The 114,376-nt window shown below is 62.5% G+C and carries 107 protein-coding genes, 3 tRNA genes, 1 pseudogene and 1 riboswitch (2 of these 112 only partly in view); of the genes and pseudogenes, 36 read left to right on the forward strand and 75 right to left on the reverse strand.

The genetic code is table 11. From position 1 onward, the window contains the following. On the forward strand, positions 1–311 hold the 3' portion of the coding sequence (locus ACJD00_RS10625) for an anti-sigma factor domain-containing protein (protein WP_418906982.1). The gene continues 286 nt to the left of window position 1, outside the view; 311 of the gene's 597 nt are visible here — the last part of the coding sequence; its start codon lies beyond the left edge, outside the window; the stop codon is at positions 309–311. A gap of 79 nt (positions 312–390) precedes the next feature. On the opposite strand, the gene ACJD00_RS10630 is transcribed toward ACJD00_RS10625, so the two are convergent. The 4 genes from ACJD00_RS10630 to ACJD00_RS10645 form a co-directional block, all read right to left on the reverse strand. Further along, positions 391–1,149 (reverse strand): PIG-L deacetylase family protein, encoded by a 759-nt coding sequence (locus tag ACJD00_RS10630; protein WP_418906983.1) that lies wholly within the window; start codon positions 1,147–1,149, stop codon positions 391–393. Further along, positions 1,146–2,090 carry an electron transfer flavoprotein subunit alpha/FixB family protein gene (locus tag ACJD00_RS10635; protein ID WP_418906984.1) on the reverse strand — a complete coding sequence of 315 codons (945 nt, stop codon included), beginning with the start codon at positions 2,088–2,090 and terminating at the stop codon, positions 1,146–1,148. The genes ACJD00_RS10630 and ACJD00_RS10635 overlap by 4 nt, the downstream gene beginning before the upstream one ends. Before the next feature lie 14 nt (positions 2,091–2,104). Continuing rightward, entirely contained in the window at positions 2,105–2,926 is an 822-nt protein-coding gene (locus ACJD00_RS10640; RefSeq protein WP_309406475.1) for an electron transfer flavoprotein subunit beta/FixA family protein, read from the reverse strand. Positions 2,927–3,096: 170 nt separating this feature from the next. Further along, positions 3,097–4,617 (reverse strand): S1C family serine protease, encoded by a 1,521-nt coding sequence (locus ACJD00_RS10645; RefSeq protein ID WP_418906985.1) that lies wholly within the window; start codon positions 4,615–4,617, stop codon positions 3,097–3,099. 240 nt (positions 4,618–4,857) lie between these two features. On the opposite strand from ACJD00_RS10645, the gene ACJD00_RS10650 reads away from it, so the two are divergent. Both ACJD00_RS10650 and ACJD00_RS10655 read left to right on the forward strand, forming a co-directional pair. Then, complete coding sequence (locus ACJD00_RS10650; RefSeq protein WP_418906986.1) at positions 4,858–6,867, forward strand: TPM domain-containing protein; 2,010 nt, start codon at positions 4,858–4,860, stop codon at positions 6,865–6,867. A gap of 73 nt (positions 6,868–6,940) precedes the next feature. Next, positions 6,941–7,690 carry a PspA/IM30 family protein gene (locus tag ACJD00_RS10655; protein WP_418906987.1) on the forward strand — a complete coding sequence of 250 codons (750 nt, stop codon included), beginning with the start codon at positions 6,941–6,943 and terminating at the stop codon, positions 7,688–7,690. A 127-nt stretch (positions 7,691–7,817) separates the two neighbouring features. Here the strand turns inward: ACJD00_RS10655 and ACJD00_RS10660 are convergent. The 5 genes from ACJD00_RS10660 to ACJD00_RS10680 form a co-directional block, all read right to left on the reverse strand. After that, positions 7,818–7,894: transfer RNA gene (locus ACJD00_RS10660), tRNA-Met, on the reverse strand. 433 nt (positions 7,895–8,327) lie between these two features. Then, positions 8,328–8,404 (reverse strand) — tRNA-Met (locus ACJD00_RS10665). A 353-nt stretch (positions 8,405–8,757) separates the two neighbouring features. Beyond that, a tRNA-Met gene (locus tag ACJD00_RS10670) sits at positions 8,758–8,834 on the reverse strand. 55 nt (positions 8,835–8,889) lie between these two features. Next, positions 8,890–11,922, reverse strand: a complete 3,033-nt coding sequence (locus tag ACJD00_RS10675; RefSeq protein ID WP_418906988.1) for a UPF0182 family protein — start codon at positions 11,920–11,922, stop codon at positions 8,890–8,892. Between the two features lie 72 nt (positions 11,923–11,994). Beyond that, positions 11,995–13,110: a PDZ domain-containing protein gene (locus tag ACJD00_RS10680; protein WP_418906989.1), complete on the reverse strand. Its 1,116-nt coding sequence runs from the start codon at positions 13,108–13,110 to the stop codon at positions 11,995–11,997. Between the two features lie 177 nt (positions 13,111–13,287). Between ACJD00_RS10680 and ACJD00_RS10685 the strand changes: the two genes are divergently transcribed. Next, entirely contained in the window at positions 13,288–14,700 is a 1,413-nt protein-coding gene (locus ACJD00_RS10685; RefSeq protein ID WP_418906990.1) for a zinc-dependent metalloprotease, read from the forward strand. A 48-nt stretch (positions 14,701–14,748) separates the two neighbouring features. On the opposite strand, the gene ACJD00_RS10690 is transcribed toward ACJD00_RS10685, so the two are convergent. The 3 genes from ACJD00_RS10690 to nudC all read right to left on the reverse strand — a co-directional run bounded on the left by ACJD00_RS10690 (position 14,749) and on the right by nudC (position 18,501). After that, positions 14,749–15,366, reverse strand: coding sequence for a SprT-like domain-containing protein (locus tag ACJD00_RS10690; RefSeq protein ID WP_418906991.1), 618 nt, complete (start codon positions 15,364–15,366; stop codon positions 14,749–14,751). A gap of 97 nt (positions 15,367–15,463) precedes the next feature. After that, the gene (locus ACJD00_RS10695) at positions 15,464–17,584 is read right to left on the reverse strand and encodes an ATP-dependent DNA helicase UvrD2 (RefSeq protein WP_418906992.1); all 2,121 of its coding nucleotides are present in this window, start codon (positions 17,582–17,584) and stop codon (positions 15,464–15,466) included. Further along, entirely contained in the window at positions 17,581–18,501 is a 921-nt protein-coding gene (gene nudC, locus ACJD00_RS10700; protein ID WP_418906993.1) for an NAD(+) diphosphatase, read from the reverse strand. Before nudC ends, ACJD00_RS10695 begins: the two co-directional genes overlap by 4 nt. A gap of 159 nt (positions 18,502–18,660) precedes the next feature. On the opposite strand from nudC, the gene ACJD00_RS10705 reads away from it, so the two are divergent. Then, the gene (locus ACJD00_RS10705) at positions 18,661–19,863 is read left to right on the forward strand and encodes a phosphotransferase (protein ID WP_418906994.1); all 1,203 of its coding nucleotides are present in this window, start codon (positions 18,661–18,663) and stop codon (positions 19,861–19,863) included. On the opposite strand, the gene ACJD00_RS10710 is transcribed toward ACJD00_RS10705, so the two are convergent. Genes ACJD00_RS10710 through ACJD00_RS10720 form a run of 3 tightly spaced genes read right to left on the reverse strand, consistent with a single transcriptional unit; the run spans position 19,860 to position 26,763 of the window. After that, complete coding sequence (locus tag ACJD00_RS10710) at positions 19,860–23,180, reverse strand: ATP-dependent helicase (RefSeq protein ID WP_418906995.1); 3,321 nt, start codon at positions 23,178–23,180, stop codon at positions 19,860–19,862. The genes ACJD00_RS10705 and ACJD00_RS10710 overlap by 4 nt on opposite strands. Next, on the reverse strand, positions 23,177–26,371 hold the full coding sequence (locus ACJD00_RS10715; protein ID WP_418906996.1) for an ATP-dependent helicase: 3,195 nt from the start codon (positions 26,369–26,371) through the stop codon (positions 23,177–23,179). Before ACJD00_RS10715 ends, ACJD00_RS10710 begins: the two co-directional genes overlap by 4 nt. 2 nt (positions 26,372–26,373) lie before the next feature. Then, a complete protein-coding gene (locus ACJD00_RS10720) occupies positions 26,374–26,763 on the reverse strand; it encodes an MGMT family protein (protein ID WP_309406451.1) in 390 nt (129 codons plus the stop codon). A gap of 86 nt (positions 26,764–26,849) precedes the next feature. On the opposite strand from ACJD00_RS10720, the gene ACJD00_RS10725 reads away from it, so the two are divergent. From ACJD00_RS10725 to ACJD00_RS10740, 4 genes are all read left to right on the forward strand, one after another. Next, entirely contained in the window at positions 26,850–27,533 is a 684-nt protein-coding gene (locus ACJD00_RS10725; RefSeq protein ID WP_418906997.1) for a 3'-5' exonuclease, read from the forward strand. Between the two features lie 247 nt (positions 27,534–27,780). Further along, positions 27,781–28,776: a methionine ABC transporter ATP-binding protein gene (locus ACJD00_RS10730; RefSeq protein ID WP_418906998.1), complete on the forward strand. Its 996-nt coding sequence runs from the start codon at positions 27,781–27,783 to the stop codon at positions 28,774–28,776. Then, entirely contained in the window at positions 28,776–29,456 is a 681-nt protein-coding gene (locus ACJD00_RS10735; RefSeq protein ID WP_418906999.1) for a methionine ABC transporter permease, read from the forward strand. Before ACJD00_RS10730 ends, ACJD00_RS10735 begins: the two co-directional genes overlap by 1 nt. Before the next feature lie 42 nt (positions 29,457–29,498). Further along, complete coding sequence (locus tag ACJD00_RS10740) at positions 29,499–30,356, forward strand: MetQ/NlpA family ABC transporter substrate-binding protein (protein WP_418907000.1); 858 nt, start codon at positions 29,499–29,501, stop codon at positions 30,354–30,356. A gap of 110 nt (positions 30,357–30,466) precedes the next feature. Here ACJD00_RS10740 and hemL read toward each other — a convergent pair whose 3' ends face one another. The 8 genes from hemL to hemE all read right to left on the reverse strand — a co-directional run bounded on the left by hemL (position 30,467) and on the right by hemE (position 39,204). Next, on the reverse strand, positions 30,467–31,774 hold the full coding sequence (gene hemL, locus ACJD00_RS10745) for a glutamate-1-semialdehyde 2,1-aminomutase (protein ID WP_418907001.1): 1,308 nt from the start codon (positions 31,772–31,774) through the stop codon (positions 30,467–30,469). Continuing rightward, positions 31,775–32,761 (reverse strand): porphobilinogen synthase, encoded by a 987-nt coding sequence (gene hemB / locus ACJD00_RS10750; RefSeq protein ID WP_418907002.1) that lies wholly within the window; start codon positions 32,759–32,761, stop codon positions 31,775–31,777. Continuing rightward, positions 32,758–33,573 (reverse strand): uroporphyrinogen-III synthase, encoded by an 816-nt coding sequence (locus ACJD00_RS10755; RefSeq protein ID WP_418907003.1) that lies wholly within the window; start codon positions 33,571–33,573, stop codon positions 32,758–32,760. The genes hemB and ACJD00_RS10755 overlap by 4 nt, the downstream gene beginning before the upstream one ends. Positions 33,574–33,576: 3 nt before the next feature. Then, on the reverse strand, positions 33,577–34,551 hold the full coding sequence (gene hemC, locus ACJD00_RS10760) for a hydroxymethylbilane synthase (RefSeq protein WP_418907004.1): 975 nt from the start codon (positions 34,549–34,551) through the stop codon (positions 33,577–33,579). Further along, positions 34,548–35,744 (reverse strand): ferrochelatase, encoded by a 1,197-nt coding sequence (locus ACJD00_RS10765; protein WP_418907005.1) that lies wholly within the window; start codon positions 35,742–35,744, stop codon positions 34,548–34,550. Before ACJD00_RS10765 ends, hemC begins: the two co-directional genes overlap by 4 nt. Further along, the gene (hemQ, locus tag ACJD00_RS10770; protein ID WP_418909330.1) at positions 35,741–36,391 is read right to left on the reverse strand and encodes a hydrogen peroxide-dependent heme synthase; all 651 of its coding nucleotides are present in this window, start codon (positions 36,389–36,391) and stop codon (positions 35,741–35,743) included. The genes ACJD00_RS10765 and hemQ overlap by 4 nt, the downstream gene beginning before the upstream one ends. A gap of 110 nt (positions 36,392–36,501) precedes the next feature. Beyond that, positions 36,502–38,046: a protoporphyrinogen oxidase gene (gene hemG / locus ACJD00_RS10775; protein ID WP_418907006.1), complete on the reverse strand. Its 1,545-nt coding sequence runs from the start codon at positions 38,044–38,046 to the stop codon at positions 36,502–36,504. 102 nt (positions 38,047–38,148) lie between these two features. Beyond that, the gene (gene hemE / locus ACJD00_RS10780; protein ID WP_418907007.1) at positions 38,149–39,204 is read right to left on the reverse strand and encodes a uroporphyrinogen decarboxylase; all 1,056 of its coding nucleotides are present in this window, start codon (positions 39,202–39,204) and stop codon (positions 38,149–38,151) included. Between the two features lie 149 nt (positions 39,205–39,353). Here hemE and ACJD00_RS10785 point away from each other — a divergent pair, with 149 nt between their 5' ends. From ACJD00_RS10785 to ACJD00_RS10810, 6 genes are all read left to right on the forward strand, one after another. Then, positions 39,354–40,688: a glutamyl-tRNA reductase gene (locus ACJD00_RS10785; protein ID WP_418907008.1), complete on the forward strand. Its 1,335-nt coding sequence runs from the start codon at positions 39,354–39,356 to the stop codon at positions 40,686–40,688. Between the two features lie 126 nt (positions 40,689–40,814). Continuing rightward, positions 40,815–41,465: a TetR/AcrR family transcriptional regulator gene (locus tag ACJD00_RS10790; RefSeq protein ID WP_418907009.1), complete on the forward strand. Its 651-nt coding sequence runs from the start codon at positions 40,815–40,817 to the stop codon at positions 41,463–41,465. A 69-nt stretch (positions 41,466–41,534) separates the two neighbouring features. Further along, positions 41,535–41,759, forward strand: a complete 225-nt coding sequence (locus tag ACJD00_RS10795; protein ID WP_309406428.1) for a DUF3107 domain-containing protein — start codon at positions 41,535–41,537, stop codon at positions 41,757–41,759. A gap of 92 nt (positions 41,760–41,851) precedes the next feature. After that, positions 41,852–43,309, forward strand: coding sequence for an RNB domain-containing ribonuclease (locus ACJD00_RS10800; RefSeq protein WP_418907010.1), 1,458 nt, complete (start codon positions 41,852–41,854; stop codon positions 43,307–43,309). 247 nt (positions 43,310–43,556) lie between these two features. Further along, positions 43,557–45,107: a DEAD/DEAH box helicase gene (locus tag ACJD00_RS10805; RefSeq protein WP_309406425.1), complete on the forward strand. Its 1,551-nt coding sequence runs from the start codon at positions 43,557–43,559 to the stop codon at positions 45,105–45,107. Between the two features lie 7 nt (positions 45,108–45,114). Continuing rightward, positions 45,115–46,002, forward strand: coding sequence for a site-specific DNA-methyltransferase (locus ACJD00_RS10810; RefSeq protein WP_309406424.1), 888 nt, complete (start codon positions 45,115–45,117; stop codon positions 46,000–46,002). Here the strand turns inward: ACJD00_RS10810 and ACJD00_RS10815 are convergent. Continuing rightward, on the reverse strand, positions 45,999–46,844 hold the full coding sequence (locus ACJD00_RS10815; RefSeq protein ID WP_418907011.1) for a PHP domain-containing protein: 846 nt from the start codon (positions 46,842–46,844) through the stop codon (positions 45,999–46,001). The two genes, ACJD00_RS10810 and ACJD00_RS10815, sit on opposite strands and share 4 nt — an antisense overlap. A gap of 66 nt (positions 46,845–46,910) precedes the next feature. Here ACJD00_RS10815 and ACJD00_RS10820 point away from each other — a divergent pair, with 66 nt between their 5' ends. Continuing rightward, positions 46,911–48,458 carry an aminopeptidase P family protein gene (locus ACJD00_RS10820; protein WP_418907012.1) on the forward strand — a complete coding sequence of 516 codons (1,548 nt, stop codon included), beginning with the start codon at positions 46,911–46,913 and terminating at the stop codon, positions 48,456–48,458. 79 nt (positions 48,459–48,537) lie between these two features. On the opposite strand, the gene ACJD00_RS10825 is transcribed toward ACJD00_RS10820, so the two are convergent. Further along, positions 48,538–49,419 (reverse strand): general stress protein, encoded by an 882-nt coding sequence (locus tag ACJD00_RS10825; protein ID WP_418907013.1) that lies wholly within the window; start codon positions 49,417–49,419, stop codon positions 48,538–48,540. Positions 49,420–49,531: 112 nt separating this feature from the next. Between ACJD00_RS10825 and ACJD00_RS10830 the strand changes: the two genes are divergently transcribed. The 3 genes from ACJD00_RS10830 (at position 49,532) to ACJD00_RS10840 (ending at position 52,563) form a co-directional block, all read left to right on the forward strand. Continuing rightward, positions 49,532–50,782 (forward strand): magnesium transporter MgtE N-terminal domain-containing protein, encoded by a 1,251-nt coding sequence (locus ACJD00_RS10830; protein ID WP_309406418.1) that lies wholly within the window; start codon positions 49,532–49,534, stop codon positions 50,780–50,782. 66 nt (positions 50,783–50,848) lie between these two features. Then, the gene (locus ACJD00_RS10835) at positions 50,849–51,460 is read left to right on the forward strand and encodes a DUF1003 domain-containing protein (protein WP_309406417.1); all 612 of its coding nucleotides are present in this window, start codon (positions 50,849–50,851) and stop codon (positions 51,458–51,460) included. Beyond that, positions 51,460–52,563 (forward strand): Mrp/NBP35 family ATP-binding protein, encoded by a 1,104-nt coding sequence (locus ACJD00_RS10840; protein ID WP_418907014.1) that lies wholly within the window; start codon positions 51,460–51,462, stop codon positions 52,561–52,563. Before ACJD00_RS10835 ends, ACJD00_RS10840 begins: the two co-directional genes overlap by 1 nt. 921 nt (positions 52,564–53,484) lie before the next feature. On the opposite strand, the gene ACJD00_RS10845 is transcribed toward ACJD00_RS10840, so the two are convergent. The 4 genes from ACJD00_RS10845 to sigE all read right to left on the reverse strand — a co-directional run bounded on the left by ACJD00_RS10845 (position 53,485) and on the right by sigE (position 57,236). Then, positions 53,485–53,694 carry a hypothetical protein gene (locus ACJD00_RS10845; RefSeq protein ID WP_418907015.1) on the reverse strand — a complete coding sequence of 70 codons (210 nt, stop codon included), beginning with the start codon at positions 53,692–53,694 and terminating at the stop codon, positions 53,485–53,487. 263 nt (positions 53,695–53,957) lie between these two features. Continuing rightward, on the reverse strand, positions 53,958–55,931 hold the full coding sequence (locus ACJD00_RS10850; protein ID WP_418907016.1) for an HNH endonuclease signature motif containing protein: 1,974 nt from the start codon (positions 55,929–55,931) through the stop codon (positions 53,958–53,960). Positions 55,932–56,170: 239 nt separating this feature from the next. Continuing rightward, a complete protein-coding gene (locus tag ACJD00_RS10855) occupies positions 56,171–56,572 on the reverse strand; it encodes a sec-independent translocase (RefSeq protein ID WP_309406410.1) in 402 nt (133 codons plus the stop codon). Positions 56,573–56,618: 46 nt separating this feature from the next. Further along, on the reverse strand, positions 56,619–57,236 hold the full coding sequence (gene sigE, locus ACJD00_RS10860) for an RNA polymerase sigma factor SigE (RefSeq protein WP_309406408.1): 618 nt from the start codon (positions 57,234–57,236) through the stop codon (positions 56,619–56,621). A 141-nt stretch (positions 57,237–57,377) separates the two neighbouring features. Here sigE and ACJD00_RS10865 point away from each other — a divergent pair, with 141 nt between their 5' ends. Continuing rightward, complete coding sequence (locus ACJD00_RS10865) at positions 57,378–58,025, forward strand: O-methyltransferase (protein ID WP_309406406.1); 648 nt, start codon at positions 57,378–57,380, stop codon at positions 58,023–58,025. 53 nt (positions 58,026–58,078) lie between these two features. Here ACJD00_RS10865 and ACJD00_RS10870 read toward each other — a convergent pair whose 3' ends face one another. The 3 genes from ACJD00_RS10870 to ACJD00_RS10880 form a co-directional block, all read right to left on the reverse strand. After that, positions 58,079–58,246: a DUF3117 domain-containing protein gene (locus ACJD00_RS10870; RefSeq protein WP_309406405.1), complete on the reverse strand. Its 168-nt coding sequence runs from the start codon at positions 58,244–58,246 to the stop codon at positions 58,079–58,081. A gap of 126 nt (positions 58,247–58,372) precedes the next feature. Then, positions 58,373–58,720 (reverse strand): DivIVA domain-containing protein, encoded by a 348-nt coding sequence (locus ACJD00_RS10875; RefSeq protein ID WP_418907017.1) that lies wholly within the window; start codon positions 58,718–58,720, stop codon positions 58,373–58,375. Positions 58,721–58,723: 3 nt separating this feature from the next. After that, positions 58,724–59,506 (reverse strand): TIGR00730 family Rossman fold protein, encoded by a 783-nt coding sequence (locus tag ACJD00_RS10880; protein WP_418907018.1) that lies wholly within the window; start codon positions 59,504–59,506, stop codon positions 58,724–58,726. A 134-nt stretch (positions 59,507–59,640) separates the two neighbouring features. Here ACJD00_RS10880 and ACJD00_RS10885 point away from each other — a divergent pair, with 134 nt between their 5' ends. The 4 genes from ACJD00_RS10885 to ACJD00_RS10900 all read left to right on the forward strand — a co-directional run bounded on the left by ACJD00_RS10885 (position 59,641) and on the right by ACJD00_RS10900 (position 62,925). Next, entirely contained in the window at positions 59,641–60,411 is a 771-nt protein-coding gene (locus ACJD00_RS10885; RefSeq protein ID WP_418907019.1) for an amino acid ABC transporter ATP-binding protein, read from the forward strand. A 36-nt stretch (positions 60,412–60,447) separates the two neighbouring features. Next, on the forward strand, positions 60,448–61,281 hold the full coding sequence (locus ACJD00_RS10890) for a glutamate ABC transporter substrate-binding protein (protein ID WP_418907020.1): 834 nt from the start codon (positions 60,448–60,450) through the stop codon (positions 61,279–61,281). A gap of 103 nt (positions 61,282–61,384) precedes the next feature. Beyond that, the gene (locus ACJD00_RS10895; protein ID WP_309406397.1) at positions 61,385–62,065 is read left to right on the forward strand and encodes an amino acid ABC transporter permease; all 681 of its coding nucleotides are present in this window, start codon (positions 61,385–61,387) and stop codon (positions 62,063–62,065) included. Then, positions 62,062–62,925: an amino acid ABC transporter permease gene (locus ACJD00_RS10900; RefSeq protein ID WP_418907021.1), complete on the forward strand. Its 864-nt coding sequence runs from the start codon at positions 62,062–62,064 to the stop codon at positions 62,923–62,925. The genes ACJD00_RS10895 and ACJD00_RS10900 overlap by 4 nt, the downstream gene beginning before the upstream one ends. Positions 62,926–63,005: 80 nt before the next feature. Here ACJD00_RS10900 and dapE read toward each other — a convergent pair whose 3' ends face one another. Then, complete coding sequence (gene dapE / locus ACJD00_RS10905; protein WP_418907022.1) at positions 63,006–64,097, reverse strand: succinyl-diaminopimelate desuccinylase; 1,092 nt, start codon at positions 64,095–64,097, stop codon at positions 63,006–63,008. 79 nt (positions 64,098–64,176) lie between these two features. Between dapE and dapD the strand changes: the two genes are divergently transcribed. Then, positions 64,177–65,127, forward strand: coding sequence for a 2,3,4,5-tetrahydropyridine-2,6-dicarboxylate N-succinyltransferase (gene dapD / locus ACJD00_RS10910; protein ID WP_309406392.1), 951 nt, complete (start codon positions 64,177–64,179; stop codon positions 65,125–65,127). 79 nt (positions 65,128–65,206) lie between these two features. On the opposite strand, the gene ACJD00_RS10915 is transcribed toward dapD, so the two are convergent. From ACJD00_RS10915 to fdxA, 4 genes are all read right to left on the reverse strand, one after another. Continuing rightward, the gene (locus ACJD00_RS10915) at positions 65,207–65,812 is read right to left on the reverse strand and encodes a hypothetical protein (protein WP_418907023.1); all 606 of its coding nucleotides are present in this window, start codon (positions 65,810–65,812) and stop codon (positions 65,207–65,209) included. A 133-nt stretch (positions 65,813–65,945) separates the two neighbouring features. Beyond that, positions 65,946–67,226 (reverse strand): citrate synthase, encoded by a 1,281-nt coding sequence (locus ACJD00_RS10920; protein WP_309406390.1) that lies wholly within the window; start codon positions 67,224–67,226, stop codon positions 65,946–65,948. Between the two features lie 99 nt (positions 67,227–67,325). Then, positions 67,326–68,441: a succinyldiaminopimelate transaminase gene (gene dapC, locus ACJD00_RS10925; protein ID WP_418907024.1), complete on the reverse strand. Its 1,116-nt coding sequence runs from the start codon at positions 68,439–68,441 to the stop codon at positions 67,326–67,328. A gap of 11 nt (positions 68,442–68,452) precedes the next feature. Next, positions 68,453–68,776: a ferredoxin gene (gene fdxA / locus ACJD00_RS10930; protein WP_309406387.1), complete on the reverse strand. Its 324-nt coding sequence runs from the start codon at positions 68,774–68,776 to the stop codon at positions 68,453–68,455. Positions 68,777–68,990: 214 nt separating this feature from the next. Here fdxA and ACJD00_RS10935 point away from each other — a divergent pair, with 214 nt between their 5' ends. Together ACJD00_RS10935 and ACJD00_RS10940 are read left to right on the forward strand one after the other, a co-directional pair. After that, positions 68,991–69,242, forward strand: coding sequence for an acetyltransferase (locus ACJD00_RS10935; protein WP_418907025.1), 252 nt, complete (start codon positions 68,991–68,993; stop codon positions 69,240–69,242). Between the two features lie 105 nt (positions 69,243–69,347). Further along, on the forward strand, positions 69,348–69,845 hold the full coding sequence (locus ACJD00_RS10940) for a helix-turn-helix domain-containing protein (RefSeq protein WP_418907026.1): 498 nt from the start codon (positions 69,348–69,350) through the stop codon (positions 69,843–69,845). 64 nt (positions 69,846–69,909) lie between these two features. Here ACJD00_RS10940 and ACJD00_RS10945 read toward each other — a convergent pair whose 3' ends face one another. The 7 genes from ACJD00_RS10945 to thiO form a co-directional block, all read right to left on the reverse strand. Further along, positions 69,910–70,332 (reverse strand): hypothetical protein, encoded by a 423-nt coding sequence (locus tag ACJD00_RS10945; RefSeq protein ID WP_418907027.1) that lies wholly within the window; start codon positions 70,330–70,332, stop codon positions 69,910–69,912. Continuing rightward, on the reverse strand, positions 70,319–72,226 hold the full coding sequence (gene typA, locus ACJD00_RS10950; protein WP_418907028.1) for a translational GTPase TypA: 1,908 nt from the start codon (positions 72,224–72,226) through the stop codon (positions 70,319–70,321). Before typA ends, ACJD00_RS10945 begins: the two co-directional genes overlap by 14 nt. Positions 72,227–72,371: 145 nt before the next feature. After that, entirely contained in the window at positions 72,372–72,905 is a 534-nt protein-coding gene (locus tag ACJD00_RS10955; protein ID WP_418907029.1) for a GNAT family N-acetyltransferase, read from the reverse strand. Between the two features lie 30 nt (positions 72,906–72,935). Next, the gene (locus ACJD00_RS10960; protein ID WP_418907030.1) at positions 72,936–74,084 is read right to left on the reverse strand and encodes a ThiF family adenylyltransferase; all 1,149 of its coding nucleotides are present in this window, start codon (positions 74,082–74,084) and stop codon (positions 72,936–72,938) included. Continuing rightward, positions 74,085–74,891, reverse strand: coding sequence for a thiazole synthase (locus ACJD00_RS10965; protein ID WP_418907031.1), 807 nt, complete (start codon positions 74,889–74,891; stop codon positions 74,085–74,087). A gap of 2 nt (positions 74,892–74,893) precedes the next feature. Next, positions 74,894–75,139, reverse strand: coding sequence for a sulfur carrier protein ThiS (gene thiS, locus ACJD00_RS10970; RefSeq protein ID WP_309406372.1), 246 nt, complete (start codon positions 75,137–75,139; stop codon positions 74,894–74,896). Beyond that, complete coding sequence (gene thiO, locus ACJD00_RS10975) at positions 75,140–76,267, reverse strand: glycine oxidase ThiO (RefSeq protein ID WP_418907032.1); 1,128 nt, start codon at positions 76,265–76,267, stop codon at positions 75,140–75,142. It abuts the gene before it with no gap. Further along, a riboswitch (TPP riboswitch) is annotated at positions 76,264–76,374 on the reverse strand. It overlaps the preceding gene by 4 nt. A gap of 80 nt (positions 76,375–76,454) precedes the next feature. On the opposite strand from thiO, the gene ACJD00_RS10980 reads away from it, so the two are divergent. Then, positions 76,455–77,471: a GNAT family N-acetyltransferase gene (locus ACJD00_RS10980; RefSeq protein WP_418907033.1), complete on the forward strand. Its 1,017-nt coding sequence runs from the start codon at positions 76,455–76,457 to the stop codon at positions 77,469–77,471. Between the two features lie 85 nt (positions 77,472–77,556). Here the strand turns inward: ACJD00_RS10980 and ACJD00_RS10985 are convergent, their stop codons facing one another. From ACJD00_RS10985 to ACJD00_RS11025, 9 genes are all read right to left on the reverse strand, one after another. Then, positions 77,557–78,777 carry a mechanosensitive ion channel gene (locus tag ACJD00_RS10985; RefSeq protein WP_418907034.1) on the reverse strand — a complete coding sequence of 407 codons (1,221 nt, stop codon included), beginning with the start codon at positions 78,775–78,777 and terminating at the stop codon, positions 77,557–77,559. Positions 78,778–79,013: 236 nt separating this feature from the next. Further along, a complete protein-coding gene (locus ACJD00_RS10990; RefSeq protein WP_418907035.1) occupies positions 79,014–79,352 on the reverse strand; it encodes a YnfA family protein in 339 nt (112 codons plus the stop codon). A 17-nt stretch (positions 79,353–79,369) separates the two neighbouring features. Then, on the reverse strand, positions 79,370–79,810 hold the full coding sequence (locus ACJD00_RS10995; RefSeq protein ID WP_418907036.1) for an OsmC family protein: 441 nt from the start codon (positions 79,808–79,810) through the stop codon (positions 79,370–79,372). Continuing rightward, positions 79,807–80,772 carry an NAD-dependent epimerase/dehydratase family protein gene (locus ACJD00_RS11000; RefSeq protein ID WP_418907037.1) on the reverse strand — a complete coding sequence of 322 codons (966 nt, stop codon included), beginning with the start codon at positions 80,770–80,772 and terminating at the stop codon, positions 79,807–79,809. Before ACJD00_RS11000 ends, ACJD00_RS10995 begins: the two co-directional genes overlap by 4 nt. After that, the gene (locus ACJD00_RS11005; RefSeq protein ID WP_418907038.1) at positions 80,769–81,584 is read right to left on the reverse strand and encodes an alpha/beta fold hydrolase; all 816 of its coding nucleotides are present in this window, start codon (positions 81,582–81,584) and stop codon (positions 80,769–80,771) included. Before ACJD00_RS11005 ends, ACJD00_RS11000 begins: the two co-directional genes overlap by 4 nt. Further along, complete coding sequence (locus ACJD00_RS11010) at positions 81,581–82,045, reverse strand: acetyltransferase (protein ID WP_418907039.1); 465 nt, start codon at positions 82,043–82,045, stop codon at positions 81,581–81,583. Before ACJD00_RS11010 ends, ACJD00_RS11005 begins: the two co-directional genes overlap by 4 nt. A gap of 65 nt (positions 82,046–82,110) precedes the next feature. Then, on the reverse strand, positions 82,111–82,674 hold the full coding sequence (locus ACJD00_RS11015) for a tetratricopeptide repeat protein (protein WP_418907040.1): 564 nt from the start codon (positions 82,672–82,674) through the stop codon (positions 82,111–82,113). Further along, complete coding sequence (locus tag ACJD00_RS11020) at positions 82,667–83,209, reverse strand: GNAT family protein (protein WP_309406353.1); 543 nt, start codon at positions 83,207–83,209, stop codon at positions 82,667–82,669. The genes ACJD00_RS11015 and ACJD00_RS11020 overlap by 8 nt, the downstream gene beginning before the upstream one ends. A gap of 42 nt (positions 83,210–83,251) precedes the next feature. Further along, entirely contained in the window at positions 83,252–84,154 is a 903-nt protein-coding gene (locus ACJD00_RS11025) for a DUF4303 domain-containing protein (protein ID WP_418907041.1), read from the reverse strand. Positions 84,155–84,246: 92 nt separating this feature from the next. On the opposite strand from ACJD00_RS11025, the gene ACJD00_RS11030 reads away from it, so the two are divergent. Next, positions 84,247–85,440 (forward strand): MFS transporter, encoded by a 1,194-nt coding sequence (locus ACJD00_RS11030; protein WP_418907042.1) that lies wholly within the window; start codon positions 84,247–84,249, stop codon positions 85,438–85,440. Between the two features lie 10 nt (positions 85,441–85,450). Here ACJD00_RS11030 and ACJD00_RS11035 read toward each other — a convergent pair whose 3' ends face one another. Both ACJD00_RS11035 and ACJD00_RS11040 read right to left on the reverse strand, forming a co-directional pair. Then, the gene (locus ACJD00_RS11035) at positions 85,451–86,443 is read right to left on the reverse strand and encodes a hypothetical protein (protein WP_418907043.1); all 993 of its coding nucleotides are present in this window, start codon (positions 86,441–86,443) and stop codon (positions 85,451–85,453) included. Positions 86,444–86,670: 227 nt separating this feature from the next. After that, complete coding sequence (locus ACJD00_RS11040; RefSeq protein WP_418907044.1) at positions 86,671–87,207, reverse strand: winged helix-turn-helix transcriptional regulator; 537 nt, start codon at positions 87,205–87,207, stop codon at positions 86,671–86,673. Between ACJD00_RS11040 and ACJD00_RS11045 the strand changes: the two genes are divergently transcribed. Beyond that, a complete protein-coding gene (locus ACJD00_RS11045; protein WP_418907045.1) occupies positions 87,179–87,985 on the forward strand; it encodes an NAD(P)H-binding protein in 807 nt (268 codons plus the stop codon). The genes ACJD00_RS11040 and ACJD00_RS11045 overlap by 29 nt on opposite strands. Positions 87,986–88,019: 34 nt before the next feature. Here the strand turns inward: ACJD00_RS11045 and ACJD00_RS11050 are convergent, their stop codons facing one another. From ACJD00_RS11050 to ACJD00_RS11090, 9 genes and pseudogenes are all read right to left on the reverse strand, one after another. Further along, a complete protein-coding gene (locus tag ACJD00_RS11050) occupies positions 88,020–88,796 on the reverse strand; it encodes an arginase family protein (protein ID WP_418907046.1) in 777 nt (258 codons plus the stop codon). An 86-nt stretch (positions 88,797–88,882) separates the two neighbouring features. Further along, positions 88,883–89,083, reverse strand: coding sequence for a hypothetical protein (locus ACJD00_RS11055; protein ID WP_418909352.1), 201 nt, complete (start codon positions 89,081–89,083; stop codon positions 88,883–88,885). Between the two features lie 30 nt (positions 89,084–89,113). Beyond that, positions 89,114–89,539, reverse strand: a pseudogene (locus ACJD00_RS11060) (transglutaminase-like domain-containing protein); the annotation flags it as partial. A 431-nt stretch (positions 89,540–89,970) separates the two neighbouring features. Continuing rightward, positions 89,971–90,639, reverse strand: coding sequence for an MOSC domain-containing protein (locus ACJD00_RS11065; protein WP_418907047.1), 669 nt, complete (start codon positions 90,637–90,639; stop codon positions 89,971–89,973). Positions 90,640–91,191: 552 nt separating this feature from the next. Beyond that, positions 91,192–91,596 (reverse strand): GNAT family N-acetyltransferase, encoded by a 405-nt coding sequence (locus ACJD00_RS11070; RefSeq protein WP_418907048.1) that lies wholly within the window; start codon positions 91,594–91,596, stop codon positions 91,192–91,194. Positions 91,597–91,894: 298 nt separating this feature from the next. After that, on the reverse strand, positions 91,895–92,389 hold the full coding sequence (locus ACJD00_RS11075) for a DUF6578 domain-containing protein (protein WP_418907049.1): 495 nt from the start codon (positions 92,387–92,389) through the stop codon (positions 91,895–91,897). Between the two features lie 743 nt (positions 92,390–93,132). Beyond that, positions 93,133–94,218 (reverse strand): redox-regulated ATPase YchF, encoded by a 1,086-nt coding sequence (gene ychF / locus ACJD00_RS11080; protein WP_418907050.1) that lies wholly within the window; start codon positions 94,216–94,218, stop codon positions 93,133–93,135. 51 nt (positions 94,219–94,269) lie between these two features. Further along, positions 94,270–95,367: a 4-hydroxy-3-methylbut-2-enyl diphosphate reductase gene (locus ACJD00_RS11085; RefSeq protein ID WP_309406344.1), complete on the reverse strand. Its 1,098-nt coding sequence runs from the start codon at positions 95,365–95,367 to the stop codon at positions 94,270–94,272. A gap of 123 nt (positions 95,368–95,490) precedes the next feature. Beyond that, positions 95,491–96,672, reverse strand: a complete 1,182-nt coding sequence (locus tag ACJD00_RS11090; protein ID WP_418907051.1) for an SH3 domain-containing protein — start codon at positions 96,670–96,672, stop codon at positions 95,491–95,493. Between the two features lie 338 nt (positions 96,673–97,010). Between ACJD00_RS11090 and xseA the strand changes: the two genes are divergently transcribed. Further along, positions 97,011–98,273 carry an exodeoxyribonuclease VII large subunit gene (gene xseA, locus ACJD00_RS11095; protein ID WP_418907052.1) on the forward strand — a complete coding sequence of 421 codons (1,263 nt, stop codon included), beginning with the start codon at positions 97,011–97,013 and terminating at the stop codon, positions 98,271–98,273. Next, the gene (locus ACJD00_RS11100; RefSeq protein ID WP_418907053.1) at positions 98,273–98,503 is read left to right on the forward strand and encodes an exodeoxyribonuclease VII small subunit; all 231 of its coding nucleotides are present in this window, start codon (positions 98,273–98,275) and stop codon (positions 98,501–98,503) included. Before xseA ends, ACJD00_RS11100 begins: the two co-directional genes overlap by 1 nt. Here the strand turns inward: ACJD00_RS11100 and ACJD00_RS11105 are convergent. Continuing rightward, positions 98,500–99,441 carry a LysR family transcriptional regulator gene (locus ACJD00_RS11105; RefSeq protein WP_418907054.1) on the reverse strand — a complete coding sequence of 314 codons (942 nt, stop codon included), beginning with the start codon at positions 99,439–99,441 and terminating at the stop codon, positions 98,500–98,502. The two genes, ACJD00_RS11100 and ACJD00_RS11105, sit on opposite strands and share 4 nt — an antisense overlap. Positions 99,442–99,512: 71 nt before the next feature. Between ACJD00_RS11105 and ACJD00_RS11110 the strand changes: the two genes are divergently transcribed. Next, complete coding sequence (locus tag ACJD00_RS11110) at positions 99,513–100,484, forward strand: EamA family transporter (RefSeq protein ID WP_418907055.1); 972 nt, start codon at positions 99,513–99,515, stop codon at positions 100,482–100,484. On the opposite strand, the gene ACJD00_RS11115 is transcribed toward ACJD00_RS11110, so the two are convergent. From ACJD00_RS11115 to ACJD00_RS11130, 4 genes are all read right to left on the reverse strand, one after another. Beyond that, positions 100,481–101,341, reverse strand: coding sequence for a PPK2 family polyphosphate kinase (locus ACJD00_RS11115; protein ID WP_418907056.1), 861 nt, complete (start codon positions 101,339–101,341; stop codon positions 100,481–100,483). The two genes, ACJD00_RS11110 and ACJD00_RS11115, sit on opposite strands and share 4 nt — an antisense overlap. Before the next feature lie 21 nt (positions 101,342–101,362). Further along, a complete protein-coding gene (locus ACJD00_RS11120) occupies positions 101,363–102,583 on the reverse strand; it encodes a pyridoxal phosphate-dependent aminotransferase (protein ID WP_309406331.1) in 1,221 nt (406 codons plus the stop codon). A gap of 63 nt (positions 102,584–102,646) precedes the next feature. Further along, positions 102,647–103,537, reverse strand: a complete 891-nt coding sequence (locus tag ACJD00_RS11125; protein WP_418907057.1) for a glycine betaine ABC transporter substrate-binding protein — start codon at positions 103,535–103,537, stop codon at positions 102,647–102,649. Between the two features lie 40 nt (positions 103,538–103,577). Then, positions 103,578–104,048: an NUDIX hydrolase gene (locus ACJD00_RS11130; RefSeq protein ID WP_309406328.1), complete on the reverse strand. Its 471-nt coding sequence runs from the start codon at positions 104,046–104,048 to the stop codon at positions 103,578–103,580. A 70-nt stretch (positions 104,049–104,118) separates the two neighbouring features. On the opposite strand from ACJD00_RS11130, the gene ACJD00_RS11135 reads away from it, so the two are divergent. Further along, positions 104,119–104,613, forward strand: coding sequence for an Lrp/AsnC family transcriptional regulator (locus ACJD00_RS11135; RefSeq protein ID WP_309406327.1), 495 nt, complete (start codon positions 104,119–104,121; stop codon positions 104,611–104,613). A gap of 115 nt (positions 104,614–104,728) precedes the next feature. Here ACJD00_RS11135 and ACJD00_RS11140 read toward each other — a convergent pair whose 3' ends face one another. Together ACJD00_RS11140 and ACJD00_RS11145 are read right to left on the reverse strand one after the other, a co-directional pair. After that, a complete protein-coding gene (locus ACJD00_RS11140) occupies positions 104,729–105,586 on the reverse strand; it encodes a hypothetical protein (RefSeq protein WP_418907058.1) in 858 nt (285 codons plus the stop codon). Between the two features lie 163 nt (positions 105,587–105,749). After that, positions 105,750–106,364: a GNAT family N-acetyltransferase gene (locus ACJD00_RS11145; RefSeq protein WP_418907059.1), complete on the reverse strand. Its 615-nt coding sequence runs from the start codon at positions 106,362–106,364 to the stop codon at positions 105,750–105,752. Positions 106,365–106,419: 55 nt separating this feature from the next. Between ACJD00_RS11145 and ACJD00_RS11150 the strand changes: the two genes are divergently transcribed. Both ACJD00_RS11150 and ACJD00_RS11155 read left to right on the forward strand, forming a co-directional pair. Beyond that, positions 106,420–107,034, forward strand: coding sequence for a 5-formyltetrahydrofolate cyclo-ligase (locus tag ACJD00_RS11150; RefSeq protein ID WP_418907060.1), 615 nt, complete (start codon positions 106,420–106,422; stop codon positions 107,032–107,034). 83 nt (positions 107,035–107,117) lie between these two features. After that, on the forward strand, positions 107,118–107,813 hold the full coding sequence (locus ACJD00_RS11155) for an RcpC/CpaB family pilus assembly protein (protein WP_418907061.1): 696 nt from the start codon (positions 107,118–107,120) through the stop codon (positions 107,811–107,813). Between the two features lie 25 nt (positions 107,814–107,838). Here the strand turns inward: ACJD00_RS11155 and ACJD00_RS11160 are convergent, their stop codons facing one another. From ACJD00_RS11160 to ACJD00_RS11175, 4 genes are all read right to left on the reverse strand, one after another. Further along, positions 107,839–108,168, reverse strand: coding sequence for a hypothetical protein (locus ACJD00_RS11160; RefSeq protein ID WP_418907062.1), 330 nt, complete (start codon positions 108,166–108,168; stop codon positions 107,839–107,841). After that, on the reverse strand, positions 108,165–112,220 hold the full coding sequence (locus tag ACJD00_RS11165; protein WP_418907063.1) for a DNA helicase: 4,056 nt from the start codon (positions 112,218–112,220) through the stop codon (positions 108,165–108,167). The genes ACJD00_RS11160 and ACJD00_RS11165 overlap by 4 nt, the downstream gene beginning before the upstream one ends. A gap of 194 nt (positions 112,221–112,414) precedes the next feature. After that, positions 112,415–114,001 (reverse strand): glutamine-hydrolyzing GMP synthase, encoded by a 1,587-nt coding sequence (gene guaA, locus ACJD00_RS11170; protein WP_309406313.1) that lies wholly within the window; start codon positions 113,999–114,001, stop codon positions 112,415–112,417. A 175-nt stretch (positions 114,002–114,176) separates the two neighbouring features. Further along, positions 114,177–114,376: the 3' portion of a DUF3817 domain-containing protein gene (locus tag ACJD00_RS11175; RefSeq protein WP_418907064.1), read on the reverse strand. The gene runs 262 nt beyond the window's last position; 200 of the gene's 462 nt are visible here — the last part of the coding sequence; its start codon lies off the right edge, out of view — the gene reads right to left on this strand; its stop codon occupies positions 114,177–114,179.

Below are 114,376 nucleotides of genomic sequence, written 5' to 3' on the forward strand. Positions count from 1 at the left end.
AGAAGGACGCCCTGGCCGTCCAACTGCAGGGCTTGCCCGAGCTCGATGGGTCCGAAACCTATGTGGTTTGGGCGATTACCGAGGACGGCGCGGTGAACGCGATCCTATCGAGCCAGCAGTCCGAGAGCAGCGGAAGCTACTCCCCGCTGAAGTCGCTCATCGCGGTCAACGTCACCCGCGAGACCGGCAACATCCCATCGGCTCCCTCGGGCGATAGCCTCGAGGCCTCGGTGAACCTCCCGCTGGATCCGGCGCAGCAAAAGTCGCAGGAAGAGAGCCCGGCACCGGCAGAACAAGGCGCCAACGAATAGTCCGGCGGCACCACGTCGAAAAAGCAGGAGGGAACGAACCGACTGGTTCGTTCCCTCCTGCTTTTAGCTTTGCTGCCCGTTAGAAACCGGCAACGGTGTCGTCCGCGTTGACCGCTACCGCGTGGAAAGCCTCGGCGTAGTCACCCTTCAGACCCCCACGTCGTGCGTTCTGGCGACACTGCTGCTCGACGAAACGTTCCATGGCTGCCACGTCCGGGTGCTGGGTAAAGTGGGCCCGCAGTGCCGTCATCTTCGACTCGAAATGATCGGTCATGTCCACAAAGGCATTCTCGCGTTCCGTGGGAGCACCATACAACCACAACCACGGCACCTTATAGGCTGCGAGGGATTCCTCGCCGAGCAGTTCGGGGTAGGAGAAGGGGTTCTCCACGGCCGGGTAAATCGCTCGGGTGACCGCCTCGCCGCAGGCCAGGTGGTCCGGATGCGAACGCTGAATCCGATCCCAGTTCCGTTCCGGATGCATCGCCATGACAATATCCGGGCGAACCTGACGGATCAGCCGCACAACCTTACCGATCACCTCGTAGGTGGGAGCCAGAAATCCATCGCGCTCCCCCATGAAATGCACGTGGCTCACGCCCACCGCCTGCGCCGCCTGGCGCTGTTCAGCGTGGCGCAACGCCGTGATTTCCTCGGGCGTGCGCGCATCAAACCCACCGGCGTCGCCGTCGGTCATGATGCAGTACTGCACCTCGGCCCCGGCACTTGTCAGTTTCGCGATAGTACCCGCCGCGCCAAAATCCAGATCGTCCGGATGCGCACCGAAGGCCAAGACCCGTCGTACCGAACCGTCAACGAATGGTTGGGTGTCGATCATGCCTGACGGCGCCGGATTTCTTCGGCAGCCTGCGGCAAGACCTTCGCCAAGTCGCCCACGATTCCAAGATCAGCAATCTCGAAGACCGGCGCGTCGGCGTCCTTGTTGACCGCAACGATCACCTTGCTGGTCTGCATGCCAGCCTTCTGCTGGATGGCACCGGAAATGCCGGCGGAGATGTACAGCTGCGGAGACACGGTCACACCGGTTTGACCCACCTGGGCGTCGTGCGAAATCCATCCGGCATCGGTCGCAGCGCGCGAGGCGCCCACGGCAGCACCCAAGGCATCCGCAAGGTCCTCCACGGGCGAGAAGTCACCGTTAACGCCGCGGCCACCGGCCACAACGACGCGTGCTTCGTTCAACGCCGGGCGAGTCGAGACCGGCTTCGGTTCCGCTCCAAGCACGCGCACCTGCGGCGCGTCAACCTCGGCCAACGGCAGGCTAACCACCTCCGGCGTGGAGGCAGCCTCGGCCGGCGCGTCGTCGACACTATTGGGCTTCAGTGCCACCAAAGCCGGCTGACTAGCGACCTTGACCTGAGCACCATAGCTGCCAGCCAGTTCGTCCTTACTGATCAGCAAGTCGGCGCTCACGTCCGTTGCGTCGGTGACGATGCCTGCCTCGCGGCGCACCGCAACACGAGCCGCGGCTTCGCGCGAGAGCGGATCATTGCCGGTGAGCACCAGCTCGGGCTGTCCGGCGGCGATGGCCGCGTCAAGCAGCTCCACCAGGGGTTGAGCGAAAATTTCGGGATCCACGGCGGCGGTGTAGACCGTCGCAACCCCGTAGCGTCCCAACTCGGCACGGAGCGACTCGGAAGCGTCACCCGGCACAGCCACCAGGGTCTGCTCAAAGCGGGCGCCCAAGCTCATTAGCTCTCGTTGGGCCTTGCCTAGGTTTTCTGCGGTTTCGGTGAGAAAGACCAATGCAGTAGTCATGTGCGAATGTTCCCCTAGATCAGTTTCTGAGCGGCCAAGAAATCAACGAGCGCGATCCCGGCCTCGCCGGAATCGGTGATCACGGTTCCGGCTTCACGCGCCGGGTGGGCTTCGGCCTGCACCACGGTGCTGCGCGAGCCTTCAGGACCCACCGCGGCGGCATCCAAGGCGAGGTCAGCAACGGACAACTCGGTGGTGGACTTCTTCTTAGCCGCCATAATGCCCTTAAAGTTCGGGTAGCGCGGCTCGTTTGCCTGGTCGGTCACCGACAGCACGGCCGGCAATGAGGCCGACAAGCGCAATCGCTGCGTAGCCGAGTCTCGGCTGATCACCAGGGTATTGGTCGCCTGATCGAATTCAACCGACGACGCCTGGGTCAGCTGGGCCCAGCCGAGGCGTTCGGCCAACTGTGCCGGCACCACGGAAGTCTCGGCATCGGTGGACGACATTCCCGTCACCACCAGGTCGACGTCGCCAATCTTCTCGATGAGCGCCGCAAGTGCTTTCGAAGTAGCCAGCACATCGGAGCCAGCCAACGCCTCATCATTGAGATGCACCCCGGAGGTCGCGCCCATTTGCAGTGCCTTCTTCACGGCACCCGAAGCATTAGATCCGCCCATGGTTGCGGCGATAACTTCGTGTCCGGCAGCCGCTCCACCGTGGGCTTCGATGATCGCCAAGGCCGCCTCGATGGCGTACTCGTCGAGTTCCGACAGAGTGGATTCGCCTCGCTCAATACGCAGAGTCTGCGCGTCGATATGCCGATCGAACTGCACATCGGGAACGTGCTTGACCAGAACCACGATTTTTAGCGCGTTGCTGTTGTCCTCGCTCATTCTCACCTTTCAAGAAAAAGATGGGCTGTGCCCATGGTGGATGTCACCTTCGTTATGTGTATCGTATCGAGCGCGGCGCGATCCATGCCTGATTTGGCCCTCCAACGTGAGAAGTGACGCAGTGCGACAGAACTTCGCACCGCGCCACTTCATCCTGGGCGTAATATTCCTTAGTTCTCGAGCGTTCCCAAGGTGGCCGTGACGGTCTTTGACTCCCCGTTACGTCGGTAGGTGATTTCGGCGGTTCCGCCACCTTGCACCTCGCGGATCGCCGCGGTGAGCGACGACGAGTCTTGGATGGCGCGGTCGTTGACGGCGGTGATCACATCTCCGCTGCGCAAGCCGGCTTTCTCGGCGCCAGAGCCCTTGCTCACCTCGCGAATGAGCGCGCCGACGCTGAACTGGGAGCTACGGCTGGCATCCCCAGCGGCTTGTGGCGAGACGGTCGCACCAAGCAGACCATGGGTGGCCTTGCCGTTGGCGATGAGCTCCTGGGAAATACGCTTGGCATAGTCCGAAGGAATCGCGAAGCCCACTCCGATGGACCCGGAGTCCTCTCCCCCGCCGGAACCGGCCGAAGCAATAGCAACGTTCACACCGATGACCTCGCCCTTGGCGTTGACTAGGGCACCACCGGAATTTCCGTGGTTAATGGCAGCGTCGGTCTGTATGACGTTGATGTAGATCGATCCCGCCCGCGACGGCGACTGCTGCTCTTGACCCGGGAATTGGAAATTGAACTCGCTGCCACCGTCATTGCCGGATTCGGACTGTTTCGGCACGGCCGAGGACGCTACCGAAATTGTGCGATTCGTCGTGGAAATGATGCCGTCGGTCACCGTTCCGCTCAGCCCCAGCGGTGCACCGATGGCCACGGCTGTATCACCGACGTTCAAGGACGAAGAACTTCCCAGTGTGGCCGGAACAAGATTGGAAGCTTCAATCTTGATGACGGCTAGATCCGAGAGTGGGTCGGTACCGACAAGCGTCGCCTGGTGCACGCTTCCATCGTTGAGTTGTACGGTCAATTCTGGATCGGCCGCAGCACCGCCGAGCGTTACAACGTGCGTATTAGTCAGGATGTGGCCCTGATTGTCCAAGATCACGCCGGACCCGGAACCACTTGAGCCGCTACCGGTGGATTGAATCGTCACGACGCTCGGGGCGGCTTTCGCTGCCGCTGCGGTAACCTGCGTAACCGACTCCGGATTATTGATAACTACCCCTGGTTGCGCACCATCGGCACCGGCCGCGGGCGATTGGTTCGAGTTCAGGAAATAGCTCGTTGCTGCAGCCGATCCACCACCAACGAGAGCGGCCGCAATCATGCCTGCAAGCAACGTCGACCCGCTAAAGGTCTTTTTCTTGGTGCTCTTGCGCGGTGCTGGGGGAAAATTCAGCGGCGGCTGCTCTGATCCTGCACAGGGATTATGTCCGTATTCATTGCCCTGCGGTGCCGAGGCCGCGTAGAGATGCTCGTTGTGCATCGACTGCGTGGCCGGAGCCTGCGGTGTTGTCGCCTGCGACGGCTCGGATTCCTCGACTCGCGGGTAGCTCACGGTCGGCTGCGCATCGGAGGAAGAAACCGGCATTGCCGCCGTAGGCTCGGAATTTGGGACCGACTCGTCGTGGCGTCCCGGTTCTGGCTGCTCGTTGGAAGTGTCGCGTGGATCGTTAGGTGACTGACTCATAGTGCTACGCCCCTCGTCGAATGGTCGATGTCTTGGTACCTATTATTCAACCCGCAACTGTGGCATGCGACGGCGCCAACTTTGCGAAGCCTGTGAGTCGGCTCCAATGCCGCAGATTTAAGCATGGACGGGCACTCACTGCCGAAATAGAATCGTGCTGTGCGCGGAATTCGCCTAACAAATCGGCTTTGACTGTAGGCTGACCGTAAGGCCACATCAGTACATTGAATGAGGATCACCATGAGTTCCACAGCTCGGCGTTGGCTTGTCAGCGCAGCTGCAGCAGTATCCCTGTCGATTGGTAGCGCTCTTCCGGCGCTTGCCGAGCCTCCGGTCACCATTCCACCAGGCGAGTTCGTTATCGACCATGCTTCGGCACTGGGTTCCAAGAAGCAAGAGCTCGAAGAAGATATTGCCAAGCTTCGCGAAGACGTGGGCGTCAGCCTTTTCGTCGTATTCGTCGATAACTTCAGCGATCCGCAAAATCCGGACGATTGGGCTTCCCAAGTCGCCACTCAAAAGGGACTCGGAGCCAGCGACGTCATTCTTACCGTCGCTACCGAGCAGCGACAGGCACGTTTCTTCGCCGCAAACGGTTCCAAACTACAAGCAACCACACAAACCCTCTACCAGAAGGAAATCGCCCCAAAACTATCGGCCCAAGACTGGGATGGGGCGGTCGAAGAAGCCATCAAGGGGTTGGACCGGGCCGAAGGCGGTGGGTCCTCTAGTGGTTCATGGATTTGGATCATCGTCCTTGCCGGCGGTGGTGCTGTTGCCTACTACTTCTTCTCTCGCCGTAAGAAACCGGCGTTGGCACCCGTAGAGGCCCCGGGTCGCCCCGGATCCCCGGAACCTCAAGAACCACCGGTGCCATTGGACGAGTTGCGTCTGAAGGCAGACCGGCTTCTCGTGGCCGCCGATGATGCTATCCGCACGTCTGTCCAGGACGTGGGCTTTGCCGAAGCGCAGTACGGGCAGGACGCCGTCAAGGTGTTCAACGACGCCATCGCCGAGGCACGTCAACATATGAGTGCATCGTTTAAACTCCAGCAACAGCTCGATGACCACATTCCGGATACGGAAGAGGACCAGCGGAAGTGGCTTGGCGAGATCATTGAGCGGTGTGGGTTGGTCAATGAGACGTTGCAGAAGCATGCCGATTCATTCAAGAACCTGCGGCACGTCGAAGAACAAGCCGAGCAACTCATACCGAAGGTTGCCGACGAGCAGAAGCCTCTACGTGAACGGCTTGCCACCGCCACAAGTAAGTTGGGGCAGTTGACCGACAGTTACGATGCCAGTGCGACCAGTCAGGTACGTGACAACCTCGAGCAGGCGACTGCCCGCTTGGATGTGGCAGATACGGCGTTGAAGGAAGCCAGCGAAGCCCTAAAGCAGGATCGCTCCAAGGCTGCCCTGCTAATCCAGAATGCTGAAGACGCTCAAGATCAGGCCGAGGTGCTCTTCGGCGCTATCGATAAGTTGGCGAATAATCTTGAACAAGCGCGCACCGATCTTGAACAGAGCGTTGCCCTTGCTGCACGTGACCTAGCGCAAGCCAAGGCCCTGATCGCCAACAACACCCAACCTCAGCTGGCCGGCCCTGTTGCCCGTGTGGAGCAGGCACTCTCGCAGGTCCAGCAGCAGTTACGTACCAAGAACAACCCGATGCAGTTGCAGGCCGATCTCAGCGAAGCCTGCGAACCGTTGTCCGTTGAGCTCGAACGCCTCCGGGATGCGGCAGAACAATCGCGCGCCGCGCGTGAACAGCTTGAGGGACTATTGCATACGGCGCAGTCCCGCATTGAAGGTACCGACGACTACATTCGTGCCCGCCGCGGCGGCGTGCGCTCATCGGCACGCACGCGGCTAGCCGAAGCGCAACGCAACTACGACGAGGCCCGCTCCTTGGCCAGCTCTGACCCATCGCGGGCGGTATCCGCTGCTAAGCGAGCCATCCAACTGGCTGAACAGGCTGCACGCATGGCCGAAAGCGACGTCGATCACTTCGGTGGTGGCCATGGCCGACGCGGCGGAGGCGGCGTTTTCGATGGCGTCGGTGGCGCCGTCCTCGGCGGCATCTTGATTGATTCCATTCTCCGTGGTGGCCATGGTCATGGGCACGATTCCGGCGGCGGCTTCTTTGGCGGCGGCGGAGACGGTGGAGGTTTTGGTGGCTTCGGCGGCGGGGGCGGTGGCTTCGGCGGTGGAGGCGGAGGGTTTGATGGAGGTGGCGGAAGCTTCTAGTCATCTCCTGGCACCTAGGCACATCCAATTGCACGCAGGCTCAGATTCACAGTAAAAGGAAGAGGCACGATCCATGAAACAGTCCATTTTCGGTCGCATTGCACAGCTCGCGAAAGCAAACATCAATGCCCTCATCGACTCCGCCGAAGATCCACAGAAGATGATGGATCAGATGGTTCGGGACTACACCGACAACATCACTGAAGCCGAGCAGGCTATTGCCCAAACCATTGGCAACCTGCGCATGTTGGAAGATGACTATCGAGAAGACCAGCAGGCGGCTCAGGAATGGGGCACGAAGGCTCTGGCCGCGTCCACCAAGGCCGATGAGTTCCGCGCGTCGAATGATGCCGCGAACGCCGCGAAGTTCGACAATCTGGCGAAGGTTGCGATCCAGCGGCAGATGCAGGCCGAGTCCGAGATGAAGGCTGCCGAGCCGACGATCACCTCGCAGCGTGAAATCGTCGCAAAGCTCAAGGACGGCCTTAACCAGATGAAGGAAAAGCGCACCGAGCTGGTTGGTAAGCGTGATCAGCTGGTGGCACGCGCAAAGTCTGCGGCGGCCCAAAATCAGGTCAACGAAGCCATCAAGTCCGTCAATATCATGGACCCGACCAGCGAACTGAGCCGCTTCGAAGAGAAAGTTCGTCGAGAAGAAGCGCGGGTCCGCGGTGCGGCCGAGCTCGCGTCGTCAAGCATCGATTCGCAGTTTGAGCAGTTGGAAGATCTGGGCGAGCAAACCGAGATCGAGGCTCGTCTTGCCGCACTGAAGAGCAAGCAGTCGAGCCCCTCCCTCGAGGGTGGGCTCACCTTCGATAACTAGCTCGTTCAAAAAGCAGGACAAGGGCGGCATGGACCGTCAACGGAAACATGCCGCCCTTGCTTTGCCTCGCCGTACAACGGTTCGGAAAAAACGAAATCCCCCAGCCTGTTGGCTGAAGGATCTCTCTTGGTGGCGGGGAGAGGATTTGAACCTCTGACCTCCGGGTTATGAGCCCGGCGAGCTACCGAACTGCTCCACCCCGCGTCGGTAAATACAACATTACCAAGCCGTAAACACGAAAGCGAATTGAACGGCAGTACGGTAGGTCACACCCGCTAAAGGGCTGCCGCTCCCCTCGGTAGAAAAGCACGCAGTTCGCTACTTTAGCTTCAGCACGTACGTGCACCCTGTCCGCGCCAGCGGACACACTTCATCTTGTGAGCCCTTGGCACGAGTCTCGCTTGGAGCGATTCTCAGCCTCACGCAGTTACCGCGCAGGTGCCACAGGTGCACCAGCCAAAGGATCTGCTTGCCCCAGCACGCGAACTCCGGCCCCGCACGGCCTAAGCACGTTTCTGCCCAACGCCAGTAAAGCCACCAAGCTACTGAGCGGATACGAAGCCCTGGGTAGTCAAAGAGATACGCACGCCCTCGCGAAAAACAAAATCCCCCAGCCTGCTGGCTGAGGGATTTCTCTTGGTGGCGGGGAGAGGATTTGAACCTCTGACCTCCGGGTTATGAGCCCGGCGAGCTACCGAACTGCTCCACCCCGCGTCGGTAAATACAACATTACCAACCTGCAAACTTGAAAGCGAATCGTGGAACGGTGCCCTTCCTCACACATGGCTGATTGCAGGGCTGGCATCTGCGTATGCGCTATCTCGAGACCGCGAGTTGCACCGTTGCCCGGCGCATTGCCCAAGCGCTGGTGCCGTAGATCGTGCTCGCCTTCCAACCGGCGCACGCTCGCCCCATGTGGGTGGTATCGGTTCGTCGAATCTGCACGCGGGCAGCCATAAGTCACGCCGAGACAGCGTGCACGTACGTGGATGGGCCGATCACAATTCCACGTAAATGGAGAAGCAGCAATGAAAAATCCCCCAGCCTGTTGGCTGAGGGATTTCTCTTGGTGGCGGGGAGAGGATTTGAACCTCTGACCTCCGGGTTATGAGCCCGGCGAGCTACCGAACTGCTCCACCCCGCGATGACTAGACCAGTCTTCCTCATCGCAGGGCGAAAAGCGAATCGAGCGGCTCCGGTTAGTTGCCTTCCCCAGCGTTCTCGCTTGGTGCTGCCGATGGCTCGGCGCCCTCTGGGTTCGTGGTGACCTGATCGGGAACAGCCTGGCCTGTGATCGCCGAATCCGCCTCAAGCGCTCGCTTCAGTGCTGCATCGAGCGCCTTCTGGGCCTCACCATAAGCCGCAAAGTCGCCTGCCTCGAGCGCCTCCTGGCCCTTCTTGATGGCCACGTTAGCGTCATTGAGCGCCTTGGTTAGCTTCTCTTGCTCGGTCTGGTTCTGGGCTTCACCTTCGGTTTCACCCGAATCGCCACCCTTGTCACCGTTGTCGTTTTCACCGGTCACCGCACCAGAATCGCCGGCGAAGACCGCATCAAGCGACTTGGCCAGCGTATCCTCGAAGCCAACCTTGTCTCCGAAGGCAACGAGCACCTTTCGTAGCGTCGGGTAGCTCGTAGCACCCGATGATTGCACGTAGACCGGCTGGACGTAGAGGATACCGCCACCGACCGGCAGCGACAGCAGGTTACCGTTCTTCACCTCAGAGGCACCCTGACGCAGCAGGTTCAGCTCACGCGAAACCTTATCGTTCGCGTCGAACCACTGCTGTGCCTGTCCTGGTCCTGGTACAGCGGTGTCACGTGGAAGCTCAAGTAACTTCAGCTTGCCATAGTCCTCACTCTTCTTGCCAGCTTCTGAACCGGCGTCTCCATTTGCGGCGAGGAAGCCGAAGAGCACATTGCGTTGCTGCCCCGAGCTCGAAGGGGCCGGAATGAAAGTCGATGTTAGGGAAAAAGCAGCCTTGTCTTCACCGGGCATCTGCAGCGACATGTAGTATGGCGGTTGCTTAACCTTGGCATCGGTGGTCGGATCTGATGGGACCGACCATGCGTCATCCGCTTGATAGAAAGACACGGGATTCGTCACGTGGTACGTCGTGAGGATCTCACGTTGCACCTTGAACATGTTTTCTGGATACCGCACATGCTCCATCAATTCCGAAGACATGTTCTCCATCGGTTCGAGACTGCTCGGGAAGATCTTCTGCCACGCCTTCAGGATCGGATCCTGATCATCCCACGCGTAGAGGCGCACCTTTCCGTCATAGGCATCTACGGTCGCCTTGACCGAGTTACGAATGTAATTCACGCTCCCACCGAAACGGTTGACGTCATTCGCGTTGGTCAACGAGTCAGAAACGGCGGTTTCGAGTTGCTGATCCTGCGCGTATGGGAAATTGCTCGAGGTCGTGTATCCGTCAATGATCCACTGAACGCGTCCGTCAACAATTGCCGGGTAGGCGTTCGAATCGAGCGTCAGGTACGGAGCAACTTCACCGACACGATCACGCGGGTCGCGGTCGTAAAGGATCTGCGATTCCGAGTTGACGGCGTCCGAAAGCAGCAAGTCGGTTGAGCCGAACTTCAGCGAGTACACCAGGCGGTTCAAGAAGTTACCGACATTCGGTCCACCGTCTCCCTGGAAGGTGTACCGCGCGTCTTCGCCATCTCCACCGGTTCCGGGGTGATCCAATTCTTGGTCTTCCCAGCCCTCGTCGGGCCCACCAACGACTGAATAGTCCGGTGATTCCTTACCGAAGTAAATGCGCGGCTCGTAGGATTCATCCGAGGCGAGCGTACCCGTGGTGGGAATACCACCGAGCATGAAGTCCGGTCGACCGCCAGCCGATACACGGTTACCGTAGGCTGCCACCAGTCCGTAACCGTGCGTATAGGTAATGTGCTGGTTCACCCACGAATCGTTGGGGTCCACGGAGACTTCACGAGCAGCAATAACGGTGTCTTCTACCTTGCCGTCAATCGTGTACCTGTCGACGTCCATGGTCTGCGGGAAATTGTAGTATCCACGGAATTGCTGCAACTGGGCGAAGGCCGGAGACACCAGGTTCGGGTCGAGCAGACGAATGTTCGTCGTGTTCGCCGCTTCCTTGGCCAATGCGTTCTTTTCCGGTGTGACCGTGGCACGATAGTCGGTTACTTCGGCGTCTTGGACACCATAAGCCATCCGGGTGAAGTCGATGTTGCGTTTAATGTATTCACTTTCAACTTCGCGTTGGGTCGGTTCGACCTTGAACTTCTGAACCATGAACGGGTACACGCCACCGGCCACGATCATCGTGACCACCAACATTGCGGTACCGATCATCGGCAGGCGCCAACGGCCGGTAAACGCCGCGATCACGAAGGTTACGGCAATCATCACAGCCACGATGGCCAGGATCATCCGCGCAGGAATAACTGCGTGCACATCCTTATAGAGCGCGCCGGCCACGATGCCGTTTTGTTCGGTCAACGTCTCGTACTGCGCCATCCAGAAATTTACGGCCTGAAGCACCAAGAAGACCGCGGCCACCACGGCAGTATGTACTCGTGCCGCCTTGCCTACGGTCAGTCCCCCGCGCTCCTCAACCCGGATGCCGCCATAGAGGTAATGAGTGAGCAGACCTGCCACACCACTGAGCAACACAATGGAGATCAAGAATCCGTTCACGAGTCCGATGAATGGCACCGTGAAGATGAAGAAACTCAGGTCTAGGTGGAACTGGGGGTCGGTGGTTCCGAACGGTTCCTGGTTGAAGAACAACATGATGCTCTGCCACTGGCCAGCGACGGCGATGGCCGAGAAGATACCGATGACCAGCGGTACACCTATCATCATGAAGCGACGCACTGGTTCAAGCTGCGCTTGGTAGCGCGACATCGAATCGGGGCGATTACTTGTCGGCGCGTAGACCGGCCGGTGCTTGTAGGCAGAGCGCATGGAGATCCATATGGGCACCGCCATCAACACAAGAGCGATCAGGAAGATTACAAGCTTTGCGATGCGCTCGGTCCAGTACACGTTTTCGAAACCCAGCTGGTTGAACCAGAGGATGTCCGCGTAGAAGTTTGAAAGGAACACGAAGAGCGCTACCGCGACAATCACCGCGAAAATCGTGATCGTCAGCGGTGACGCTTTCTTGTTCTCCGGCCGTTGCGGCCGTTGTGGTCGCTCGGGCCGAGGCGGCCCGCCAAAGGGACTGTCCGTTGACACTGTTACATCCTTACCTTGGGGTCCCAGTACATCTCGGTACCGGGTTCACGCTAGTGCTAATTCTCAAAATCATTAGTTACAACTCGTCAAGGTCGCCGGGTCGATACCCTGCGCGATAGCCTGCAACGCGCTGCGAGCCTCGTGCAGGGTGGCGACCTTAACGACGTCGAGGCCCTTGGGGACACGGCCTGCAACGTCGGGGCAATTATCTTCGGGAGCCAAGAACACGGTGGCCCCGGCCTCGCGCGCACCAATCATTTTTTGTGCAATCCCGCCGATGGGACCTACCTGGCCGTCTTCACTGATTTCTCCAGTACCGGCGACGACGGTGTCACCCGCGAGCGAGCCCTCAGTGAGCTGATCAATGATCGCAAGAGCGAACATCATTCCGGCGCTGGGCCCGCCGATATCTTCGACGCCAAACTTCACATCGATCGGGAACTGGTAACCGGTGCGCAGGTAAACACCCAATTGACGTTGACCATCTTCACCCAGCACGGTGTGCACCGGAACCTGTACGTCGCGCATCTTGCCTGCTTCGTTCACACGCCGCACGGTCATCGTCGCCTCGTCGGATTCTGACTTGTTTAGGAGTTCTTTCAACTCCTTCAGATCCGCAAACGAAGAGCCCTCGAAGTCCACTAGGACGTCGTTCTCTTGAAGGCTGGTCTTGTTGTAGTCGGCGGCAAAGCCCACGACCTGCAGTGAGGTGTCGTAGTCATGCCCTAACTCGTGCAAGGCCGCAGCAGTAGACAGTTCCTGACTCGAACTCATCATCAAACTGTTCTCTTGAGCCTGCTGGTCGCTGCTTACTCCACGCGGCAGCATGATTTCCTCGGGGACAACATCCTTGCCTGGATTTAAGAGGGCTTCGAGAACCCAAACGCCGCTGAGCTTATGCTGACCACCACCACTGACATACACCGTGGTCATGTCCAGGGTGCTCTGCGACGGGTACGTCGTGGCCCTGTCCACGGTTAATACCCGTTGCCCATCGACCTCACCCATTGTGTTCACGACGGGCCCCGGTGAGCGCACCACAAAATTCGTAGGCAGCAATAAAATCAGCGCAACGAGGATCACGGCCACTGTGCCGGCGTTGAGCTTGCGAACCGATCGGATTGCTGGGACGGGCTCGATAGCTCGCGCCTGATGGCCACCAGTTGGGTTGTGGCCCGTGTCATTCACGTCAACTGCTCCTGCGATTTGTTGTGGGTCCTTGGGGGGGTCGGATGCATTCCCCACCTCTACCCTACTTAACGGCAGACGGCTGTCCCATCAGCTCTAAGGAGTATTCCCTGTGCCTAAAGCGAACTGGGCGGTGTGTTCATGGGAACTTGGAGCCGCAAGCGGTATTTTTTAACCATGGCACAGAACCCGGGAAACAACCCACCACATGACGACGACGAAAACCATCCGCAGGATCCATTCTCGGCAATGTTCGGGCAACTTTTCGGTGGCGGGTTCGATCCGAAGGACCTTCCCCCGCAGTTGCGTGAGGCATTAGGTGCCCAGGCAAATGATCCGGCGGCCATGCAGCGCATGATGCAGCAGGCTCAGGCCATGATGTCGGCGATGATGCAGTCCACCCCGGGTGATTCTCCGGTGAATTGGAAATTGGTCTCCGACACTGCCTTGCAGTCCTACGCATCCGATGATCCGGCCCCGAGCGAGGCCCGGATTTCGGCTATCGCCGATGCCACTTACCTGGCCGAGCTCTGGCTCGATAGCGCGACCGTCTATGAAGGCGGCGGACAGGGAACCGAGGTGTGGACCCGCAAGCGCTGGTTCGACAAGACCCTTGGTGTCTGGAAAACATTGACCGAGCCGGTAGCAGAATCGGTTGCCTCCGCCATTTCCGTGGCCATGAAAGAGCAGCTGCCCGAACAGATGACCGGAATGCTGGGCAATACGGATGCGATGTTCCGCAACCTCGGCTCCAGCATGTTTGGGGTTCAAGTCGGCACAGCTCTCGGTGGGCTGGCCAAGGACGTCCTTGGCGGCACCGATATTGGTTTGCCCTTGGCAGGAACCACGCCCGGCGTCGTCTCGGCAAATGTGGCCGCCTTCGGTGAGGGGCTAGAGATCCCCGAGCAGGAAGTTTTGCTCTACGTTTTGCTACGCGAGCACGCACACACTCGGCTGTTCGCTCGAGTTCCTTGGCTGTCGGCCAAGCTCATCGGGGCCGTTGAATCCTACGCCCGAGGTATCCACATTGATATGTCCCATATCGAAGAAGCCGTGCGCGGAGTGGATCCGAGCAATCCCGAATCGATGCAACAGCTTCTAGGTGAAGGTCTGTTCACCCCGCAGCGCACCGAAGCTCAGGAACGAGCACTAGAGAATCTGGAGCTCACGTTGGCCCTCATCGAGGGGTGGGTCGATCATGTGGTTTCTCTGGCTGCGGCAAACCTTCCCTTTGAGGCTCATCTGCGCGAGACGATGCGGCGACGGAGGGCCACGGGTGGACCGGCCGAATCAGCTTTCGCCGCCCTTGTCGGTCTCGAGCTACGCCCGCGCAGGCTTCGTGAGGCTGCGGCGCTTTGGGAGCATCTGCATGCAGAACGCGGTGTCAGCGCTCGCGATGCCATTTGGGACCATCCGGACCTGATGCCTACCCTTCAGGACTTGGATGATCCAACGGGCTTTACCGCACGCCGCGAACAGGCGGCCAGCGAGTACGACGAATTCGATGAGGCACTAGGAAAACTCCTTAGCGGCGGCTTCGATGAACCGACCGATAAACCGGATTCCACGGATTCGGACGAGGACCGCTAAACGGTTATGGCCGTCAACTCCAGAGGTGGGTTGACGGCCATAACAGTTCTAAAAGTCGATATCGTCCGGGTCGTCATCGACTTCCGGAGTGGTCGGGGTTTGCCCCAATTCGAGAGAATGTGCCCGGTACCCGGTGCTGAATCCGCGTAAGAACATATCTGCCTCGTGGGACTTTGGATAACGGGCCAGCAGGGCCTTGAATTTCGGCCCGTGACCGTCGTCGGGTACCACCAAGTGCACCAACTCATGAACCAAGACGAAGTCTTGCACCCACTGGGGGGACCATTTGAGGGCTGAGGACAGTCGGATGCGTCGCTCCTTCAGCGAAGCCGACCCCCAACGCTTGGCCTGATTATCGACCCATCGAACAGAAACCGGCCGAGCACGACCGTCCAAATATTGGGCGTCGAGCAACGCAGCGCGTTCCTCCAGCGAAGGCCCGGAACCTTGCGCTTGATTGCGGGCCTGACGCTGCCGAAACTTGCCAATCATTTCCTCGACCATACGCTTCTCGGCAAACTCGCTTAAACCCGCCGGTACCTGCACGACCAAGCGGTCATCACGCCATTGGCTAGAAATGGTCTTGGTACGCCGTGTTGAGCGCACGATCCGTACCGGAAGGTCGTCGTCCGTAAGGAAATCCACGGTTGTTGGATAGGCAGGCATGAAATTTACTCCTTATCGAAAGACGAAGACATTCACCCAAGGTACGGCGCTACCGGGAAGCGGCCGCTCGCTCGGACCGACTTGTGGGTAACCGGCTCTAGCTTTGTTGGGCTATGAGGTCTAGGACTGCCTGCCCGTAGCGTTCCATCTTGCTACGGCCCACTCCGGGAACTTTGCCTAACTCCTGCATCGAGCTCGGTTTATCTTCGGCGAGCGCCATCAGCGTCGCGTCGGTAAAGACCACGAAAGCTGGTACCGCGTTGGCCTGGGCAACTTCTAGACGCCAACCTTTCAGCGTTTCGAATAGGTGTTCATCATATTGTGCCGGGCAACTGGCGCACCGACGAAGCTTACGTTCCTTCGCGCTAGTGAGGAAGGAACCACAACTTCGGCACACCGCCGGGGTCAGCTTCTGTTCTTTGCGGGCCGCCGGCGCCTGAGCACGACTACTAATTTGCCGAGCCGCAGGAATCCCATCGAGGAAGCGGGACCGATAACGATGGGCCCTGCCACCTGGCGTACGAGCCAGCGACCATGAAAGGTACAGCCGGAGCCGGGCACGGGTGATCCCCACGTAGAACAGGCGCCGCTCTTCGTCGTATCCGGCTTGGTCCTTCGCATAGGAAATTGGCACAAGTCCTTCGCTGAGGCCCACCAGGAACACCACGTCCCATTCCAGGCCCTTGGCAGCGTGGAACGAGGCAAGTGTCACCCCATCCAGGGTTGGGGCATGTTGCATCGCGGCGCGCTCTTCGAGTTCCACCACAACATCACGTAGCGTCACCTGTGCGCCAAGCCCTGACTTGGTACGTACCAGATCATCTGCGAGACGGACCAAGGCTGAGAGCGACTCCCAGCGTTGTCGTGCCGCACTGCTGCCCCCGGCCGGAGGCTGCTCGGTGTAGCCCTGCCCGGTGAGCACATCGCGTACCAGTTGCCCCAGAGGCTCATCGGTCGCCACCGTTTGCGCCGCACGCAGGGCGAGCATCCCCTCCTTAACTTCGCGTCGCGAGAAGAAACGCTCCGCACCGCGCATGACGTAGGGAACTCCGGCGGCCGTCAATGCCTGCTCGAAACTCTCGGACTGGCCGTTGGTTCGGTAGAGAACGGCGATACTCGAAACGTCTTGCCCGGCGGCAATTAGGTCCTTGATCCGGCTGGCGACCTCGGCGGCCTCGTTCTCGTCGTCACTAGCCTCGAAGAACTCTGGTTCGGCTCCATGCTCTCGCTGCGCGATCAGTTCTAGCGGTTCGGGCCAGGTCACCATCCGGTCCGGTACCCCGGATTCAATGCGCCGCTGGGCCAGAATCTTGTTGGCTAGGCCAACGATCTGCGGTGTAGACCGATAATCACGTACCAGCTTGACCACCCGGGCGTTCTCAAATCGTTGCCCAAAACCAAGTAGGTAGTCGGGGCGGGCCCCGGTGAAGGAGTAAATGGTCTGCGAGGCGTCGCCCACGACGCACAGCTCCTGCCGCTCCCCCAGCCAGAGGTTGAGCAATCGCTGTTGCAGCGGAGAGACATCCTGGTACTCGTCGACGACGAAGTGTCGGTACTGTTGCCGGACGCTGGCGGCGACCTTCTCGTCTTCTTCCAAGATCGCGCTGGTCAGCAACAGCACGTCCTCGAAGTCGATGACATTACGGTCGTCTTTGAGTTCCTCATAGGTCTGGAAGACTCGCGACATGGTGACCGCTTCCAAACCTTGAGGAAGTTCGCGCGTCTGCACCACCCGGGCATAGCTTTCGGGCGAATGCATGGAAACCTTGGCCCATTCGACCTCTGAGGCGAGATCCCTCACCATGGTGCGATCGCTAGAGATACGAAGTCGACGGGCCGCCTCGGCAATCAGGGGCGCCTTGTGTTCGACGATGCTAGGCAAAGTTCCACCAATAGCCTGAGGCCAGAAGTATTGAAGTTGGCGCAAGGCAGCCGCGTGGAAGGTGCGTGCTTGGACTCCGTTGGCTCCCAACTGACGTAATCGGGTACGCATTTCGGAGGCCGCACGAGTGGTAAAGGTCAACGCCAGCACACTGGTGGGCTGGTAGATCCCTTGCTGCACGCCATAGGCAATACGATGGGTGATGGCCCTAGTTTTACCAGTTCCAGCACCGGCCAGAATGCAGACCGGCCCGGTAAGCGCCTCTGCCGCTTGACGTTGTTCAGCGTCAAGCCCGGCTAACAGATCGGTGGTGGGAGCTTGTCCTTCAGGTATCACGCAACGGCTTTCGGTAGTTCATGTCCGTACCAGTCTTCGATCAGAGCGCCGGCAATCGATGGTCCGCGCGGCACGTCCAGGACGCCCTGGGTAATCGCGTCGTGCAGTTCTTCACGAGTGAACCACCGCAGATCCAAGATCTCCTGACCATCGGGGATCAACTCGGTACTCAGCGCCTCACCGCTAAAACCCAGCATCAATGACCGCGGCAACGGCCATGGCTGCGACCCCCGGTAGGCGCATTCACCGACACGGACCCCAGACTCTTCAAAGATCTCACGGCGTACCGCGGCCTCAAGTGATTCCCCGGCCTCAACGAATCCAGCCAAAACCGAGTAGATCTTTTTCTTGAATCGAACGTTGGCCCCGAGGAGCAGCCGATCCTCGGCATCGATGATCGAGGCTATCACCGCTGGATCGGTGCGTGGAAATAACTCGTGCTGCCCGTCCGCGCACCGTTGGGACCACCCCAAGCTGGTTGGTTCCAACGATGAACCACACTGCGGACAGAAGGTTGTACCCAACCGCCAATTGCCAATCGCCTGGGCCACGACGAATAGGCCTAAGTCTCTGGCCTCCAGCCGACCGAAGGCCTCACGCAGGCTAATCCATTCGGTGTCCGGGAGCGCAGCACCCGCATCAGCAAGCAGTAACACATAGTTCACGCCATCCATCGCACCCAAGTGAACAAGTGATTTCGGCGCAGCCTCTTGCGCTTGCTCGACCGGCATGTAGAGCAGTGAGTGATTTTGTGCAGCGATACCCTGTGGCGCAAGAAGCATAACTTTGGTGTCCGGCCGCTCCAATGCCTCCCGGATTGGTTCGGCGCTATCTACTTCCGTTAGCGGGCGAACCAGTTCACCACCTGCAAAGGGAATGTTACGTAGCACACCACGATATTTTTCTGCCAAGGCCATATATCTAATCTAGTTCACCGCGTGATGTTCCACCGACTAGCCCGCCGGCACTGTGGACCGTGAGACGCACCGCCCACAGGGTGAGAAATCGCCCATTTCTCACCGATGCCCGTGCGTCATTCAAGGTTGCTTGGAGGGTTGTCGCATACGGTTGATGATGTGAAACGCTCTGCCATGGAACTCGCCGCAATTGCCACCGCCGCTGTCCCCGGACTGGCTCCCGTGGGATATGCGGCGCTCTCCGATGATGCGGAGGATTTTGACTCTGCCTTGATTATTGACGATCAGCAGAACCGCTGGCGGGTGCGTTCCCCACGCCATGACGAGGCCAGCATGCGCCTGGAGTCCGAGCTATCGGCGCTCCGGGCCTTTTCGGCCCGCGTTCGTGCCGCGCTACCCTTCGCACTACCCCAAGTGGCCGGCTCGGTGCGACAGGGACCGCTACGCACTTTCGTATACAAAGACATGCCCGGTAAGACAACTTCGCTCGAAGAGTTGGTCGATGCTGGCAAGCCGTTGGCTGCGGCGCTCGGCCGGGCGATGGCGGCGATCCATCAAATTCCGGACGATGCCGTAGAGGTTGCCGGCTTGCCCTGCTACACCTCCGACGAAGTACGTCAGCGCAAGCTCAACGAGTTGGACACCGCGGCGGCCACCGGCTTAATCCCAAGTCGCCTGTTGCGTCGCTGGGAGCACGCCATGGAAGATGTGTCGCTCTGGCGTTTCAATGCTGCCGTCGTCCATGGAGACTTTGACGAGGAACAGATCCAGGTACTCGGCGGGGCGATCACGGCTGTGAAGGGCTGGACCGATCTTCACGTCGGGGACCCGGCCGATGACTTCGCGTGGCTTTCGGCCGTGGGCAATCAGGGCTTTAGTGAGCTGGTGTTCTCCGCCTATATCGAGGCGCGAGGCGACAAAGCGGATCCGCATATTATGCGACGCGCCGCGCTGGCCGCCGAATTCGCGCTGGCGCAGTGGCTGGTCAAGTCCCTAGCTACCAAGGACCAGCAGCGTATCGATGAGGCCCAAGAGATGCTGCGCGAGCTTGATACAAATATCGCCGACTACGGTGGGCAGCCGCTATCGGTGGTTGAGCCGCCGCGCCCCTTGCAGTCACAGACCGAAGACACCAAGGAGCCAGCGGCCACCGAAGACGCCGACCGTACCTCGACCAAGGTTTCTCGCCTGCCCGATGAGTCCGGCTCCGAGGCCGCGCCGACAGACTCTGCACCATCGGCTCGCCCCGGAGCCGAGACGCTGCAACCGGCTCCCCAGCCGGCTACGAGCACTGTCCCGGCAACAGCTGAGGAAGCCAAGTCTGAGCCAGCCCCGGCCAAGGACTCGACGCAGGACTCCTAGCCCTGAGCCGCTTGAATGCTTGCGAAAGCTTCGGCGACCATGGTCTCCAACTCGTGCTCACTGGCGAGCTGCTCGGCATGAATCGTGATGCCAGCGGCCACATAATAGAAAGCCGCGTGAATCTTCTCGACGGGAATATTGTGTAGCCGGGCCCAACCCAGTCGATACACGGCCAACTGCACGAGCTTATGTTTCAGGTCTTCGCCGCGCGGGACCCGCCCGGTCTTCCAGTCGACGAGGATCCAGCTATCGTCGTCGTTGCGGAAGACGGCGTCGATACGGCCGCGCACTGCCACCTGACCAATGCGCGTCTCAAGCGGCACCTCGACGTACGCCGGGGTACGTTGGGCCCAGTCGCTGGCCAAGAAATCGTTCTTCATGGCCTCAAGGTCGAGGGCTTCATCCAAATAGCGGTCCGCCGGAGCCATCAACTCTCCAAGATCCAGCATCCCGGTTTGTTCGTAGTAGCTTTCAATCCAGGCGTGGAATGCGGTCCCTCGGCGCGCGGCGAGTCCAGGTCGATGTGGTACCGGGCGGCGAATATTATCGATAACCTCCTGCGGGTTCTCGGCCAGGTCGACGAACAGCGAGGCCCGCACATGTTCGGGTGGGGTCACCGTCCGTTCGCGGTCGCTCAGGAACTGTCGATGGCGCAAGAGCGTTTCGGCTTCCTGCCGCCACGCCCGTCCTACGGCACTCTTCGGTTCGCTCGGCTCCCGCCCGATCTGCTCGGTAACGAGTTCGGCCAATGATTCCAGAATGGTCCGTCGGGAGTAAGGCAAAGCACTGCGTTGCCGTTGCCCGCTGACCTCCGGGCCGGTCAATGGATCATAGGGCCAGCGTGCTTCGAGGGGCTCCACGGTGTTCGGGTTCTGTTCCGGCGCTTGCTCGGTCTCAACCCATTGGCCAATTTCTGCTTGTGGCAGTGGGCCGTTCGCCATGGGACGAAGAACCTCAATAAATTCCGAAGGCTCCATGGGCTTACTCCGGCTCCCGTTCCACACGCTGCTACTGCATACCAGCAGGTGTTTGGCTCGGGTCAGCGCGACATAGGCCAATCGGCGTTCTTCCTCAATATGGTGCTCGTCGACGGCTTGTTTAAAGCGCTTCTCCGCGTCGAGGAGGTCTTTGAGACAGCTCTGGTCTGTGTCCCATGCGGGCAAGTCTGCCCGGTCCCCGCGTAGCGGCCACGGCAATGCCGCATCACCGCTGGTCCAGCGGTCAGATCGGGCCCCGGGGAAGGTACCGTCGTTCATGGTCATTACCGCGACCATGTCCCATTCCAGTCCCTTGGAGGCATGTACCGTCAGCAACTGCACGGCCTGAGGGTTGGTGTCCTCGGCTGGTAGTGGTAGCCCGCTCTCCTTCTCGGCAGCGTCTTCGAGCCACATCAAGAACCCCGATAGTTCGGCCCGTGGCGCGTTACGACAGTACTCGCGCACCACATCGGCGAAAGCGTCGAGGTGCACTCGGTGCTTCGATGGCTCAACCCACGGTCGAGCAGCGACCTCAATGTCGAGGTTCATCGTCCGTTCCACTTCACGAATCAAAGATTCGAGGTCGTGATTGGCCAGCAACCGCAGTTCCCGTAACTCCTCGCGTAATCGTTGCAAGCGGGCTAGACCGGTGGCACTGATCTTGCGTCCGTCGTGACTTGTCCATTCCGGAGTGGGCAGAAAATCGAGCGCCTCAATAAGGCTTGCCGCGTCGTTGAGTTCGGCGCGCGCCACATCTGTTGTCTCGTCGTCGGTCGAAGGTGCGTTGTTTAGTTCTCGAAGACGACGTTGAGCCAGGTACTTCGACCAGTCCGCAAAAGCCATGAGATCGGCTGGGCCGAGCCGCCAGCGGGCACCCGCGAGCAAGCGCATGAGCTTATCCGAGCGCAAGGGATCGACCAGCACATGCAAGGTACTGACAAGGTCCACAAGTTCCGGAGTACTAAGCAGCCCCGATAGACCGACAACCTGGTAGGGGATCTCGCGCTCGCCAAGAACCTGCGCCATCACCGAAAGTTGACTGCGATTTCGGCTGAGAACCGCACAGGTCAGTGGTTCCGTGCCGTTGGACTTTTCCAGTTCCGCTACGAAGAGATCGGCGATGCGTTCGGCCTCGTCATGAACCGTGGCGCAACGGTTGAGCACGACCCGACCGGGCCCGGCGAACGCCGAGGGTTCCAACGGTTTTACCGCCACAGGACCATTGCGTTGTTCCTGGGCCGACCCGGTGATGCGGTTGGCCGTCTCGAGGATATTGACCGAGTTACGCCACGCCACGGTCAGGTGCCGCACATGAGCATTGCGCCGTTGTTCGTTTTCCACCACGGGGAATGTGGAGGGAAAATGGAACAGCTGTCCGGCGCTAGCACCACGAAATCCATAGATGGACTGGTTGGGGTCGCCTACCGCGGTGACCGGGTGGCCGTCTCCGAAGAGCGAGGAGAATAGTTTCAGTTGCGCATGCGACGTGTCCTGAAACTCGTCGAGGAGCACGACTTTGTACTTCGCCCGTTCGGTAGTGGCAGCAACGGGCACGTGCATCGCGATTTGGGCGGCGTGAGCTACCAGATCGCCGTAGTCCATAACGCCCCGTTCCCGTTTGAGTTGTGCGTAACGGCCCGACAACTCGGCGACGGTCGCCCGTGATGCCAGCCGGTCAATTAGTTTCCGCGCGTCGAGGGTCGGGGCCTTGTCCTTATCAATTTGCATCGGTAGCGCCGATATCCGCGCAAGAAGATCACGAATCCATGTCTCGGCCTCGTCGGCCGTGACCAAATGCTCGCTGGCTTCCGAACTAAAGGAGACGATAGCGTCAATTAGCGTGCTGCTGGCCGACGTCAGATGCTGGTAATCACCCGTGTAGGTTTCAAGCACTTCATGGGCCAGCTGCCACGACTGGGCGGCGCCGAGGAGCACGGTGTCGTCCTCTAAACCCAACCGCAGTCCGTAGTCTTTCACCAAGGAGTTGGCATACGAGTGATAGGTGGAGACCGCCGGATCCAAAAATTCTGCGGTTAGTTCCCCATCGAGTAAACCCGTTTCCACGAGCTTGGCGATTTTCTGTCGGATGCGGGCCGAAAGCTCCCCGGCAGCCTTGCGGGTAAACGTCACCCCGAGCACTTCTTCGGGACGGACAAGACCGTTGGCGACCAACCAGACCACCTTGTCGGCCATCGTCTTGGTCTTGCCGGAGCCAGCCCCGGCAATGACAAGCATCGGTTCGAGCGGGGCGCTAATAATCTCGGCCTGCTGTTCGGTGGGCGCGAAGGGCTCCCCTAGGGCCTCGGAAAGCTCGTGCGGAGAAAAACGCGGAGTGCTCATGGTTCAGTAACCTGTCGTCCATTCGTGCAAAGGGGGCAGATTTCGGGAAGTGCGCAAGATCCGAAGAGGCCTTCACTACCCGCGAAGTGGCGCGTGATGAAGTCACTGTCTCCCATGAGCGCGGCGGCTTGCAGGATCAATTCCGTAGCCCAGGATTCCTCGCCGAGGGCCTGTTGCGCACGTAGCGTTGGCCCCTTGGTGGTGGTGCCCAAATACACCAAGCTGGCCCCGGATGGTTCACGAGCAGTTTCCGGAAGCTCCGCGAGCGTATCTAGGGCCCCAAGCTTGATGGCCTGTTGATACACGCCGAGCTGTGCATGGCGTTCGGTCTCCTTTAACGTGGGGGCTTTGCTACCAGTTTTCAGATCGACCACGTGGGCTCGGCCCTCTGCGTCTAGCTCCACACGATCCATCACACCACGCAGGTAGAGTGCTGGTTCATGCTCGGGTACCTGCACTTCGAACGAAAGTTCCCGGGCGACGAGAGTGCGTCCCTCGTTACGCATGGCGAGACAATATTGAGCATATTTCTTGAGCATGTTTACCGCACGATCGAACTCACGCTGGCTCTCCCAGTTCTGTGGTTTTTCCAGTTCGGGCCAGCGGGATTCCAGAATGGCCTCGTACTGTGAACCGGTGGCATCCGGGTGCTCCTCGGCAATGGAGTGAATCAAGGTACCCAGTGATGCGGCAAAATCGCGGGCCGCTTGACCGCCAGCCCCCTGCACAAACCAGTTCAGCGGCGAGTTGACAGCAGTTTCAACCTTGGACGGTGAAATACGGATCGGTTTCCCTTCGGGCGTAAGCCGTTCCGAGGTGCTCAGCGGGAGCATTCCCCACCATGTGTCCGGGTGGGCGCCACGCACCGAAGCCTCAGGACTACTGAGCAGGGCGAGGGTCGAGAGCGCATTCCCGACCACTTCCTGAGCTTCACTGCTGTCTTGGCCATGCCCGGTTGCGACGAGTGTCTGAGCGCGTTCAGCGCTAGCACGAAGTTCCGCGACCAAGGTGGGCAAGGACCGGATGCGCGGCACGACGCTTGGTTCACGAACGGCCGTGGACGGCGGGTCAACCAAGTCCATAAAGCTCGAGGCTTGCATCTCCGAGTTCTCTACGGCGGTGCACACCAGAAGCTGCTCGGCGCGTGAAACCGCGTTGGCGAAGGAACGAAGTTCATCAGCACGCGTATTTTTGATCAGCTCCGCGGGTGTTCTGCCCGAGAGAAAACCGACGCCGTGTTCAGCCGCGTCGGCCAGCGCATTCGAACCGAGAAGTTCGCCACGCAGTTGCAAGTTCGGCCAACTACCTTCCTGCAGTCCGGGAAGGAACACGACCGGCCATTGGCCACCAGCTGCCGCTGCCGTGGTCAGTACGGTGACAGTTTGCTCCCCTTGCGCGCGACTAGCCAACGAGTCCATTGGTAGGTCTTGACCCAAAATATAGTCGAGAAATTGGGCCACGCTGGCACCGGGAAGTTGGTCCACGAATCGTTCGGCGGCCTGAAAGAGTGAGAGTACCGCGTCGAGGTCATGATCGGCTCGCCGGGCTCCGGAACCAGTTCCCAATGCTTCTTCACGCCATGCGTCTGAACGACCGGAAGCTTCCCATAAGGCCCACAATGCGGTTTCGGGGGTGGCCTGCCCGTCGGCCAGCACTTCCTGCAACTTGGTATACATCCGCACCACGCGTTGGAGCCCGAATCCCACGGGGCCGAGGTTTTCGGTGAGTTCCGGTTCGGTCAGGCACGCGTCCAGAAGTTCGGCGCTGCTTCGTCGGCCCCCTCGAGAACTTTCGACCCGGCGCAAAAGCTGTCTGATGCGACGGATTTCTAGTGCTGTGCTCATGCCGTAGCGAGAGATCAGTAGCGAATGCATCAGCAAGGGGTCTTCGTGTTCGGCGGGGGCGACCGCGCGTTGTAGAAGATCCAGTAGCGGACGTACGGCACTTTCGTCTTTCAGCGGCAACTCAGCTGGCGGGTTGGACACTGCAATCCCCTGGCCCTCGAGGAAACGACTCAGGCTACGCACCTGGGAGCCGTTGCGCACGATCACCGCAATGTCCTTGAGTGAGTACTCCCCGAACACCGAAAATTCAATGATGCGCTGGGCTAGGAATCGCTGTTCCTGTGTTGCGGACTCAAAAATATGGCCTTGCACATTGCCTGGTTCGTCTGTTGAGGACCAAGTCAGGCGACGGCCTAGCTGACCGGTGGGGGCAGGGATCCGTCGTACAACACGACGCCAGGCTTCCGCGATGGCTGGCGTCATACGGTAGCTATAGGTCAGCTCGTAGCTTTGCGCGGAAAGTTTTTGACCATATTGGCTGGCGAAGCGATGTACCAGCTCGGGTCGCGCGCCACGAAAGCCTTGCACCACGTTGTCCGGGGTCCCCACCGCGATGAGCGTGTGGTCGCGTCCCAGAACCTGTAATAGTCGGTGTTGTGAGAGCGAGGCTTCTTGCAAGTCATCGACCAGAATGCAGTCCAGACGCTCACGCTCCCGGGCACAGAAGTCCGGATGTTTCTCCAGCAGTTCCGCCGCGCGCGTGATTAGCCCGGCAGGGTCAAAGGCTTCGGCGTTGCCGAGGTCAAGCAGGTCTCGGTACTCCTGATAGAATCGCGCGGCCGCTACCCATTCAGGCCGGTGGGCCGCGTGCCCAAGGTCGGCAACATCAGCTGGTTCGAGGCCAAGCTCCGAGACCCGATCAAAGAATTCACGGACCTCTTTTCGGAACCCCCGCGTACCAATGGCCAGCTCAAGTTCCTGCGGCCAGCCTGGTGACTCGGTAACACCGAGCGTATGTCCCTCCAATAATGCTGCAATCATTGAATCCTGCTCAGGACCGGACAGGAGGCGGGGCTCACGCTCAACAAATGGCAGCAGTCCCTCCACCCGGGCCCTGCGGATCAAGTCGAAAGCGTAGGCCGACCAGGTCCGGACCACCGGTTCGGTGAACGTACGCTGCGCTCGACGGCTTAACTCGTCGCGCAAGTGTGCGGCGGCATTTCGTGTCGGCGCGATCATGAGCAGGCGCAATGGGTCGAGGCCGCGATCCAGACGTTGTACGGCCACCGATATGAGTAGTTGGGACTTGCCTGTCCCCGGTGCCCCGGTGACCAACGTCGGCGACGTGCACCCGGTGAGGATCTCCAGCAGCGTCCCGGCAGTCGGATCGAGAGTTTGTTGCGCCATGCTTAAAGTTCACCATCCGGGTCCGACGATTTGCCCTCGGCGACACGGGCGGCCAAGGCATCGATGGATCGCCACTGGGCCTCGGTCGGCTTCCAGCGTGCTTGATCGATGCGTACCTTCGTCCCCCGTAGCGGCAGTCCTTCTTGCTCCCAGTGTTGACGCGCCCGTTCGGCAAGTGGATCAGCCATTCCGCCGTCGCTGCGAAGCACTCGCCACCATGGAAGTCCCGCAGGAGCCTGACTCATTGCCTTGCCCACCTGCCTAGGCCCACCGGCCCCGAGTAGTTCGGCCACATCCTTATAAGCCAACACAGATCCGGCTGGGACCAGCCTAGCCAGCGCATACACCGCCTGGCCCAGTTCTAGGCCCGAAGGCCCTGCACGATCGCTCATTTACTCATTGTCTCAACTGAGAACGGATTCCACAGCCGGGGGGCGGTCATTTCCATGCTGTCGTAAGCGAAAGGTAGCGTAGTGGCATGAATAATTGGCATGAAGCACCACTGCTCGGGTTTGATCTGGAAACCACCGGCGTGGATCCGGACACCGCTCGCATCGTCACCGCGACGGTGGTGCTACTAGATGCCGACGGTCGCACCCTGAATCACCGCGAGTGGATGGTCAATCCAGGAGTCGAGATCCCCGAGCAGGCCACGGCTGTGCACGGAGTCAGCACCGAAAAAGCCCAAACCGAAGGTGCCGACGCGCGCACGTCGGTCGAGCAAATCATCAACCTGCTGCAGTTCGCTTCACAGGACACGGCCATCGTGGCTTTCAATGCCGCCTACGATTTCTCGGTACTTCACGCCGAAGCACTGCGCTATGGTCTCGTGCCATTCATTCCAGGTAATGTCATCGATCCTTTCATTCTGGACAAGCAGCTGGACACATATCGGAAAGGCAAGCGCACACTTAGCGCAGCCTGCGAACTATACGGTGTGCAGTTGGAAAACGCGCACACCTCGCTAGCCGATGCGGTCGCGTGCGTGGCCGTCGCCCGACGTATCGCTGAGAAGTACCCCCAGGTGCAGATGGATCCACTTGCGCTACACGGCCAACAGATCGCTTGGGCACGAGAACAGGCCGCCAGCTTCCAAAGCTACCTGCGTAAACGCGATCCTCAGGCAGTCGTTGACGGCGCTTGGCCCATCAAGGACAGTTAGGGCCTGGCTATCGCCCGATGGCTGGTGGCGCGCTTCACGTCACGCGGACTCCCAACGGTAGCGGATCACGTCATTCATTAATTGCAACTAGATGGACGTTGCTCGAAGAACATTCGAGTCAAACAGGTTCTAGCGTGCCAACGCGTCCTCATTACTCGATCATGACGCTCGTTCGGTCGATAATCTTCGATCGTGATTGACTAAAGGGTACTCTAACTATCCCTTCAGAGCCTAAGGATTCCATCCATTGATCACAGTCAGTGACCTGCGCAAGGTCTACCGGCAAGGAAGTGATGAGGTCGTTGCTCTGGCCGGCGTCAGCCTTGAGGTCCCTACCGGGAAGATTCACGGCATTGTCGGCCATTCCGGCGCAGGCAAGTCGACGCTCGTTCGATGCCTGACATTGCTTGACCGCCCTACCTCGGGCACCGTCGCCGTCAACGGCACCGAACTGACAAATGTCAGCGACAACCAACTCCGTGACGCGCGTCGACGTATCGGCATGGTCTTTCAGCATGCCAACCTGTTCGATTCACGCACCACCGCCCAGAACATTGCCTACCCACTAGAACTGGTCGGCACCCCCAAGGCGGAAATCACCGCAAAAGTCACCGAACTCCTTGAGCTGGTCGGCCTCTCAAAGTTCGGCAAAGCGTACCCCTCACAGCTATCTGGCGGACAGCGTCAGCGCGTCGGTATCGCCCGCGCGCTAGCCACCGATCCAGACATCCTGTTGTGCGACGAGCCCACCAGCGCACTGGACCCCAAAACCACCGATGAGATTCTGGATCTCATCAAGAAGCTACGTGATCGTCTGAACATCACCGTGCTGATCATCACCCACGAAATGCACGTGGTGAAGCAGGCTTGCGATTCTGTCTCGCTGCTCGAAGCAGGCCGTATCGTCGAGCACGGCGATCTTGACACCGTCATAAACACTGCGGGCAGTTCCCTAGCTACGACGTTACTTCCGCTTCCAGGCGATGCACCGCGTGCGGAGGGATCAGGCGACATTCTCGACATCATCTACTCCGGCGAACAAGCCAACGAGCCGGTGCTCTCTTCGGTCGCCCGCCGCTTTGATATTGACATCAATGTGCTGGCCGGTGCAGTTGAGCAGATGGGCGAGCATCAGTTCGCCCGGTTGCGTATCCAGCTTCCGGCCACCGCTAATACTGCCGAAGTCGTGAATTACCTGAAGTCCATCGGCGTCGCCGTCACGCAGAAGGGAGATGCCAAGTAATGGATTTCTTCTCTGAACTCGTTTCCAACCCGGGCATCACAAAGGCGATGTGGCCGGCGTTTATCGAGACCATGCAAATGACCTTGGTATCGGGGCTGGTCACCGTCCTTATCGGTATTCCGCTTGGCGTACTGCTTCTGACCTCGAATAAGAACGGTCTGGCGCCACTACGTTGGCTCAACTGGCTGCTCTCGGCGATTATCGTAAATATCACCCGCTCGATTCCCTTTGCGATCCTGATGATCGCGTTGATTCCCTTCTCCGCGTTGGTCGTGGGCACCGCACTTGGTCCGATGGGTGCCTCGGTATCCTTGACCATCGGTACCATCCCTTTCTACGCACGTCTCGTGGAGACCGCGTTGAAGGAAGTTTCCAGTGGCAAGATCGATGCCGCGAAGGTGATGGGCTCAACCCGAATGCAGATCGTCCGCAAGGTGTATCTTCCCGAAGCTATGCCGGGCATTATTGACGCAACGACCACCACCATTGTCACGCTCATTGGCTACACGGCCATGGCTGGCGTTCTCGGTGGCGGCGGTCTTGGTTACTTGGCGTACAACTACGGCTACGTTCGCTACGAACTTGAAATCATGGTGGTCACGATCGTCATCCTGGTTGCGCTAGTGCAGCTCGTCCAGTTCTTCGGCGACCGAATTTCCACGCGAATCAACCACCGCTAACCTTCCCACCGCAACACTCGTACAACCCGAAAAGGAGCACCTATGCGTGCAAAGATCGCATTGGCCGCAACGTCCGTTGCCGCATTGCTGGCATTGACCGCCTGCGGCGCCAATACCGGCGGCGAAGCCGCCCCATCGTCCGCTGCTAGCCTCGACCCGGCGAACCCCACCGTCGTCACCGTGGGCGCTTCGCCGTTCCCGCACGCCGAGATCCTCGAGTTCATCGACGACAACCTTGCTCAGAAGGCCGGTATTGACCTCGAGATCAAGCAGATCGACGACTACCAGATCCCGAACCAGGCGCTGGCCGACGGTGAAATTGACGCCAACTTCTTCCAGCACCAGCCGTTCTTCGACGATCAAGCCAAGACCAAGGGCTACAAGATGGAGCACGGCGAGGGTGTGCACATTGAGCCGTTCACCGCGTTCTCAAAGAAGTACAAGAAGGCCGATGAGGTGCCGGAGGGCGCCAAGGTCGTTATCAACAACGACCCGGCAAACCAGATCCGCGGCCTGAAGTTGCTCGAGGATGCTGGCCTCTTGCAGAACATCGCCGATGAAGACACCGTTCTGACTGTCAACACCGACGAGAGCAAGAACCCGAAGAAGCTGGACTTCTTCGAGGTGAAGGCCGAGCAGGCACCGCAGCTTTACAAGAGCGACGACACCGTGGCCATCGCGCTGATCAACGGTAACTTCATCCTGCAGGCCAAGTTGCCGAAGGAAGAGGTATTCCAGCAGGAGTCGGTCGAGAACAACCCTTACGCCAACTTCCTCACCTGGCGTGAAGGCGAAGAGACGCCTGCCATCGCCAAGCTCGATGAGTTGCTGCATTCGGATGAGGTGCGCGACTACATTGAGGAAAACTACCCGGACGGTAACGTTATCGCTGCCTTCTAGGCAACTGCGCCTCGGCTCAGATCAGTGATCTAGCTACACGGCTCAGGAACGCGAAAACCCGCGTGCAACCCAGTCTTGTGGGGATTGCACGCGGGTTTTTGCGTTGTCGACTAGTTCGTGGCCGACGCCGCAGCGCGGGCCGCTGCCGGTAGCGCCGCAATCACGCGATCCAATGCTGCGTCGTCATGCGCTGCCGAGAGGAAGAAAGCTTCAAAGACGCTCGGCGGCAAGTACACCCCGGCTTCAAGCATGGAGTGGAAGAACGGAGCGTAGCGGAAGACTTCTTGCTGCTGTGCCTGCGCGTAGTTGTGTACGCCTTCGCCGGCGGTGCCGAAGGCCACCGAGAAGAGCGTACCGACGCGCTGAATGGAGTGGTTCACCCCGGCTTCGGTGAAGGCCTGCACCATGGCGGCCTCCAACTTTTCGGACTGTCGCTGAATGTGCGCGTAGACCTCATCAGTAGCATTGCTCAGCTGTGCGATACCCGCTGCCATGGCCACCGGGTTTCCGGAGAGCGTACCCGCCTGGTACACCGGTCCCAGCGGGGCCAGGTAGTCCATTACCTCGGCGCGGCCGCCGAGGGCGGCGGTGGGCAGTCCCCCGCCAATGACCTTGCCGAAGGTATAGAGATCCGGGGTCCAGTCTTCGGTGCGACCGGACAGCCCCCAATAACCGGCATCCGAGGCACGGAACCCGGTGAGAACCTCGTCGAGAATCAGCAGAGCACCGTGCGCGGCAGTGGTTTCCTTCAGGAAACGGTTAAAGCCAGGCTCCGGCTCAACCACGCCCATATTGCACGGGGCGGACTCGGTAATCACGGCGGCAATGTTCGCGCCGTGCTCGGCGAAGGCGGCGGTAATCGCCGCACGGTCGTTATACGGCAGCACCAGGGTCTCGGCGGCGGTGGCGGCGGTGACGCCAGCCGAACCGGGCAAGGCCAGCGTCGCAACGCCCGAACCAGCCGAGGCCAGCAGCCCGTCGAGGTGGCCATGGTAGCAACCGGCGAACTTGATGATCAGTTCGCGCCCGGTGAAGCCGCGCGCCAAACGGACCGCGGTCATCGTTGCCTCGGTGCCGGTGGAGACCATTCGTACGCGGTCGACCCCACCCATCCGGGCCTTGATGAGTTCGCCGAGGCGCACCTCGTCCGGGGTGGACGCACCGAAGGACAGGCCGCGGTCTACCGCCTCGTGCACCGCTTGCTGAATGGCCGGATGCGCGTGGCCGAGCAGTGCCGGGCCCCAGGAACACACCAGATCCACGTACTCTTTGCCGTCGGCATCATAGAGGTACGGGCCGGAGGCCTTGACCATAAAGGGCGGCACACCGCCGACGGAGCCAAAGGCACGCACCGGGGAGTTCACGCCCCCGGGCATTACCTCGCGGGCCTGGGCAAATAACTGCTCGGACTGGGTCATTTACTTCTTTCCTTCGTTCAGCCAGCCAGCGGCTTCGCTGGCCCAATAGGTCAAGATTTGCTGTGCGCCGGCACGGTGAATCGAGAGCAGGGACTCCTCGATCGCGGCCCGCCGGTCAATCCACCCGTTCGCGGCGGCCGCTTCGATCATCGCGTACTCTCCGGAGATCTGGTAGGCGGAGACCGGCACCGGGCTGTAATCGGCCACCTCACGCACGATATCCAGGTACCCCATGGCAGGCTTGACCATGATCATATCGGCGCCCTCGTCGAGATCCGACTGAACCTCGACGAGCGCTTCACGGCGGTTGGAGGCGTCCATCTGATAGGTGCGCCGGTCCCCCTGAAGCTGGGAGTCCACCGCCTCGCGGAACGGGCCATAGAACGCCGAGGCGTACTTCGCCGCGTAGGCCAATATCGCCACGTCCTGCCGGCCGACGGCGTCCAAGGCCTCACGAATCACCGCAACCTGACCGTCCATCATGCCCGACGGGCCCAGCACGTGAGCCCCGGCCTCGGCCTGCGCCACCGCCATTTGCGCGTAAATTTCGTTGGTGGCGTCGTTATCCACGCTGCCATCGGAGCGCAACACACCGCAGTGGCCGTGATCGGTGAACTCGTCTAGGCAGACGTCGGACATGATCACCAGCTCATCGCCGACTTCCTGGCGTACCGCGGCGATGGCCCGGTTCAAAATGCCCTGCGGGGCCACCCCGGCGCTGCCGACGGCATCGCGCACCTCAGGGATACCGAAGAGCATCAGCCCGCCGACACCTAGCTCGCGAGCCTCCACGGCGGCGGCGCGCAAGGAATCCATGGTGTGCTGCACGACACCGGGCATCGAGGTGATCGGGTTCGGCTCGCTCAGGCCCTCACGGACGAAGGCGGGCAAAATCAGCTGGGCCGGTGAAAGCCGATGCTCGGCCACCAGTGAGCGCATGGCCCGGTTCTGCCGTAGTCGGCGAGGTCGGCGATTCGGAAAGCTCATGATTCTTCTTTCTCCTCGGGCATTGCGCCCACTAATTCTTCGATGGCTGTGATCAGCGAGTCCGGATCGGGGTTGCCGGCCACGAGGTCGCTCGGAAGTCCCGCCGCGGCCGCGGCTCGCGCGGTGGGTTGGCCGATCATCAGGGTGCGGGTTCCCGGTGGCAGCGTGCTCCCGTACAGTTCCCGGAAACGATTCACGATGCTCGGGGCGCTGAAAACGATCACCTGGCTCTCCGCTACGCTCCGCGCCAAGGCGTCGACCGGCAGGTCTTCGATGGTCGGCGGCTCGATCGCGGCGGCCTGATCGTGCGGTAGCGGCCGGGTGAAGTAGGCAATGACCTCATCCACCTTTGCGTCCCAGCCACGCAGACCGTCGGCGAGCACCGGAGAGGCGAGATCGCCATGCGCGTACAGCACCGGGCAGCCGGCGGGCAGCTCATATTCGGCGACCAGCCCGGCCGCCGAATGGCGTTGCGGGACGAAGGCCACCGGTTGACCCAACAGCCGTGTGATGGCCGCGGCCGTGGATTCGCCCACCGCCACCCAACGCGTCTGCGGCGGCAAGGAACCGGCCAATCCAAGGTGGGCCAGACGCTCGGCGAAAACCTGCACGGTGCTCACCGAGGTGAGCATGACCTGCTGGTATTCCCCGGCGGCCAGTCGCCGCAACGCACGGTCCAGCGCACCGGTATCCGGCGGCCAGAACGTCCCGATCAACGGCAGGCACCGGGCGGCGATCCCACGCGCCGAAAGCCGCTGTAGGGTCGACGCTGCCCGCCGGGTCGGGCGCAGAAAGAGCACCGTGCGTCCCAAGGCTCAGGCCAATCCGGCCAGTTCGGCCGCGCCGTCGGCCAGCAGGGTGGCGGCTAACGCCGCGCCCAGCTCGGCGGCCTGAGCCACCGTGCGCACCTCAGCGCTGGCGCTACGACGCAGCACCTCGGTGCCGGCCGGATCACAGGCCACCGCCTCAAGCACCAGGGTGTCCTCGGTGAAGTGAGCCAGCGCGCCAATGGGCGCGGCACAGCCGGCCTCGAGGGTGCCCAACAGCGCCCGCTCGGCGGTCACCTCGCACCGGGTGGCGTGATCGTCGAGCTCGGTCAGCGCCGCGTCCAATTCGCTCAGGCCGGTACCGCCAGCGCGGACCTCCACGGCCAACGCGCCCTGCCCCGGGGCCGGAAGCATAATGCTCGGGTCAAGGTAGTCGGTGATATGCCCGCCCAAGCCAAGCCGATGCAGCCCGGCGGCCGCGAGGATCACCGCGTCCAAGTCCCCCTGCACGCTACGGCCCACGCTGCCGTCGTCGTGAGTATCCCCCACCCCGGCCACCCGGCCCAGGCGGGTGGGCACATTGCCGCGGATGTCCACAACTTTCAGGTCGGGGCGGTGCGCCAGTAGCTGCGCTGCGCGGCGCGGCGAACCGGTGCCCACCTTTGCGCCCTGCGGTAGCTGCGCCAGCGTCAGACCGTCGCGGGCGCAGAGTGCGTCACGCACATCCTCACGCGGCGGGATCGCGGCGATCAGTAGCGGTTCGGGCTGGGCCGTGGGCAGGTCCTTCAGCGAGTGCACCGCCAAGTGGCAGCCGCCGGCCAGCAGGTGCTGGCGTAGCGCGGCCGCGAACACCCCGGTGCCGCCGAGCTGCGAGAGCGGACCAGTAACGACATCTCCCTCGGTCCGCACCAGTTCGGTGTGCACGCTGAGCCCGGACAGTTGGGCGAGCTGGTCGGCGGCCCAAGCGGTCTGTGTCGTGGCCAGCTGGCTGGCGCGGGTGCCGACGGTGAAGCTGGCACTCACGACGAACAACCCACAACGGTCGCGTCGACCGCGGCGATGGTATCGCGCAGGCTTCCATCGGCGGCTGGCTTGATGCAGCAGCCGGGCTGGCAGGCGTCGAACCACGGGCCGAGGCTTACCTCTGATACGCGCCCGTTACGCCGCGGCTGCCCGTCGGGGCCAAGCAGCCGTTCTTCGATCAGATCCACGAGCCCGGACACGAAGGCACGGTGGGTGCCTGGAGTGTTGGCCCGGCGGAAGGCCAGGCCCAGCTCTGCGCAGGTGTCCTTGGCCTCGGTGTCTAGGTCCCAGAGCACCTCCATGTGATCGGAGATGAACCCAATGGGCACGACGACCACGCCGGCGACCTGGTCCGCGGCGTCCTGTTCGAGGGCGTCGTTGATATCCGGTTCCAACCATGGAATGTGCGGTGCGCCGGAACGCGACTGGTAGACCAGCTCGTGCTCCAGCCCGGCGGACTGCGGAACCTGGGCCAGAATGCGCTCGGCCACGGCCCGATGCTGGGCGGTGTACAGGTTTTCGGCCAGCCCCTGGCGCAACTGCTCGTTGCCGGCGGCTTGCGCGTCGGAGAGCGGAATGGAGTGGGTGACGAAGACGATCTTGATGCGTCCCTCGGTCTTGCCGGCCTCGTCGAGTTCTTGGCGCACCTCGTCGAGGCAACGGCCCAGCGAGTCGACGAAGGGTTGCACGAAAGCCGGGGTGTCGAAGAACTGGCGGATCTTATCCACCTCCAGTTCGCCGGCCAGGCCGGTGGCCTTCAGCCCCATCCCGAGATCCTCACGGTACTGGCGGCAGGCCGAGTACCCGGAGTACGCGCCGGTGCCCAGCAACAGCACCTTGCGGTGTCCGTCGGCGTGGATCTGCTCGAGCGTGTCGTTCACAAAGGGCTTCCAGTTACGGTTGCCCCAGTAGATCGGCAGCTTGATATCGCGGGCCGCCAGTTCGGCCTCGAGGGCGGCGATCAGTTCGCGGTTCTGCGCATTAATCGGCGAGATGCCGCCGTTGGTGCGGTAGTGCACCGCCACCTCTTCGAGGCGCTCATCGGGGATGCCGCGCCCGGCGGTGACGTTGCGCAGGAACGGGATCACGTCCTCCTGCCCCTCGGGCCCGCCGAAACTGGCGAGCAACAGGGCGTCGTAATCCTTGGCCGGTAGCTGGGTGCCCGCGGCGAGGCTAGGGGCGGGAATACTCACTTGAGCACCTCAAGTACCTCGTCGGCGCTAATGCGTCGGCCGGTGTAGAACGGGGTCTCCTCCCGCACATGGTGGCGGGCTTCGGTGTAGCGCAGGTGGCGCATCATGTCGACGAGGTCGATCATGTCGTCGGCCTCCAAACAGACCTGCCATTCGTAGTCGCTGAAGGAGAATGCCGCCACGGTGTTGGCCAGCACGGTCGGGAATTCACGACCCAGGATGCCGTGGTCGCGCAGCATCTTGCCGCGGGCCGCCGGGTCCATGGTGTACCAGTCGTGCGAACGCACGAACGGGTAGACGGTCATCCATTCCTTGGCCGCCACACCACGGGCGAAGGCCGGCGAGTGGTCCTTGGCGAATTCTGCTTCACGGTGCACCGCCATCGTCGAGTAGGCGATCTCGGTACCGTCGAATAGGGAGCTACGACGAATCTGGCGCATGGCCGCCTGCAGCAGTTCGGCGGCAGGACCGTGGATCCAGACCATTACGTCGGCGTCGGCCCGCATGCCGGAGACGTCGTAGAGACCGCGCACGGTCACCGACTCGGCGGCCAGGGACTCGCACAGGCTCTGGAAGTCCGCGGCCGCCGAGGATTCGGGCTCAATGGCGGCGGCCCGCTTAAACACCGTCCACAGCGTGTAGTACATCGTCGGGTTCTCGCCCGCGGCTTCGCGGTCGCGGATTACCGGCGAGTTGTGCTCGATTGGCTGGCTCAATTCCTGCTCCTTCTCAACTTTCTTTGGCTCCGGTGTGGTGCTTAGCTCACGCTGAGCGCCACGGCCGAACGCGCGTGGGCGATGACGCGGGCCAGTCCGGTCCCCGCCACCCAGGCGCCGGTGACGGCAAGTCCGGGGTAATCCTTCTCAATCTGAGCCACCACGGCGCGACGTTCGGCAGCGGCCGGGCCTTGCAGGGGCACCACGTCGCTGAAGCGTTGCACATGGCTACCCAGCACATCATCTTCGGTTAATTCAACACCCAGAATCTTTGAGGCGTCTTTGACGGCCTGTTCGATCAGTTGGCCGTCGCTACCGGTGGCGACCAGCTCGTCGGGCTGCCCGATGCGGCCGTAGGACAGCCGCACCACGTGGGTGCCCGGGCCGGTCTGTTCGGCCAACCACGGCCATTTCGCGGTGGCATGGGTCAACGCCTTGGCGCGCACCGGCGCCGACTCGTTCACCAGCGCCCCCGAACCGCGTGGGGCGTCGTCCAGCTCGGGCTTATCCACCAGCAAAATCGCCAAGGCGATGGCGTTGCTGCGCTGTTCGTCGGCTCCGGGCAACTCCCGGCCAAGTCCTTCAAGCAGTTCCAGGGCCGGCTGTGTTTCGACGGCCAGCACCACCCGGTCCGCGGCCACCGGTTCGCCATGCACGCTCACCGCGAAGGGCAGCGGCTGATCCTCCCGGTATTCGATGCGATCCACCGTGGCGTTGGGGACCAGCAGCGCACCGGCCTGGTGCAAGTGGTCCACCAGCGACTCGATGAGACGGTAGATCCCGCCCTCGATCCCAGCCACGCGTGAGCCGGCCGGAGCATCCTGCTGCAGCTGGGCCACGGCCTTGGCCAGCGACCCGGTCTCGAGCATGGCCCGACGCAGGTCGGGGGCCGCTAGATCCAGATCCAGTTCGCTTGGGTCGGTGGAATACACCCCGGCGATAACCGGGGTGACCAGCTGTTCGAGCACCGCGCTGCCCATGCGCTGGCGCACCACTTCGGCCACGGTCAACGGCTTGGTCGCCCAGTTCCGCGGGATCGGGGTGACCAGGTCGGTGGCCGCGCGCACCGCGGCGGCCCGCCCGATGAGCTCGCGAAGCCCCTCGCCACGCAGGTGGGCGGGAATGCCCAGCAGTGCGGTGGCCGGCAGTGGGTGGGCGCGTACCGCCTCGTCCTTGCCCTGCACAAGCCAAGCGGTGGCCCCGCTGGTGGGAGCAATGCGATCGGCCAGGTCCATTTCGCGCAGGTAGTTCGCCACCGTGCCGCCGCGCACCGCGAAGGACTCGGCCCCCGAGTCCAGCGGCAGACCGTCAATCTCGGCGCGCGAAATGCACCCGCCAAAACGATCGCTGGCTTCGAGCACGGTGACCCGGTGCCCACTTTGGCGCAGGTCACGGGCGGCAACCAAACCGGCCAGCCCGCCCCCGATCACCACCGCATGCGGCGCACCCTGCCCGGCTTCACGGGAGCCTTGTGGGTGGCGGCGGGTTTCGGCGGCGGCGCGCACCTTCTCCAATAGACGCAGCGCGTGGGCGGCGGCCTGCCGCGGCTGCTTATGCTCGGAGGTTCGCTTGTCCTGGCTCGTCATGCGCGCACCCTTCCTCGAAGTTTCTCCCCGGCCCCGTAGGCTGCTGCAAGGTGGCCGGTGAGAAGCGAAATTGCCTGTTGCACTTAGCTTAGTACCGCCGAACTACAGCGAGTGAATGAGCTCAACCACACGGGTCAGCACGGTGGGGTCGGTGCTCGGCGGCACGCCATGGCCCAGATTGGCGACGTAACCGTGGGCCTGCTGCCCGGCGGCGACCACTTCACGCACATGCGCCTCGAGCACCTCCCACGGTGCGGTGAGCAAGGCCGGGTCGATATTGCCCTGCACGGCATGCTTCGGTCCGATCCGCTCAATGGCGGTGGGCAGCGGGATCCGGTAGTCCACGCCCACGGCGTCGACCCCCACATCACGCATCGCACCAAGGAGCTCACCGGTGCCGGTGCCAAAGTGAACCAGCGGCACCCCGGTATCGCGCACCATGTCCAAGGCCAGCTTGGAATAGGGAGCCACGTACTTTTCGTAGTCGGGCAGGGACAGGGATCCGGCCCAGGAGTCGAAGAGCTGGGCGGCCGACGCGCCGGCCTCAACCTGTGCGCGCAGGAACACGCCGGAGGCCTTCGCCGCCCAACGCATCAGCCCGTCCCAGACCTCCGGCTGGGCGTGCATCAAGGTGCGCGGCCCGAGGTGGTCGCGGCTGGGGCGCCCCTCCACCATGTAGGCCGCCACCGTGAAAGGTGCCCCGGCAAAACCGATCAGCGGAGTGGAGCCCAGCTGCTCGATAGTCAACGCCACGGCTTCACGGATTGGTGCCAGCGACTGCTCGGTGACCTCCGGCAGCGCGGCCACCTGCTCGGCGGTACGAATCGGGGTATCGAGCACCGGGCCCACCCCGGGGACAATGTCGACGCCGATCCCGGCCAGACGCAGCGGGATCACAATGTCGGAGAAGAAGATGCCTGCGTCGACCTTATGACGACGCACCGGCTGCAGGGTGATTTCGCTGGCCATCGCCGGATCAAGGCAGGAGTCCAACATGCTCACGCCCTCGCGCAGCTTCAGGTACTCGGGCAGGGAGCGGCCAGCCTGGCGCATGAACCACACCGGCTGGTGGGACGGGGTCCCGCCTCGAAGGGACTGGATCAGTGCGGAGTCTGCGGTACGCCCGTCAAGCAGGGGATGGTTCTTCGGCAAGGTCATGGCTCAATTCTGCCAATCTTCGCCCATAAAAGCCCATCGTGACGTCGTGGCGCGGCCCACAGGTGAGCAAGATTACCCGCTAAATCACCGCGATCTTAGGTAGTCCTGCGTTGTTCGCGCTGAACGAAACGTCGTATTCTGGGCTCACTGTGGTTTTTTTATCTCTTGTCGCATCGCATTCGCAGCTCGATCTTGAGACCGTGGCCCAACTGAGCGCCTCGGTCGACGGGCTGGCCGTCGCGTCCCGCACGTCGCCCGGGACCATCGACGGCCTCGTGGTGCTGGCCACCTGCAACCGTTTCGAAGTGTACGCCGACGCGCAGGACCCCAACGCAGCCCGCCAGACGCTGATCGCCCACATTTCCCAGGCCACCGGCTTGGCCGCAGACTTCCTGACCCGCAAGCTCAGCTACCTCCGTGGCGATCAGGTCATCGACCACCTCTTCTCGGTGGGCGCCGGCCTGGATTCCGCGGTGGTTGGTGAACGCGAAATCGCCGGCCAGGTACGCCGGGCGCTGACCGCGGCACAACAACAGAAAACCACCACCGGAAACCTGACCCGCCTCTTTCAGCACGCCACACGCGCCGCGAAAGACGTGGGATCCAACACCACCTTAGGCACCCAGGGTAAATCCGTGGTTTCGGTTGCCTTGGATCTGGCCGAAGATCTCATGGGCCCGGCCCGTGCCTTCGGCGAACAGGACATCGTCCTGTTCGGCACCGGTTCCTACGCGGGGGCCACCATGGCGTTGCTCAAAGAACGCGGCGCCAAGCACATCAGCGTGTACTCCAATTCGGGACGCGCCGCCGGTTTCACCGAGCAGCGCGGCGGGACCCCGTTGAGCTTCGACCAGCTCCCGCAGGCCCTGCGCCAAGCCGATATCATCATCGGTTGTTCCGGCGGCGGCACCCAGCTCACCGTGGATCATCTCGCGGCGCTACGCCGCGGGGACCAGCCCCTGATCGCCATCGATATGGCGCTGACTCACGACTTTGACCCGCAACTGGCCGACCTGCCCGAGGTGGATCTGATCACCCTGGAATCGGTGCGCATGGCCGCACCGGATGAGCAGGCCTTGGCCGTGCATCAAGCGCAGCGCATCGTCGATCGTGCCGCAGCAGAATTTTCCGCGCTGCAGCGCGAGCGCGAGGCGGATCACGCCATCGTTGCGCTGCGCCGCCACACCCAGCAGGTCCTGGAGACTGAGGTCGCCAAGGTGCGTTCCCAGCACGGTTGCTCGGCCGCCGCGGAGGAAGTCGAACTCGCCATGCGTCGCATGGTGCGCCAGCTTTTGCACGTCCCCACGGTGCGTGCCCGCGAACTGGCCTCCGAGGGACGGACCGAGGACTATGTCGCCGCGCTGGAAACGCTCTACGGTTTGGATTTGAGCGCACCGCAGTCGCCGGCGGCACCCGCCGAACAGCGGGTCGACGAGCAGACCGTGGCCGGATGCCCGGTTTTGCGGCAGGACCGCAGCGCGTAGATCTGCGCTCCCGCGCGGTAATCGCGCAATTTTTCGGGCGGCAATACCCCTGAACCATCGATAGGCGTGAAATACTACTGGGAAGTGGTCTGCTAAAGACGGCTCCCACGTCTTGGTGGACTCACGATGACTCGCTGGTGGAAGGCCAAGGTGATGGTACTGAATTCGGATGCGCGGCCCGTACGGACTCCCCGGATGCCGCGCGAGGCCCGGCGCAAGCAACTGCTTGAAGCCGCCCATCAGGTTTTTGTGGCCCACGGTTACCACGGGGCGTCAATGGATGAAATCGCCGACGTCGCCACCGTCTCTAAACCAGTCCTCTACCAGCACTTCCCCGGCAAGCGCGAGCTCTACTTGGCATTGCTCGACGCCCACCTCGCCGACTTCAGCGATCTGCTCAACGACGCGATCCTCTCCACGCAGGATAACCAGCAGCGCGTACTGAACACGATCGCCACCTACTACCGGTACATCAACCGGGAGTCGCAGGCCTACCGGCTCATTTTCGAATCCGACGTGCTCGCCGATGAGCTGATCGCCGAACGCATCGAAAAGTTCAACTCGATGCTCGCCGAATCCATCTCGCGGGTCGTTGCCAGCGACACCGACCTCGACGAGGCGCAGGCGCTGCTCGTGGGCCGCGGTCTGGCCGGGTTGGCACAGGTTTCCGCCCGCTACTGGGCCGGAAGCGGACAGCAGGTCTCCATGGATACCGCCATCGATCTGATCTCTCGTTTAGCTTGGCGCGGAATTTCACAGTTCCCGAAGGAAATCTAGTTACATTTAGGTTAGGCACCGCACCAGCTGTGCGGTTCGAGAAAACTTTTCGAGAGGATTAAAGCCATTATGGAAATCCGCATTGGCGTGCAGAATGTAGCCCGCGAGGTCGTGCTCGAGTCCGAACAGAGCGCCGCCGATATCAACGCCCTGGTAGACACCGCGCTCTCCAGCGGTCAGCCGCTGCGCCTAAGTGACGCCAAGGGCCGCGAAGTGGTCGTCCCCTCCGCCGGACTGGCTTACGTGGAGATCGGCCCCGAAGAGGTCCGCAAGGTCGGTTTCGCCCAGCTGTAACGCAATATTCGCGCAATCTCACAGGCCACCGGCGGAAATCTTTTCCACCGGTGGCTCTTGTGTATCCAGTGTCGGCAGATAAGGCTAGGGTCGTGAAAGAAAAACAGGTCAAGTGCCGTCGCAGCCAGGGCATCGATGAGCTACGCGAACATTTAGCCCGGCTCGAGGACGAATTCGAAACTCCAGAGGAGTTCAGCGAAGAACTACTGCGCGCCGCCCGCCAAGCCATCGCGCAACTGGAATCACCGGCGCACGACGACACCGATCTGCCCTTCTTCACCATCGACCCGGCAGAGTCCACTGACCTGGATCAGGCGATGTATTTGGAACGCACCGACGACGGCTACCGGGTGCACTATGCCATAGCCGACGTCCCGAACTTTGTGCGGCTGGGCACCGCCCTCGACTCAAGCACCCGCCGACGCGGGCAAACCTACTATCTGCCGCACCGCAAAATCAGTTTGCATCCGGAAGTCATCTCCGAGGACCACGGTTCGCTGCTACCGGATCAGACCCGCCCGGCCTTGCTCTTCAGCATTGAGCTCGACGAACAGGGCGCAATGGGCCCCTGCACCCTGCGGCACACCCTGATCCGCTCACGCGAAAAACTGGACTACGAGGGCGCCCAGGCAGAACTCGATAGCGGGCAGGGGCGCGAACAATTACGCCTACTGGCCGAAATTGGCCAGAAACGTCGTGTGCAGGAACGTGAACGTGGCGGAGCCTCGCTGAACTTGCCCGACCAAGAGGTCGTCAAGCACAACGGCTCCTACCGGCTCACCGCCCGCCGCACGCTGCCTTTGGAAGAGGCCAACGCCCAGATTTCGCTCTTGACCGGCATGGCGGCCGCGCGGATGATGCTCGAGGCCGGCGTCGGTATCCTACGCACCATGCCAGCCCCGGAAGACTCCGCGATCGAGGAGTTCCGCACGCAAACCGAGTTGTTGGGGCACCGCTGGGACGGCTCCCAAAGCTACGGTCAGTACCTGCACACCCTCGATATCGCCGACCCGCGGCAATTGGTGATTATGCACCGCGCCGCGGCCCTTTTCCGTGGGGCCGATTACCAGGTGGTCAATGGCCAGGACCCACAAGATGTGATTCAAGCGGCCCTGGCCGCGCCCTATGCCCATGTCACCGCCCCACTGCGCCGCCTCGTGGACCGTTTTGGGCTACTCACCTGCTTGCTAATCAGTCAGGGGCAGCAGCTTCCCGCGGAACTGTCGGAGGCGCTGAACCAGGTGCCGGATCTCATGCGTGCCTCTAACGCCGCCAACGGCCAGATTTCTCGGGCCGCGGTGGAACTCGTCGAAGCCTATGTGCTCAAGGATCGGGTTGGGCAGAGTTTCGAAGCGATTGTGCTGACCCTGCCCGAGTCCGACGACGCCCTCCAGGCACGCGAAGGGAACATCCAACTGGTCGACGAGCCGGTCACCGCACGCTTTCGCGGACACAGTGCCCCCGGCTCTCTCATTGCGGTACGGCTGCAACTGGTCGACGTCGGCAAACGCCGGGTACTCTTCGAGGAAATCGCCGGTCCGGAGGAGTGAAAATATCCTCCGTTGCCACCTACGGGCTATGCTTGGGCTATTGAACTATAGGATGCCCGGTCGCACCGCGCTAAGAAATTGAACGAGGACCCGGTGGCTTCCCAGCGGCCACCCGTGCCCCGCCAGCCGCCCTTCAGGGCGCCGGCCAGGACACGAGAATCAGCGATCGGCTCCGCTGGCAACGCGCCAGCCGTCGGCCCACGGGCCACGCAGCTAGGCGCCTTCAAAGAAATGAGACTCACGAACCGTGACAGAGATTACCACCGAGACGACCGCCCCGGCGGCTCCCATCGAAGAAAAAACCTTCGCCGACTACAAGGTCCGTGAAGACATCGTCGGCTCGCTGCTTGAAGCCGGCATCGAACACCCTTTCCCGATCCAGGCGCTGACCCTTCCGGTTGCCCTAGGCGGCAATGACATTATCGGCCAGGCCAAGACCGGTACCGGCAAAACCTTGGGCTTCGGCATCCCAGCCCTGCAGCGTGTGATCCGCGAAGAAGACCCCGGCTACGCCGATCTGGAGTTCCCCGGGGCCCCGCAAGCACTGATCGTCGCCCCGACCCGTGAGCTGGCCCTGCAGGTCGGCGCAGACTTGGCCAAGGCCTCCAAGCACTCGAATATCCGCATCACCACCATCTACGGTGGACGTCCGTACGAAGAGCAGACCTCCGCGCTGACCGCCGGCACCGACGTGGTCGTCGGCACCCCGGGGCGTCTGATCGACCTGAACCGTCAGCGCGTGCTGAACCTCAAGCAGGTGCGCACCGTGGTCTTGGACGAGGCCGATGAGATGCTCGATCTGGGCTTTTTGCCCGACGTGGAACGCATCCTCTCAGCACTACCTCCGGTACGCCAGGCGATGCTCTTCTCCGCCACCATGCCCGGCCCGGTCATCACCATGGCCCGTCGCTACATGTCCCGCCCCACCCATATTCGGGCCCAGGATCCGGACGACGACTCGATCACCAAGCGCAATATCCGTCAGCTCGTCTACCGCGCCCACAACCTAGACAAGGACGAGATGGTCGCCCGCCTGCTGCAGGCCGAGGGCCGTGGCCGCACCATCATTTTCACCCAGACCAAGCGCTCGGCCGCGAAGCTCACCGACGAATTGATCGACCGTGGCTTCAATGCCGGGGCGCTGCACGGGGATTTGGGTCAGGGAGCCCGCGAGCAATCGCTGAAGGCCTTCCGCTCGGGCAAGGTTGAAATCTTGGTGGCCACCGATGTGGCGGCCCGCGGCATCGACGTGGACGACGTCACCCACGTGGTGAACCTGCAGTGCCCGGATGACGAGAAGACCTACCTGCACCGTGTCGGCCGCACCGGCCGTGCGGGCAACGACGGCACCGCCGTGACCTTCGTCGACTGGGATGACGTGCCGCGCTGGTCGCTGATTAACAAGGCTCTGGGTCTGAACGTGCCCGAACCGGTGGAGACCTACTCCTCCTCCCCGCACTTCTTCGCCGATCTGTCGATCCCCAAGGGTACGAAGGGACGCCTGCCGCGTGCCGCCAAGGCCCGGAGCGAAGAGTCCTCGGCTCCGCGCAACGAACGCTCCTCGCGCCGCCGCAGCTCAACCCCGCGCAACCGTACCCGCACCCGCACCGTTGAGGGCGAGCAGACCGGTTCCGAAGGGTCCGGTGCCCGCCACGGCCACTCCAAGGGCAAGCACGACCGTCCGGCTCGCGAAGCCGAGCGGCACCGTGAGACCTCCCCCGCGCAGGAAGAGGGTCAGCCGGCCAAGCGCCGGCCGCGTCGCCGTACGCGCCGCACCACGCGTACTCAGGAGGACTAAGCACCCCATGCTCGATGCACAAACGAGCGACCCTCGGTCGACCCCCGACGGGCCGGCCGAGGGCAACACCGTCATGCACGGGGAAAATCTTCCGGTCCTCGAGTCACTGCCGGATGAATCTTTTCAGCTAATCTACGTTGATCCGCCGTTTAACACCGGTCGTACTCAGCGTCGTGCCGAACGCACGATGATTCGCTCGGATGAGGGCACCCACACTGGTTTTCAGGGGCGCTCCTATGACACGGTGCTCGGCGAGAACCGATGGTACACGGACAGTTTCGACGACTACCTCCAGTTCATCGCCCCACGGTTGATGCATGCGCATCGGCTCTTGAACGAGACCGGAACACTCTACGTACATCTGGACTACCGCGAGGTGCACTACGTGAAGGTGTTGCTCGATGACATCTTCGGCCGCAAGTGCTTCCTGAACGAAATCATCTGGGCGTATGACTACGGTGGACGGGCGAAAAGCCGCTGGCCATCCAAACACGACACCATCTTGGTGTACGTGAAGGACCCGAAAAAATACCACTTCGACTCGGCCGAGGTCGATCGCGAGCCATATATGGCTCCGGGCCTGGTGACACCGGAGAAACGAGCCAAGGGCAAACTCCCCACCGATGTATGGTGGCACACCATTGTCTCACCCACGGGCAAGGAGAAAACCGGCTATCCCACCCAGAAACCCGAGGGAATCCTGCGCCGAATCATCTCGGCCTCCTCACGCCCCGGGGACTGGGTCTTGGACTTCTTTGCAGGTTCTGGCACCACCGGGGCCGTCGCGGCGGCCATGGATCGCAAGTTCTATCTGATCGACCAGAACGATCAGGCCATTGAGGTAATGCGCGGACGGCTGCCGGACGGCACCGACTTCGCAACCGTCGAAGCCTAGAGCAGCGCCGGGCTTCCGGTGGCCGTGGCCACAATACGTTCGAGCATTTCCGGCTCGGTGAGATTCTCACCGAGCCGGTTGAGCTTTCCGGTCCCGTGATAGTCCGAGGCCCCGGTGACGATCAGGTCGTGCTCGGCGGCCAGCGCACGCAGGAAGACCTTGCCTTCGGCCGAATTATCGCGATGGTCAATTTCGAGACCGTGTAACCCGGCATCGATCATGTCGTGGAAGGTTGATTCGGGTACCACTCGTCCGCGGGAGGAAGCCATGGGGTGAGCGAACACGGAGACTCCCCCGGCCTCACGCACCAGCCGTACCGCATCGCGCGGGTCAATCGACGGGTGCGAAACATAGTATTTGGAGCGCGTCGAAAGCACATGCGCGAAGGCCTCGTTGCGGTCTTCGACCACCCCGGCACTGACCAGGGCGTCGGCGATATGCGGGCGCCCCACCGTGGCGCCGGGCTGGCAGTGCTCATTGACCAGATCCCAGTTAATTGGGAAGTCTTCGGCCAGTAGATCGACGATTCGCCGAGCGCGCACCACACGCGAGCCGCGGGACTCCGCCAACTCGTCGAGCAAGGGCTGGTACTCGGGGTCCTGGAGATAGCACAACAGGTGCACGCTGATGCCGGTGGTGTCCTGGCAGGTGATCTCCATGCCCGGCACGAATCCAATACCGCATTCGGCAGCCACCTGGCGGGCCTCATCCCATCCGGTGGTCTGATCATGATCGGTCAGTGCCACCACATCCAACCCCGCCGCCTGTGCCGCGCGGATCAGGTCACCGGGGGTTTCGGTCCCGTCGGAAACGTTTGAGTGCGCGTGCAGGTCTATTCGCATAGTTCCTAGGGTATCCCGCGCGCTGACACTTTGCCCCTATCCACTCGGCAGTGACAGTATGGTGCCATGACTAACGAACCAAGCACCGTTTCGGGGAACGACCAGCCCCTCGAAGACCGGGTGAACAACCGCTCGCAACGACCCACTTCGCGAGCTTTCCAGGAATTCATGGGCTCGCACTGGGCCACCGATACCTCCGAACTGCCGGCCGCCGATCCGGCCGCACCATACGCCGCGGCACGCCGGGCCGCGCTGTCGGCGAAGTTCCCGGGCGAACGCCTGGTCATCCCGGCCGGTCCGTTGAAGGTCCGTTCAAATGACACCGATTACCGATTCCGTCCGCATTCGGCATTCGCCCACCTGACCGGGCTGGGCGTCGACCACGAACCGGACGCGGTACTGATCCTCGAACCGACCGACGAGGGCGCCGGCGATCAGGGCTCAAACCACGCCGCCACCTTGTACTTCGCTCCGATGGCCGGGCGTGACTCCTCGGAGTTCTACCTGAACTCGCGTTCCGGTGAATTCTGGATCGGCCCACGCCCGACCCTCAGCAGCCTCTCGGCCCGCACCGGGCTACCCACCGAGGGACTGGAGCAGCTGGAACTGGCCATCACGAAGAACGCCGGGCCGCAGGCCCTGGGCGGCATCCGCATTCGCCTGCTCCGCGAGGTCGACCTGAACGTGGAAGCGTTGGTGGACACCTCGCGCATCAACACCGGTCAGGATCTTGAGGCCAGCGACGCGCTGGATGGCGAGCTCGCAGAATCCCTCTCCGAGTTGCGCGTCATCAAGGACGAATACGAGATCGCCGAGCTACGCAAGTCGGTCAACGCCACCATCAACGGCTTCGAAGATGTGGTGCGCAACCTCGACAAGGCCATCGCCCACGAGCGCGGTGAGCGCATTGTGGAGGGGACCTTCTTCGCCCGGGCCCGCGCCGAGGGTAACGAGCTGGGCTACGACACCATCGCGGCCAGCGGCAATAACGCAACGATCCTGCACTGGATCCGCAATAACGGCACCGTGAACGAAGGCGAGGTGCTGTTGCTCGACGCCGGCGTCGAAGCTGACTCGCTGTACACCGCCGATATCACCCGTTCGCTTCCGGTCAGCGGTCGTTACACCGAGGTGCAGCGCAAGGTCTACCAGGCGGTGCTTGACGCTGCCGACGCCACCTTCGCCGCGGTGAAGCCGGGTCTGAAATTCCGTGACCTGCACACCATCGCCACCACGGTTCTGGCCGAGCGTCTGAACGACTGGGGTCTGTTGCCAGTGTCCCTGGAGGAAGCGCTCTCCCCCGAGGGCCAGCATCACCGTCGGTGGATGCCGCATGGCACCAGCCACCACCTGGGCCTGGATGTCCACGACTGCGCGCAGGCTCGCGCCGAGCTGTACCTCGACGCCGAACTGCAAGAGGGCATGGTCTTCACCATCGAGCCCGGCCTGTACTTCAAGAAGGAGGATCTGGCGATCCCCGAGGAGTACCGCGGCATTGGTGTGCGCATCGAGGATGACATCCTGGTAACCGCCGACGGCGCGGTCAACCTTTCCGCAGCGTTGCCGCGCACCCCGGACGAGGTAGAGGCATGGATGGCTAAGCTCCGCGGCTAATCCCCACGCCCCACACATACATCAGGCTCCGAACCCTTGAGGGTTCGGAGCCTGATGTATGTAGATCTCTGCGCGAGGTCTAGACGCCCTCATCCTTGCGTTCGGACTGCGACTGCTCGGCGTCGTCCTCCGGGGCGGATACCGGGGGCTTTGCGGTCACCCGTGGCTCTTCGTCGGCCTCCGGTGAGGGTGCCTGCTGAGCCGGGGACGGCGCGGCCGGTGTCTGTGGCTGCTCCGGCGCCGGGGCGGGGCTGTTCGTCGGTGCCTTCGGCTCGGACACGCGCACGCCATAGCGCGGGCGTCCATCGGGCAGGTCCGGGAACTGGCCACTGGCCTCACGCGGCGCCTCGGCCGCCGGCGTACCCTGTGCCGGTGCGGCGGGCTGCGCTGGAGCCTGTGCCGGAGGCTGCTGCTGGAATGGGGCCTGCGGAGGGGCCGGTGCCTGCGCCTGCGGCTGGACCGGCGCTTGTTGTCCGCGCATCGGTAGCTGAGCGGCCAGCGTACGGGCGGCCTGTGCATGTTCGAAGTCGACGACCACATCGAAGCTCGTCGCCACGAACTGGCTCGAGGAGGCAAAGTCGCGCTTTCCGCGGCGGGTCGAGTAGCTGACCACTCCGGCGATCATCCAGATCGCCATACCCAAACCGATGGCGGAGAGCACCTGGTAGAGACCGTTGCCGGCCCCCGAGAACAAGGAGAGCAGCAAGCCGACGAACAGGCCCATCATGGCGCCCTGTGCCGCGCCAGCCAAGGCAACCTTCGGGTACGAGAGCTTCGCGGTGACCCGCTCGACCGTGCGCACATCGTTGCCCACAATCGTCACGGCCGCCACCGGAAAGTCGTTATCCGCGAGGTAGTCCACCAGCTTCTGGGCATCCAAATAGCTGGTGTAACGCCCCAGCAGCTCGCCGCGTGGCAGGCCGTTGGGACTGATCGTGTTCATTCCTTGTGGAGAGGTCATATCACTATTGTGCACGTAATTGCTGTGTGTCTGCCCAGCATATGAAAGCTCGATCGCTTAGGACGTAATGCGATACCCGCACCGGGGCACGGCCCGCGCTAGGGTAGGAAGGGTGAGTGCGCAAGTATCTAAAGTCTTTGTCGCGAGGTTGCTCGGCCTAGACGTATTCGACCCGCTGGGTGACCGTCTGGGCCGCCTGCGCGATGTGGTCGTGGTCTCTCGCGGCCCCAACCGTGCCCCTGCCTGTGTCGGCGTCGTGGTCGAGGTCCCCGGCAAGCGCCGCGTCTTCGTGCCCATGACACGTATCCAGTCCATGGAGTCCAATCAGGTCATCTGCTCGGGCCTGATGAATATGCGCCGTTTTCAGCAACGCGGTCAGGAAATGCTGGTCGTGGGCGAGATCTTCGACCGCAAGGTCTATTTCGTCGACGGTTCCGGCCGGGGCGTCGTCGAGGACATCGGCTTGATCCAGAACCGCCGCGGGGACTGGGAAATCCACGAGTACTTCGTCCAACGTATCGAATCGGGCGGCTCGCTGTTGGGGCTGCGTTCCCGGAAACGCAATTCGGTCTTGGTCACCTGGGATGAGGTGCGCCACGGAGCGGAAAGCGAACCTCAGGCGGCGGATAACTTCGTGGCCACTCACGATGAGATGAAACCGGCTGACTTCGCCGACGCGCTCCACGAGATGAGTGGCAAGCGCCGTCTGGAAATCGCCGCCCATCTGCAAGATGACCGCCTCGCCGACGTGCTGCAGGAGCTGCCCGACCGCGAACAGGTCGAAATCCTCTCCGCGCTCGGGCTCGAACGCGCCGCGGACGTGTTGGAGGAAATGGACCCGGACGACGCGGCCGACCTGCTCGCCGAAGTCGAGGAAGACACCAAGCACCAGTTGCTTGAGCTGATGAACGACGAGGAAGCCGAAGACGTGCGTCGTCTTCTCGCTTACCCGGAGGGTACCGCCGGTTCGGTGATGACCCCGGTTCCGGTCATCCTGACCCCGGAGTCCACCGTCGCCGAGGCCCTGGCCGCGGTTCGCCAGGAGGAACTAAGCCCCGCGCTGGCCTCGACCGTGTACGTGGTGCGTCCGCCCTTGGAGACTCCCACGGGACGGTATGTGGGCCAAGTTCACATTCAGGCACTCTTGCGGACCGCTCCCCCGGAACCGGTCGGCGATATCCTAGACAAGGAGCTTGAGCCGGTCTCCGATCTGGCCGATATTTCCGAAGTCGTCCGCCACCTCGCCACCTACAACCTGACCTCGGTCGGGGTGGTGAACAAAGAGGGTCGGCTCGTTGGAGCGATTACCGTCGACGACGTGCTCGACCATCTACTGCCCGACGACTGGCGCTCACAGGACTAGGCAAGAAACCCGATAGCCACCGGGCACCCCGCACCGTACATTTCACGCAGCAAAGGAGTTCTGCTAATGGCCGAACCACGCAAGACTGGCGGACTTGATACTCCCCTCGCTGCACGAAGTCGCTTCTGGCCTAAGTTCAACCCGGACCCCGACCGTTTTGGCTCGGCGACGGAGAAGTTCGCCCGCTTCATGGGCACCCCGGCGTTCCTCTTCTACATGACGATTTTCTGTCTCGTCTGGCTAGGGTGGAACACCTGGGCGCCAGCCGAATGGCGTTTCGACTCCGCCGCACTGGGATTCACCGCGCTGACCCTGATGCTCTCGCTTCAGGCCTCCTACGCGGCTCCACTGTTGCTGCTGGCGCAGAACCGACAAGACGACCGTGACCGTGTCTCGCTCACCGAGGACCGTGCTCGGGCCGAACGAAACCTCTACGACACGGAGTACCTCACGCGCGAGCTTGCCAGCCTACGCCTGGCAATGCGCGACGTCGCCACCCGTGACTACGTGCGTTCCGAACTGCGCAATGTCCTCGAAGAGCTGCTCGAAACCACCGACGGCGAAGAGCTGCACCTGCGCGCCAAGCGGAAGTCAAAGTCCAACCCCACGACCGGCCTGATTGAACAGGTCGACCCCTCCAAGAACCCGAACCGCAAAAACCCGAAGAGCCAAAAGTAGTGCCACAAGACAACGAACTGCTCCAGGCGCTCTCTGCCGTCACCGACCCGGAGCTGCGCCGCCCGATCACCGAACTGAAGATGGTTGAGTCGGTGAGCTGCGACCACGGGGTAGCCCGTGCACGCATCTTGCTCACCATTGAGGCCTGCCCTATGCGCTCCCGTATTGAGCAGGATGTGGCCGAGGCCTTGTGCACCGTGCCCGGGGTCGAACGCGCCGAAGTAGAACTCGGGGTCATGTCACCCGAGCAGCGCGCGGAGTTGCGCAGTTCGCTAGCCTCGCGGCGCACCCCATTCTCCGATCCTTCCTCGCTCACGCGCGTTATCGCCGTGGCCAGCGGCAAGGGCGGCGTCGGCAAGTCATCGGTCACCGCGAACCTGGCCACGGCCATGGCCAGCGCGGGCCTGAAGGTCGGGCTGATCGACGCGGACGTGCATGGGTTCTCCATTCCTTCGCTGATGGGTATTTCGCAGAATCCCACCCGTGTCGATGACATGATTCTTCCCCCGGTAGCCCACGGGGTGAAAGTCATCTCCATTGGCATGTTCCTCGAGGACAATGCGCCGGTCATCTGGCGTGGCCCGATGCTGCATCGCGCCCTGGAACAGTTCCTGTCCGACGTGTACTTCGGCGACCTCGATGTGTTGCTTCTGGACCTCCCACCGGGCACCGGCGACATGGCCATCTCGGTGGCGCAGCTATTGCCCAATAGCGAACTCTTGGTCATCACCACGCCACAGTCCACCGCGACCCAGGTCGCCGAACGCGCTGGCACCATCGCCCTGCAAACCAAGCAGAAGGTGATTGGCGTGGTGGAAAACATGAGCTATCTGCTGTTGCCCGACGGCACCCCAATGGAGGTCTTTGGCTCCGGCGGCGGTCAAGCCCTCAGCGACTCGCTGACGGACCAGCTGGGCTATCCGGTACCGCTGATGGCCACCCTGCCCTTGGAGCAATCACTGCGTGAAGGGTCGGACCAAGGTGTACCCGTCGTCCTGCAGAACCCGGATAGTCCGGTCGCCCAGGAGCTTGTAGCTCTGGCGGCTTCACTGTCCCAGCGTCCACGCGGTCTTGTCGGCAAGTCCCTACCCATAAGCTTCTAGCCGCACACGTTCCGTGGGCGTACGGAACCAAATTTGTTAGGTACCCCGGGCAGTCGTGAATCGAATTTCGACGGCTGCTCCCGGCTGAACCGCCGAGCATACGTCGCGCGGGGCTGCTGCCCGACGTCGGATCACGGCGAACTGGACAAAAGATCTGGATCCCGTGAACCTTCTGCGCGATCTCATTACCAGGCACGCGCATGCTGCTCGCCATCGATCCCATGTCGTTTACCGTCTGGATCTGCGATGGCCACAGTGCAACGCATCGGCGCTCCGGCGCTTCCTGAGCCTAACTTTGAAGGCTAGACCAACCAACCGGAGTCGTGCCGTCAAGCAATTCACAGGGCGTCGTCTGCTCGGCAACCACTTGTGCCAAAGTCCTCATGTCGCCGATCAGGTCCGAATGGGTAGATCGTCGACCGGCATCCATCATGTCTTGATCAACGAGCTGCGCCAGATTGTAGGTTCAGCGGCGCGTACTCCTATTTAGCAAGGCAATATCCGGTCGTCGTCCCCGAACCAGAGTAATACCAGTAGCCGGGCAAACAGTGGAGCCCATACACGTGAGGATCTAGGCCCAGGCCGATTCTGACAGCTTGCGTCGATCGGTGTATCGTCCTCCAGCCAGTGATTGGCCCCCATGAACCAAGCTCGAGCCACATGAACCGATTCGTTCCCGTCACGTATTCAGGCATCGAATGATGCAAAGCGCGGCCTCATGACGGCATCCAGCTCCGGTAGTCATTCACCGGACTCGGGCCCTGACCGGGCCTCCGGTCCGGCCGGAACGGCGCCGTGCCGGAGAGCGGTCGCCGGCTATTCTCCGTCAAATGCTCGATTGGCTATGGTGCAAGGCGTGAAACAGGAGATTTGCCCTGATTCCATACTGATGCAGAGCAAATCCCCTAACGCAATTTCAACCTAGCGGGGAGCTTGAGTTCGCCGAAGCTCTTTGGACTTCGCGATGCTGTCCGCGACGGCACCCCAGGCGCATCCAACCACTGCGATGCCGGCAACGACGATCCACCACACCGGCTGTTCCGGAACCGCTGTCAGGTAAAGCACCACTGCCACCAGCACCAAAAGTATGAGCATGACAGGAACACCGTTCAAGTTCTTATTCTTCATCATTCTCCTCTAGGCTTTCGGCTAGCTGAAGCAAGTGCCCCAGATAGAATCCACGCCGAGTAATTTCGCCGTAGCGCTACCGACGGCAATTCGGGTAGCTGCCTATATTCCGGCGCTTCTCGTTGAGGCGTTTCAGGCGCGCACCGGTACTTACATCGTATGTTTCAGGCTACCGAATCGTTTAACGACTCGATGTGTCGTGGATGTCGCGTGGGCACTCCCTGCAATCTCTGCAACGACAGTGGCAAGACAAACGGTCCGCCCCGCTATCGGGGTTTGAGATGGATCGTGTTACGCCGCAATCGTTGCTCCGGATCTATATGCTTCGGCAGTCTCACCCAGGGCACCCCGTCCTTGACGACGATCTCGAACAGCCCGGCGTGCTTATCCATGTGGTGCCCCTTGCTCAACGTGGCAGCGTTAGCCACGTTGGTCGGGCCGCCGTTCTCCCACGGATCCACATGATCCACCTCGCATAGTTCGGCGGGGACCGTGCATCCGGGCACGATGCAGCCTCGATCACGGGCGAGGATTGCGCGTTTCATCGCAGGCGGGAAGTACCGTTGCGAACGCCCCACATCAAGTACTTCGCTCTCCCCACCAAGGACCATCGGGATGATGTTCGCTTCGCACAGCATCCGTCGCAGGGTGCCTGGGTCGATTGCGAGACCGTGGGCGGTAATGCCACCAACCCTCGGCACCGCCCCGGCACCGGCGGTTTCGGCTTGGGCGAGATCCAATGCGTGCCGGTCGGCAAGACGAAGCATTTCACTGAAGGGGATGTGCACGATCACGGTGGGTCGGAACAGGCCTTGAGGTTTCTGAATACCACCACCCGTGGCGATGGTGCCCTCGGCACTACCTGTGCCGCCCGCAGATCCGTTGCTATCGGTATAGGTGTCGCAGTCACTGTCGCGCTCAACGTCAACCTCAGCTACGGGTCCGGACTCGGGAACGGTGGCGGGGATCGGTCCCAAACCGTTCGAGGTGCTCTGGGCACGTAACAGGTTCAGCAGCCCGGCCAACCGGCGTTGCGCCATCGTGGGCTCTGGCAATCCCAGATCATCGGCCCGAGCGGTCTCCGCTTCCTCATCGGTCAGGAAGTCCGGATGCTCTCCCGACCCACCACCAGTGGTTTGATAGGCGTGGGCTGAGCTACTTTTCGCGCCCTGCACCGCCGCGGCATGCGCGTCGGTACGTAGATGATCGATCTGACCCAGCGCCGACTCCAGATACTCGCTATCCTCGCCATCGGCTTTGAACACGTAGGTGGTGACCCCGTTCTTCGTACCCCGCCGGAACAGGCCTGTACTTGCGTGCGGGTCACTGACGGTGCGGGCTGCGGTGGTGTGGGTGAAGAACTTCTTAAGTTGATCATCGCGGGTACGTGGGTCGGGTTCTTCCAGAAGCCGGGCGGTGTGTTCTTCCAACGCGACCGGGTCATCAGCAGCACCATCAAGGTCGGTGGTGCTACCGGTGGTCGCGGCGAAGGGCGAGTCGAGGACACCGGCCCCGGTGGTCGAATCGGAGTGCGTGATTTTCTCTAGGCGCCGGGCCGCAGTGAGAACGGCGTGCGGGTCGGTACCTGAGGCGAATTGTTCGGCGAGTTGGCCGAAGAGCGGGACACCGGGAACCTCGGTCGTGGTGGTAGGTAACGCGATGAGTCGGTGGGCATCCTGAATCCTAGCTTGGGCAGTGAAATAGTCCAGATGGAGCCAGTTGCTGAGAAAGCTGGTGGTGTCTCGGTAGGTGGGGCGGCCCGGAGTCAAGGTGCACGGCCCGGTCAGAATCGAGGTGCCCGGGCATCCATCCGGGGCTTCCTGTGCGTGTTGGTTGTCCAGGACGTCCGATGCTTTCGCCGGTACAGCCTGCGTACCCGGTCCGTCCCGGCCGTCCACGTCGTCCGGCTCATCGAGCGCGTTCAGGTTCTCGAAGACCGTCAGGTCCAGATCCGGGTCGGCCAGCGCGTCCAACACCAGGCTAGGCAGCGCGTGGGCTGCGGTGGCTTCGGCCCGGTGTGCGGCGTGCAATTGGTTGCGTAGCAGTTGCCGGGAGATTTGCTCGGTGTAGCGGGCGGCCAGGGCCGCGATCCGCGGATCGTTATCCTGCGCCAGCAACGCGGGTAGTTCGCTCAGGTAGGTGGTGATCAGAGTCAGGGCATGCAGATGCGCCGCCGCGGTGCGACGGTTCCCTGTAGTGCTCCGGTCGTTGAGTGCCCGAGTGAGGTCGGTGATCTGCATGAGCCCAGTCTCTCCCCGACCGGGGTGAGAGTTCTACGCAGGGCGCACGTGATGTGGATAAACGTGATCTGAGATGGCGCGGGTCCACCGGCACGGACGATGAGGGCACGTCGCGCGCGGCGAAAAAGCGGCGCAGTGCAGGTCCATCGCGCCGATACCGACGGCCTAGAACACGGAAAATGGCATGTCGGAGATGGTCACACCGACGATTCGAACCAAGGTCAGCTCCGAGGTGGTTACTAGGTCGCCTCGGTATCGAAGGGCGCCGGTTCCCCGGCTGCCAGAAGCGCGCGCTCATCAACCGCGATCGCGCTCTTACGCTGCGGTGTTTCGGGGCGCGAGGCAATTGGCTCCTGCTTGGCGGCTGCTACGGCATCGTCGAAATCGTCGAGCAACGCATCTTTGATGATCCGGCGCGGGTCATATTGCCGCGGATCGAGCTTACGCCAGTCCAGGTCGGCCACTTCGTCGCCGACCTCTTCACGAAGCTGCTCCTTGGCCCCGTTGGCCATCCGGCGCAACTCCTTGACCAAGTTGGCGAGCTTTTTGGCATAGTCCGGTAGCTTCTCAGGCCCCAAAACCACCACAGCGAGGATGGCGAGTACCAGAAACTCGCCACCGTTAATCCCAAGAAACTCCACGTCCTACAGATTACCCTCTCGCCGCGTCCTCATGCCATGCGGCAGGCTAGGCCGACGGCCGCAACTTGCGCGAGATGCGCGGCAGCGAGACCGTCAATGGTGCCCGGTTGGCCGGGTTTCGGTGGGCCAAGGCGTCGCGCAACATGGCACGGCCGCGGTGAATGCGTGAGCGGACCGTGCCCAGCTTCACGTTCAGGATCTGTGAGACTTCCTCGTAGGAAAAGCCTTCGAGGTCCGAAAGCACCACGGCGGCACGGAAGTCGGGCGAGAGGGAACGCAACGCTTCTTGCACGTCGACGTCGAGATTGTTGAACTCGAAACCCCGCTCGGGTGTGACTTGGTTGCTGGGCAGGCGGTCTTCGGCGCCCTCGGCGAACCGGTCGAAACGGATCTTGGACTTGCGCCGTGCCTGATCAAGGAAGAGGTTAGTGGTAATTCGGTGCAACCATCCGGCCATCGTCCCGGGCACGTACTTATCGAGCGCGTTGAAGGCCCGAACGAAGGCTTCCTGTGAGAGATCCTCCGCGTCTTGGCGGTTACCGGTGAGCCGGTACGCCAAACGAAACACCTGATCGCCGTGGTCGTGGACCATTTCATCCCACGTAGGGATCGACGAATTCGACACCATAGGGTGCGAGGCGGTTGCGGTCGAGAAAGTATTCACATTAACGATTGTGGGTGGTAAAGCTGAGCTGAGGCTAAGAATGAACTGCGTGGCTCCCCGCAGTTCAAGCCCGGCGCGGTGGACTCGGATAGGTAACATGGTGCTAGTCGCAACTTCCCCATTTCCAAGGACCACGTACCTATGCCCTCGATGAATCCCGAGCTGCTGGCAAGCTGGAGCTACAGCCAAAATCAGGCCCCCGAGGATGAAACCATCCTTCGGGCCCGCCAGCGCGCCCAGGACCTCGGAGTCAGCTGCATCGATCCCGGCGGCCGCGCCATGCTCGAGTTGTTGTGCGCCCTGCGCGAGCCGCAGAACGTGGTGGATATTGGTGCCGGCGTCGGCGTCGCGGCCATCAGTATTTTGAGGTCTTTGGGCGAACTGGGCACGCTGACGGCGATTGAGCCGGACCGTGAACGGGCCACTGCGCTCCGCGAAGGTCTGCGCGACGCCGGTTTGCTGGCCGCTCGCGCCCGAGTGATCACCGAGCGCGCCGAGAATGTGCTGGGGCGTCTGGCCGATCACGCCTACGATCTCGTGCTGCTCGATACCGGTTCCGCGGAGTTGCTGGATCTGGTCGTCGAAGCCAAACGTCTGATCGGGCCACGCGGCGTGATCGTCATCAATAACGCCTACGACGAGCACCGGGTTGCCAAACCAGCGGTTCGCCGCGAATCGACGGTGGCTATGCGCGATGCCATGCGTTTGCTACGCGAGGACCCGAAACTTCGCGCCCACCTATTCCCCAGCGAACAGGGACTCTTCGTCGCCAGCGCCTTCGCACGCTAAGCAGGCATGCCAAAGGGCCAGCCGCACGGCCGGCCCTTTATTCGCGCAAGGCGTTATTCGGTAACGCCCATCAAGCAGTTACGCAGCTCAGCTGCCTCGGCGTCGTTGAGCTCGACTACCAAGCGCCCACCGCCATCAATGGGAAGGCGCAGAATCAAGCTACGACCTTCCTTGGTTACCTCCATCGGTCCGTCACCGGTGCGTGGCTTCATCGCAGCCATGTAAGCTGTTCCCTTCGTCCGTGGCTAACACGCGCAACATGTGTTTGCTTTGCGCACAACCGAATGCCTTGCCCATTGATCACGACGATTTCATTCCAGATCAACGGGTACTTATGTTTATTATCGCTAATTTTCGCTCGTGTCGCTAATCACACGCCGTGCCTTAAGGTCACGAATTTCGTTTTCCAGCCGGGTAATTTCCGCCGAAAGCACGTCCAGGGTGTCATCAACCTGATCGCAGCGGTAGCCACGTAACCCCAGCGAGAAACGCACCGCGTCGACATCGGCCGCCCGCGGATGTTCGGGAAGTAGCACCGGTGGCAGCGAAGGTTCGGGCTCGACGAGTCCGACGATTGGCTCCTGGACGGCCGCGAACCGACGCCCCTTACCTGCCGCGCTGGAACGTTGCATCGAGACGAGGAAGAACAACGCACCGATGAGTACGACGGCCAGAGCTACCAGAAGGAAAGGCATGCGTTACTCCCAGGTCGCGCCGTCGTCGGTTCCGTCGCGGCGCATGGTGCGCAGCACGAGATCCACGGCCTCATCCGGGTCGTCGGTGAGCTGGAACAGTTCCAGATCCGCGGCGGAGATGGCGCGTTCCTCGGCCACGGTGTTACGCAACCAGTCCACCAGGCCACCCCAGTAGTCGGTGCCCAGCAGAACGATCGGGAAGCTGGTGATCTTCTGCGTCTGCACCAGGGTCATGGCCTCAAAGAGCTCGTCCAGGGTGCCGTAGCCGCCGGGCAGCACGATGAAGCCCTGCGAGTACTTGACGAACATGGTTTTACGCACGAAGAAGTAGCGGAAGTCAATGCTCTTGTTGACCCAGGGGTTTTGCCCGGTTTCAAAGGGCAATTCGATACCGAGCCCGACGGAGGTGCCCTCCGCGTTGGAGGCTCCACGGTTCGCCGCCTCCATGGCCCCGGGGCCACCACCGGTGATGGTGATCAATCCGGCCTCGGCCAACCGTTGTCCGACGCGTTGCGCCCACGCGTAATACTTGCTCTCCGGGCTGGTGCGGGCCGAACCGAAGACGGCCACCGCAGGTCCAAGGCCGGCTAGGGTGCCGAAGCCGGAAACGAACTCGCTTTGGATCCGCAGTACCCGCCAGACGTCGTTGTGGGTAACGTCGCCCTGCGGACCTTTCAGCAGGTAGTGGTCGAGCTGCTCGGTGGGCTTTTTCCCCGAGGGCTCCGAAGGCGCGGACTGCCGCTGTGCGCCGGAGGCGTTCTCTTCGCTCTGTTGCTGATGAACCATGTCTTCACTGTATCCCGTGGGCCTTTTCAATCCACGCATTGGGCGGAACACGAACAGGCAAATATTCGATAACAGTTGCAGTTCACTTGCGAAGATCTCGCGTAAGCTTCGTCACATCGGCTATCGTCATACTCATGAAAAGCGAACAAGAGGCATCGGCGTCGCATGCTGGCCCAATTGTCGAGCTGTCTGGGGTCAACAAGCACTATGGCGACCTACACGTATTGCAGAACATCAATCTCGAGGTCTCCAAGGGTGAAGTAGTTGTCATCCTCGGCCCCTCGGGATCGGGAAAGTCTACGCTCTGTCGCACCATCAATCGTCTGGAAACGATCGATGAGGGCAGCATTGCGATCGACGGCAAGAAGTTACCCGAGGAAGGCAAGGCCCTAGCCAATCTGCGGGCCGACGTTGGCATGGTCTTCCAGTCCTTTAACCTCTTCGCACATAAGACGATCCTGGAGAACGTCACCCTGGGCCCGATCAAGGTCAAGGGGATGAAGAAGTCCGAGGCCGACAAATTGGCCATGTCGTTGCTGGAGCGCGTGGGGGTGGCCAACCAGTCCCACAAGCTACCGGCCCAGCTCTCCGGTGGTCAGCAACAGCGTGTGGCTATTGCCCGCGCCCTGGCCATGAAGCCCAAGGTGATGCTCTTCGACGAGCCCACCAGTGCGCTGGATCCGGAAATGATCAACGAGGTGCTGGACACCATGGTGGGGCTGGCCCACGAGGGAATGACGATGCTAGTGGTGACCCACGAGATGGGCTTCGCGCGCAAGGCCGCCGACCGCGTGATCTTCATGGCCGACGGTCAGATCGTCGAGCAGTCCAGTCCCGAAGACTTCTTCACCAACCCGCAGAGCGATCGTGCCAAGGACTTCCTCGGCAAGCTCATCACCCACTAATCACCCACGACACACCTTCAAGAACTAGGAGTTCACATGCGTAAACAACGTTTGGGCGCAATCGCGGCGGCAGCCGCTGCCGCCACCTTGGCCCTGACCTCGTGCGGTAGCAGCGGCGGGGGCGGCGGTGGCGAAGGCGACACCGTGCGCATCGGTATCAAGTACGACCAGCCGGGTCTGGGCTTCAAGGAAGGCAACAGCTACACCGGCTTCGACGTCGACGTGGCCAAGTACGTGGCCAAGGAGCTGGGCTACGACGAGAACAAGATCGAATGGGTCTCGGCTCCTTCGGCGAACCGTGAAACCCTGCTCGAGACCAAGCAGGTCGACATGATCTTCGCGACCTACACCATCAACGACAAGCGCAAGCAGCGTGTCGGCTTCGCCGGACCGTACTTCGTCGCCGGTCAGGATCTGCTGGTGCGTGCCGATGATTCCTCGATCACCGGCAAGGACTCGCTCGACGGTAAGAAGCTGTGCTCGGTCACCGGTTCCACCTCGGCCGAGAACGTGCGCAAGGACGTACCAGGCGTGGAGCTGGTGGAGCAGAGCGGCTACGCCGAATGCCTTGGCCTGCTCGAGGGTGGCAATATCGATGCCATCACCACCGATGACATCATCTTGGCCGGTCTAGCCGCCACCGACGCCAACAAGGGCAAGTTCAAGGTTGTCGGCAACCCGTTCAGCGAGGAGCCGTACGGCGTCGGACTGAACAAGGAAAGCGACAAGTGCGAGGCCATCAACACCGCCATCCAGAAGATGATCGACGATGGCGCCTGGAAGGAAGCGCTGGATAAGAACACCGAGGGCACCGGCTACGAGCCGAATGCCAAGCTGAACCCGCCCACGAACTTTGAGGCCTGCAGCTAGCAGCTCACCCGTGGATTGATCACGAGGCGCCACGCGCCAGCATGAGCTGCGTGTGGCGCCTCGCGCGTCAACGACTATTTCCGTCAACCAAGGAGAAAATGCCGTGGAAGGCTATTTAAGTCTTTGGGATGAGTATGGCTCCCGCATTATGGAGTCGTTCTGGGCCAACCTCCAGCTCACGTTCTGGGCCGCCTTGGCCTCGCTGGTGCTGGGCACCATCTTGGCGATTATGCGCATCAGCCCCATTCCGAGCCTGCGGGCCTTTGGTGCCGCCTATGTGAACATCATCCGCAATACCCCGCTGACGATCATCCTCACCTTCGGAGTCTTGGTACTCTTCGGCGTTTTTCAACTGAAGCTCACCAACGATTTCGATCTGAACTTCTTCCAAATCGCCATCATCGGCTTGAGCATCTACCACGCGGCGTTCTTCTGCGAGGCCATCCGCTCGGGCGTGAATACCGTCCCGCTTGGGCAGGCCGAGGCGGCCCGCGCCATTGGGCTCAGCTTCCTGCCGGCTGCCTGGCTGGTGATTTTGCCACAGGCCTTCCGTGGAGCGATCGCCCCGATGGGCAACGTGCTCATCGCCCTGATTAAGAATACGACGGTGGCCATTGCCGGTTCCGTCGCCGAAATTTCTGGCCTGATGAAAACCATGCTGGAGTACCGCGCGGATGTCGGTGTACTGATCTTCCTCACCGTGGCCCTGATGTTCGTCATCGTCGTGCTACCCATCGGCGCGCTGGTGACGTGGCTGTCTAAGCGATTGGCGGTGGCACGATGAGTAGCACCTCGCAGTCCGTACTCTTCGACGCGCCAGGGCCGAAGGCCAAACGTCGGATCCTGATCTTCAATATCCTCGGGATCCTGCTGGCAGTGGCCCTGATCGTCTACCTGTTGCTGGCGCTGAACGCAAAGGACCAGCTCAACCCGGTCCGTTGGCTGGTCTTCACCGAGGGCTCGGTGTGGAGCAACTATCTGCTGCCCGGGTTGATCAACACCCTTAAGGCCGCGGCGATCTCCATCGTGACCTCGCTGCTGTTTGGTTTCATCTTCGGCATGGGCCGACTGGCCCACAACAAGGTGATCAACGCGATCAGCTCGGTAGTCGTGGAATTCTTCCGCGCGGTGCCGGTGCTGTTGATGATGCTGTTCCTCTGGATCATGCTCGCCCGTAGCGGTCTGGTCCCGCCGGCCGACTCTCCCTTTATCGCGGTGGTCATCGGTCTGACGTTGTATAACGGTTCGATCGTGGCCGAGCTGATCCGTTCGGGTGTGCACGGTCTGCCCAAGGGGCAGCGCGAGGCGGGTATCGCCATTGGGCTTACCCGCGGCCAAAGCCTGCGCCTGATTGAGGTGCCCCAGGCACTGACCGCGATGTTGCCGGCGTTGATTAGCCAGTTCATCGTGATCTTGAAGGACTCGGCACTGGGTTACATCATCAACTTCAACGAGTTGCTGTTCAACGGCAAGCTGGTCGGTACCGGTAATTCGAATACCCTCCAGGCTCTGGTCGTCGTCGCGCTGGTCTTTATCATCTTGAACTTCGGTCTTTCCAAGCTGGCCGAGCTGGTCTCCAGCCGGCTCAGCAGCCGTGTCGGCATTGCCGCCCCGGTCAAGGAAGAGGTCGAAGCCGAGGTCTAAGCACCAAAGCCCGCCACGCAAAAGATCCCGTAGTCCCCGCCGCGAATATTCGCAGGGGGCTACGGGATCTTTGTGTGTTCCTAGGCGCTGGCCTGCAGCCAGCTACGCAAGCTGTTCAGGCAGCGACGGATATCTTCCTGCGCCACATGCTCGTCGTCGGTGTGCGCCAGCAGCGGATCGCCGGGCCCGAAGTTCACCGCCGGGATCCCCAGCGCCGAGAAACGCGACACGTCGGTCCAGCCGTACTTTGGTTTGGGTTCGGCACCGATACTCCGCACCAGCGAGGCGGCCACCTCGCGGTCCAGTCCGGGGCGGGCGCCTTCGGCACCGTCGGTGCGTTCGACCTCGAAGCCGGTGAAGAGTTCGCGGACGATCTCTTCGGCCTGCTCCAGATTCTTGTCCGGCGCGAAACGGTAGTTGACCTCGACCTCGCAGTAATCCGGAATCACATTGCCGGCGACCCCGCCGGTAATCCGTACCGCGTTCATGCACTCGCGGTAATCCAAGCCTTCAACGGTCACCGTCGCGGTGTCGTACTCGGCCAGCCGGGCCAGGATCGGGGCCGCCGCGTGGATCGCGTTGCTGCCCATCCAGGCGCGCGCCGAGTGCGCGGCCACCCCGTGGGTGCGCACCACGAAACGGCTGGTCCCGTTGCAGCCGCCTTCCACGGTGCCGTTGGTCGGTTCGAGCAGGATCGCGAAGTCGGCTTCGAGCAGCTGCGGGCTGTTCCGGGCCAGGCGGCCCAGACCGGATTTTGCCGCTTCGACCTCTTCGTGGTCGTAGAAGATGTAGGTGACATCGAACTGGGGTTCGCGCAGTTCGGCGGCCAGGGCCAGCTGTACGGCCACCCCGCCCTTCATATCGGTGGCGCCGCGCCCGTAGAGCACCGAATCGATCACCTGGGATGGGACGGTGCCCCGGGCTCCTTCGGTGCGGGGCAAGGGCACGGTGTCGAGGTGTCCGGCCAGTACGACGCGGCGTTCGCGGCCCAGCTCGGTGCGGGCCACAATGGAATCCCCGTCGCGGTGCACCTTAAGGTGGCCCAGCGCGCGCAGCGCCGTTTCGACGGCGTCGGCCAAGGCCCCTTCATTCCCGGAGACCGATTCAATGTTCATGATCTGCTCGGTCAGCAGCGCAACATCCTGTTCGAGGTTCAGCACGGTGGTGCCCACGACGGACTCCTTCTGTAAATTACTTCCACCCAATGTCATCTACAAACGTTACCCTCCGTTGGAACGATACGATCAGTGCATGACTTCAGAGCTAACACCAGAGAATAAGTCCGTCCGCGTTGCCTCCGGCCACGGACTGGCCACGGTGGCCCAGGACGGCACCGTGCTGGACGTGTGGTATCCCGCCCCGGTGCTCGGCGATATCGAAGACGCTAAGGAACTTTCCGGCGAGCTGTCGGCCATCGCCGCCGACGACGCCGAGCGTGGCACCACCCAGAAGGTCGTCTCGCTGACCGTCGACCTCGATGTGGCCCCGGCGGACACCGCCGATGTGTGGCTGCGCCTGCACCTGCTCTCGCACCGCCTGGTGCGCCCCAACAGCATTAACCTCGATGGCATCTTCGGCCACCTGGCCAACGTGGTGTGGACCAACTTCGGTCCCTGCCAGGTGGAGAACTTCGAGCTGACCCGTCTGAAGCTGCGCAGCCGCGGCCCGGTCGTGGTCTACGGCATTGACAAGTTCCCACGCATGGTCGACTACGTGACCCCGAGCGGCGTACGTATTGCCGACGCGGACCGCGTGCGCCTCGGCGCCCACCTGGCCGAGGGCACCACGGTGATGCACGAGGGCTTCGTGAACTTCAACGCCGGCACCTTGGGCACCTCGATGGTCGAGGGTCGTATCTCCGCCTCGGTGGTCGTCGGCGACGGCTCGGATGTGGGCGGCGGCGCCTCGATTATGGGTACCCTCTCGGGCGGCGGCAAGCAGCGCATCGTCATTGGTGAGCGCGTGCTGCTCGGCGCGAATGCCGGCGTCGGCATTTCCATCGGCGACGATTCGGTGGTTGAGGCCGGCCTGTATGTCACCGCCGGCACCCGCGTGCTGGTCGATGGCGAGAGCGTGAAGGCACTGGAACTCTCCGGTGTGCCGAATCTGCTCTTCCGCCGCAACTCGCTCAGCGGTGCCGTGGAGGCACTGCCGCGCAACGGCCAGAAGGTCGAGCTGAACAGCGCCCTGCACGCCAACTAGTCGCAGAAGAATACCGTCTGCTCCCTTCGGTGAACCCACCGGGGTGCAGACGGTATTTCTGTGCCCTGTTCACGGGAAGCTAGGGAAACATCACGCTGGCGATCGGCTCCATATACGAGTGGAAGGCCGCACCGTCGCGCAAGAGATTGTGGCTGGCCACAATGGTCCCGCCCCCACCCAGCCAGGCGCGGGGTTCGCTCAGCGGCACCTGAAGCACCCGGATGTTGGTTTCGGTATTGCTCTGACCGGCATGCTCAACACCCTGATCGAGCAGGATCTTCTCCAACTCCTGGATGCGTTGCGGGACGTACTCGACCGCGGCCCGGGTGAACTCCCGATGGTGCTCATCGGCGAAGACGATCGCCTGACCATAGTGGGCCGACGCCACGCGCGCCAGCTGCGGGTACCCCCGACGTTCAAGTTGCAGGGGCAAATCGTGGGTGGATTCCAGTTGGTTGTGCGTCGGTCCGTGCATGATGGACTGCCACCACGAATCCCATTCCTGTTTGATTTGCCCGTGGGTATCCCAGCGGCCGCCACGGATCTTCACCGTATGGGCCAGCGTGCTATTCGGGCCAACTTCCGTATGCGTCAAACCTGCCAAATCCCGCAGGAATAAGGCCATCACCGCGTAGGGATCCGAGTCGATACAGATCGACCAGTTTTGGCCACGTCGAATATACATGCGCACCACCACCAAGCACACGCGAATCGTCTTGTGCCCATAGCATACGCCTCACAGAGCGCTTAAAACAGGGCGCCGAGGCATCATCCTCGATGATGCCTCGGCGCCCGGTGGATCGCTGGTACGCGCGGGGTTAGACGCCCGGGTAGTTGCGCTCGGTGTTGCCCGTGTACAGCTGACGCGGACGGCCGATCTTGGTCTCCGGGTCCTGATTCATCTCGCGCCACTGGGCGATCCAGCCCGGCAGGCGTCCGATGGCGAACAGCACGGTGAACATCTTCTCCGGGAAGCCCATGGCCTTGTAGATCAGGCCGGTGTAGAAGTCGACGTTCGGGTAGAGCTTGCGCTCGATGAAGTAATCGTCGTTCAGCGCCTTCTCTTCCAGGCTCAGCGCAATGTCGAGCAGTTCGTTGCTGCCCTGCTTGGCCAGGATGTCGTGGGCGGTCTTCTTGATGATCTTCGCGCGCGGGTCGTAGTTCTTGTACACGCGGTGGCCGAAGCCCATCAGGCGGACGCCGTCCTCCTTGTTCTTCACCTTCTCCATGAAGGTTTCCGGAGTCATGTCCGAGGCGGCGATTTCGCGCAGCATCTTCAGCACGGCCTCGTTGGCACCACCGTGGGCGGGGCCGGAGAGGGCGTTGATACCGGCGGAGACCGAGGCGAACAGGTTGGCCTGGGCCGAACCGACCAGACGCACGGTGGAGGTCGAGCAGTTCTGTTCGTGATCGGCGTGCAGGATCAGCAGGGTGTCCAGGGCCTTGACCATATCGGGGTCGAGATCATACGGCTCGGCGGCTAGGCCGAAGGTCAAACGCAGGAAGTTCTCGACGAGGTTCATCGAGTTATCCGGGTAGAGCAGTGCCTGGCCGATGGACTTCTTGTAGGCGTAGGCCGCGATGACCGGCATCTTCGCCAGTAGGCGAATGGTCGATACCTCGACGTGCTCCTCGTCGCTGGCGTCGAGCGAATCCTGGTACCAGGTCGACAGCGCCGAAACGGCCGAGGACAGCACCGGCATCGGGTGGGCATCACGCGGGAAGCCGCCGAAGAAGCCCTTGAGCTCCTCGTGCAGCAGGGTGTGACGTCGGATCTTGTGGTCGAACGCTTCCAGCTGCTGCGGGGTGGGCAGTTCACCATAGATGAGCAAGTAGCTGACCTCGATGAAGTTCGAGTTCTGGGCCAGCTGTTCGATGGGGTAACCGCGGTAGCGCAGGATCCCTGCGTCACCGTCGATGTAGGTGATGGCGGACTTGGTTGCCGCCGTGTTCATGAAGCCTGGATCGTAGGTAACGGCACCCGTAGTCTTGAGCAACGGGGCGACGTTCAAGCCTGGATTGCCTTCGGCAACCGGCAATACCGGTAGCTCTAGGTTCTTGTCACCAAAATTCAGCGTTGCAGATTTAACATCTGTCATTGCATCTCCTAACCGGAAAAGCGTCTCGTTCCGAAAGGTCAGTCGTCAGGAAAGAACATACCCCTAAGTGGCGTGCGAGAGCTAATCACCACGACATGTTCAGCGGCGCGTAGCCGATTCCAGCCGCGCCACTGCGGCCGCAATTCGTTCGTCGGAGGCGGTGAGGGCGATGCGCACATGCTGCTCCCCCGCCGTTCCGTAAAAAGCGCCTGGACCTGCGACGATACCCAAATCTGCGAGCTGCGAAAGGGTGTCCCAGCAGGAGCGTGCCTCGGTGCACCACAGGTAGAGCCCGGCCACCGAGTCATCAATGCGCAACCCGAAACGCTCCAGCGCCGGTCGCAGTGCGTCACGGCGGGCCTGGTAGAGCTCTTTCTGGGCCGCCACGTGCGCGTCGTCGTCCAAGGCCACCGCCATCGCGTGCTGCACCGGGGCGGGCACGATCATCCCGGCGTGCTTGCGGCTGTTGATCAGCTGCGGCATGAGATTCGGCGCACCGGCCACGAAGGCGGCGCGGTAGCCGGCCAGGTTCGACTGCTTGGACAGCGAGTACAGCGCCAGCAGATCGTTCAGGTCTCCGCCGCTGACCTGCGGATCCAGCACGCTGGGCACCTGCCCGGCGTACTGGCCCCAGCCCAGTTCGGCATAGCATTCATCCGAGGCCACCACGGCACCCAAGGCACGGGCCTGGTCGACGAGCTCTCGCAGCGATGCGGCGTCGCGCACCTTGCCGGTTGGATTGCCCGGGGAGTTGACCCAGACCAGCTTCAGGTTGGCGCGCTGCTCGTCGGTCAGCGTGTTCAGGTCGTCGGTGGCGATGGCGGTGGCACCCACCAGCAGCGCCCCGATGTCATAGGTCGGGTAGGCGATCTCCGGGCGCACGATGACATCCCCGGCCCCGAGGCCGAGCAGCAGCGGCAGCCAGGCCACCATCTCCTTGGAACCGACCGTGGGCATCACGTCGTCGACGCTCAGCTGCGTGACACCACGGCGCCGGGCGTACCAGCGCACGATGGCTTCGCGGACCTCGAGGGTGCCATGGGTGGTCGGGTACCCGTGGGCGTCGCTGGCCTCGGCCAACGCTTCACGAATGATGCCCGGAGTGGGGTCGACCGGGGTGCCGATGGACAGATCGACCGTTCCCCCTGGATGTTCGGCGGCGCGCTCACGGTATGGGGCGAGCTGATTCCAAGGGTAATCGGGAAGCTGCAACATGCGCGGGAAACCTACTCCTGGTTCTGTGGGGGCAGCGCGCTGATGTAGGGGTGGTCGCTGCCGGTGTTACCAATTTTAGCGGCACCGCCGGGCGAACCCAGCTCGTCGAAGAACTCGACGTTGGCCTTGTAGTAGTCGGCCCACTCATCCGGCACGTCGTCCTCGTAGTAGATCGCTTCCACCGGGCAGACCGGCTCGCAGGCACCACAGTCGACGCACTCGTCCGGGTGGATGTACAGGCTACGATCACCCTCGTAGATGCAGTCGACCGGACATTCCTCGACGCACGCCTTGTCTTTTACGTCGACGCATGGCTGGGCGATGATGTAAGTCACGGGAACCGGGACCTTTCCTTGCAGTGTGGTTGTTACGCGGTAAGTGGTGTGCAGCTCATTCACGGCGCATTGAATCTTGCACCAACTCAAACTACAGTCTAGACCTGTTCTCCTGCGGAAATACCGTTGCCCGAAACGCTGTGACGTAATTGACTGGTCACATTTCCCCGTGTGGCGTTTAGTTTTCGTTTCTTGACATGAAGGTGGTGGGTGGGTGCTGAACCTCGACGAGCTGACCGAGGCGGACCGTATCGTGCTGCGCTACCGGCTGGCCGAGGGCTCCGATTCCCCGAATACTGCGCAATTCTCCGATGTGTTGGGCTATGTGGTGCAGGTCGATCCGCGGGTGATTCGCCTGCGCACCCGGGGCGGGATCGTCGAGGTCGAACGCGCTTTGATTACGCGCGCCAAGCGAGTCCCACCCCCTCCGGTACGGCGGCCGAGGTCATCGGGCGTCGCAGACTAGCGGAACCGCGGCGAAACTGTGCTAGGCACGCGTTCCGGGTCACAACTGGGTCACATGTGATTTGAAAATGCCAATCACTCACCGAAAATCGCGTATGCTGGCTATATGCCCACCGACGAAATGATTCAAGCCCGGGCCCGGGCGTTGAGTTCGCCCCTGCGCTTGCGAATTCTGCGGCTGTGCCTGCATGAACCGCGAACGAACAAGGAGATCGCCGATATTCTCCAACTGAATCCGGCCACCTCCTTGCACCATGTGCGCACGCTGGTCAGCAGCGGTTTCCTCGAGGCGCTCGAGGCGCGCAAGGGTAATCGCGGGGCCAAGGAAGTGCCCTACCGCAGCACCCGCCAGTCGTGGGGCACGCGCATCCCCGACGCCGCACCACTGTTGGTGGAGACCTTCCTGCAGGAAATCGACGGTCTGGACGCGCAAGAAATTCAGGTGATGCGCGTGGGTTTGAAACTCTCCGAGCAGACCCAGAAGGAAATGCTGGGCCGGATCCGAGCCGTGGTGGAAGACTACGCCATGCGCGAGCCGGAGCCAGGCGGAGTAGCCACTTCGCTGTTCCTGGCCCACCACTTGGATCTCACCGGCAACGAGTAGCCGAAGCACACGAACGAAAATGCCCTAACCCCGCGCGGGGTTAGGGCATTTTCTGTGTGGAACGTTAGCCAGCGCGCTGTAGCCGCAGTACCTTCAGGGCCCGCAGCAGGCCAATGACCGCGGGGATGATCATCCCGTACATCCACAGCAACGACACCACGGTCGGGGCCGGCAAATACTGCAGGTACCCGATCGACAGAATCAACTGGTCATTGCCGAGGAAGGAGATCGCTCCCACGAGCACATAGCACAGCAGCAGGCTCAAGGCTCCGGCCCAGAGCTTGCCGCTGGCGACTGTGGCCCAGTAGACCAGCACCCCCAGCAGCGCCCAGGCCAAGGCCAAACCCCAAGGCAGCGGAATGTCCCCGAGGTAGGTCAGCGAGGCATGCGCCAGCGTTCCAAACACGGCGCCGACCAGGGCGGCCACCCCGGCGCGCCACAGCCCGCCGAGAGTGCCGCCCTTGGCACCCGTGTTAGGCGCGGGCACGGTTGCGGGCAGCCTTTGCGCGGTCGGTGGCGTTCAGAATGACCTTGCGGATGCGGATCGCCTCGGGGGTGACCTCGACGCACTCGTCTTCGCGAGCGAATTCGAGCGACTCTTCCAGGGTCAGGGTGCGCGGCGGGGTCAGGTTCTCGAAGCTGTCCGAGGATGCGGCACGCATGTTGGTGAGCTTCTTTTCCTTGGTGATGTTCACGTCCATGTCATCGGCGCGCGAGTTCTCGCCGACGATCATGCCCTCGTACACCTCTTCGGTGGGCTTGACGAAGAAGCTCATGCGCTCCTGCAGGTTGATCATGGCGAACGGGGTCACCACACCGGCACGGTCGGCCACGATGGAGCCGTTGATGCGGTATTCGATGGCTCCGGCCCATGGCTCGAAGCCTTCGGCGATGGAGGCGGCAATACCGGCACCGCGTGTTTCGGTCATGAAGCGGGTACGGAAACCGATCAGGCCACGGGCCGGAACGATGAATTCCATGCGCACCCAGCCGGTGCCGTGGTTCGACATGTTGGTCATGCGGCCCTTGCGCGACGCCATCAGCTGGGTGATCGCGCCGAGGTACTCCTCGGGCACGTCGACGGTCATGTGCTCCATCGGCTCGTGCACCTTGCCGTCGATCATCTTGGTGACAACCTGCGGCTTACCCACGGTCAGCTCGAAGCCTTCACGGCGCATCTGCTCCACGAGGATGGCCAGCGCCAGCTCGCCACGGCCCTGAACTTCCCAGGCATCCGGACGCTCGGTCGGCAGCACCTTCAGCGACACGTTACCGATCAGTTCCTTGTCGAGGCGGTCCTTGACCTGGCGTGCGGTGACCTTTGCGCCCTTGACGCGACCGGCCAGCGGGGAGGTGTTGATACCGATGGTCATCGAGATCGCCGGGTCATCCACGGTGATCAGCGGCAACGGCTTCGGGTTCTCCAGGTCGGTGAGGGTTTCACCGATCATGATGTCTTCGATACCGGCCACGGCCACGATTTCACCCGGGCCAGCGGATTCGGCCGGCACGCGGGTCAGACCCTTGGTGGCCAGCAGTTCGGTGATCTTCACGGTCTTCAGCTCGCCGTCCTGGCGGGCCCAAGCAACCTGCTGGCCCTTGCGCAGGGTGCCGTTGAAGATACGCAGCAGCGCCAGACGGCCCAGGAATGGGGAGGCGTCGAGGTTGGTCACGTGCGCCTGCAGGACCTCGCCCTCTTCGTAGGACGGGGCCGGGACGTGCTCCAGGATGGTCTGGAACAGCGGCTCCAGGTCCTCGCTGTCCGGCAGCGAACCGTCGGCCGGCTGGGTCAGCGAGGCGCGGCCGGCCTTGCCCGAGGCGTACACCACCGGCACGTTCAGCACGGAGTCCAGATCCAGGTCCGGAACTTCGTCGGCCAGGTCGCTGGCCAGGCCCAGCAGCAGGTCCATGGAGTCCGAGACGACGCCGTCGATGCGGGCGTCGGGACGGTCGGTCTTGTTGACCACCAGGATCACCGGCAGCTTCGCGGCCAGCGCCTTGCGCAGCACGAAGCGGGTCTGCGGCAGCGGGCCCTCGGAGGCGTCGACGAGCAGCACCACGCCGTCGACCATGGACAGGCCGCGCTCGACCTCGCCACCGAAGTCGGCGTGACCCGGGGTATCGATCACGTTGATGGTCAGGTTCTTGCCCTCGGCGGAAGGACCGGAGTAGAACACGGTGGTGTTCTTGGCCAGGATGGTGATGCCCTTTTCACGCTCCAGCTCGCCGGAATCCATCACGCGGTCTTCGGTTTCACCGTGCGAAGAGAACGCACCGGTCTGCTGCAGCATGGCGTCGACCAGGGTGGTCTTTCCGTGGTCAACGTGGGCCACGATGGCAACATTGCGAAGATCTTCGCGAATCGTCGTGTTTTCTGACATGCGTGAAGGCTCACTTCCGCTAGAGAGTTTTAGGGTCATTGGGTCGGGGCCACAGTTGACCCAAGATTCTATTTTACGCGCTCCCACCAAAAAAGCCGCGTCAGCGTGTTGTACGCAACAGCGCGCGGGTATCTGGCGGTGCTATTCAGCCGGTGGGGGCCCAGAACCGCAGCGTCGTTCCGCCGTCATGACGACGAACCGTCGGTTGCTGCCGATCGGGGCGGCCGCCGACCTTTTCAATGGTGGCCCGCGACCCGGTATTGGACTCGTCGCAGGTGATCAGCGCCTGGTCGACGCCGGAGGCGTGGAGCCGCTGCAGGCCGAAGCGGGCCAGCGCCTCGGCCACCCCTTGGCGGCGGTAGGCCGGGCCCACCCCGTAGCCTAGGTGGCCGGCCACCGAGGCGAGGAAGGCATTCAGTTCATAGCGTACGCCGAGCCGGCCCAGCAGCTCCCCGTCGCGTTCGGCCACATAGAATCCGGCACGCACCCAGCCCTCGGGAATGTCGCGGCCCTCCTCGTTGGCCAATTGCCGGGCCACGTAGTCGGCGAAGGACTCCTGCTCACCGCGTCCGACGAGGAACTCGAATTCGTCGGCCAGCAACTGCTCGTGCAGGGCTTCGGCCTGCTGCCGATCGCTGGGCCGCAGCTGGCGGATGATTAGTCGATTCGTTTCACTCACCCTTTCATCCTTGCAGATCAGCGAGCAGTACTAGTAGTCGAGAACTTCACCGCGCACCTCGCTGGCCCAGCGCAGGGTACCGCCGGCCAGATTCAGCACCGTGGCCTGCGCGTCGGCGGCCAGTAGCGCGGTGGCCGCACGTTGTGAACGCGCCCCGGTCTTGCACACCAGCACGGTGACGCAATCTTCCGGCGGGTCCGGCAACGCCGCCCACCCTTCGGACAAGACCCGGTCCAGTGGCACATGGATGCTGCCGGGGATGGCCACCAGTTCGCGTTCCCAGCTCTCGCGCACATCCACCAGGTGCACCGTCGCGCCTGCCTGCAGCGCAGCCAGTTCGCTGACCTGTAGTTCACGCACCGTCACCGGTGGCGCGGCGCAGACCTGCTGGTACTGGCCCAGCTCTCGGACAGGTTCACGGTCCGGGTCGGCTTCAAGCTGCAGGGTCATGGTGTGGGCCGCGGCCGCGTCATAGCACCAAAGCCGTCCGATGAGCGGCTCGCCCACCCCGCAAATGAGCTTCAGCGCCTCGGTGGCCATGGTGGCACCCACCACCCCGCAGAGCGCGCCGAAGACCCCGCCCTCGGCGCAGCTGGGCACCGAATCGGCGTCGGGCATCTCCGGGAACAAGTCGCGCAGCATCGGCCCGTGGCCCGGGGCGAACACCGAGACCTGGCCGTAGAACTGGAAGATCGTGCCCCACACCAGCGGGGTACCGCTCAGCTCGGCGGCGTCGTTGCTCAGGTAGCGGGTGGCAAAGTTATCGGTGCCATCGATGACCAGATCGTGGGCGGCGAAGAGCTCTAGGGCGTTTGCCGGTGTGAGTCGGCCGGAGATCGGGGTGACGCGCGCCCCGGCATCCAACCGGTGTGCGGCCTGCACCGCCGAGTCCACCTTGGCCAGGCCCACGTCGGCCTCGCGGTGAATGACCTGGCGCTGCAGGTTGGAGGCTTCCACGCGGTCGTCGTCGATCACGGTCAGCTCGCCGAGGCCGGCGGCCACCAGATACTGGAGGATCGGGGCACCCAGTCCGCCGGCGCCGATCAGCAGCACCTTGGCGTTGCGGATGCGGCGCTGCCCCTCGGGACCGACCCCGGGCAGGGTCAGATGCCGGGCGTAGCGGGCCAGCTCATCCGGTGACAGCGGCGGACCGGGGGCCACCAACGGGGGCAGCGGCATCTACAGTTCACCGACCAGCGTCTGCATCATGCCCTCGGCAGGTGAGGAGGCCAGCGCCACGTCACGGCGCGGAATTCGCCCGGCCAGGTGGGCGGCACGCCCGGCGCGCACCGCCTCGCGCATCCCCTGAGCCATCAGCGCCGGGTTGTGCGCGCGGGTAACCGCGCTGGCCAGCAGCACCGCGCTGCACCCCAGCTCCATGGCCAACGCCGCATCCGAGGCGGTGCCCACCCCGGCGTCGAGAATCACCGGCACGTTGCTGCGTGCGACGATGGTGGAAATATTGTGCGGGTTAAGGATGCCCAGCCCGGAGCCGATCGGTGAACCGGCGGGCATGATGGCGGCCACCCCGACATCCTCGAGACGCTTGGCCAGGGCCGGGTCGTCGTTGGTGTAGGCGAAGACCGTGAAATCCTCGGCCACCAGCTGCTCGGCGGCGCTAAACAGCTCGATCGGATCGGGCAGCAGGGTGTGCTCGTCGGCGATGACCTCGAGCTTGATCCAGTTGGTTTCCAACGCCTCGCGGGCCAGTTGGGCGGTGAGCAACGCGTCGCGGGCGGTGAAGCATCCGGCGGTATTCGGCAGCGGGCGCACGTTGTTGCGGCGCAGTAGCTCATAGACCGACCCGGAGCCGGCGGCGGCGAAATGCCGGATGGCCACGGTGGTGATCTCGGTGCCGGAGGCCTGAAGCGCCTGTTCGACACTGGCCAGCGAACTGGCCCCGCCGGTGCCGAGGATGAGCCGCGAGCTAAACTGCTGCCCGTCGATTTCAAACGTGTCGGTAGCCAAGTGGTCGATGGTGCTCATGATTAGCCTCCTTGGGCTGCGGTGACGATATCGAGGCGGTCCCCGGCACAGAGTGCGTAGCTGGCCCACTTGCCGCGCGGAAGCACCGCGCCGTTCACGGCGAGGGCGACCCCGAGGCGGCTGCCGTCCACGGCACGCCCGTCCTCGCCCAGTGCACGTGAGGTGTGCGTGGCGATCAGGTCGCGGGCGGTGCTGCCGGCTGGCACGCTGTGCGCCTGGTTGTTCAGCTGGATGTCGATGCTGTGCATTTAGGTTGCCTCCACGGGTTGGGCTGGCAGGTGGCCGCCGGTGAAGCGGCTCAGGGACAGGGTGGTTTGTTGCGCGGCGGGCAGCTGCCCGCCGGTGGCGAGGGTGGCGGTGGCCTTGGCGGCGAAGGGAGTCAGTAGAATCCCGTGCCGGAAGTAGCCGGTGGAAACCACCAGGCCCTGCTCGACGCGTTCGATAATGGGGACGTCGTCCTCGGTGCCGGGCCGGGCCCGGGCGATCACCTCCAACAGCGAGGCGTCGGCCACCCCGGGCACCAGGCGCCGGGCATCGTCGAGCAGGGTGTGCAGCGCCCCAATATTGACCTCGGCGCGGCCGTCTTCGCGGCTGCTGGCCCCGAGCACCAGCGAACCGTCGCGGCGTGGCACCAGGTAGACCGGGCGGCGGTTGACGATCCCGCGCACCGTGTGCTCGATCAGCGGCCGTCCGCCGTGCGGGCGCAGCCGCACAATGTCGCCGTACACCGGACGCAGCGGTAGCTCCGGGGCACCGGCCAGCGCACCGAGTCCGGTGGCTAATACCACGCAGTGGCCTTCAACCACTCGCCCCGAGGCGAGGCGTACCCCGCTGATCGTTCCGGCCTCGCGGAGCACCTCGATGGCCTGCTCGCGGACCAGCTCGGCGTGCAGGTAGCGCAGCAGGATAGCGGTCAGCGAGCGTGGGTCGACCTGATGATCGTCGGCAAAGCGCATGGCCCCGGCAATATTGGCCGCCAACGCCGGTTCGGCCGCCCGGGCCTGCGAACCCAGCAGCCGTTCGGTGCGCAGCCCCAGGGATTGTTGCAAGGATTCGAGTTCGTTCAAGGCCTGCCGGTCGGCGGCCTCGGCGGCCACCACGAGTGTCGCGTTATCCCGGTAGTCCGGGCGCTCTCCGGTGATCGCCTCGATGCGGTCGATGAACTGAGGGTAGTCGGCGGCGGCCTGCACCATCAACGGGTGCAGGGTGTGTTGGCCCCAGACGGTTTCGGCGGCCGGGGCAAGCATGCCGGCGGCGGCGTGGCTGGCCCCACCGGCCGGGTCGGGGTCGATCACATTGACCGTATGCCCGGCTGTTTTGAGTTCGAAGGCGGTGGCGAGGCCGATGATTCCGGCGCCCACGACGAGAATATGCACGACGGCACACTTCCTTCCTACGGCGGCATCACCCGCATCAGGTCTGGCGGTCGGCGTTCGGCCCTCTCAGCCCACGTTCCAATCGGTGGGCTCCCGCGAAGTTGTTGCGATTATAAGCATGAGCCCGCTCACTAAGCGAAATTCCATGACGTGAGCATTTAGCCTCGCGGCGTGATCTACTGTGATCATGCAGCACACGGATTTTCCGCAGATTCTCGACCCCGCCGCTCCCCTCGTCGAGCACCTGACCGCCAGTGAGGCACGGCTACTGGATCCGGCCGTGCGGCACGACGAAAAGTCCCTGCGCGAGCTGCTGCACCCGCACTTCACCGAGGTCGGCGTCTCGGGCACCAGCTATGATTTCGCCGCCATCGTGGCCCTGCTGCAAGCTGAGCCCGCCGCCGACGCCGGACCTGGGGTCCCCGGCAAAGTGCTTGCACCGCAGCTGTGTTTGCTGGCCCCACAGACCGCGCTGCTGCGCTGGCGTTCCGAGACCGGCTCGGTACCTGCCCACCGCAGTTCGCTGTGGCAAAAGCACGAGGGCGAATGGCGTTTGCTCTTTCATCAGGGTACGGCGACCAGCGAGCCGCTACCCGCAGCCGCCGCAGAGCTAGAGCAACCTAATGCCGACGACGCACCACGTTCTACCGCGGCACACCCCGCCGCACCACACGACGGCATCTTCCTGCGCCCCCTCGAACCGGAGGACGCACAGGCGGTGTTGGCGGCCTTTGATTCGGACGCCGCGGCCATGGCTCGGCAAGGTCAGGTGACCACCATGGCCGAAGCCGAGCAGTATGTGGCCCGGCTGCTGGATCCGGCCAACCTTCAGCTCCCACTGGCCATCGCCACCGAAGACGGGCTGGCCGGTTTGGTCAGCGCCGGGATCGATGCCACCAATAACAACGCCTGGGTCTGGTACTGGATGCACGCCGCGTACCGGGGTCGCGGTGTGGTCAGCGCGGCGCTGCGCACCTTGGCTCGGGTACTTTTCGACACGCACGGGATCCACCGCCTCGAGTTGGGGCTGCGCGTGAATAATCCGGGCTCGCGGCGGGTGGCCGAACGGGCCGGGTTCATCTGCGAGGGCCGCGAGCGCGGCAAGTTCCTCATCGACGGGCAACGCGTGGATACCCTGATGTACTCCCGGCTGGCCAGTGACCCGCGGCCGCTCTCGGCCCGCGAACTGCCGTTGCACCAGTAATCCCCGGGCAAAGGCAAGGGGACCGCCCACCATGTGGTGGGCGATCCCCCGATAGTGCCGATCGTCGGTTGATCGAGCCTGAGCTTTAGCGGAACGGATCGGTATCCGGCAGGTCGGTACCCGTAGGTCCGTTCTCCTCGCCCAGCTTGGACTTGGCCAGCACCTTGGCCGCTGCGTCGCGTCCACCGAGGCCGAAGGCCAGTGCCGCGGCCAGCGCCGCACCGATGACTACCGCGCCGAAAGCCATATTCACGATCGAATCGGCCAGGCCCATGTAGCGCAGGCCCATGGCCACGAACAGGGCGATCGCGGTGTAGCGCACGATCTTCGAGGCGGTGCCGTCGGCCATGAACTTGCTGATCACGTTGGCCACGACGAAACCGGCGGCGATGATCAGGCCGCCGAAGAGCACCCGGCCACCCAGCGCCAGCACCTCGTTGAGGATGTTGGTGATCGCCGGGAAGTTCAGCATCTGTGCGGCCATCACACCGAAGAAGAGCACAATGGCGATGCGCACGATGGTGGCGATAATGCCCGAGGCGCTCTGCCCCTCCGGCACGATGCCCCAGCCGGCGACGGCCCGGTCGGTGCCCACCCCGTGCAGGGTGGATTCGAGCAGCTGCCCAACGAACTTGGCGATCATAATACCGATGGCCAGCAGCACCAGTGCCATCAGCACCTGTGGGATGGCGGCCAGTACCAGTTCGAGCATGCGCTGTGCAGGACCGGAGATAGCTTCCAGACCCAGCACCTGCAGGGCGGCAATGGCCACGACCAGCAAGATCAGAGCAAATAGAACGTTAGCCAAGACGTCGACGATCTTGCCTTGGGCCTCGCGGCTGGCGGCCTCATCGAGCTCCTCGCGGTCCTTGGAGAATTTCTTGACCAGGGCGGAGAAGTCGACGGTCGATAGCGCGGTGACAACCAGCTGTCGGACGATATTGGCGATGACGTAACCGATAAAGAAGATGAAGCCCGCACCAATAAGGTTCGGGATAAAGGCCATAACCCCTGTGAGCAGGTTCTGCACCGGGGATAGTACCTCAGTCAACGAGAACAGCTGCAGGATGGCCACCAAGCCGAACAACCAAACGATCAGGCTCGCGACCTTGCCAAGTGACTGGCCTAGTTGCGCTCCGTCGTTGCCTTGTTTCTGAAGGAATTTCACCCTGGTCACTAGCTTGCCGATGGCCCATTTGATGATCTTGGCCAATAGCCAGGTGACGAGGAGAATAATCAGCGCGGTGACAACCCTTTGTGTCAACAGCGCCCAATCGATGTTGCCGAAAACGTTCTGAGTTTGCATCACTGCTCCTTAAACGTGGGGACACCTTGACCCTACGACGAGGAGTCCGCCCTGACTAGGGCGGAATACTGAGCGCGAACGACGCAATACACGGTGCGAACTCAACCCAAGCGCGAAATCCGTGGCAAATATTGGCAAAATCCACGATCTACGAGGAACATCCCCGGAAATCGCTACGGATCCATGTTCATGAAACTTTCAGCAAGGAGCCATGGAGGCTTTTCACCCAGCGAAGATTAGCCTCGTGGCGAGTACATAATGACGCCGACGCCCACAAGGCAAATGGCGGCGCCGATGAGGTCAAACCGGTCCGGGCGGTAGCCATCGAGCACCGCACCCCACGCCAGCGAGCCGACGATAAACTCCCCGCCATAGGCCGCGAGGATACGTCCGAAATTCGCATCCGGCTGCAGGGTGGCCACCACGCCATAGAGACCCAGCAGCACCACCCCGCCCCCGACCCAGAGCAGGCCGCGGTGCTCGCGCAGCCCTTGCCACACCAGCCAGGCCCCGCCGATTTCGGCGAGCGCGGCCAGTGCGAACAGGGCCACCGATCGAAGCACCTCGGAATTCATTGCGCTACGCTTTCGGGCTACGCCTGATCGGTTTCGACGATGCTCCGCACGCTCGCGCCGTGCTCCACGGTGCGCGAAACGGTGCAGTACTTGTCGTGGGAGAGCTTCACGATGCGCTCGACCATACCCCGGGCCTTGCGGCCGTCCTCGGTATCCGGGAACTTCAGGTCAAAGGACATGGTGATGTCCTCCATTTTGCTGGCCCCATCTTCGGTCACCTTGTACCCGCTGGCGGCCACCTCGAACTTCTCCGGTTCGGTGCGGCGGGTGGTCGCCACATCCACGTCAATGGCCGAGCAGCCGGCTATGGCGGCCAACAGTAGCTCCACCGGGGTCAGCAGCCCCTCCCCTTGACCGAATTCGACGCTGGCACCGGTTTCGGCGCTGGTCGCCCGGTAGCGGCAGGATTCGGTGCGTTCGACGCTCACTTCACGAAGGGATCGGGTATTTTCACTCATGCTCCCATCCTCCCATGAAGCGCCCCGGCACGCTGGGAATCCAGCACCCATTGCACCTCCTCGGCCACGAGCGACAAGCTATCCGCCGGGCGATACCCCAGCTCTTTCGCGGCGCTGGTATCCAGCTCGAACGGGTGGGCCGAGGCAAAGGGATTAGCGAGAGTGGACGGACCATCTCCGGCCTCTTGCACCTCCCCTGTGTAGCCCACCGTGTGCGCGATCCGCTCAAAAACCGCGCGGGCCGTCACCGGGTGGGCATCGGCCGCATTCAGCACGCGCGACGCGGGGTGAGCGGCAACGAGTTCGAGCAGTTGGGCCACGTTGGCCGCCGCAGTCAGCGACTGCACCGACTCCAAACTCGACACCCGAAGCTCAGGCGGGTTTCCTTGCATGGCTTCGACGATCCCAGCGGTGCGTGCGTTGCGGGCCCAGGCTCCGTGCACCTTTCCCGGGCGCAGCACGCTAACCGGCACCCCGCTCTCCAGAACCCGTAGCTCCATGGCGCGTTTGCACGGGGCGTAGCCCTCTCGGGTGAACGGGTCCAGATCCCGTGCGCCGGGAGCGACGCAGGACTGGGATTCGGGTACCGGCCCGGCAAACTCGGGTGGCTGCTCGGCGTTGACATGTCGTCCCTCCGCGTCGGTGTAGACGGCACGCGAGGAGATCACCGCACTCGAGGTGCAGTCGGCCGCCCACCGAAGCAGTTCATCGGCTCGTTGGGCGTCGAAGCACACCATGTCCACCAATAGATCGGCGCCATCTGACAGCAGCTGGCCGATCCCGGCGGTATCGGCGCGGTCAAGGGCGTGGAAGCGCACCCCGAGCTCTCGCAGTGGCTCCGGGAATAACTCCGCGTTCCGTCCGGTCACCTCGACACGCCAGCCGGCACGGGCGAAACGTGCGGCGGTGGCCGCACCCATCGCCCCGGTACCGCCTAGAATCACGATTCGTTGCTGGCTCACTGTCCCGTCTCCTTCGCCTCGGCGGCCACTGCGGCCGCAAAATTACGCATCGCCGCCAGCACCCGCCGCGGCCGATCGATGTGCACGTTATGTCCGGCTCGGTCCAGTTCGACATGCTCGACCGTCGCGAACCGGTCGCGGAGCCTTCGTTGATCCTGGTAGCCGACCACTTGATCCTGCCGACCGGTGATAATCACCCCGTGCGGCCATTGACCGGCGCCCTCCACCGGCAGCCGCGGCAGAGTGTATTCACGGGCCAGCTTCGCCATGGCCCGCACGTTCGCCACCCGGATTCCGGGAAGCACGAAGCGTTCGAAGCGCTGGTAGTTCGCCTCGCTTTGCACCACCGACATTTCCGCATAGTTCTCCGCATCGGCCGCGGAAAGGCTAGCCAGTAGTCGCGGCTCGGAGTGCAAGATGCACCGTTCGGGCAGGGTGCGCCGTTCGGCCTGCGGGTACACCACCGGCGCGCACAGGCCCACGCCCAGCACCTGCCCGGGCAGGCGGTCGGCGATCTCGGTGGCCAAGAGTCCGCCCATTGATTGTCCGACGATCGCAAAGGGCTCCGTGCCAACCACCTCCCGCACCGTGCCCTCGAGCCAGTCGGCGAGCTGCGGCAGGCCGCCACGGTCGGTCAGCGCCGGGGTTTGCCCGAAACCGGGTAGGTCGACGTAGACCCGACGAAAGACCCCGGGCTGCGCGAAGGCAGGGTCCAACGGGAGCAGGCAACGGTGATCGACCCCATTGCCATGCACCATCACCACCGGAATGCCGGATCCGCGTTGTAGCACCGGGGCACCGCCGATACTCATTGGCGTGGTCCGCTATAGCGAAGGTGTAGCAGCGGATACGGGTTACCCTGCCCGTCGAGTTCACTGCGCCCGATCTGCTCGAAACCCAGATGCGTATAGAAGCCGTGTGCCTGCGGGTTCTGCTCATTCACATCCACTTCAAGGTGCGGATGCGCGGCGAGCGCTTCGTGCACCAACGCGCTCCCCACCCCGCAACCGAAGGCCTCCGGCGCGACGAACAGCATTTCCAGCTTGCCGTCGGCGAGGCCGCTGAATCCCACGGGTTTCGCACCGCGCAGGGCCACGGTGACCTGCACCTGGTCCAGATACATATTTTCGATGAGTTCGGCGAGCGCCCCGATCTCTGACTGCGATAAGAAATGATGCGTAGCTTCCACTGCGCTTCGCCAGATCTGGAGTATCGATGGAATGTCTTCCGGCAGGTTCGCGGCGCGCAACTGCAACGCTTGGTCGGTGTGCATGGGCTCAGCCTACGATGAAGCAGCGCTCGTGCCAATTTGCCGCGGTACGGGAAACCGGCCGTGGCCTAGAGGTTTGCGCGACGGCGCCGGGTTGCGCGTAACGCCAACACCGAGGAGTCAATCATCTCCTGCCCGGCTCGATGCTCGCGCCGCAAGCTCTCGGCCTGTGCAAAGCAGGACTCGGCCTCACGGTAGTGTCCCTGTTTGAAGAGCGACTTGCCGTAGTGCTGGTAGGCGAATGCCACGTCCATCGCGTAAGTTCGTGGATCCGCCGGCTCTGTCGTCGCGGTGAAACACTCAAGCGCCGCCCCGTAGCACTCATCGGCTCGGGAGTAGGCGCCTTGCCACTGCCAAACGGTGGCAAGACGTAGCAACCAGCGTGCCTGGGACGAACTTGCCTCTCGAGGTTGACGGACTAGTTTCTCGACCCCGGAGGGCCCATCGAGTTGGGTGAGCGCGAGTAGCTCGGCTTCCTCGAGCCTGCCGCCAATGCGTAACAGCGCCACCCGTTGCGCCGCGTCGAGATCCTGCGACGGCTGGTTCAGTAAACTCTGGATCCGCGCCGAGTCGGTGGCCACTTCGCGCAAGGTCTCTGGGTCGATGACATACAGCGGACTCTGTTCAGTCAAGATCGTTCCATTCAAAGGTAGTGGTCGTACCCGTCTCCCAGTCCCGACGCAGAATCGCATAGGCGACACTGGCGACCGCCGGCGCGCCAGCTACCGGCCAGGATTCCCGGTAATGAGCCTCCTTGAGCCAACCACAACGTTCGAAGACCTTACGCATGGCGATATTATCTTCACGGGTTTGCCCCTCGAAGCGGGTGACCTCGCCGAAACGGCCGAAGACATAGCTCGTAATCGCGTTCAGCGCCTGCTCGCCCAGCCCTTGACCGCGCCACGACGTGGCCAGCCGCAGGTCAAATAGCGGCGTGGGATCTTCCAGGTCTTCCAGGCGCACAAGTCCGATGCGCCCGTGCTCGGGGTGAATCAGCCAGTGGCTCTCATGCTCCGCGTCGTGAAAGTCGCCGTCGTCGATCATTTCCTGCACGTCCATGACGCTGAGCCGCGAACGCACATGAAAGGGGAAGTGGTGGCTGGTCATGAAATCCAGTAGGGCGGCACGATCGGCACCGTTCACGTCGACTTTTTCTAGGGTGAGCATAAACCCATCCTGCCAGCAAAGACTCCGCAAGTGAACAGGCGTTTACCGTCGAACCAACCATCCATAGAGGTCATCCGTGACCCAGTCGCCGACGCCCGCAACATCCTCCTCCAAGGCTCCGAGATCCAGCGCATAGACGTCGCTGGCTCTAGGTTCGAGCGTGGGATCGAAGATGGTACCGCCAGCACGCATGAGGTAGCCAATCCCGCCGCTGTCGTCTCCGATCAGCACCCATCCCGGTGCGTACTCGGCGACCTCAAAGGTCGCATTGCGTTCGGCCAACGAGTGTGGTCCATAGATCGTGGTGCCATCGGCCAGGTAGAGACCCGGACTCGTCCCCCAGAGTTGCGCCAGTGCATTCGTTGGCGCGGGCAGGACCTGGTCGGGAGTTTCAGATAATTCTTCGGCCGCGACAAGATCCAGCGACAGGCCGGGTTCTTCGCAGGCTTGTTGAATCCAACATTGAAGCAGGTCTCCTGCCGGGTTAAGTCGACGAGTGGAACCGGAGGTCGCCGGATCCGGCGGCATGGTTTCGGTCAACAGGAGTACGTGGCGGCGTGCCTCGCCCCGCCCGAACGCCCCGGCACAGTCTAAGTCCCGCAGCGCCTGCTCCATGAGGCGAAGCCGTCGGTCCAACTCGCCGTCGAGATCCGCCAGTCCTAGCTCGGACGGATCGCCGAGTAAGTCCCACTGCTCGGTGAGTTTCGCCAGATGCTCGTCGCCGAGGATGGCGTAGCGGGCGTCGGCGAAATTCCATGGGTCCTCGCCCGGGAGGGTCACGCTGAGATACGGGCGTAACAGGTCTCCGGTGGTCACCAACGCAACAGTTTGGGGCGATTCGTCGGTCTCTTCGCGTAGCCGTAGCAGTGCTTCGCGCACGGCCTCGGCGAGCGCGTCGATTAACTGTTGCTCAGTTGGGCTCGGGTTCCACGCTGTGCCGCTCATGGCACCCAGTATGTCAGCATTCAACGGCAGGAGGTGCCGATAGGCTGACTACGTTGGCTGACACAACCAGAAACCACGAGCCGAGGAGCACCATGCGTGATTATCACCGGATTTGGACCGGTAACGCGCTGGCAAACTTGGCCGACGGTCTCGCATTCGTCGCCGTGCCGCTGCTGGCAACCACCGTGACGGACGATCCGGTCAAAATTGCGGCCCTGGCCATGAGCTACTCACTTCCGCGCCTGCTATCCGTACTCGGGGTCGGGGTGATGGTTGATTCGTTCGACCGGCGGCGGATCCTGTATTGGGCGAACATTGCACGGGCACTGCTCTTCGCCGGGTTGACGCTCCTGAGCCTTTCGGGTTCCACCACGTTCCTTGCGCTGCTCGTCGTTAATGCGACGCTCGGGGTCGTGGAGACGATGGCCGATAACGCCGCCGTCGCCATAGTTCAACAAGCCGTCCCGACCAAACGGCTGGACCGAGCCAACTCACAAATTGCCGGAACCCAAATAGTGGTGGATGAGTTCATTGGGCCACCGCTTGGTGGCCTAACTTTCGTCTTCTCGGCCGTGGCCCCCACCGCGTTGATCAGCCTCGCCTTTCTTGGTGCCGGGCTAACGTTCACGACGATCCGCGGAGACTACAAGCCTCCCCCGATCGCGCCGGACGCCTCTCGTATGCGCGTAGCGAAACACGTCGCCGAAGGATTGCGGTGGACATGGCATCATGGCGCGGCCCGGGTTCTGGTTCTCGTCGGTTTCCTAGCCAGCATCGGTTACATGATCCCATTCTCGTATCTTGTCCTTTACGCGCAGGGTACGTTGGGGCTGACCCCTCTTGGCTACGGCCTGTTACTGTCCGTATCTGCCCTCGGCGGACTGCTTGGCAGTATCCTCGCGGCGCCGCTTCGACGTCGGTTCGGGTACGAAAACACCATCATCGGCGCTTTGCTCCTTGGCGCTGTAGCGTTTGTGACCATCTCGATGAGCGGCCACCCTGTGCTCGTGGGAGTTGCGCTGGCCCTCTATATTGCGCACGCGGTGATATGGAATATTTTGGCGTCGTCCGTGCGCCAGAAGATCACCCCGCCCTCCCTGATGGGACGCGTTCTGTCGGTCAGCCGCCTTTTCAGCATTTCCGGACTAATCATCGGCGCGGGGCTAGGCGGTGTGCTGGCTCGGCAGCTGGGCTATCAGCAACCGTTCGCGATCGCCGGGGGTCTCTTTCTCATTGCCGCGCTGGCCGTGCTGGTCACCCGACGGCATTTCCGCGACATTACCTAGGTCGTTGCCCTTAACTCCAGTCGAATGTCAGCGCTACGAGGCCGGATTCGGATTCGACGAAAAGCAAGATCGCATCGGCCCCCGCCTCCCGCCATGGGTAGCCGGCAGTGGCGCCAATAAATCGTAGCGGCTTCCCAGCGGCCGTCGTCAGCACCGGCGAGACAGGGTCCCCTGTGTCGAGGCTCAGCGCCTGCGGCGGTGGATAGCCGGTCCAGTTTCCATACCCGGGCTCTCCGCCCAGTTGGTCGATGAAGGCGATGTCTTCGCCCCATCCTTCGCGAGGCTTCGCGGGATCGTTGGCATCGCCCCAGAGCAACCGACCGTAACTCTCCCACCGAGTCTTGGCGCCGGCCAGTTCAGCCTGTGCCCGCTCACGCACGCCTGACGATAAGTCACCTAGTTTCAACGCGTCCGGATCACCGAGGTAACGGTATTGTCCGTGGTGATCTGTTTGAAAAATCAACCAGTTCTCCGCCATGTAATCGCTGCGTTGGCCGGCCTCCGGTCGCTGGAACAGAAGTTCGTCATCGACGGGACTCAAAAAATGCGCCACACCGTGCATTCCCGACTCCACGGCGCTGAGCCGTACCGATATGAGTGGATGTAGCTGTTGAGCAAGCCACTGCTGATCGGCGGCGAAGACCTCGCTGCTTTCCGGAAAGATCGTGAAGCGCTCGTCAATCTCTGTGACGCGAACTCCTGTACTTCGATCACGCGCAGGTTCCTTCAGGTTCCCTATCCGCACAACATCCGGCCCCGGGTCAGCTATCAGCTCCCCGGCAATCCCCCATGCGCTCTCGAAGGCAGAAGCATCACCCCGAACCTGAGTCTCTGCACGCTCAATGAGGTCCCTGGCTTCTTCTTCCGAAGCCGCTGGAACTTCAGCGACGACCTCGTGGTCATCGAGCCGGCGAATGACCAGGTGGCCTATCGGCCCATCGGTGGCACCCCAGGTAGAACGGTACGTCACTTCGTAGAGGGCATCGGCCGCGATATTCGCCATAGTTCAACCATATCGGTAGTAATTATTGCGGGTACACTCACCGGATCTGGCTAGGGCAATCGGCCCAAACTTCTCAAGCTGGGTTGTCGATAACGAAGCCTTGACTATCGCGGTCTTTATGCCATAGTGAGCCAGCAATACGAACAAGTCAGAGGCTACTTAGCTAGAGCGCATTTGGTATCTTCAGACGTTGCCCTCGCTCCGAGATCGCTCCGTGCCGGATTGGGTTAGCGTATTTCATTTTCTGGGTGTTCAGCATCGTATTTCTCGCGAGACTTGGCGATGAGTTGCCGATGTGCCAAGGACCAGTCGGCGAGCGCCTTAACCAGGAAAGTCAGGCTTTGGCCAGTTTCGGTCAGCCGATATTCGACCTGTGCGGGCACCGTTGGATAAACCGTACGCACCACGAGACCATCACGTTCGAGCCTACGAAGCGTGAGTGTCAGCATTCGCTGTGATATTCCATCGATGGCGCGTTGAAGCTCTCGGAATCGTCGAATCCTCGTTGAGAGTTCGACGATGACAAGCACAGACCACTTATCTCCGACGCGATCAAGCACGTCTCTGATCCCGCAGTCCGTGTGGCTGGGTTGTCCGCATGGGTCGAGCTCAGCCGCACCCGTGGTTACTTCGCTGTGCCTCAGTGACACGAAACTGCCTCCTTGTGGGCTCTTCCTCGCCCCAGCAAACTGGGGGTAGTTACTAAAGAGAACCATAAAGAAAGAGCTAAAGGAAATGATCCTAGTTACTGGTGCAACTGGCATGCTCGCATCGGCGATCGTCGACCAACTACAACAGATGAATTCACCAGTCGTTGGTGCGAGCAGAACGCCCGCAAACGATCAGCGTCACATGGACTTCGACGAGCCTGCAACGCTATCACTTACCGGTGTTTCTACCTTGGTGCTCGTCTCGGCCGGATACGCCGAAGACGATGTGGTTATCGCCAGACACAAGGCCCTGATCAGTGCCGCCGTTCGTGATCGGGTGTCGCATATTGTATATACGAGTGTCACGGGCGCAGGCGATCATCTGGGTTTTGCATTAGCACATCGGGTAACCGAACGAATGCTACGTGAAAGCGGCATCCAATGGACGATTCTCCGCAACGGGATTTACGCGGAACTGTTTGGCGCACTACTTGCATGGACGGCCGGCGGGTTGGAATCACCGTTCGGCGATGGTGCAATTTCTTCAGTAGCACGCGCAGATCTCGCAGAAGTCGCGGCGCGAGTCGCCAGTTCCCCCGACAATCATCGTCAGCGCATATACGAACTGGTCGGCAAACCACTGACTGCGGCTACAGTGGCCAGCCATGTCGGAGTAACACACCAGTCGATTGGACTGGGCGAATACCGCGACCGTGTGCTTAACGACCGGCGCCTTCTGCCGTTTCAGCCTCCGATGCTGGCTTCGATAGCTTCAAGCATTCGCCACGGTCTGTTGCACAACTCCAGTACCGACCTCGAGCGATTGCTTGGCAGACCGGCCACCAACTCGTTGGCGATCGCCGCGAGGACCGCTAATACGAGCCGGTCCTAGCAATACCACGACGCTGTTCCCGTCGCTGATTCGTTCAGCATTCTACTTTTCGGTCAGCTCGCTGGCTATCGGAGTCGAAAATACCGGCCACGATCCGGCGAAGAATGTCGTCATGGCACAGATCACCTGAAGACGGCTCATACTCAGTGAGCCCAACTCCTGCCAATCGGAACTCTGCAAGCAGCGCCTGTACGGCGGCCAGTAACTCATCGAGGCCTAGCCCCGATGGTTCAGGTGACCCTACGGCTGTGAATACGGTGGGATCTAGGACGTCGAAGTCGAGATGGAGGTAAACCGAGTCGGCACCGGTGCCCCTCACTGCGTCAACAAGTCCTCTCGGATCGGCCATATCGGCGACTCGAAGCCGTGGAATTTGGTGTGTCTCGACGAAGGCTTGCTCGCCGACATCAAGCGCCCTTGCACCTGCGAGAATTACTTGGTTCGGCGCCAGAACCTCGGACGTTCGCAATTCGCTCGGGCCGTCCCCCATCAACGTACGAAGAACCATGCCGTGAAATGCACCTGACGGAGAAGTCATCGAATTATTCAGATCTGCATGCGCGTCGAGCCACACGACTGCCATTCGACCTTTCGAGCGCGAAATGGCCGCCTCGATGGGAGCAAGCTCAATACCGCAGTCCCCTCCAACCGTCACAATTAACTCACCGCGTGGTATGGAACCTATTACCTCGCTCGCTGCACGCAAATGATCGGCCAGGACATCGATGTTGCGGATCCCGTTCCTCAAGTTGCCAACGTGGTCCGCTACGGCGACAACATGGCGGCTATCGGCCGGTACCAGTTCGGCCAAGCGTTGAGCCCCTCGATGCAGTCGTTGAGCAGTTGAAGCTCCAGATCCTTGCCACTGCCCGATTTGCACTACTGCAATCCGATCCATCATCCCTGTAGCTCGCTTTCGGCGCTGAGTTCGGATGGCAAGCCACCGTCACAAAGGACAAGCACATCTTGAGAACCCCGTAGCGCGTGTACGACATTCACGGCCGGGAACCGTAACACCTGCGGGTAGTCAACCTCGCCGAGACTCTCATCAATTTCGTAAGCCAGATCCTCCCCGTTCAAGGAGAAGGTGGTACTCACGCCCGGTCTATTACCTCTGGGATCCAAGCGATGCCACGAGCCGTACAAATAGACAGCAACGAGGCCGTGCAGAACATGCCCACCGGCATTGTGAAGCCTCTGATAGCACAGTCCTGAAGGTATGCCTTGGCTACGAAGCAAGGCTACTAAAAGGTGCGATTTCGCGTAGCAAAGCCCTACGCGTTCTCGGAGAACTTCCGTGGATGACAAAGTAACCAACGGGTTCAGAGCGTCAATAGAGTGCTCCACGTTGTCACGCACCCAGTCGAACGCTGCCTTGGCAAACTCTTCGTCACTTCCATGGACTGTCCTAAGTTCGGAGGAAAGTGCACATATCTCCGGGTCTCCGCTTTCGATAACTGGATCAGCCCCGAGATACTGCTGCGGAACGCCAACTTTGAGTGCAATGGACACGTTCTGCTCCAATCCCAACGCCGATATGCACCGATGTGTCACAACTCATCGACCATAACGGAAAAGGGAAGTAATCAGGGCATATCCAAACTTGCGGGCTTCACAATCGAGCACCGACGAGTAAGTGGGCGTATATTTCGTCGGCCGTTTGTGGTTCAAAATGGCCGAAATTTGCTACGCAGTTACGGGCGTCCGACTCCCCGAATTTCGACTTCACGCTCGCGTTTGCATACCTCACGGCAAAGCCCGAGGCACTATAGCAATTCGGAGCTGAGTATTACCGAGCAGTTGCGATATTCGGCATCAGCCACGTGCACCTACTGCGCGTGGAAGAAGTGAACAATCAAGTTGGAAAGATTCACTGCTGAGAGAAGTCGGTCCGTTGGTAGTCGAGTTGGGGTCCATTGGAGCAGGACCAGGTCGCGAGATTTGAACGTGATGGTACGGCACGACCACTTTGTTTAACTCGGTCATCAACGAGTACGGCTAAGGCTTTCGAGTCGCGCAGCCAGCGCGGCAGTCTCCTCTGGATCGGACAACACGCCGGATTCGACGACTGCGCGCATCGCCTCAATGTCGTCGTAGAACGCCCGGAAAACCGTCGGCACATCGATCCCATGGTCGGGACGGGACAGGACGGTAATCGCGTCGCCAGCCTTGACCACCCCGGGCCGCTCGATCGACAGATACGCGCCCGACAGGCCGTGGGCGACGAATCGCTTGAGCCAGCCGGCTTCGCCCATATGCATACGGAAGGTACCGCATGGGATTCGCGGCCCTTCGACCCGGAGCACTACCTGCTCGCCCACCTGCCAGCGTTCGCCGATCAGCGCATGGTCGGTATCGAGGCCTACGGTGGTGAGGTTCTCGCCGAACATGCCGTCATCTAGCCGACGGCCGAGCTCACTACCCCACCAGTCAAGTTCTTCACGCGCGACCGCGTACACGGCCTGGTTGTCACCACCGTGATGCTGCCGATCGCCGATGAAGTCCCCCACGACGCCGCTACCAAGTCCACCGTGCTTCGGGCCCGGCGGTCGCAGTTCAATTTGATCCACTGGCTGCTTGTGGATGCCGGTCGGAGTGTTCTTTGCACGGTTCGGCCGGCTCGTACCGACATTCACCGAGACAATATGCGCCACGCTAATTTCCCCTCATAAAATCTGACGTCCACCACAGACCACAGGAAACTGCCTCATCTTCGGGTGCCATCGAGCTCACGGGAGGCTTTACACTCCAATCGTAAGGGCCTCTCACCCCAAATGCGCCTGCCTGCTGCTCCAGCGGGCCTGCAAACCCGTGCCACAAAGTGCTTAGGTGCAGTCATTCGGAATTGATTGTCGCCAACTACAGTCCAGTTGGCTCAGCATTGCGCTGGGGCCGCAGCTTCGCTGCAGTTAACAACGAACCCGGTCAGTTGCCCTGCGAGCGCCAAGGAGACCGCCGCCTTGATACCGCTAGTCACAACTCCTACGTCAGCGATTATTGCAGCTTCCCCACCGCGGACGCTTCCACCTAGCTCCTCAGAAAGTAACCGGTCACCTGCGACGCTCGTACAAAACAAAACGACACCATTCAGAAAACTAAGTCAACAATGCGACTACTCTGGCTTTCACAGCTGAAGTCGGGGCTTTGAGAATCATAGGAACCACACCTTGAGGCGGTATTGGACCAAGTACTGGTACGGAGCAGGATCAGGACCTGAGCCGGAGCAGACCTGCCTGTGTCGGTCGAAATCCGCACGCGTCCAGATAGAAAGTCTCGAGGTCTGGCTCAAAGTCGACGTGGAGCCACTTGCAGCCGAGCGACCGCGCTGCCTCGACCGCGACTTCTATCAAACGCCGTCCGACACCTTCTCCCTGACGTGCCGGCAGCACTGCCGTGTCGAGAACGAATGCGTGCTCACCGCCGTCACCGATCACGTTAACGAATCCGATAAGCCCAGTTTCATCTTCGGCGGTCACCCAGCATAGGCTGTGCTGCCTCAGGCGGGCAGTCCATGAAACGACTGTCGTCAAGCCCGAACTGAACGCCCTATGATGGAGGGCCGAAAGGGCCCGATCATCTACCGCGGGCGAAACCCGATATTCCACCATCATTATGCGCTCCGTATCAGTGCGATCGTGTCAGTTTGGTCGCCGAGGTGTTCCGCAGCCTGGTCGATGTCGCAAGGGCACCTCAGGTTGCTCAAGAGTTCTACTACAGTGCTGGGACCCAACATCACTCGCACCGCAGAGTCTGATATGGTCTCGGTTCTCGGCATAAGGAACTCATCGGGGCAAATCAGCGCGCATCTGTCAGTGGGCGTCAACGTTCTCCCCATATTCCGTCCCTTGGTCCTAGCGCCACACTCTCGAATCCGGGACACATGAGCGAAATTGCCATCGTACGGCCGCTTCAAGGTACTTCGAGCGTGATCACATATCCACTAAGTGCAGCGGTGATCTGTTCACCGTAGACAGTGAGGTCTGGCTCTGTCCCCGCAGGCTGCGTATCAGCATCTGGGACCGCCGCGACCGGCACTAGTCGACTCGTCCCTTCAACGGCCGTGCCCTCTGCCTCCCCCGGCGCGGTGTTGCCAAAACTAACGATGGCACCGTTGCCCATGGAATGGATCGGCGGATCTTGTGTAGTCCGAGGCGTTACTACCCACTTCGTATCGCTGATTACCCCGTCGAGTGCGACTATGCGACCGCGTCGAACGACCATGTCGTCATCGTGGCGCGTCTCCACTCCCGTCAAGGACGCTGACAACACCGAAGCAAGTTCGGCGCGCATTATCCCGGCGTAGTCGGACTCATATTGCACCTCCAGCTCTACGTCATCACCAACGTGAAGCGGCGTACCGCAACACCCCCATTCCCATGCCGCGGTGTAATAACGTTCGCGCATCAGGCCGCCCTCACATCCACTGGCAAGATCTCGGCACCAACCGATTCTAAGTCGTTCCGGATGGTGCCGGCTTTTGAAGTTTTTATTTGGTCATGCCCGATCTTTGAGACTTTCTGGTTGCCAGCACCGGTAGGTCCAACGAGCATCGGCGGAGTATTGCTGACCTGCTCGCATAGCTCTCGAAGGCGATATTCCCCAACCACTTCAGGCACATATGTCATATACGTTCCGGCTAGCCCCTGATCTGCAGAACACTTCTCCACTTGTTCTGCTAGACCCAACCCCGTGGAGTGCACTCCTCATTCAACGAACCAACATGACGGTCAAGCCAATCATCCGCCACTTACATGCGTTCGTGGGACCGGCGCGCCCAATAACTCGACATATCGATGGCCACGCGTCTGCAGTCGCGAGGTTCGGGGTCGACAGTGAACAGCATTCGCAACTCAAACATCGCTCGCGGCTCAGGAGCAATCTACCCGCGATTTTGCTGTCGGGACGCCTGCTACTTTGTCGACAAGAAGTGCTCCGAATGACGGGGTTTAACCCCGCAAGACCCGACGCGCAGCATCAATCTGCACCCACCAGACGTCGGTTCAGGACGCACCTTTCTGTCCGCAATTCACCAACTCTACGCATATCACCGTTGTTTTATACCGTGCATGGTCTGTACTTGAGATCAGATACAACTGCGCCCCGGCCGTCGATAACGACCGGGGCGCAATGCACTCAAATCATGGGTGTTAGACGTTGAAGCGGAACTCTGTCACGTCGCCGTCGCGCATGATGTAGTCCTTGCCTTCGATGCGGGCCTTACCCGCAGCCTTGGCATTGGCGACCGAACCGGCCTCCACCAGATCGTCGAAGGCCACAACTTCGGCCTTGATGAAGCCGCGCTGGAAGTCGGTGTGGATCACGCCGGCGGCCTCCGGGGCGGTGGCGCCCTTGCGGATGGTCCAGGCGCGAGTTTCCTTCGGGCCGGCGGTCAGGTAGGTCTGCAGACCCAGGGTGTCGAAGCCGACGCGGGCCAGCTTATCCAAGCCCGACTCTTCAATCCCGGCGTCGGCCAGCATCTCCGCGGCCTCGTCCTCTTCCAGCTCGGCCAGCTCGGCCTCGAACTGTGCGTCGAGGAAGATCGCCTCGGCCGGGGCGACCATCTGCGCTAGCTTGCTCTTCATCTCTTCGTCGGCCAGCCCGGCCTCATCGGTGTTGAACACGTAGATGAACGGCTTGGTGGTCATCAGCTGCATGGGGGCCAGCTCGGCCAGATCCACGCCCGCCGCGGCACCGGCGGCGTACAGGGTCTTACCTTCTTCCAGCACGGCCTGGGCGGCCTTGACGGTGTCGAGGAAGGACTTCTCGATCTTCTTGCTGCGCAGTTCCTTCTCGAGGCGCGGCAGCTGGTTCTCAATGGTCTGCAGATCGGCGAGGATCAGCTCGGTGGCGATGGTTTCAATATCGGATTCCGGGTCCACCTTGCCGTTGACGTGGATTACGTCATCGTTCACGAAGGCGCGGGTGACCTGGCAGATCGCGTCGGCCTCGCGGATGTTGGCAAGGAACTTGTTGCCCAGCCCTTCACCCTCGGAGGCGCCCTTGACGATGCCGGCGATATCCACGAAAGACACCGTGGCGGGCAGGATGCGCTCGGAACCGAAGATCCCGGCCAGCACCTTCAAGCGCTCGTCGGGCAACGGTACGACACCCACGTTGGGTTCGATGGTTGCGAAGGGATAGTTGGCCGCCAGCACCTGGGCACGGGTCAGCGCGTTGAACATGGTGGACTTGCCGACATTGGGCAGCCCGACGATTCCGATAGTTAAAGCCACGGGAAAGAATTCTACCTTTATTTCGCAGGGTCTAGTGGTACAGCGTGTTGCTTAGCGGGAGGCGGGGCTGGCACCGCGGCCGCCCAGGGCGCGGGCGTCGTCCCCGTTTTCCTTCAGCTTCCCGCGGATTTCCTTGGGCAACGAGAAGATGATGTCTTCTTCGGCAGTGGTGACCTCGGCGACATCCGTGAAGCCGTACTCGGCCAGCAGGTCGATGACCTCGCGCACGAGTACCTCGGGCACCGAGGCACCGGAGGTCACGCCGACGGTGGACACGCCCTCGAACCAGCTCTCGTCGACCTCATTGGCGAAGTCCACCCGGTAGGCGGCCTTCGCGCCATGATCCAAGGAGACCTCAACCAGACGCACCGAATTGGAGGAGTTCGCCGAACCCACGACGATGACCAGGTCGGCCTGCGGGGCAATCTGCTTGATCGCGGCCTGTCGGTTGGTGGTGGCGTAGCAGATGTCGTCGCTGGGCGGATCCTGCAAGTTCGGGAAGCGCTCGCGCAGGCGGCGCACCGTCTCCATGGTTTCGTCCACGCTCAACGTGGTCTGCGAGAGCCAGATCAGCTTGTCGGGGTTCTTCACCTGGACGGTGTCGGCCTCTTCCGGGTTGTTCACCACGGTGGTGTGCTCCGGTGCCTCACCATAGGTGCCCTCGACCTCCTCATGGCCCTCGTGGCCGATGAGCAGGATTTCGTAGTCGTTCTTCGCGAAGCGCACGGCCTCACGGTGCACCTTGGTGACCAGCGGGCAGGTGGCGTCGATGGTCTGCAGGCCGCGTTCCTCGGCGCTGTTGACGACCGCCGGGGAGACACCGTGCGCGGAGAACACCACCAGGGCGCCCTCGGGTACCTCGTCGGTTTCCTCCACGAAGATCGCGCCGCGCGACTCCAGCTCGGAGACCACATGCAGGTTGTGCACGATCTGCTTGCGCACATAAACCGGCGGGCCATAGTGCTCCAGGGCCTTCTCCACGGCCACCACGGCCCGGTCCACGCCGGCGCAATAACCACGCGGCGCAGCGAGCAGCACCTTACGCTCGGTCACCTGCGGGGAAGCAGCCAAAATTTCGGCGGGGGTGCGACGCACGCGCGGAATGCGCGGGGTCGGCAACGAAACCGGGACGGATGTGGAAGTAGCCATACTTCTAGTCTACGAACCCCGTGCAAGTTAGCACATGCTCATATGGCCTATCCCACCGCGATAAGCCTTGTGAGCTTCGACGCGCCCGGGCCGAAGGCATCTAAGAACGCGCTCCGGGAGCGATCAACAGGGCAGGGTGCTGGGCAACAGCTCGGGGGTGGTCACCACCGCCCCGGTTCCGTCGCTACCGCGGTAGGCACGGCACAGGTTCACCCCACGGCTGGATAGGTTCGCCTTGATTTGGCGCAACGCATCGGCCGAGAATCCATACCACTGCATGTGCATCAGCACCGTGTCACCGGGCTGTGCCGCCGAGGCTCGCGCCACGGTAATGGACTTGGATTTCACCTCCCAGTCCCGGGTGTCCCGCGACCAAGTCCAAATGGCCATGCCCTTGCTGTCGTAACCGCACAGCACACTGCCGTCGATGGCGCCGTAGGGCGGACGCCCGAAATTGGTATGGACACCACTACCGCCGAGCTGCGCTCCGGCCTCGCGACAACTGAGCGGACGCAGATCCGGGTGACTAATCGAATGGTTGATCACCCATTGTCCCCGCGCCCGGGCGTAACTGGCCAGATTCACCCCGTACCGGGATGTGAATGATGCTAGGCAGTCTCCGGTGGGCGCGAGCACCAACCCGATGCTGTGGTCCCGGGCGTAGTTGATCGTGCTTTGGAAGTTCGTCAGCGAACTTGGGCAATCGTCGTAGGTCAGCACCACCCGTGAAGTACGGTTCGGGCCGGTCGACCGCGGGGCCGAGGGTGGCTTGGGATAGCTGGTCAGGTAATTGTGACTCACCCAGCCAATGTGCCCGGCGTAGCTCACCTCGTACCATCCATTGCTGGCACGCTCGTAGGCCGAGACCGTCGTTCCCTTGGGGATGGTCACCAGGATGCGGTAACTGGTGGACGCACCGCTTCGCAGATTCAGGCTGTCCAGTGTGCGCACGGTGGCTGGAACGGTGTAGTAGTCACTCACCCAGCCGGTGTGTCCGCCGTAGGACACCTTGTACCAGCCGTTGGAGGCCCTGCCGTACACCGGAACGGCGGTACCCTTCGGGATGCTGATCAGGATGCGGTAGGCGGTGGACGAGCCACTACGCAGATTCAAGTTCGCCGTGGTGCGAACCTTTGCCGGTAAGTCGATGGCCGCGGCCAGCACCGCGACGGACACGGCCGCTGGCACTACGGCGGGGCTTGCCACCGACGCCACCGGTGGAACCGCGGAAATGGCTAGACCCACGCTGAGCGCCCCGGCTCCCAGCGTCCGAATGAACGCACCTCGCCCCACGAACCGTTTCATAATTGCTACGCCCCTTGCTCAGACGCCTCCCCTCAGGCGTCATACTGCACCTAGTGTGCGCTCGGAAGCCCCACCGGACAATGGCTAAAGCCACGTGTTACCCAATCGTTGGAAATACTCGGGCAACCATGTCATCGAGCGGCAAACTACCGGCGCGGCGCGGACTAAAACGTGACCGTCCGGTGATGCTGGGGCCGCAAAGTTCACGATTCGCCCGTTATGTTGTTGACAGTCCCTAAAAGAGGATCATAGGGACTGTCGGCCCCATGCGATAGTCTCGCTTGTGCGCCAATGGCACGGCCGGCCGTACCGCGCCACGGCCCGGCAGGAGAGGACAGATGCCACACGAAGCCCCGCAGACCGTTCCCGCGACCGCCGCAGAAACCAGCGCCGACAACCCTTGGCCGCTGCGCCTGCTCTCGGAAAAACTCAAGGTCCACATCGAAAACTCCCCCACCAGCTGGATCGAGGGACAGTTACTCGAGGTCAACGTGCGCAACGGCCACGCCTACCTGACCCTGCGCGATGTCGACGCCGATTGTTCCTTCTCAGTCACCATCTGGTCCTCGGTCATGCGCCGCCTCGACTCCAAACCGGAGGTGGGCTCCCGAGTAGTGGCTCAGGTCAAACCCAGCTTCTACGCGAAAACCGGGCGACTCTCGCTCAACGCCTCGGATCTTCGCCCGGTGGGACTGGGCGAATTGTTGGTGCGTCTGGAACGGCTACGCCAGTCGCTCGGCGCCGAGGGGCTCTTCGCCCCCGGGCATAAGAAGCCGCTGCCGGTACTACCGTCAGTGATCGGGCTGATCACCGGTCGGGATTCCGACGCCGAAAAGGACGTGATTCGCAACGCGACGCTGCGCTGGCCCGCGGTGCGCTTCCGCGTGGTGAACACCGCCGTGCAGGGTGTCGACGCCGTGGCCCAGGTCAGTGCCGCACTACGGGAACTTGATGCGGACCCCGAGGTCGAGGTGATTGTCATCGCCCGCGGCGGCGGGGCGCTCGAAGACCTGCTGCCCTTCTCCAACGAGGATCTGGTGCGGGCCGTCTTCGCCGCCACCACCCCGGTGGTCTCCGCCATTGGACATGAGGCGGACCGGCCCATCCTCGATGACGTGGCAGACCTGCGGGCCTCGACTCCCACCGACGCGGCCAAACGCATCGTGCCGGATCTTCAGGAAGAGTTCGCGCTCTTGGAGCAGGCCCGTTACCGGTTGGATCGTGCCGTGAACCTGCTCCTAGAACGAGAACGGCAGAATATTGCGGCGCTACGGGCACGCCCGGTGCTCGCCAACCCTCAAACCATGGTGATCACCCGCGCCGAGGAGCTACAACGTTGGCGGGAACGCTCGACCGACCTGATGCGCCACCGGGTGCAACGGGCCACGGATCAAATCTCGCACCTACGCGCGCAAATGCGGGCACTCTCCCCGCAGCAAACCTTGGACCGCGGCTACTCGGTCACCCAACGCAGTGACGGACAGATTGTGCGTGCCAGCAGCGAAGTCGCCGCGGGCGAAGAACTGGCCGTCCTGCTCGCCGCCGGACGACTATCCGTCACCGTCGAGAACATCAGCAACCCATCGGAAGGCAAAAACTAATGTCGGAACGCGCAATCCCCGAAGATATCGCCAAACTCTCTTATGAGCAGGCCCGCGAAGAGCTGGTCTCCGTGGTCACCCAGCTAGAAACCGGCGGGGCTCCGTTGGAGGCCTCGCTGGCGCTCTGGGAGCGCGGCGAAGCGCTGGCCGCGCACTGCGAGAACTGGCTCGGTGGTGTCTCCGAACGCCTCGAGCAGGCGCGTAGCCGCTCCACAGAAACCTCGGGCTAGGTCCGCGCTTCGTTACAAGGAGCCGCTGGCGACACTCTGTGTGCCTCAGCGACCTCGGAGCCGACCCGACGCAGATGCTCTAGCACGGTTCGCACCGCCAGGCGTTCGGCACGATCGGCACGCATCACCGCGCTGATATGACGTCTGGAAGGTACCCCACGCAATTCCTTCAGGAGCAGACCCGCGCCGGGCACCGTCGTGAATCGCGGAAGGATTGCCAGCAATTCGTCGGCCGCAACGAGCGACTCGATCAGCCGGTTGTCTCTAATGCGTTGCCTGATATCCAAGTCCGTGCCACTGACTCCTCGTACCGAGGCAAGCACGGTATCAAAGGGGTAGCCTTTGGGGACTCCGATCCACGCGTACTGCGCCACCTGTTCGGGGACCACCCAGGGTTCTCCGGCGAGCGGATGCCCCGCGCCCATGGCCACATCGAGTGGCTCCTGGCATATTGGCACGACCACTTCACCCGTGGTTCCCGCCGGTCGAACGCCGGTCAAACTATGCGCAACCACAATGTCGTTGTCGGCGCACAGCGCCGCGAATTCCACTTCGGCAACGTCATAATCCGCCACCTTGATGGTGAGATCGGTGCCCGCCACGGAGGCGAGCACTCTCGGCAGCAGAAAGGTTGCCGCGCTGGGCAATGAGGCAATACGCACGGTTCCGGAGGGTCGACCGACGAAGGAATCCCATTGAGCCTGAACTCGTTCGAGACTTGCGGCAACGTCGGCTCCGCCTTGGGCAAGCAATTTTCCTGCTGCCGTAAGCCTTAGGCCCCGTCCGTGCGGTTCGACGAGGGCCATGCCGAATTCACGCTGAGCGCTCTTGAGTTGCTGGGAAACGGCGGATGGGGTTCGAAAAGTTGCCTTCGCAACCTCGGTGACGCTTCCCCTCCCCGCTAACTCGCGCAGAAGATCCAGATGACGGATATCCATGTAGTTAGGCTACAAGATAAGTTCAGAAATACTTGCTTGTCCTTAACTATTTTGGCGCTCATGATGGGCATATGCCACCTCGTCATCAGCTTCTGGCCATGCTCGTCGCGCTCCTGTGGGGCCTGAATTTCCTCGCGATCGACGCCTCACTTAGTGTCTTCCCGCCATTGTTTCTCGTCGCTTTGCGGTTCGCTCTGATCGCATTGCCCACGCTCTTATTCATACCTCGCCCTACGGTACGCTGGCGCTGGCTCATCGGCTACGGGGTGGGCTTTGGCACCCTTCAATTCCTGTTCCTCTACTGGGGCATGGTCATTGGAATGCCGGTGGGACTGGCCTCACTGGTGTTGCAAGCCTCGGCCCCCTTTACCGTGTTGCTCGGTGCAATTTTCCTGCACGAGCGGCTCAGCGGTCGAGCCGTCATCGGGATTGTGCTCGCAGTAGCCGGCCTATGCGTCGTCGGGTGGCAACGCTGGGAAACGGCCGGGTTGCTACCCTTCCTGCTGACTCTCGCGGGGGCCTTCGGCTGGGCGCTGGGCAACCTTGCCAATCGGCAGGCTCGAGCCGAGAATCCGCTGCACTTTACGCTCTGGATGTCCATCGTTCCGCCTGTACCAATGTTTATCCTCTCCCTCGGCGTCGAGGGCCCTGAACGAATACTCGAGTCCTTCGCGAATCTGCATAGTCCTAGCGGGGCCGCTGCGATACTTGGGTTGGCCTACACCGTGCTGATCGGCACGATCGTGGGCTCAGGTCTCTTCAGCTGGCTCATGGCCAGACACCCGGCGACCGTCGTCGCTCCATTCTCGCTGTTGGTACCGGTCGTCGGAATGAGTGCAGCGTGGTTACTCTTGGGCGAAGGCGTTACGTCGATGGAACTGGCCGGCGCGGCGCTAACCGTAATGGGCGTGTTGCTGGGAACAGCCCGAGCACCACGACAAGTCATTACCTGGACGCGGCGAACTCGCCAGCGAGTGGCTACGGGCTCAGTGGCTCTAACGGAAACAATTCCACCGGAAGAGTGCACAACGCCGAGACGCTAGCGGGTGGCCTCTAGCCGACGCCTTTCGGCTTCGATATCTAGGGTGGTCGCCGGCCACTGCGGGTCGATGTCCTTGAGCGTGCGGAGCAGGAGCTCGGCGACGCACAGCCTTGCCAGCCACTTGTGATCGGCCGGGACCACATACCAGCCGCCCGCCTGATGATCGGTGCGGGACAGCACGTCCTGATAGACCGCCTGATACTCGTCCCAAAGTAGCCGGTCGACGATGTCATCGGGCGCGTACTTCCAGTGCTTATCCGGGCGTTCCAGGCGCTCGGATAGCCTCTGGTATTGTTCGTCGCGGCTAATGTGCAGCATAACTTTCACCACTCGCACGCCGTCGCCCGCGAGCCGTCGTTCAAAGTCAAGAATCCGCGGGAAGCGCGACTCGATGACCTCTTCGCTGCTGAGCTTCTGGACGCGGTGAATAAGCACATCCTCGTAATGCGAACGGTCAAAGACTCCGACCATGCCGTGGCCCGGAAGTTGCTTTTCCACGCGCCACAAAAAGTTGTGCACCCGCTCCTGAGCGGTCGGAGCCTTGAAGGCGTGGTGTGCCACCCCCTGCGGGTCGAAAAAACCCACCACGTGACGCACGATGCCACCCTTGCCGGAGGTATCCATCCCCTGCAGGATCAAGAGCACCGAATCCTCGGCACCACCCTGCGCCGCGGCAAAAAGCCGTTCTTGGTACTCCCCTAGTTCGGCGCCGATTTCTTCGAGCCGGGCCGCGGCGGACTTCTTCGAATCCGGGGCGTCCTTCGGCCACCAGGTGGGCACCGAGGTGGCCCGTTCGGCGAGCCGAAGGTCCGCCCCGGCACGTAGCCGGTCAACCAACAGGTCGGATAGCTGGTTCATCGTCGGCTCCTAAGTAGGTGGTTAGGCGTGGCTGCGCCAGTCCTCGAGGAAGGTCGCGATACGGCCCACGGCGTCGGCCAGTACCTTGGTGTCCGGCAGGGTCACCAAGCGGAAGTGATCGGGCGATGGCCAGTTAAAGGCGGTGCCCTGGGTGATCAAGATTTTCTGCGCCTTGAGAAGCTCGAGGGCGAACTTCTCATCGTCGTGGATCGGGTAAACCTCCGGATCCAGCTTCGGGAACATGTAGAGCGCGCCCTTGGCCTTCTGCACGCTGATCCCGGGAATGTCACTCAGTAGCCGGTAGGCGACGTCGCGCTGTTCGAGCAGCCGTCCTCCTGGCAGAATCAGATCGTTGATCGACTGGTAGCCACCCAGGGCGGTCTGGATCGCGTGCTGTGCCGGCACATTGGCGCACAAACGCATGTTGGTCAGCAGGTTGATGCCTTCGATGTAGTCTGCGGCCTGATGCTTCGGGCCGGAGATCGCCATCCAGCCGGCGCGGAAACCGCAGACCCGGTAGGCCTTGGACAGGCCGGAGAAGGTCAGGGTGAGCACGTCGTCGGACAGAGCGGCGGTGTTGATATGCACCGCATCGTCGTAGAGGATCTTCTCGTAGATCTCATCGGAGAACACCACGAGGTTATGTACGCGTGCCACCTCGAGGATGCCCTCGATGGTTTCCTTCGGGTACACGGCGCCGGTGGGGTTATTCGGGTTGATCAGGACGATGCCCTTGGTGCGGTCGGTGATCTTGGCCTTGATGTCATCGAGATCCGGCAGCCAGCCTTCTTCCTCGACGTTCACGTAGTGCACCGGGGTGCCGCCGGCCAGCGACACCGAGGCGGTCCACAGCGGGTAGTCGGGAGCCGGGATGAGCACCTCGTCACCGTTGTTCAGCAGCGCGTTCAGGCTCAACGTGATGAGCTCGGAGACGCCATTGCCGAGGTAGACGTCGTCGACCCCGATGCTCTGGATGCCGCGCGTCTGGTAGTACTGCGACACCGCGGTGCGGGCCGAGAGAATTCCGCGCGAATCCGAGTAGCCCTGGGCGTTAGGCAGATTGCGGATCATGTCGATCAGAATCGCGTCCGGCGCCTCGAACCCGAAGGGGGCGGGGTTGCCGATGTTCAGCTTCAGAATGCGCTGTCCTTCGGACTCCATGCGCTGGGCGTGTTCAAGCAGTGGCCCGCGAATATCGTAGAGGACGTTATGGAGCTTCGAGGACTGCGAGATATCTGCCATGGGAATACTTTCTCACGCTGGGCCCCGATCCAGCACATTTTTGACCGTGGCTTGGCTTACTTTCTAGTTGACCAGCTGTTCCCAGTGCGCGGCAATATCTTCACTGGTCAAACCGCCTGGCTCGTAGACCATGCGATTAACGGCGGTTAACGCGTCCTGGCTGACCGAGGAGCTGATGTCGTTAATGGAACGCAACGCCTGCTCGGAGACCTCGTCGGACACGACGGGCAGAATCGGTGCGCGGTCGAAGAAGTCTTCACTGCCGGGCAGCACGTTGAACCCTTCATCGACGATCGCCGCGTCGTCCCCATCGAGCACCGCCAACTGTCCGTTGGCCGAGCGCAGGCTGTCCATGGCGGCGGCCGCCGCAACAACCTTAATTGCCTTCGGGGTGCATTTGGCCTCTTTGGCCCAAGCTTCGAGATCCTCGCGCTGCTCGCTCGGGGTCAGAAACACCAGATCCTTGCAGGTCGAGGCCAGATCATCGAGAGAGCCGAAGGAGTACTGGGCCATGGTGGCCTTGCTGGCCACCAGCACCGGCCCGGCATCCCCCGCGGTGGGATCAGCCGCGCGACGCCCCTGAGTTTTCAGCGCCTGCGCCAGGCCCGCGAGTTCACCGGTGCTCAGCACACCGTCCTCGCCGGTCACCGACTTCGGGTCCGGCACCAGTTGAAGCGCCGTTTCGGCGGTGCCTATCACCACGTCGGCGTCGCCCGCTTCCAAGAGCGCGTAGGGCTTGGAGGGCTCGGCCACCAGCTTGGCCTTGAATCCGCGGGCTTCGAGTTGATCGGCGTATACCCGAGCCATGGCGCGTAGCACCGGGTCGTCGGCCGAGGTGATGCGTACGACGCTCTCCTCGCTCTGCGTCGGAGGAGCCGGCTGGGTGCAGCCTGCCAGGGTGAGCGGAAGGGCCACTAGGCCAAGGACGGTCAAACGAGTGCGGCGCAGATTCATGGTCTCACCAGCTTATCCTTCCGGCGCGCCGTGCCGCGGGCTACGCCGCGCCATCATAGAGCGCCAACGCCCGGTCCACGCGCTCCACCCGAGGAAGCTGGGCGATCTCCTCCCGGGTGAACCAGGCCGCCCGACTGGTGCTGCCCTGCTGTTCATGGGTCAGTTCCCCGCCGACCACGCGGCCGGTGTAGACGATGGCCACGGTTTGCATGGCGTGATCCACCTCGGCGTAGCGGTACCGGCCGGCGATCACTCCGGTCTGCGCGTCGAGCAGACGCAACGAATCAACGAGGTACCCGGTCTCCTCCTGCACTTCGCGGCGCACCCCAGCGCGCAAGTCCTCACCCAGGTCGATACCGCCGCCGGGCAGCGTCCAGCGCGGCTGGAAGTTCGGGTCGCGGTGGCGCATATCCCACAGCGCCAGCAAGAACTTACCGTCCCTTTCGACCAAACAGTAGGCACCGAGCCTGGTATCGAAGGGTTCGCCGGTGGATTCGGAGATTCGCGTCATGTGCACCAATATAGTGGGCCGCGCCACGCACCCCACGGCTCACGGGCCGCGTGTATGGTCAAATATTGTTATGGTCACACCCTCAGAACTCGCTCAAGCGGCCGATCTGGACGACATCGATCGAATCATCATCGACGAACTGGTCGCCAATGCCCGTATTTCGAATGCCATGCTGGCCCAACGCGCCGGCATTGCCCCCTCGACCGCATTACTGCGCACCCGAGCTCTGGTCGAACGCGGAATCATCACCGGGTATCACGCGCAATTGGCGTTGGGGGCCGTGGGACGCACCGTGCAGGCGCTGATCTCGATCAAGTTGCGCGCCCATGATCGTGTCGAAATCGACCGTTTCCGTTCACGCATCCCGCAGCTGCCCGAGGTGCTCTCGATGTTCCATGTCTCCGGAGCGACCGACTACCTGCTCCACATTGCGGTGGGTTCCACCGAGGCGCTACGCGACTGGGTGCTCGACAACCTAGCCACCGACGAATCTGTCGGACATACCGAGACCACGCTGGTCTTCGATCATGAGCAAGGCAATCACGGGCCACTGCCGTTGCCCTAACCGCTCCGCGCTGACACCTCAGATAGCTCCGGACCCGATGACAGGGCGCGAGATACGACAAAGGGAAGCTTCCACTTGGAAGCTTCCCTTATGTTGTTCTCTAAACTCTGGCGCGTTAGGCGCGGCGGCGCTGCATCACGGCGTCCAGGTTGATCCGTGCCGGGCCCGGGGTGCTACCCGGAGTTGGCTCGTTCGGTGGCTGCGGGGTGTTGGTACCGGCGGGGGTTGCTGCCGGGGCGGTCGCCGGTGCGGCAGGGGCAGGCTGCACGCTGGCCTGCTTCTGCTCCCGCACGGCGCTGACGTCGGCCACGGCGGCACGCTGGTCGGCGGTGACCTCTGCGGCCAAACGCTTGGCGCGCTCCTCGGCCTTCAGGCTGATCTGGCGGCTGGGACGCAGTGGCTCGGCCACCGGCAGCGGCTCGGGTCGCACCTGGGCGATGATCTGCTGCTGGATGGAGTCGCGGGCCTGCACGTAGACCGGCTTGGGAATCTCCGTTGGCTCCCAGGTCGCTGGCTGGCGAACGCCGCCGCGGCCATGGGCCACCCGTAGCGCCTCGGCGCGCAGTTCCTCGGCGGTGAAGGCCGGGGCCCGCAGATTCGATCCGGGGCGGGCGTCGAAAACCTGATCCTTGTGCTCGGATTTGGCTGGCGCGGCTTCACGCTGTGGCTCGGACTGCGGCTCAGTCGCCAAGGCCTGGGCACGGACCTGCTCCATGCGCTGCAGTAGCCTGCGGTTCCGATCCCGTACGGCCAGCACACGCAGTCCGGCGAAGCAGAGCACTCCGGTGACCGTCAGCGCGAAGAACCAGCCCACGCTCAGCGCCGTGAACGGCGCGAGGATGCCGGTGACCACGCCGGCCAGCAGAGCAAGCAACCCGGGCACGGCTAGGCTCAACCGGCCATATCGCACTTTCAACTTAAGCTGACCGGTCGCGCCGGCCGGCTGCGATGTGTTGTGCGAGGTGTCCGCCATGAGGTCCTCCATCACCGGGTTGCGGGTCCTACGTTAAGCGTGAAGTTTTGATACTCCACGGCATAACACTATGCAACAGGCAACCAGCAATGGTGCAGATCGCGGGCGTGTCTGGCAGATTGCGTTGATTCTTGCCCGATGACCTGCCCGAATTACCACCCAGCTAGGATATATGTTCGAGTAGCTGGCCGCGGTGCTCGTCGGCGGTTAGCGCGAATGTTCTATGATCCCGCCAGCGACCGTTGATGTGCAGGAAGTCCTTGCGTACGCCCTCGTCACGGAAGCCCAGCTTGGCCGCCACCCGCAGGCTCGCGGTGTTCTCCGGACGCACATTAATCTCTAACCGGTGCAGCCGCAGCGTGGTGAAACAGTGTTCGACGACCAGCGCGCAGGCCTCGGGCATTAACCCAAAACCCGCATGGGAGCTATCGATCCAGTACCCGATGGAGGCGTTGCGGGCCGCCCCATACTGCACCCCGGAGACACTGACCTGACCGATCAACGGCGGCCGACGCTCGTTGAGCGCCGGAAGGGTCAGTACCCAGGAGAAACCGCTGCCTTCCATGGCGCCCTGTCGCTGCCGCCGTAACATTTGGCGGTAACTTAACGTCTCACGCAGCCCCAACGGGTTGGTCGGATCCCAGGGTTTCAGCCAGGCCGCATTGGCCTGCCGCAGATCGAACCAAGCGTCCCGATCCCGCGCCGTCAAGGCACGTAGGCGAAGGCGCTTCGAACGTAGCTCCGGCACCGCCATACGCCCCGACTGAATACTCACCATATTCACCATCCTAGTCACGCACGAGAGGTGGACTAACACGTCGTACAGTAGTGCCATGCTCAACGCGCTTCCCAGTAAAACCGACGCCCGCCGCATGGTGCGCGCCGCACGGCGCGCCATGGATGAACCCAGCCGACGCCAGCACGCCGAGAAGCTACGCGATCAGGTGCTGCGTCTCCTGGCGGACTACCGGCCCGAGGCCCGAGTGGCCGCCTACCTCTCCTCCGGCGACGAACCGAATACCGCCCCGCTGCTCGAGGCCCTGCACGCCGCGGGACGCCAACCGCTGGTGCCGGTCTGCGGTCCGGACTACTCCCTGTCCTGGACCGACTGGTATCCGGGGGTGCCGCTAGAGCGCAGTACCTTGGCCCCGGTGGACGAACCGGTGGGGCCACGGCACCAGCTCGAGGTTTTCGCCGACGTCGACCTGCTGATCGTCCCGGCCCTAGGCATCGATCACGCCGGGTTCCGGCTGGGTCAGGGCGGAGGCTATTACGACCGATTCCTGCCCTCGCTGGCCGGTCGCACCACGCGGCAACATCGCACCCAGGTGGCGGCGCTCATCTACGATACCGAGTTGCTCACGGTGGCCTCATTCCCGGTGGACGCCCACGACATGCCCGTAGATATGGCCATCACCCCCGGCGGGGTTCAAGACTTCCGACCGTAACCGGTAGGTCACCCTGGCCAGTTCCATCCACAGTTCGTGCCGCGGCGTCGCCGGGCGCCGGACTCGGCGTCTGCAATGGGCCCATGAAGTTCTTCCGCACGCGTTCCGCCCCGACGATCCCCCGCCCGCGTATTCGCCCGGTGACCAGTCGGCAGGCGGTGTTGCGCCGCTACCGGCGCCCGGCAGCGGTGGCCTTAGCCTTGCTGGCCGGTGCACTGATGCTGCAATCGGTCGCCAAGGCCGGTTACAGCACGGTTGAGGTGCCGGTGGCGGCGGCCGATCTACCGGCCGGGCATGTGCTGCAAAGCGGCGATCTGCGCTGGGTTGCCCAGCCTGCTGCCGAGGGGCAACCGGCACCACCACGCCACGACGCACTGGTGGGTGAGCGGCTGGCCATCGCGATGCCCGCCGGTCTACCGGTGCGTGAGCATCTGTTGGTGGGCCCGCAGTTGCTCACCGGAACCAGCCCGGGGACCGTGGCGGTACCGCTGCGGCTGAGCGATCCGGCGACCGTCTCGCTGCTCAGCCCGGGCCAGAAGGTCAATGTGGTACTCACCAGCGGCGACGGCTACGAGCGAGAGATCCAAAGTCGCACCCTGGCTCAGGGGCTGACCGTGCTCTGGGTGCCGGCCTCTGCCGGCGACGATGGCTTTGGACTATTGCCGGCCGCCAGTGGCGGTAATGACACCATGATCGTGGTGGCCGCCACCGCCGGTGCGGCCGAGAAACTCTCCGCCGCGTCAAGCCGCGGCAAGGTGGCGGCGGTGATCGTCAATTAGGTTCGTCGCGCGAGCACGAGCTGAGTTAGCCCCAGTGCGGGGGTTTTTCGCGACGCAGCGACTCGGCCAAATCCTCGGTGACTTCGCCCCAGCCGCGCGGATCTTCATCCTTGGCCCGCAGCTGTCCCAGTGGGTCCGCTGGCGCCGGCTCAGCGGAGGGCTGCCCGCGACGTGCCTGCGCCTTTTGGACGGCCTCGGCTGCCTCGATCGGGGTGAAAGCCCCGGTCAATTCCGCGGCCTGCTGCAAATGTGTGGGTGCGGCAACAACCCGCGCGCGTTTGCGGCGCGCGGGTTGTGCCGCCGACACCGATGGTTCACCGTGCGGGGTGTCACCAGAGGCGTCGGAGCCGCTCACCGCTTGCTGCCGGTATTGGTTTCGGCCACGGCGGGTACCGGCTTTGGCGTGCTGTCGGCGGCCTTGCTGGCCTTGTCCGCGGACTGGGTCGCCTCTGCGGCCTTATCGTCGGACTTTGCCTCGTTGGCCTTGGTCGAATCCTCGGTAGTTGCCGGCGCGGCTTTCTCCTTCTCCGCACTGTCCTGCTGCGTGACGGCGGCGGCCGGCACCGGAGGGGCGGTATTGACCTGCGGGCGGGCCACCGGCTCTTCGACGGCCGGCTTACGCTCGGGCTCCAGCGACAGGTACCCGGCCAGTCGGTCGGTCACCGACTCCGGGTCGCTGAACACGTCGATGGTCCACAGCGGCACGTAACGCCATCCGTGGCTTTCGAAAAAGTCCGGACGCAGTCGGCTACGTTCGCGCACGGTCAGTCCGGTGTAGTGCTCGGTGCCGTCGTACACCACCGCCAACGGGCGGGTGGCGGCGGCGTCGACCGGATCGAAGGCACGGGCCGAGAGATCTAGCACCGAACGGAAGTCCTCGGCCACAATGGCGCCGCGTTCACGCAGACGACGGGCCAGGTCGGAGACCAGTGCGTCGAATCGTGGCTCATTGGCGTAATCCGAGGGTTCCTCCCCCGAATACACGCGGCCGAAGAGTTCAAAGAACTGACGGGCACCACGGTACACGCGGTTCAGCTCCACATCCTCGGGCAGCAGCCCGGAGACCAGCGCCATGCGGCGGCGGGCACGGGTGACGGCCGCGACGAACAGCTTCTCTCCGCCGGGACGGGACAGCGCACCAAATTCGTGCAGGGTCTTACCGTGCGGGGTGCGACCAAAGCCCCAGGCCAGAATGACCGCGTCGCGGCGCACCCCGATGAGTCGGTCCATGGTGGTGACCACGAAGGGTTCGCGGGCGGAGCGCAGGTGCTCCATGGCGTACTTGTGGTTCGGTAGCTGCACCCGAATGGCCTCGGCAATGGCCGCCGCGTGCTGCCGGTTGGAGGCCACCACGGCCAGCGACTCGTTACCGCGGTTGGCGAAGTGTTCGAAAACCAGATCCACCACGCGGCGCACCTCGGCGGCGGTGGTTTGCACCCCGTCCTCGCTGTTCGAGAGCGTGCCGGTCGCGTCGGGCACATGGTGGGCGCTCAAGCGACGCTCCCCGCCGACCGCCGGGGCCACCGGGAGCCGGGAAATCGCCGAGTCGTAGTAGGTCTGCGACAGCTGCTCGACCAGCGCCTCGTCCACCCCACGGTAGACGGTACCCAGCGTGCCGGTCACGAGCACCTGGTTCAGCGCCGATAGCGCCGAGGGGGCCTCCTTCCGGGCGCGCAGCGAGGCGGTCGGATCCACCGAGACCTCGAAGGGGCGCGGGTCGCCAAGCATTTCGTCGCCCACGGCGATCACCTGTGAGGCCCGGCGCAGCGCGTCGAGCACCTCACGCAGCGAGAGGTAGTTCGCCTCGAGCAGGATCACCGCGTCGAACTTGGTGTCGCGCGGCAGGGCCGTGCCCAGTAGCAACGGTGCCGAAACGAAGACGGGGCTCAGCGAATTGACCAGCGCCGAACCGTAATCCAGCAACCCGGCCAGCGTCGGGGTGCCGGACTTGAGCATTTCGCGCAGGGTCTTGGAGGCGGCCCGATGATCGGCCAGGGCGGCCTTCCAGTTCTTCGCCAGGGCCCAGCGGATGCGTTCGGCGCCGACGGCCACATGGGCGCCGTCGGCCAGCCGGTACTCGGCCTCGAGGCTTTCGAGCTTGGCCCCGTCGTTCATGGCCATGAAGTCATCGCCGCTGATCATAGCCTCGAGCGCGGACTGCCACCAGGCCAGTTCCAGCTCGCCGTCCACCGCGTCGACGTCGATCTCCCGCTCGGCAAAGTCGCTGAGCAGATCCCCCAGGCCGGCCTCGCTGAGCTGTTCGGCAATGAGGGTGCGTTCGGGAAGCTCGGTGAGATCGTCCTTGTGATCCACTAGGGAAGCAATGAGATCCAGCAGTTCGCTCACCGGCATTTCGCGCAGGCGCTTGCCCACGCTGGCCGGGAGCATTTCGGCCAGCTTATCGATGCGGGCCCCGGCGTCGTGGTAGCCGGCCTCCACGTCGAGCAGACCGGAGGGGACGGCAGGGTTGCGCTGGCTCGTGGCGTAGCGGCGCCAGGCCTCACGCTGTTCGGACACGGCCTGCAGGGCAGCCTGCAGATCCGGCACGTGCATGCCGGGGCGCACGTACTCCTTGGCGATCTTGCGAAGCCGGGAACGGACGATGGAGCCCATCTCCACGCCGTGTTCGCGGCGCCACTGGCCGGAGGCGGTGGCGGCGATCAAATCATCGATGTCGCCCTCGAAAATATCCGGCTCAAACTTATCCAACGAGCCGCGCACGGCCACCAGCAACTGCAGCTGATCGCCCCACTTGTCGTAGCTCTCCTCCAGGCGGATCTGCGACTGCTCGGCGATCTTGCGCATGTGCTTATCTAGGATCGGCAGGTCGCGGCCCAGCCCACTGGCCAGCTTCAGCGCCTGCTCGGTCTGCTCCTGATTGCGCAACGGCGCACCATACCAAGGGCTGGTGGTGTGCGCCTGCGAGAAGGCGCCGAGCTGGGCGGCGCGCTTGAGTTGGGCGGCCACGTGCCCGCGCTGCCCCATCGAATCCAGCACCGAACGCTTCAGGCGCACCGTGGTGGCCGGGGCCGGCTCCAGCGCCGACAGGCGGGCAAGTTCCTGCATCGCCTGGTACGGCGAGCAACCCCAGCGGCTACGCACCGAATGCAGAGAGGCCACATGCTCCTTTAGGGCATGACGGGTCTCGGTCAGCTTCTTGAACAGCCCGGTCAGCTGCGGCTCGGTGGCGCGCTCATTACGCAGGATCGCACGGATCAGATGCCCGCGGATCGCCTCGGGGTCCTCGTTCGGTTCAAGCAGCAGGCTGCCGGCGTCGAGCTTCTCGTTGAAGCGGGTGACGAACTCTTCGGCGGCCGAACGCTGCTCGGCGATCACCAGCACGCGCTTGCCCTGTGCGGCGAGCAGAGCCGCGGCATTCAGTGCGGTCTGGGTGGCTCCGGTGCCCGGGGCGGCGTTGATGCTCACCGATTCGCCGTTGGAGATCGCGTGCAGCAGGCGGCCCTGTGACTCGTCGGCGTCGAATAGGTACAGTTCCTCGGCCGGGTCGCGCTCATCCGAGGACTTGCTCAGGGCGCTGGTACCGGTGTGGACCTTACGGGTGGTGGAGGCGCCCGCGGCGGTACCGGGGCGCTTGGCGCGCGAGGAATCCTTCAGAAGTTCGGCGACGCGGCGCAACCGGGAGCCGGAGGCGTCGGCCTCGGACTCACCGCTCGGCTCGGTGGCAGCAGCCGGCTCCTCATCGTTGGCGGCCCGAATCAGCGCCTCGATCACCGGGTGCCCCTCGCCCAAAAGCGTCGGGTCGGCCGGGTCGATCAGGTCGGCAAAGGTGGAAATCAGAAGGCGGTGGCCGATGACCACGCCGGGCACCTCGGCCAACTGATGACGCAGCGCGTCCATGCCACGCACCGGGTCGAAACGGGCGATTGAATAGGCGGCGGCGTCCACGGCCTGCACGTCGATCTTCTCGTGGTGATCGACCTCGAACTGGCGCACGAAGGCCGGGGACATTTCGGCGCGGCCGACCAGCTGCAGATCGTAGTCGTCGTTATCCACGTGCTTGGTCAGCGTGATGCGGCCCAACATGATGGGCGCCGAGACCGGCTCGCTGCGCCCCTCATGGGTGGCGCGCCAGTTCGCGACACCGGCGGCCAGATAGCCCACGTCAATGCCGCGCTCGTCCCAGAGCTCACCGATCTTGGCGCTCAGTGCGCGGGCGGTGCGCTTGGCCTGCGCGAACTGCTCGGCATCATGAAGCAGGGTGGAGAGCCGGGTGCGTCGCCCGGCCAGAAACTGTGCCAAACCACTGGGGTTGGCATGGGTGATGTCAATGCTGTTGGAGGTGGAGGGGGCGAAGCGCAAGGCCGTATCCACACCGGCACCCTGGCCCAGAGTTCGCACCCATGCCGCTACGCGTTCGGCGGCCTCCGGCTGGCCACTAGTCGCCACAGTTCGTCCCTTCGTCCTTCATCCACTGCATTGCGCGAAGTATCGATCCACTTCGCCTGCTACCAACCTAGTGCACCGCGGCCGCGCAACGGCTCTACGAAACACGTTTAAGCGGGCGAAGGGCGCCGGACACGTGGCTTATTCTGCCGTGTCGACGCCCTTCACGCGCTACGCTGCCAGGCAGCGTTTGGAGCTTACTCCCACTCGATGGTTCCCGGCGGCTTGCTGGTCACGTCGAGCACCACGCGGTTGATCTGGTCAACCTCGTTGGTGATGCGGTTCGAAATCTTCGAGAGCAAGTCGTAGGGCAGGTGCGACCAATCCGCGGTCATGGCGTCCTCGGAGCTGACCGGGCGCAACACGACCGGGTGGCCGTAGGTGCGGCCATCGCCCTGCACACCCACCGAGCGCACGTCGGCGAGCAGCACAACCGGCATCTGCCAGACCTCGTTATCCAGCCCGGAGGCGGTCAGCTCGGCACGAGCAATTGCGTCGGCCTTGCGCAGCACCTCGAGGCGCTCCTCGGTGACCTCACCGATGATGCGGATACCCAGGCCGGGGCCCGGGAAGGGCTGACGACCCACGATTTCCTCGGGCAGGCCCAGTTCGCGGCCCACCGCACGCACCTCGTCCTTGAACAGGGTGCGCAGCGGCTCGACCAGCTCGAACTGCAGGTCCTCGGGCAGGCCGCCCACATTGTGGTGGCTCTTGATGTTTGCGGTTCCCTCGCCGCCGCCGGACTCGACGATGTCCGGGTACAGGGTGCCCTGAACCAGGAATCGTACCGGCTCGCCCTTATCGGCTTCCTGCTCGATAATGGCTGCCTCGGCGGCTTCAAAGGCGCGAATGAATTCGCGGCCGATGATCTTACGCTTGGTCTCCGGGTCGCTGACACCGGCCAAGGCCGAGAGGAAACGCTCGCGCTCGTCGGCCACGTACAGCTTGGCGCCGGTGGCGGCAACGAAGTCCTTCTCCACCTGCTCCACTTCGCCCTCACGCAGCAGGCCGTGGTTCACGAACACACAGGTGAGGTTGTCGCCGATGGCGCGCTGCACGAGGGCCGCAGCCACCGCGGAGTCCACTCCACCGGACAGACCACAAATGGCCTTGCCATCGCCCACCTGGGCGCGAATGCGTTCGATCTGCTCGTCGGCGATGTTATCGGCGGTCCAGTCACCGGCCAGTCCAGCACCGTTGTAGAGGAAGTTCTCCAACACGTCCTGGCCGAATTCGCAGTGCTTGACCTCCGGGTGCCACTGCACACCGTAGAGGCGCTTGGCCTCGTTGGCGAAGGCTGCCACCGGGGCGCCCTCGGTGGTGGCCAGTACGTCGAAGCCCTCCGGCGCGGCGGAGACCGAGTCGCCGTGGCTCATCCACACGGTCGGGGCCGAGGCGGCACCGGTGAGGATCGAGCGGGCCTCTCCCGCGAAGGAGGTTTCGGTGCGGCCGTATTCGCGCAGGCCGGTCTGGGCCACGGTACCGCCCAGGGCGTTAGCCATGGCCTGGAAACCGTAACAGATGCCCAGCACGGGCACGCCTGCTTCAAACAGGTCGGCCTCGACGCGCGGGGCACCGTCGGCGTAGACGCTGGAGGGACCGCCGGAAAGAATGATGGCGGCAGGATTCTTGGCCAGGATTTCTGCGGTCGTCATGGTGTGCGGAACGATCTCCGAATACACCCGGGCCTCGCGTACGCGGCGAGCAATCAACTGCGCGTACTGGGCCCCATAATCAACGACCAGAACCGGCTTGTGTTCTGGGGTGGGAGCAGCTGTAGTCACCCAACCAGTCTACCGGCTGGCCACAGGGGGAAAAACTGCAATCCGCTGTCAGGAGCGTCACGGCCGCCGACCGCTCCCCCAGAGACAAAACCGCGCGCCTTATCCCGAGCAAAACTCGGGGTAAGACGCGCGGCGCTGGGCTGTCGGTCTGCGGCGGGGCCGCAAGAGTCAGAGCCTAGTAACGTTTGGCGGCTTTCGGGTTGGCGGCGACGTCGCGCTCCACCTCGGCATGGACCTTGCTCTCCGTGTAGAAGGAGAGGAACGGCACCACGCCTCCTAGTGCGATGGTGATGAAGCGGCTGAAGGGCCAGCGCATGAGCGACCAGAGACGGAAGTCGGCGAAGAGGTAGACCACGTACATCCAACCGTGCACGA

This window comes from Glutamicibacter endophyticus, from assembly GCF_048457885.1.
GTDB lineage: Bacteria > Actinomycetota > Actinomycetes > Actinomycetales > Micrococcaceae > Glutamicibacter > Glutamicibacter endophyticus.

Excerpts from the sequence above, each read along its gene's own strand:
- ACJD00_RS10845 (WP_418907015.1), bottom strand. The coding sequence starts at position 53,694 with ATGATGAAGAATAAGAACTTGAACGGTGTTCCTGTCATGCTCATACTT.
- ACJD00_RS11130 (WP_309406328.1), bottom strand. The coding sequence starts at position 104,048 with ATGACGCGAATCTCCGAATCCACCGGCGAACCCTTCGATACCAGGCTC.
- ACJD00_RS11045 (WP_418907045.1), top strand. The coding sequence starts at position 87,179 with ATGATCCTAGTTACTGGTGCAACTGGCATGCTCGCATCGGCGATCGTC.
- ACJD00_RS10825 (WP_418907013.1), bottom strand. The coding sequence starts at position 49,419 with ATGACCTCTCCACAAGGAATGAACACGATCAGTCCCAACGGCCTGCCA.
- ACJD00_RS11090 (WP_418907051.1), bottom strand. The coding sequence starts at position 96,672 with ATGAAACGGTTCGTGGGGCGAGGTGCGTTCATTCGGACGCTGGGAGCC.
- ACJD00_RS10710 (WP_418906995.1), bottom strand. The coding sequence starts at position 23,180 with ATGAGCACTCCGCGTTTTTCTCCGCACGAGCTTTCCGAGGCCCTAGGG.
- ACJD00_RS11085 (WP_309406344.1), bottom strand. The coding sequence starts at position 95,367 with ATGGCTACTTCCACATCCGTCCCGGTTTCGTTGCCGACCCCGCGCATT.
- xseA (WP_418907052.1), top strand. The coding sequence starts at position 97,011 with ATGCCACACGAAGCCCCGCAGACCGTTCCCGCGACCGCCGCAGAAACC.
- ACJD00_RS10865 (WP_309406406.1), top strand. The coding sequence starts at position 57,378 with ATGCCCTCGATGAATCCCGAGCTGCTGGCAAGCTGGAGCTACAGCCAA.
- ACJD00_RS10630 (WP_418906983.1), bottom strand. The coding sequence starts at position 1,149 with ATGATCGACACCCAACCATTCGTTGACGGTTCGGTACGACGGGTCTTG.
- ACJD00_RS11155 (WP_418907061.1), top strand. The coding sequence starts at position 107,118 with ATGAAGTTCTTCCGCACGCGTTCCGCCCCGACGATCCCCCGCCCGCGT.
- ACJD00_RS10965 (WP_418907031.1), bottom strand. The coding sequence starts at position 74,891 with ATGAGCACCATCGACCACTTGGCTACCGACACGTTTGAAATCGACGGG.
- ACJD00_RS11005 (WP_418907038.1), bottom strand. The coding sequence starts at position 81,584 with ATGAGTATCGGCGGTGCCCCGGTGCTACAACGCGGATCCGGCATTCCG.
- ACJD00_RS10835 (WP_309406417.1), top strand. The coding sequence starts at position 50,849 with ATGGCCGAACCACGCAAGACTGGCGGACTTGATACTCCCCTCGCTGCA.
- typA (WP_418907028.1), bottom strand. The coding sequence starts at position 72,226 with ATGTCAGAAAACACGACGATTCGCGAAGATCTTCGCAATGTTGCCATC.
- ACJD00_RS11125 (WP_418907057.1), bottom strand. The coding sequence starts at position 103,537 with ATGAATCTGCGCCGCACTCGTTTGACCGTCCTTGGCCTAGTGGCCCTT.
- ACJD00_RS11075 (WP_418907049.1), bottom strand. The coding sequence starts at position 92,389 with ATGCGCGAACGTTATTACACCGCGGCATGGGAATGGGGGTGTTGCGGT.
- ACJD00_RS10645 (WP_418906985.1), bottom strand. The coding sequence starts at position 4,617 with ATGAGTCAGTCACCTAACGATCCACGCGACACTTCCAACGAGCAGCCA.
- hemQ (WP_418909330.1), bottom strand. The coding sequence starts at position 36,391 with ATGTACTACACGCTGTGGACGGTGTTTAAGCGGGCCGCCGCCATTGAG.
- ACJD00_RS11145 (WP_418907059.1), bottom strand. The coding sequence starts at position 106,364 with ATGGTGAGTATTCAGTCGGGGCGTATGGCGGTGCCGGAGCTACGTTCG.
- ACJD00_RS10655 (WP_418906987.1), top strand. The coding sequence starts at position 6,941 with ATGAAACAGTCCATTTTCGGTCGCATTGCACAGCTCGCGAAAGCAAAC.
- thiS (WP_309406372.1), bottom strand. The coding sequence starts at position 75,139 with ATGCACAGCATCGACATCCAGCTGAACAACCAGGCGCACAGCGTGCCA.
- ACJD00_RS10915 (WP_418907023.1), bottom strand. The coding sequence starts at position 65,812 with ATGTATATTCGACGTGGCCAAAACTGGTCGATCTGTATCGACTCGGAT.
- ACJD00_RS10635 (WP_418906984.1), bottom strand. The coding sequence starts at position 2,090 with ATGACTACTGCATTGGTCTTTCTCACCGAAACCGCAGAAAACCTAGGC.
- ACJD00_RS10960 (WP_418907030.1), bottom strand. The coding sequence starts at position 74,084 with ATGCCGCTGCCCCCGTTGGTGGCCCCCGGTCCGCCGCTGTCACCGGAT.
- ACJD00_RS11150 (WP_418907060.1), top strand. The coding sequence starts at position 106,420 with ATGCTCAACGCGCTTCCCAGTAAAACCGACGCCCGCCGCATGGTGCGC.
- ACJD00_RS11135 (WP_309406327.1), top strand. The coding sequence starts at position 104,119 with ATGGTCACACCCTCAGAACTCGCTCAAGCGGCCGATCTGGACGACATC.
- ACJD00_RS11120 (WP_309406331.1), bottom strand. The coding sequence starts at position 102,583 with ATGGCAGATATCTCGCAGTCCTCGAAGCTCCATAACGTCCTCTACGAT.
- ACJD00_RS10880 (WP_418907018.1), bottom strand. The coding sequence starts at position 59,506 with ATGGTTCATCAGCAACAGAGCGAAGAGAACGCCTCCGGCGCACAGCGG.
- ACJD00_RS10790 (WP_418907009.1), top strand. The coding sequence starts at position 40,815 with ATGACTCGCTGGTGGAAGGCCAAGGTGATGGTACTGAATTCGGATGCG.
- dapD (WP_309406392.1), top strand. The coding sequence starts at position 64,177 with ATGACTTCAGAGCTAACACCAGAGAATAAGTCCGTCCGCGTTGCCTCC.
- ACJD00_RS11100 (WP_418907053.1), top strand. The coding sequence starts at position 98,273 with ATGTCGGAACGCGCAATCCCCGAAGATATCGCCAAACTCTCTTATGAG.
- ACJD00_RS10995 (WP_418907036.1), bottom strand. The coding sequence starts at position 79,810 with ATGAGTGAAAATACCCGATCCCTTCGTGAAGTGAGCGTCGAACGCACC.
- ACJD00_RS10870 (WP_309406405.1), bottom strand. The coding sequence starts at position 58,246 with ATGGCTGCGATGAAGCCACGCACCGGTGACGGACCGATGGAGGTAACC.
- nudC (WP_418906993.1), bottom strand. The coding sequence starts at position 18,501 with ATGGCCTTGGCAGAAAAATATCGTGGTGTGCTACGTAACATTCCCTTT.
- hemL (WP_418907001.1), bottom strand. The coding sequence starts at position 31,774 with ATGACCCAGTCCGAGCAGTTATTTGCCCAGGCCCGCGAGGTAATGCCC.
- ACJD00_RS11025 (WP_418907041.1), bottom strand. The coding sequence starts at position 84,154 with ATGAGCGGCACAGCGTGGAACCCGAGCCCAACTGAGCAACAGTTAATC.
- ACJD00_RS11110 (WP_418907055.1), top strand. The coding sequence starts at position 99,513 with ATGCCACCTCGTCATCAGCTTCTGGCCATGCTCGTCGCGCTCCTGTGG.
- ACJD00_RS10815 (WP_418907011.1), bottom strand. The coding sequence starts at position 46,844 with ATGCGAATAGACCTGCACGCGCACTCAAACGTTTCCGACGGGACCGAA.
- hemG (WP_418907006.1), bottom strand. The coding sequence starts at position 38,046 with ATGACGAGCCAGGACAAGCGAACCTCCGAGCATAAGCAGCCGCGGCAG.
- ACJD00_RS10875 (WP_418907017.1), bottom strand. The coding sequence starts at position 58,720 with ATGCCTTTCCTTCTGGTAGCTCTGGCCGTCGTACTCATCGGTGCGTTG.
- ACJD00_RS11105 (WP_418907054.1), bottom strand. The coding sequence starts at position 99,441 with ATGGATATCCGTCATCTGGATCTTCTGCGCGAGTTAGCGGGGAGGGGA.
- dapC (WP_418907024.1), bottom strand. The coding sequence starts at position 68,441 with ATGTTGCAGCTTCCCGATTACCCTTGGAATCAGCTCGCCCCATACCGT.
- ACJD00_RS10640 (WP_309406475.1), bottom strand. The coding sequence starts at position 2,926 with ATGAGCGAGGACAACAGCAACGCGCTAAAAATCGTGGTTCTGGTCAAG.
- ACJD00_RS10685 (WP_418906990.1), top strand. The coding sequence starts at position 13,288 with ATGGCACAGAACCCGGGAAACAACCCACCACATGACGACGACGAAAAC.
- ACJD00_RS10890 (WP_418907020.1), top strand. The coding sequence starts at position 60,448 with ATGCGTAAACAACGTTTGGGCGCAATCGCGGCGGCAGCCGCTGCCGCC.
- ACJD00_RS10690 (WP_418906991.1), bottom strand. The coding sequence starts at position 15,366 with ATGCCTGCCTATCCAACAACCGTGGATTTCCTTACGGACGACGACCTT.
- ACJD00_RS11010 (WP_418907039.1), bottom strand. The coding sequence starts at position 82,045 with ATGCACACCGACCAAGCGTTGCAGTTGCGCGCCGCGAACCTGCCGGAA.
- ACJD00_RS10920 (WP_309406390.1), bottom strand. The coding sequence starts at position 67,226 with ATGACAGATGTTAAATCTGCAACGCTGAATTTTGGTGACAAGAACCTA.
- ACJD00_RS10725 (WP_418906997.1), top strand. The coding sequence starts at position 26,850 with ATGAATAATTGGCATGAAGCACCACTGCTCGGGTTTGATCTGGAAACC.
- ACJD00_RS11030 (WP_418907042.1), top strand. The coding sequence starts at position 84,247 with ATGCGTGATTATCACCGGATTTGGACCGGTAACGCGCTGGCAAACTTG.
- ACJD00_RS11040 (WP_418907044.1), bottom strand. The coding sequence starts at position 87,207 with ATGCCAGTTGCACCAGTAACTAGGATCATTTCCTTTAGCTCTTTCTTT.
- ACJD00_RS11020 (WP_309406353.1), bottom strand. The coding sequence starts at position 83,209 with ATGCTCACCCTAGAAAAAGTCGACGTGAACGGTGCCGATCGTGCCGCC.
- ACJD00_RS10795 (WP_309406428.1), top strand. The coding sequence starts at position 41,535 with ATGGAAATCCGCATTGGCGTGCAGAATGTAGCCCGCGAGGTCGTGCTC.
- ACJD00_RS10985 (WP_418907034.1), bottom strand. The coding sequence starts at position 78,777 with ATGCAAACTCAGAACGTTTTCGGCAACATCGATTGGGCGCTGTTGACA.
- ACJD00_RS10740 (WP_418907000.1), top strand. The coding sequence starts at position 29,499 with ATGCGTGCAAAGATCGCATTGGCCGCAACGTCCGTTGCCGCATTGCTG.
- ACJD00_RS10980 (WP_418907033.1), top strand. The coding sequence starts at position 76,455 with ATGCAGCACACGGATTTTCCGCAGATTCTCGACCCCGCCGCTCCCCTC.
- ACJD00_RS10820 (WP_418907012.1), top strand. The coding sequence starts at position 46,911 with ATGACTAACGAACCAAGCACCGTTTCGGGGAACGACCAGCCCCTCGAA.
- ACJD00_RS10940 (WP_418907026.1), top strand. The coding sequence starts at position 69,348 with ATGCCCACCGACGAAATGATTCAAGCCCGGGCCCGGGCGTTGAGTTCG.
- ACJD00_RS11035 (WP_418907043.1), bottom strand. The coding sequence starts at position 86,443 with ATGGCGAATATCGCGGCCGATGCCCTCTACGAAGTGACGTACCGTTCT.
- ACJD00_RS10850 (WP_418907016.1), bottom strand. The coding sequence starts at position 55,931 with ATGCAGATCACCGACCTCACTCGGGCACTCAACGACCGGAGCACTACA.
- ACJD00_RS10885 (WP_418907019.1), top strand. The coding sequence starts at position 59,641 with ATGAAAAGCGAACAAGAGGCATCGGCGTCGCATGCTGGCCCAATTGTC.
- hemE (WP_418907007.1), bottom strand. The coding sequence starts at position 39,204 with ATGACCTTGCCGAAGAACCATCCCCTGCTTGACGGGCGTACCGCAGAC.
- ACJD00_RS11115 (WP_418907056.1), bottom strand. The coding sequence starts at position 101,341 with ATGAACCAGCTATCCGACCTGTTGGTTGACCGGCTACGTGCCGGGGCG.
- hemB (WP_418907002.1), bottom strand. The coding sequence starts at position 32,761 with ATGAGCTTTCCGAATCGCCGACCTCGCCGACTACGGCAGAACCGGGCC.
- ACJD00_RS10720 (WP_309406451.1), bottom strand. The coding sequence starts at position 26,763 with ATGAGCGATCGTGCAGGGCCTTCGGGCCTAGAACTGGGCCAGGCGGTG.
- ACJD00_RS11140 (WP_418907058.1), bottom strand. The coding sequence starts at position 105,586 with ATGGCGGACACCTCGCACAACACATCGCAGCCGGCCGGCGCGACCGGT.
- ACJD00_RS10650 (WP_418906986.1), top strand. The coding sequence starts at position 4,858 with ATGAGTTCCACAGCTCGGCGTTGGCTTGTCAGCGCAGCTGCAGCAGTA.
- ACJD00_RS10810 (WP_309406424.1), top strand. The coding sequence starts at position 45,115 with ATGCTCGATGCACAAACGAGCGACCCTCGGTCGACCCCCGACGGGCCG.
- ACJD00_RS10900 (WP_418907021.1), top strand. The coding sequence starts at position 62,062 with ATGAGTAGCACCTCGCAGTCCGTACTCTTCGACGCGCCAGGGCCGAAG.
- ACJD00_RS11070 (WP_418907048.1), bottom strand. The coding sequence starts at position 91,596 with ATGATGGTGGAATATCGGGTTTCGCCCGCGGTAGATGATCGGGCCCTT.
- ACJD00_RS10990 (WP_418907035.1), bottom strand. The coding sequence starts at position 79,352 with ATGAATTCCGAGGTGCTTCGATCGGTGGCCCTGTTCGCACTGGCCGCG.
- ACJD00_RS10735 (WP_418906999.1), top strand. The coding sequence starts at position 28,776 with ATGGATTTCTTCTCTGAACTCGTTTCCAACCCGGGCATCACAAAGGCG.
- ACJD00_RS10715 (WP_418906996.1), bottom strand. The coding sequence starts at position 26,371 with ATGGCGCAACAAACTCTCGATCCGACTGCCGGGACGCTGCTGGAGATC.